The sequence below is a fragment of the Bradyrhizobium sp. RD5-C2 genome (assembly GCF_019972155.1).
GTDB lineage: Bacteria > Pseudomonadota > Alphaproteobacteria > Rhizobiales > Xanthobacteraceae > Bradyrhizobium.
In genome coordinates, this window is sequence record NZ_BOVL01000056.1 from 217,945 (window position 1) to 309,501 (window position 91,557).

The window sequence follows — 91,557 nt, forward strand, 5'->3', positions numbered from 1 at the left end:
CGGTTTCAGAACCGCGTCACGATATCCGACAGCGCCGGACGCGGGCGGTCCTCGCTCGGCTTGGTGGGCGTCCCGATGTGAATGAGCCCGGCGAGCTTCTCGTCCGGTTTCAGGCCGAGACCGTCGAGCACGTCGCGGTCGAAGGCGAACCAGCCCGTCAGCCAGCAGGCGCCATAGCCGAGCGCGGTCGCCGCGGTGACGATGTTCATGGCGCTCGCGCCGGCCGACAGTTCCTGCTCCCACGGCGGCACCTTCGGGTGCGGCTTGGTGAAGGAGACCACGCCGATCACCAGCGGCGCATCGGTCAGGCGCTTCTTCTCGACCTCGATATCGGAGGCCGGCGCGCCGGGATTCTTGCGGGCAAACACCTTTGCAATCACGTCGCCGGCGCGGGCGCGGGCCTCACCCTCGAATACGATGAAGCGCCAGGGCGCCAGCTTGCCGTGGTCGGGTACGCGCGCGCCGATGGTCAGGATGGTCTCGAGCTCGGCCGCGGACGGGCCGGGGCCGGTCATCTCGCGCGGTTTCATCGAGCGGCGTGTCTTCAGGAGTTCAATGGCATCGGGCACAGAAATGTCCTTCAAGTGGAGTCGTGCCCCCAAGATGGGGGCACGACCAAGCCTGCGAAAGCCAGTTTAGACCGATTGTGAAGATCAGGCGTCCGATCGCGCCCGCTTCACGTCCGGCGGCGTGGCTTCATCGACCAGCGCGGCGATCGCCTCATCGGTCGGCATCACGGTCTGGCGCTCGCTGCCGAGGCGGCGGACCGAGACCGAATGCGTCTCGGCTTCCTTCTTGCCGACGACGAGCAGCGCCGGGATCTTGGCCAGCGAGTGCTCGCGGACCTTGTAGTTGATCTTCTCGTTGCGCAGGTCGATCTCGACGCGGAGCCCGGCGCGGCGCGCCGCCGCCGCCACCACCTTGGCGTACTCGTCGCCTTCGGAGGTGATGGTCGTGACCACGAGCTGGGTCGGCGCCAGCCAGAGCGGGAAGTTGCCGGCGTAGTGCTCGATCAGGATGCCGATGAAGCGCTCCATCGAACCGCAGATCGCACGGTGCACCATGACTGGGGCCTTCTTCGAGCCGTCGTGGTCGATGTAGAACGCGCCGAAGCGTTCCGGCAGGTTGAAGTCGACCTGGGTCGTGCCGCACTGCCAGTCGCGGCCGATGGCATCGCGCAGCACGTACTCGAACTTCGGCCCGTAGAACGCGCCTTCACCCGGGTTGATCTCGGTCCGGATCCGGTTGCTGCCCTTGGCCTTGATCTCCGACAGCACGGTCGCCATCACGCGCTCGGCGTGATCCCACATCTCGTCGGTGCCGACCCGCTTCTCCGGCCGCGTCGAGAGTTTCACCGTGAGCTCGCCGTCGAAGCCGAAATCGGCGTAGGTCGACAGGATCAGCTCGTTGATCTTGAGACACTCATCGGCGAGCTGCTGTTCGGTGCAGAACACATGGGCGTCGTCCTGGGTGAAGCCACGCACCCGCATCAGGCCGTGCATCGCGCCCGACGGCTCGTAGCGATGCACGACGCCGAACTCGGCGAGCCGCAACGGCAGGTCGCGGTAGCTCTTCAGTCCGTGCTTGAAGATCTGCACATGGCCCGGGCAGTTCATCGGCTTCAGCGCGAACCAGCGCTTGTCCTCGGCCTCGTCGCCGGCGGACTGCGCTGCGAACATGTTCTCGCGGTACCAGTCCCAGTGGCCCGAGGTCTCCCACAGCACCTTGTCGAGGATCTGCGGCGCATTGACCTCACTGTAGTCGCCGAGCAGCCGGCGCCGCATATAGGCGATCAGCTGCTGGAAGATGGTCCAGCCCTTCGGGTGCCAGAACACCACGCCGGGGCCTTCTTCCTGGAAGTGGAACAGGTCGAGCTCGCGACCGAGCTTGCGGTGGTCGCGCTTCTCGGCTTCCTCGATCTGCTTGAGGTAAGCGTCGAGGTCTTCCTGCTTGGCGAATGCGGTGCCGTAGATGCGGGTCAGCATCGGATTGTTGGAATCGCCGCGCCAATAGGCGCCGGCCACCTTCATCAGCTTGAAGGCGTTGCCGATCTTGCCGGTCGAGGTCATGTGCGGGCCGCGGCAGAGATCGAACCAGTCGCCCTGGAAATAGATCTTGATCGGCTCGTTGCCGGGAATCGCGTCGACCAGCTCGACCTTGAAGGCCTCGCCCTTGTCGCGGAACACCTGCTTGGTCTTCTCGCGATCCCAGACTTCCTTGGTGAACGGCTTGTCGCGCGCAACGATCTCGCGCATCCGCTTCTCGATGGCGGCAAAATCTTCCGGGGTGAACGGCTCATTGCGGAAGAAGTCGTAATAGAAGCCGTTCTCGATCACCGGGCCGATCGTGACCTGGGTGCCCGGCCACAGCGACTGCACGGCTTCGGCGAGCACATGCGCGGCATCGTGCCGGATCAGTTCCAGCGCGCGGGGATCGTCGCGATTGATCAACTCGATCTTGGCGTCGGCTTCGATCGGATCGTTGAGGTCGGCGAGCGTGCCGTCGAGTGCCATGGCGACGGTGCGCTTGGCGAGCGAGGGCGAAATGCCTTTGGCGATGTCGAGGCCGGTGGTCCCTCTCGGGAAATCGCGCCTCGCTCCATCAGGGAAGGTGAGGGCGATCTTGTTCACGGGTTCTGCGGGTTTGAGGTTAGAGAGGCTGTACTGGAATCCGGATTCGGATTTAGGCGTTTCTGCCATCGATGTCTCCTGTAGCTCACTCCTGCGAACGAGCGCAGGTAAGCGGAAGCAGCGGTATAGCAGGGGATTTGACGCCTGCAATCCGGCAATATCAAGAAAATGGGCCTTCGGCTGCACTGATTCGAGAGAAGCTCGCCTGCACCCGGCGGCACCAAGCGTTGCGACGCTGCCGATCATCGTTTAACGTCGAATGTCCACTTTCCCGCCATCGCGCTCCGCAAGGTTCATGTTTTCCCGTCTCCTGCTTTTCGTGGCGTTGCTTGTTATCCCGGGCATCTTGCGGGCGGAAGAAGCACCGGTCGAGAAGGTCGGGTTTGCGAAGAGGCTGACCATCTACCTCGCCAAGGGACCGGCGAATGCCTGCGGCGCCGGTTGCGATCGCTGGATCGCGATCGAAGGCGAGATCGACCGGGATGCCGCGGCGCGGATTCGCAGCTTCCTGCTTGCCGTCAAGGACCCGCAGCTTCCGATCTACCTTCATTCGCCGGGCGGAAACGTCGAGCAGTCCTATGCGATCGCGCGGTTCCTGCGTGCACACAAGGCGATTGCCCGGGTCGGCCGCACCAGCGTGGGCGCCTGTTCCGCGGGCACGCAGATCGACGCCGCCTGCCTGAAGATCAAGGCTGCGAAGGGAGAGGTCGGGGCCGATCTCACCACGCGTAACGCGATGTGCGTTTCGGCCTGCGCTTATCTGTTCCTGGGCGCGACCAACCGCGAAGTGGCGCCCGACTCGGTGCTCGCGGTGCATAACTCCAAGCTGATGTTCGTGGTCCACGGCCATCCGCCGCCGCAGGTCATCGCCGACTTCAGGCGGCGCGAGATGGTCAGTGCCGATCGCGACCGCAACCTGTTCCTCGCGGCGATGGGAATCAGCCATGAGCTCAGCGAGCTGATCCGGACCGTGAAGTTCGAGAGCCTGCATGTGCTGACGCGGCCGGAGCTCTATCGATTTGGAATCGATACGCGGCCGTTGCCGGAGACGCTGTGGGCGGTGGAGAAGGAAACCCGGCCCTATGTCCGCAAGATCGCGCAGCAGAAGAAGGGTGACGGCAGCTCGTTCCGCATGATGGAGTGGCGCCTGTTCTGCGAGAACAAGGATCGCGGGCGGCTGATGTTCGTGCGCGAGTTCGACGAGGGCGCCGCCGGCAAGAGCACGGTGGTGATGATGGCCGGCGCCACCCGGGCGATCGCGTTCGGCAGGTTGCCAGCGCGGTTCGGCAAATACGAGATCTGGAGCGACCCGGTGACCTCGGACATCGTCAAGGCGATGCTGGCGGTCCCGCATCTGCAGATCGGCGAAAGCACGCCGTCATCGGACGGCAAGTCCGATCCCAAAGCCGATCTCAAGCCTGACGTCGCGACATTCGATATCGACACGACCGGGCTGGAGCAGGGCTGGACCCAGCTATCGGCATCGTGCCCGGCAACAAGCGCCGGCCCGAAGCCGGCGAGCCCACTGCCGGCCGCTGTGTCGCCGAGCGTCAACGCGGTGCCGACCGCATCGCCGTCGCCGTGAGCGCAAGCGGCGCCATCCGATCACGTGCCATGCATTTAGATGCAGTTGCATTGACTTCGGAGTCTGCTATCACCGCGGCGTGAAACGCTTCGCTCCCACCGCATTGATGCTCGGCAATATCGTCACCGGCTGCTCGGTACTGGCGCCGGCCGGCATGCTGGCAGAGTTGTCGAACGGGCTCGGCGTCACGATCCACGCCGCGGGTCTCCTGATCACCTTCGGCGCCATCGTGCTGTGCGTCGGCTCGCCGGTGACGGCGTGGCTGACCAGCCGGTTCGAACGGCGGGCGCTGCTGACGGCGACGCTGCTGGTGCTGGCGCTGACCAACGCAGCATCGGCCTTCGCGCCGGACTACGCCAGTCTGTTGATCGTCCGCCTGGTGATGCTCGCGGTCGGTGTCCTCTACACGCCACAGGCGGCCGGCACCGCGGCGCTGATCGTGCCGGTGGAGAAACGCGGCAGCACGATCGCCTATATCTTCCTCGGCTGGTCGCTCGCCGCTGCGATCGGGCTGCCGTTGATCACCTTCATCGCAAGCCGCTACGGCTTTCGCGTGACCTATGGCGCGATCGCGCTGACCGGGCTCGTGAGCTCTTTGCTGCTGTGGTGGCGGCTGCCCCGCGGATTGCATGGCGCGCCGGTCGACTTGAGGACGTGGGCCGATCTCGGCCGCAATCCGACCGTCATCCTGCTGCTGTCGATCACGACGTTGCAGATGTCCGGCCAGTTCGTGGTGTTCACCTTCATGGGGCCGCTGCTCGGCAAGTTGACCGGCGCCAACGCGGACGCCGTCGGCATCGTGTTCGCGCTCTATGGCATCTTCGGGTTCGTCGGCATTGCGATCGCGACTCGCATCGTGGATTCCTGGGGCGCCTGGAAGACGTCGGTGCTGTTCACCGTGCTGTTGCTCGCAGGCGTTGCCGGCTGGGCCCTGAGCGCCGGTGCCTACGCCTTGATGGCCGCCTCGGTGGCGGTGTGGGGCCTCGGCTTTGCGTCGACCAATTCGATGCAGCAGGTGCGCCTGGTCGGCGCGGCGCCGACGCTCGCATCGGCGTCGGTCTCGCTCAATACCTCGGTGCTGTATATCGGCCAGGCCATCGGCTCTGCGATCGGCGGGTTGCTGTTCGCGCGCGAATGGCTCCACAGCGCGGGCTACGTCGCCACGGCCTTCGTAGCGGCGGCGCTTGCGGTCGTGGTCATGACGCGGCCGCGGCCGGCCGCGCGCGCTGCCGCCGCCGAGTGAGTCAATCGGCGATCCGTGTCAGGAACGCCTTGAAGCTCACGCCCGGCAGTTGCAGTGCCTCGCCCTCGAAATCGACCATGTCGCCGTTCGCGGTGCCCTTCAGCATCAGCGTGATCATGTCGGCCCCGAACAGCGGCCGGAAGGCAGGATCGGGATTGTGCCGCTGAGTCGAGACCTTGACGTGAATGCCGTCACCGCGGTCGGTGTAGTTGCCGACGAAGGCAAAGGCCGAGTTGCCGCCGCGCAGCTTGCCGCTGGTCGCGTAGAGCACACCGGTGCCGGTGCCGTGAACGGTATGAAATTCGAGCTTGTACAAGCCTTCCTGCAATGCCCATCTCCAAAAAATCTTTGTCTCAATGGCTGCAGCCTAAGGTGCAAGCGGAAGGCAGACAATGGCGAGCGCCGCCGATCGCCCGGTCGTCAACACCGCAATGCCTGCGGAACCGGGCGGAAGGTTCGCGCGCGATCGCCGGCCGGGCGGAGTTGGCAGGCCGGGCCACGGGTGCTGCGATGATCACGATCGCAATTTGCTACCTTTGATTGACGGGCACTGACCCCTATGCGAAACTGCTGGCGAAGATGTTTGCTCGGTCAGGGGTTACGATCGTGCATGTTGTTCTTTGCATCATATTGATTGTCTTTTTCATTACTTTTGACGGTTCGGCGGGCACCGCAAAGGCGGCCGAGACCCTGAAGGAGTGTTGGGTCTGTCCCACCATGGTCGTGCTGCCCAGTGGCAGTTTCCTGATGGGAACGAAGGAACCAGACAGCAAAACGTCGGTAGGCAGTGACGCGGCCAATCGCCAGGACAAGAACGACGAGTTGCCCGACGAACACGGCGGGGATGAGCAGCCTCAGCACAAGGTGGAGTTCAAGAGGCCGTTCGCGATCGGACAATACGCGGTCACGCGCGGCGAGTTCGGTGCCTTTGTCAATGAAACCGGCTACCACCCTGCAGAATGCGCCAGTTTCAGCAGCGAGGACGTGCACAAGATCGACGTGTCCGGCATCAACTGGCGCACCCCGGGGTTCGCACAGACTGATCGCGATCCGGCGGTATGCGTGTCCTACGGTGACGCAAAGAAATATGCCGCATGGCTGAGCACGAAGACGGGCAAGCCGTACCGGCTGCCGACCGAGGCTGAATGGGAATATGCAGCCCGGGCCGGCACCAAGGCCCCACGCTATTGGGCCGGCAAACCGGCTGACGTCTGTGGTCACGCCAATGTCCTGGACCGGAGCGCGGCAAAACAATTCAAGGGGACAGGGGATTACGACGAGGTTTTCGTCGGATGCTCGGACGGTCACATCTTTACAGCGCCGTCCGGCTCATACCCACCGAATGCGTTCGGTCTCTACGACATGCTCGGGAATGTCTGGCAGTGGGTCGAGGATTGCTACATCGGGAGCTACGATAACGCGCCGGCCGACGGCAGGGCGGTGAAGACGGACAAGCGCGATGGTGGTTGCGAGCAGCGCGTCTTGCGCGGCGGTTCGTGGGCGTCCAACACGAGCAAGGCCCGCTCGGCCTACCGTCACGCCGACCGATTGCCGAACATCTATTACGGATTCCGGGTGGCCAGGCCGCTCTGAAATTTGTCGGAGCGGACCGGCGGGCGTTGTCTCCGTCGAGAAGTCGATTTGAACCGGCGCGGCTGATCCGCGAGAGCAGTGAACGCAATGCGATGAAGGAGACGATCGTTTCCAGGAACCGAAAAATGCGGCAGCGTGCCGGCCGGCGGAGGCTGGAATGCGCAAGCTGAGGATCTTCGTGAGCTACTCTCACGCCGATGCCAGGGCGCGTCCCGGATTCAACATCAGCCGGCTCGGCCGGATCATGGAAGAGCTCAAATACGACCTCGGCTGCCACTCCGAGCGCTCGCGGTTCGAGGTCTTGCGCGATGTCGAGATGACCCATGTGTCGGACAATTTCCGGGTGGAGATCGAGAGGGCCATCACCGCCTGTGACGTCGCGATCCTGTTTATCTCGGAGGAATTCAGCCGCTCCGAGGAGTGCGAGGCCGAATTCGCCCGACTGATCGATCTGGGAAAGCCGCTGTTTCTGGTGGAAATCGAGCCGATCCTGCTCAGCGACGAGGAAGACCGCATCAAGAAACATCGAAAGGCGGTCAAGGACATCATCTTCGTCAGGTTTTGGGGCCCGGACAACAATCAGAAATCGGTCCGATACGGCTATCCGTTCCCGGACAATATCGCCACCAGGGACAAATACGACGAAGCGCTGGGGCAGGTCGTGGCAGGCCTCAAGGCGCGGGTCCTGACCCTGCCGCAGGCCGGCAATGGCCAGGAGGTCCGACCCAACGACCAGCCCGCTCAGAGCCGCGTGGCGGTGTTCGTTGCGTCCCCGGCAGCCGACGTCAAACCGGAAGCACAGCGGCTGGCGACCACGATGGAGGGCAAGAAACTCGTCGTTCGCGCATTCGATCCGGAACTGGACGTTCGCGCCGACGATACGTTCTCCAGCGCGTTTTCGCGTGCGCTCGCCCAATGCGACGCTTACGTGCAACTGCTCGGGGCCAGTCCGGGAAAACCCGTAACCGGATCTGAGCTGCGGCTGGTGCGCGCCCAGTACGACCTGGCGAGGCAGGCCGGCAAGCCCATGTTCGTCTGGCGGGCAGCCGGCTTTGACGTCGACGATCTGGAGGCGCCTTACTGCGCCTTTCTCAAGGGCATCACGGATTGCCAGATCGGCAACTTCGTCGAGTTCGAGGACTATCTGATGAAGAAGCTCGACGACCTTGCCGCGCTGCGGCGCTCCGGCGAGCGACGGGCGGCAAAATCGCAGGGAAGGAACACGGCGCTGCCATTTGTCGTGATCGACGCGGCGCGGCCCGACAGCGAGCTCGCGCAGAAGATCGCGGACGCTCTGGCGGACCACGTCAATGTCGATCATCTCGACTACGATCTGACCGGACAGATGCTGACGAACGCGGTCGCCGACAACAATGCCCTGATCTTCGCCTACGGCAAGAGCGCCGAGGGACAGAAGCGGACGCAGGCGCATTTCAGGCTCATTCGGCGTCCGACCGGAGAGCTCAACGTCAGCCAGCTCGAACTTGCGGTGGGAAATGGCGCTCCGCCGACCGCGCTGCCGTTTCCGCGCGGTCCGAACGTCCATGTGATCACGGTGACCGACGAAGTCGACCCGGCCGAGATTTCGAACTTCCTGGCGAAGCTCGGCGTCGTCGTCGAAAAGCGCGAGGCGCGATAACGTGGAACCGGGCGACACCAGCAGTCTCGAGCCTTATCCGGGATTGCGGCCGTTCCGGAAGGACGAGAGCGATATCTTCTTCGGTCGCGACGATCACATCAGCGAAATGATCGTCAAGCTTTCGAAAAGCCATTTCCTTTGCATCACGGGGTCCTCCGGTTGTGGCAAGTCGTCGTTGGCGCGCACCGGGCTGATGAACCATCTGGAGGCCGGCTTCCTGCCCGGACAGGGATCGGACTGGATCTTCTGCGACCTGCATCCCGGCGACCACCCGGTCGACAATCTGTTTCGCGGCATCGCCGACGCGATCGTCAGCGAAGTGCAGAAGGATGCCGAGAGCAGGGCGGAGGAACGCTCGGCGCAGATCCGGGAGTTTCTCAAGGACTATGTCATCACCCAGCGTCGCACCAGCGACCTGAACACGGTGCTGGACCTCGTGGCCGGGATCGGGACCCGGCCGATCATGATCCTGGTCGATCAGTTCGAGGAGCTGTTCCGCTATGCGCAATCGGACTCCGAAGCGGCGGTCAACCTGGTGGAGATATTGCTGAAGACCGCCGCGGCAAACGGCAAGATCTACATCGTCGTCACCATCCGCACGGACGAGCTGGAGAAGTGTTCGCGCTATCCCGGACTGGCGCACCTGATCAACGACAGCCAGTTTCTTACGCCGGTGCTCGACCGCTACCAGATTCAGCAGGCGATCGAAGGCCCGATCACGCTGTGGGGCGGGCAGATCCTGCCGGACCTCTCCACCTGGCTGCTGAATTGCCTGGAGGATGAACTCGACAAGCTTCCGCTGATGCAGCACGCGTTGCGGTTGCTCTACGCAGCGAAGACGTCGGCTGACGGCCGCAAGGACGTCACCATCGGACTTGCGGACTTCACCCGCGTCTTCGGGCTTCCCGAGAAGCTCGACCTGACCTCGGGGGAGGGACGGCTCGCGTTGCGGCAGACATTATCGGATCGGCTGACGCAGCGTTACGCCAAGCTGCCGAGCCACCTGAAGCCGGCGGCAAGGCTGACGTTCTGTGCCCTGACGGCGGTCGACAGCCGGAATCGCGATATCCGCCAGCCGCAAAAGCTTGGCACGCTCGCAAAGATCATCGGTGCGTCGGAGGAGGATACCCGCGCCGTCGTTCGTGCGTTCGTCACCCGCGAGGAAGCCTATCTTCGCTATGATCCTCATCTGGCCAGGGACGACACGGTCGACGTCACGCATGAGTGCATCCTGCGTCTGTGGCAGCCATTGCAGGCGGAATGGATGGCTGACGAGAAGCGATCCGGCGAGAACATCGTTTCGCTCGCCCGTCTGGCGCGGGACTGGAAGGGCGGGTCGGAGAAACGATCGATCTTCGACCGGCTGTTCGCCGGTATAGCCCTGAAATGGGTCGCTCGCGACCAGTACCAGTCGTGGTTCGACAAGGCCCGCCCGAGTTCGGATTGGGCGGCGCGCTATCTCTCCAACGTTGATTGGCCGGCTCAACCCGATAGCGGCGCGCGGAGGGCGACGGCCGATGCGATCTTCAGGTCCATCGTCGCGCTGCTGGACGCCTCAAGACGGCAGCAGTGGTTGTTCGTGGTGGCCTCGATCGTCCTTGCCGTTGGCCTGATCGCAACCGTTTCGATGGTGTCGATCTATTTTGCGAATTCGAAGGCCCTCCAGGCGCGGCGGCTGGATGATTTGATAACCATCTCCGGTCTCCACGCCGAACAGACCCGCGTATCCCAGGTGGAATCGGCGCTGGAGGCGATGAATGAAGGGCTGGCCAATTTCGGGGCGGTATGGGCCAAATTGCAGCAAGTGAATGAACTCTATCGCTTCAATGCCAAGGAGGAGATTCACGCCGCCGATTTCGCATCCAACGGCAAATCGGTGCTGGCGATCGACAAGGCGGGGATACTGCACCAATGGGCCATCGCCACGGCGCGCAACGTGGTGCGGGAGGTCGATTTCGGTCTGCGGGACCCGAACGGCGACCGCGCGGAAGGTCGCTCGCTCATCGTTTCGCCTGTCGGGGATGTCGCGGCGATCGGCTTCAACCAGGGCTCGGTAATCCTGCTGGACATGACGCGCCCCGAGAGCCGGTTCAAGGCGCTCCAGATCGATGGCGCCAACCCGCATGGCAGCGACAGCGTCTTCAAGGTCGCTTTCTCCATCGACGGCGCGTTGCTGGTGACGTCCTCGCGTGCGGGAAACATCGCGATCTGGGAGCGATCCTTGCCGGAGCCGTCCGGCGGCGCGCGCCGCGATCCGCTGCAATGGACATTGAAGGCCAACGTCAATCTGAGGAAAAGCCGGCCGCGCGCGGATATCTGGGCGGTCGATATCGATCGTGCCAAACAGATGATCGCGGTCGGGCTCCGCGACGGAGCCATTTGCCTCTTGCGCCTCGACGACCTGAGCCGGCCGTTTTGTCCGGATGTGCGCAGTGAGGGCGCCGTGAAGGCGGTCAGGTTCCTGCCGGACAGGCCGATGCTGGTATCTGCGGGCAACGATGCCAAGGTCTCGATATGGGAGATCGACGGATCGGCGCGGATCGCCAAGCCCTTGCCCTTTACGCTTGAGCACAACAACGCGATCTGGGACATCGATCTGAGCCGTGACGGCAGTCTGCTCGCGACTGCAGACTTCGACGGCTCCGTCCGGGTCTATCAGACCGGCTCCTGGCGCCTGCTCAGCACGGTCGCGGCGGACACCGTGGTATCGAGTCGCCGGCATCAGCCGGGAGATACGGTCGACAACGCACTCGCACTTCGCACGGTTCGGTTCGATCCCACGTCCACCATGCTCGTGACGTCGTCGCTCGACCACACCGCGCGGGTGTGGACGCCACTCACCGATCGAGCCGGTTTTCGTGAGCTAAGCTACCGGCTGCCTCCCGCGGAGAACAAACGTTTTCGCAGCATCTATTCGGTGGCCGTCAGTTCGACCGGCGACGAGGTCGCGTTCAGCGACCAGGCCGCGGTCTACATACAGTCCGTCGGGCAGATGCCGAAGGCGCTTCCGCTGGCGACCGGAAAGCCAGCTCCGGGATCGCCCTCGGGAAGCAATCAGCCGCAACGAACCTTCGGCCAGGTCCTGATGCGGACGCCAAACGAAATCGTCGCGAGCAATGTGGAGCCGATGCTCACGATCTGGACAAGGCCGGACAACGGCGAATGGGCGGTGCGGACGGTCGCATTGCCGGGCGACACGGTTCCGTCGGGGCGGGGCGCGACGATCGGTGCGACCGGCGCTCTGCTGGCGGTCGAAGTCAGGGACGGGGACACCGCGAGCATCCTGCTATGTCCGTTGCGCGGAGGCGAACAATGGAGCTGTTCGCCGTCCGACAACTCGCAGGTCACGGTGCTTCCGCTCAGCGCAAAGCTGCCGTCCAGCGCGAGCGATCAGGATTGCGCTTCCCGCGATTCGGAGATTCACACGGCGCTCTCCAGGAGCGAGCGATTGCTCGCCGTCAGCGTCGGCAAATGCCCGATCCAGATCTTCAATCTTCGCAATCAGAATCAATCTCGCTCCTACAGCGGCCATCATGGCGACGTGAACACGCTTGATTTCTCCCCGGACGAGGCGTCACTGCTGGCCTCCTCGCAAGCCGCAGACGTCAGGATCTGGGACATTGCGAGCGGGGCCTCAAAGAACATTAACTACCACGTGTCGCCGTTTGTCACTGCGGCGCGATACTCGCCGTCGGGCGCGTGGATCGCCAGCACCTCAAACGACAATTCGGTCATCGTGAGCTCGGCTGAAACCGGAAAGCGGCTGGTAATCCTGCCTTACCGCAACAGCCTGTTCGACCTCTCGATCGTCAAGACCGGACGCGGGACCTTGATGGTCACCGGGTCCGAGGCCGGCGATGTCAATGTCGGAAGGTTCTTCGAGGATGGAACTGGCGTCGGCGCATATGCGCAGTCGGTGCTGCGCGATGTTTCGCCGCAATAGCTCGCTCGTCTTCTGCCGCTGAAGGCTCAATGCGCCTCGATCTGGCGCGCCAGCTCGTCATATTGGTCGGTGTCGCCGACACTCTGGTCATAGCAGGACGAGCTGATCACCGGTTCGCCCGCCTTGAGCAACTCCGTCACGGTGACGAAGTCGTAACCTTGCTTCCTCAGGCTTGAAATGATGTCCGGAAGCGCATCGTCGGTGTACCAGCCCCGTCCGTTCGCATGAAACAGCACGATCGAACCCGGGTGCACGTTATCCAGCACTCTCTTCGCCATGGCATCCGGGCGCTCTCTCCAGTCGGGATCGTCTGAGGACACATCCCACTGGATCGGCACCAGGCCCTGCTGGCTGACGGTTGCAAGGGCTCCGGAATCGCAGGCCCCGTAGGGGAAGCGGAACAGGCGCATCGATTTCGGAGCGGTCTGATCGGTCATCGCTTCGCGCCCGGGAACGGCGCATTTGCGCTCTTCAAGCTCTCGACGCAGTTCGTCGTAGGCCTGATCGGCCTTCCTGATCTCGTCCGCCGCAGCCGGGCCGGACAGCAGGCGCAGATTGCGGTGCTCCCAGGTATGATTGCCGATCTCGAAGCGGGCATCCGCGATCAGTTGCTGGGCACGAACCTTGTGCGTCATCATCCATTTGCCGCCCATGAAGAAGGTCGCCTTGACCGAATGTGCGCGCAGGATGTCGACGATCTTGCCCTGATAGCCTGCGACCTCATTGGGGCCCTCGCACAGGTCGAAGGTCAGTGCGATCAGCCTTTTGCCGGGTGGCAGGCGGACGCTGCGAACGGTGCCGGGCGTGCGCGGTCCGGCCGCCGTGGCGTCCACCGTGGCAGACTGGGGAAGCGGAGGCTCGAGCTTCTCCTTCACGATGTTGTCCTCGCCGTCCCGGGCGGCCAGCTCCGTGGCGGCCCAGCACGCCTGCGGAGAGCGTGTCGAGACCTCACCGTCTTCGGCGCGCAATGTTGGCGAGGCGACCAGAATGCAGGACGTCACCAGGCAAATCGCGATCAAGCTCTTCGTGCACATGGCGTCGCGCATTCGAAAACGATGTCCGGGCAATGAAGGTCTTGCGTGCAGCCGAGGCCGGCCGCGAGCAGAAACAGACGAATTCGTGATGGCTCGATCTGGATTTTAGAGCAACCTGCGGTATAAGCCAACACCAAATCACTCGTTGCCAGCGTGCGCTCCGGAGACCGGGCTGCAATGGAGACGAAATGAAAATATCGTTGTCCGTTGCGATGCTGGCACTGGCGCTTGTGCTAATTGCGCCGGCTGCGCGCGCCGCCGACGTCACGGCGGATGACACCGCGCGCTTTCTCGCCGGACTACGGCCGTCGGCCGGTTCGCCGCTGCTGCCGATGACGACGGATCCTGCCTGGCAGCGCCACGCCCAGTTCTTTGACGCTGCGTTCGCCGAGCTCGAGCAGCAGCAATTGTCGAAGGTTCGCGACTGGTCCGCTGCCAACCTCGCCGCGCCCAAGTCGACCATGTTCTACATGTTCGCAGGCCCGGACTTCCTCTATGCCAATGCATTCCATTTCAGGGCGACGACCTATGTGCTCAGTGGGCTGGAACCGACCGGCGGGGTGTCCGATCTGACCGCGCTGCAGCCCGAGGCGGTCGCGGTCGCGCTTGACAATATCGAGCGTTCACTGTGGTCCCTACTGAATTTCTCTTTCTTCAACACCAGGCAGATGAAGGCTGATCTCGATGTCAGCGAGGTCAACGGGACGTTGCCGATCCTCTATGTGTTTCTCGCGCGATCCGGCATGACGATCCGCGACGTCAAGCCGGTGACGCTCGATGGCAACGGAGCGCTCTACGTCGGTGTGGACGTGTTGGCGCGGAGCAATGCGCGCGGCACTCGCATCGTATTTGCCGGCGCCGACGGCGTCGAGAAGATGCTGTATTATTTCTCGACCGATCTCTCCAATTCCGGCCTGAAGACCAGCGGCTTCCTGAAGTTCTGCGCAACGCTCGCGCCCGGTGACAGCCTGATCAAGAGTGCATCCTATCTCATGCACCTCCGCGATTTCTCGGCGGTGCGCAACTTCATCCTCGCCAACAGTGCCACCATCGTCCAGGACGATTCCGGGATCCCGCTGGCGCAATACGACCCGCGGAAATGGCGCTTCTTTCCGTTCGGTCGCTATCTTGGTCCGATCGAAAGGCTATTTCCCGGTCTCTATCAGCCGTCTTATGCCGAGCTGTTTGCGCGCGCCCGGCCGATCGATTTCGGCATCGGCTACCGCTGGCGGCCGAATGAATCGAACGTGCTGTTGTCGGTGAGATTGCCCAGCGAACGTACCGCGGCGGCAGAGGCGGGGCCCTCGTCCGCGACGCAGCCGGAGAGGACGCGCCCGCGCAAGCCTCGCGCGCCGTCACCGCCCAGCGGCTCTTGGCGTTAGAGTGTGGTCCGTCACCACTTCACGCTCTGGCTGGGCACGATGAATGCCGTCGTGCTCGGCTTGTTCGGACTGTGGGTGAAGTAACCGCAGGCGGCAACGATCACGACGAGCAGCGCAAGCACGGCCAGTAGATCGATCTGCCGGGGATCGTGACCGTTGTGGCTGAGTTTCCAGCGCATTGTTGTTTCCTCCCCGAGGGGATCCCATGCGGGCAACGAAACAATACGCCAGGTATCGCCACAGTTCCGCCGGAACAGCTATGCGCGCCGCGCTTGGAAGCGCCGCAGCAATTGATCAGGCGTCGTTGACGCCGCGTCAACCCTCGTTGACGCCGCGCCAGCGACCGTAGCGCCAGGGCAGATACCAGTGTGCCCCAAGCGGCCTCGTCTGCGGGACATTGTCGATGCCGGAGGTTCCCCAAGGCTGGCAGCGCAGCAATCTTGCCAACGTCATCCACCCGCCGGCCCAGAGTCCGAAGCGCTCGATCGCCTCATCGCCGTAGACCGAGCAGGTCGGCAGATGCCGGCAGTTATAGCCGACCAGCGGCGACAGCGTGTGCCGGTAGATCCAGATCAAGGCGCGGCCGAAATTGCGCGGCATGCGGCGCATGGTGCTGGCACATTCCGTGCATCGCCGATGGTGTGTCGTTGAATGATCGGTCGGTGACATACGCAAGTATGTACGTAATCTTGCGGGGGTTCCAAGCGAAGGAACTGTTCAATTGCAGATATTTACGCCACAGTTGGCCACTATTGCACAGCACCGGTGGCGCTGCAGCACGGGCTCTATGGACGGTCCAGGTCAGCAAAGCTACCGTTCCCATTACGCGCCGATGACAGATTCGTGGCGCATTGCCATGGGGCCATTGCCACCGCTCGCATCACCACCGAGGGCTTGGGGGAAGGAACCAAATTGAGGCTCGTGAACTCGCTTTCGTTGCGCAGTTGGGTGCTCACCGGCGCCGTTGCCCTTTGCTTCGCGGTTTCCGGCACCGCCGCATGGGCGGGTAACTCCACGCAGACCAGCTCGACCCTCGAAGAACGCAAGCTGCCGATGAAGTTCAGCTGGATCGCCTGCCAGCCGAATTGCCGCGGCTGGGTGTCGGCGGTCGGCATCATCACGGCCGACAGCCCCAAGGAATTCGACGAGTTCGCGCGCAGCCGCCAGCTCAACGGCGCCACCATCGTGCTCGACTCCAGCGGCGGCTCGGTCAACGACGCGATCGCGCTCGGCCGCCGCTTCCGCGGCCTCGGCGCGCTGACCACGGTCGGCACCAGCGTCGTCAATCAGGCCGCGCAGGGCGATCGCGCCAGCGTGCTGCCGGATGCCTATTGCGAGTCGATGTGCGTGTTCCTGCTGTTGTCGGGCAAGACGCGCTATGTGCCACCGGCCGCGCATGTCCGGGTGCATCAGATCTGGATGGGCGACCGCGCCGATGATGCCAAGGCGGCGAGCTACACCGCGCAGGACCTGATGATCGTCGAGCGCGATATCGGCCGTCTTGCCAAATACACTTTCGATATGGGTGGCGCAGGTGAGCTGCTGTCGCTCGCACTCAGCGTGCCGCCGTGGGAAGATTTGCACGAATTGTCGGCGGCCGAATTGCGGCTGACCAATCTCGTCACCACGGATGCAGTCGCCGACGTGCTGCCGCGGCAGGACAACGCAATTCCAGTCGCCGAGGCGAAGCCGAAGAACGGCGATCGCTTCGCGAGCAGCGCGATGGAAGGTGAGGCGCTGCCGCAGGCGGCGAAGGCGACCAAGACTGCTGAGGCCGTGGTGCCGACCGGCGGCACCGCGGCGCCGGCGCCGGTCCAGCCTTCGCAGTAGTCTAGGTTGGCAGTAAGGTTCAGGCTGGCGGTGGGGCTTACGCCGGCTGCTTTGCCTTGGCCTCGATCTGGCCGATCGCATCGACCACGGCGTCGAAGGTCAGTAGCGTCGAGGCATGGCGGGCCTTGTAGTCGCGCACCGGCTCGAGCAGCGCGATGTCGGCCCATTTGCCGCCCTGCGGAGGCTGGCCATTTTCCTTCAGCATCTTGCGGACGGTCTCGCGCAATTCGCGCAGTTCGTCGGCGGTCGACCCCACCACATGGCTCGCCATGATCGAGGAGGAAGCCTGGCCGAGCGCGCAGGCCTTCACGTCATGGGCGAAGTCCGTCACGACCGGGCCGTCCATCTTGAGGTCGACTTTCACGGTCGAACCGCACAATTTCGAGTGGGCCGTGGCACTGGCGTCCGGCTCGGCCAGCCGTCCGAGGCGCGGAATATTGCCGGCCAACTCAATGATCCGCTTGTTATAAATGTCGTTCAGCATGGGGGCAGATGCCTGGTTCCGGCGGTGCCGGGCGCTCTTGGCGGCTGGGTCTCACCGTCCTATATATGAAGGGCATCGTCCGAAACATAGCCCGGCTATGCTTCCACCGCGGGCCACTTGCGCGGCGGCGGTGCTACAAAGATGGGACTCAGGCGCCCGGCGGTTCGACGACCGCCCCGTCTGCCCGGTGACACATCCGGCCCAACGGCAAATGCCTGGCCGGTCGAACGGAGAAGACATGGACGCCTTGATCAAACCGATTCGCCCCAACAAGCCGGCCGATGCGAAGGCCAGCGAGCTCGACCCCGCAGAATTCCTGGCGGCGGCCGTCCGTGCCGACCAGCCGCGCCCGTCGCGGGCGGAGGCCGAGGACGCCGTCAAGACGCTGCTCGCCTATATCGGCGAGAACACCGGCCGCGAGGGCCTGCTCGACACGCCGCGCCGCGTCGTCGAGGCCTATGACGAGCTCTATCAGGGCTATCATCAGTGCCCGGCCGAAGTCCTGAACCGCACCTTCGGCGAGACCGCCGGCTACGACGATTTCGTCCTGGTCCGCGATATCGAATTCACGTCGCAGTGCGAGCATCACATGATGCCGTTCTACGGCAAGGCGCATATCGCCTACACGCCGGTGGAGCGCGTCGTGGGCCTCTCCAAGCTGGCGCGGCTGACCGATATCTTCGCCCGCCGGCTACAGACCCAGGAGCATCTTACCGCGCAGGTCGCGGCCGCGATCGACGAGGTGCTGAAGCCCCGTGGCGTTGCCGTGCTGATCGAGGCGGAGCATACCTGCATGTCGGTGCGCGGCGTCGCCAAGCATGGCGCCTCGACCTTCACCAGCCGCTTCACCGGCATGTTCCGCGACAATCCGGCGGAGCAGCAGCGCTTCCTGTCCCTGGTGCGAGGACCGAGCCGGTAACCTCGCATTTTCTTTAAGCGAGGGTTTCCGTGTCCGCATCGACCCACGATCACGACCGCGAAGAAGGGCTGGCCTTCCAGCCCAAATTCGATGCGGCAGGTCTTGTGACCTGCGTCGCGACCGATGCCGCGACCGGCGACGTGCTGATGGTCGCGCATATGAACGACGAAGCCCTGCGCAAGACGATCGCGACCGGCGAAGGCTGGTACTTCAGCCGCTCGCGCAATGCGCTGTGGCGCAAGGGCGAGAGCTCGGGCCAGACCCAGCGCGTGATCGAGATCCGGATGGATTGCGATCAGGACGCGGTGTGGATCAAGGTCGAACAGATCGGCGCTGCCTGCCACACCGGGCGGCGTTCCTGCTTCTATCGCGCGGTGAAGGACGAGGGCGGCAATGTCAGCCTGTCCTTTGTCGACGCCGGGCGGCTGTTCGATCCGGCACAGGTCTATCGCAAATAGATCATTGATCTGAATCAAGTACAACGCGCCGCAGTCGTGTATTTCGTGGCCTCCTGTTACGCCATGCGCAAGCCGTTGCGCATCGTCGTCACTGGGGGTGAACTGTGGCGCATCGCCTGATACCGCTTCTTGGGTTTCTTGCCTGGGCTGTGTGGCCGATCGGCGCGGCGCAATCGCAAACGGCCGAGCGTGCGCCCGATACGATGGCCGCGCGCGTCCTCGCCTGCGCGCCTTGTCACGGCGCCGAAGGCGAGGGCACCAGCGACGTCTATTTTCCGCGCCTTGCCGGCAAGCCGGCCGGCTACCTCTACAACCAGCTGATCGCGTTCAGGGATGGCCGGCGGAAATATCCGCCGATGAACTACCTGCTGGAATTTCAGACCGACGACTACCTGAAGAAGATCGCCGAGTATTTCGCGTCGCTCCGGCCGGCATTTCCGCCGCCGGTCCCGCCGGTCGACAGCAAGGAGATCCTGGCGCGCGGCGAAGCGATCGTGAAGAACGGCGATCCGCAGCACGGCATTCCGCCCTGTTCGGCCTGTCATGGTCCGGCACTGGGCGGCATGGAGCCCGGCATTCCCGGCCTGCTTGGCCTGCGCGCGGCCTATATCAGCGGACAACTCGGCGGCTGGCGCTACGGCACGCGGACCGCGCTCGCCCCCGATTGCATGCAGGTCGTCGCGGGCCTGCTGACGGAGGACGACGTGAAGGCCGTGGCTGCCTATTTGTCGTCGCGTCCGGCGCCGGCTGATCCGTCCTTCGCGCCGCGAGGCAGCCTGCCGATGCCGCTGGAATGCGGCAGCGAACCGCACTGAAGGGATGGTGCAGATGTCGCGAATCTCGACAGGACTGCTGGTCGGATTGATGCTCGCATTCGCGCCCGTGGCGGCACGCGCGCAGCAGAAGGCGGCCGATCCGGCCGTCATCGCCAAGGGCGAGTATCTTGCGCGCGCCGGCGATTGCATCGCCTGCCACACGGCGCGCGAAGGCAAGACCTTCGCCGGCGGCCTTCCGATGAAGACGCCGTTCGGCACGCTCTACACGTCGAACATCACCCCCGACCCGCAGACCGGGATCGGCACGTGGACGTCGGATCAGTTCTACCGGATGATGCACAATGGCCGCTTCCCCGACGGCGGCCTTGTCTATCCGGCGATGCCGTTCGCCTCCTACACCCAGGTGACGCGCGAGGACAGCGATGCGATCTACGCCTATTTGCGCACCGTGTCGCCGGTCAGGCAGCTCAACAAGCCGCACGAGCTGACCTTCCCGTTCAACAACCGCTCGCTGATCCTCGGCTGGCGCACGCTGTTCTTCAGGGAAGGCGAGTTCAAGCCGGATCCGGGCAAGTCCGCCGAGTGGAACCGGGGCGCCTATCTGGTCGAAGGGCTCGGCCATTGCGGCATGTGCCATACCCCGATCAACGCGCTCGGCGGCAGCTCGCAATCGCAGGCCTTCGAGGGCGGCCTGATCCCGATGCAGAACTGGTACGCGCCCTCCTTGACCTCCAACAAGGAGACGGGCCTCGGCGATTGGACGATCGAGGAGATCGTCGACTATCTGCGCAAGGGCGTCTCCGCCAAGGGCGCCGTGTATGGGCCGATGGCCGAGGTCGTCTACAATAGCCTGCAATATCTCAACGACGACGATGTGCGCGCGATGGCGGTCTATCTGAAGGGCCTTGCGCAGCGCGGGTCGCCTGAGAAGCCGTCGACGCCGCTGCCGTCGGCCGAGAGCAGCCTGCTGCTCTCCTTCGGCAAGCCGATCTATGACCGCGAATGCGCGAGCTGCCATGGCGCGACCGGGCAGGGCATGCCGCCGGACTATCCGCCACTCGCCGGCAACCAGTCGATCCAGATGGTTTCCGCCGTCAACCCCATCCGCATGGTGCTCAATGGCGGCTATCCGCCGGGCACATCAGGCAATCCGATGCCCCACGGCATGCCGCCATTCGCGCAGAAGCTGTCGGACGACGAGGTCGCGGCTGTCGTGACCTACATTCGAACGGCGTGGGGCAACCGCGGCGAGCCGGTGTCGGCGCGGCAGGCCAACGAATTGCGTGCGGCAACGCTGAACTAAAGCATGATCCGGAAAAGTGCGAAGCGGTTTTCCGAAGAGATCATGCTCAAACAAGGAGCCAGGGCGTGATGACGATTCAACCTGATCCCATCGCGCTCTAGGGGAACGCGGTCATGATCAACTCATCTTCGCCGCAACCGCCCACCTCCGTCTCGGAAGACGAGGCCGTCGAGACCATCGTTCGCGCGGGGCCGAGCGGCGCGGTCGCGGTCGCAGGCGTTGCGACGGCCATCGTGGTCGGCTTGTGGTTTGCGTTCTATCTGCTCGTCTTCCTGCCGCGGAGCGCTCCCTGATGGCGACCGAGACGGACCATAGCCTCGGCGAAGCGGTTGCCGCACGGATCGAGCGGCGCTGGGCGACGCTGTCGATCGTGATTGTCGGCCTACTGGTCGGCATGGCGGCCTATATCGGCATTCATCAGGCGACGATGCCGCAGGGCCGGGTCGAAACCGCCGATCCCAAGACGTTGCATCTGTCCGGCGAATTCATCGAGAGCAATCTCGGCAGCGAAATGGAGGCCGACGGCTCGGTCACCGTGCGCGCCATCGGCCAGCAATATTCCTTCACGCCGCAATGCGTCGTGGTGCCGGCGGAGACCCCGATCACGTTCCGCGCCACCAGCGCCGATGTCGTCCACGGATTCCTGATCGAGGGCACCAACGTCAACACGATGCTGGTGCCGGGCTATGTCACGGCGCTGCCGGTGCGCTTCAAGGCACCGGGCGATCACGTGATGCCATGCCAGGAATTCTGCGGCATCGGCCACCAGGGCATGTGGGGCAAGGTCAAGGTGATCGACAAGGCCGCGTTCCGCGACCTGGCGGCGGCGAAGCGGAGGCTGACCTGTGTTGACTAACAGACGGCTGATAGCGGCGCATTTCTGGCTCGCCTTCATCGTGTTCGGCGTCGCGCTGGTGCTCGGCGCCTGGCAGATGTTCGTGCGCAGCCCGTTGAATGCCTGGCATTTCAACCCGGAGTTCTACTATCGCTCGGTCACCGCGCACGGCTCGGCGATGGGCTACGTATTCCCGACGCTGATCGCGATGGGCTTCGGCTACGCGATCACCGAAGCCTCGCTGGAGAAGGCGCTGATTGGACGGCGTTGGGCCTGGGCCGGCTTCTTCCTGGTCGCCGTCGGCGCCGTTGTCGCGATGATCCCGGTGTCGCTCGGGCTCGCCTCGGTGCTCTACACCTTCTATCCGCCGATGGTCGGCAATCCCTTCTATTACATCGGCGTCGTCATGGTCGTGGTCGGCTCATGGATCTGGGTCACGTTGATGGTGACCAATTTCACGATCTGGAAGCGCGAGAACCCGGGCAAGCCGGTGCCGCTCGCCATGTACGCCAATGTCGCGGGCTCGTTGCTCTGGGGCTGGACCGCGGTCGGTGCGGCGCTGGAAATTCTGTTCCAGATCCTGCCTGTGGCGCTCGGACTCAAGTCGAAGATCGATGCGGGGCTGGCGCGCGTCTTCTTCTCGTGGACCCTGCACGCCATTGTCTATTTCTGGCTGATCCCGACCTACATCGCCTACTACACGATCTTCCCGCGCGCGATCGGCGGCCGGCTCTTTAGCGACGCGATGGCGCGGATTTCGTTCATCCTGTTCGTCGTGGTGGCGATGCCGATCGGCGTGCACCATCTGTTTGCCGACCCGCAGGTCGGCGCGGGATTCAAGTTCATGCACTCGGTGTTCACCGGCCTCGTCGCGCTGCCGACATTGCTCACGGTGTTCACGATTTGCGCGTCGGCGGAGATCGCCAGCCGCCTGCGCGGTGGCCGCGGCGCATTCGGCTGGATCGGTGCGCTGCCATGGTCCAATCCGATCATGCTGGCGACGGCACTGTCGCTGGTCATGCTCGGCTTCGGCGGCGCCGGCGGGCTGATCAACATGAGCTATCAGCTCGATGCCGCCGTGCACAACACGCAGTGGATCACCGGCCATTTTCACCTGATCTTCGGTGGCGCCATCGTGATCATGTATTTTGCCATCGCCTATGATCTGTGGCCGCATCTGACCGGCCGGGCGCTGGACAGTTTCGGCCTGATGCGCACGCAGCTCTGGCTGTGGTTCATCGGCATGATCGTGACCACCTTCCCATGGCACTATGTCGGTATTCTCGGCATGCCGCGCCGCATGGCATTTTATGACTACGCTAACCCGGCGATCTCGCCGCAGGCCTTCTCGGTTGCGATGTCGGCGATCGGTGGGTTCATCCTGCTGCTGTCGGGGCTGCTGTTCCTGCTGGTGCTGATCCGCGGCCAATTCGGCGTGCGGGGCGAGGCGGGTGCTTACCGTTTCGCGGTGCCGCTGCACATGCCGGCGCGGATTCCGGTCGCGCTCAACTCGTTCGGTCTCTGGCTCGCATTGATGGTCGGTCTCACCGTGGTGAACTATGGCTTCCCGATTGCGCAGCTGATGGCGCTGAAGGAGACCAGCGTGCCTGCGGTCTATGTCGGAGCAGGCCGATGAGTGATCAGCCGCTGTTCTCCCCGCGCAATCCTTGGTTCGGCATCAGCGTCGGCGTCACGGCCGCCATTGCCGTGCTGTCGGCCATCGCCGGCCTGATCTGGTTGCCGCTGGCGCAACCCAACCTCAAGCTTGCAGGCGTCTGGGACGCGATCTGCAGCGCAGCCGGCGTGCCGCGTGCCGCCGTGCAGGAGGCCGGCGTCAAGCCGGATTTCAAGACCTCCAATGTCGTCATGACGTCGGAGATGCTGACCAAGGTCGATCAGGTCTCGATCGGGCGGGGCGCGACGCTGGCGCAGCGTTGCGCGATTTGCCACGGCCCGCAGGGCGTCAGCGACGCCCATTCACCGAACCTCGCCGGGCAGTTTGCCGCGGTGACGTATAAGGAGCTCAACGACTTCAAGACCGGCGCGCGGGTCAGCGTGGTGATGGGCCCGTTCGCGGCAGCGATGAGCGATCAGGACATGAAGGATGTTGCGGCCTATTACGCCTATCTGCCGCGGGTGCCTTCGGACAATCTGGATACCGGGCGTGCCGCGCCGGCGGTCGTGGTGACGGGCGCCCCGATGCGCAACATCCCGCCTTGCGGCTCCTGCCACGGGGATATCGACAACAAGGCGGGAAGCCCCTGGCTCGGCGGCCAGTCGGCGGTCTACATCAAGGCGCAGCTCGAGGCCTTTGCATCCGGGGCCCGCCGCAACGACATCAGCCAGCAGATGCGCAACATCGCCCGACGGATGACGCCCGAGGAGATCGACCAGGTTGCGCACTACTACGAGGCCCAGCCCTGAGCCGGAAGTCTTAACGTGCCGTTAACCATAATTACGGCAAGTTGAATGGACATGGGTGCCGATTGCCGGCGCCCGGCAAGGCACCCGATAGATGGCGGTCGACCTCTTCAATGCGACGGCTTCGGCAGGTGTCGATGCTTCGCGCCTGAAGGTCGCCGGTTCGATCAAGCAGGCGGCCGCGACCACCGGCACCAGCTTCGAATATCTGCTCACGACCGCGAAGATGGAGTCCAATTTCAATCCGCGGGCCGGCGCCACGACCTCGTCGGCGCATGGGCTTTATCAATTCATCGACCAGACCTGGCTCGGCACCGTCAAGGAGGCCGGAAGCCAGCTCGGCTACGGCCAGTATGCCGACGCCATCACCAAGAATTCCGACGGCAGCTATTCGGTCAGCGATCCCTCCGCGCGGAGCGCGGTCATGAAGCTGCGCGACGATCCCGATGCGGCATCCTCGATGGCGGCGGTGCTGACGCAATCCAACAGCTTCAAGCTCACCGGCACGCTCGGCCGTCGTCCGACCGATGCCGAGCTCTATATGGCGCATTTCATGGGCGTCGGCGGCGCCGGCAAATTGATTTCGAGCGCCGAGGACAGTCCGAGCGCCAATGCGGCTGCGATGTTTCCGAAGGCTGCGGCCGCCAACCAGTCGATCTTCTACGACAAATCGGGCAGCGCGCGCAGCGTCAGCCAGGTCTATTCGGTGTTGACCACACGCTACGCCGCGGCTGCGAATTCAAGCGACACGCGCACGGCGTTTGCAGCGGCCGGCGGCGGCACCATGAGCCCCAATGCGATCGCAAGCGCTGCGCCGACACAGGCGCTGACCATGGACACCGCGTCCTATCTTTCGACCTTCCCGAATGTCCGCGCGACCTCATCGGCCGGTGCGACCTCGGCCGTCGCATCGGCACAGCCGTCGCCGGCCTTTCGCTCGCTCTACCAGGGCGGCGGCCGTGCGGAGCCGATCTCGCCCGCGGTGCAGGAGCTGTGGGGCAATTCCGGCTCGCTGACCACATCGGCGACGCCAAAGGTCCGCGCGCCCGGGCGGCTTGATCTGTTCAGCGACCCGAACGGTACCTACAGCAGCGGCTAGCGCCCGCCTTGCTGCATGCGCGAAACCCGCCGTGGTCGTATTAACGAAACGTCAATAATCCCAAACGTTTATGGTGAACCCTTTGTTAAGCGTCATGGTTTATTTTTCCTTGTAGTGGCGTCGTATGTCGATGCCGTCTCGTTGCGTAAGCCGGCAGGACCATGATCGTTCGGCAGTTCATTAGTTGGATTAGGACCGCTCCAGCAGGCGAGCGGGCAGAGGCGACACGGGCGTTGGCCCGGGCCTGGCTCATTTCGGATCTCAGCGAGGACGACCGCATCGCGGCCGAGGGCGCGCTGCTGATGCTACTCGACGACCCGTCGCCGCTGGTGCGACAGGCGATGGCCGAGGTGTTCGCATACAGCGCGGAGGCGCCGGCTACGATCGTGCAGGCGCTGTCGGCCGACCAGCCGGCGATCGCGCTGCCGGTGCTGGAGCATTCACCGCTGCTGATCGATGCCGACCTGGTCGACATCGTCGCGACCGGCTCGGACGAGATGCAGTGCGCGATCGCGCGCCGCGCCAACCTGCCGGCCTCGGTCGCTGCGGCGATCGCCGAGGTCGGTTCGGCGGCGGCCGCGCTCGAGCTGATCGAGAATCCCTATGCCGGGCTTGCGCCATTCTCCTGGGACCGCATCGTCGAGCGCCACGGCCATCTTGCCGCCATCCGGGAATCGATGCTGCAGCTGGAAGATTTGCCGTCCGCGACGCGGCTGGCGCTGGTCGCAAAGCTCTCCGACACGCTGGCGCAGTTCGTCGTGGCGCGAAACTGGCTCGGTGCCGACCGTGCCGACCGCATCGCCGGCGAAGCGAAGGAGCGCTCCACGGTGAACATCGCCGCGCGTGCCTTCGGCGACGACATGCAGAACCTGATCACGCATCTGCGCGCCACCGGCCAGCTCACTGCAGGGTTGATCCTGCGCGCGCTGCTGTCGGGCAATCTCGATTTGTTTGGCGCCGCGCTCGCCGAACTTTCCGGACTGCCGTATGGCCGGGTTTCCGCGCTGTTGAACGACCGCGGCGGCAACGGCCTGCAGGCGCTGCTGCGGCGCGCCGGCCTGCCGGAATCCACCTACGCGGCGTTCCGCGTCGCGCTCGAGGCCAGCCACGAGGTCGGCTATGTCGACAGCGGCGACGGTGCGGCGCGGCTGCATCGCCGCATGGTCGAGCGCGTGCTGACCCATTGCGAGACCGACCATTCGGCCGCCGAGCCGCTGCTGATCCTGCTGCGCCGCTTTGCGACCGAATCCGCGCGCGAGGATGCGCGCATGTTCTGCGAGGAGCTCGCCGCCGAAGACGCGGTCGCGGTGCTGCCTTACGACGACGATCTGATCGCGGCCTGACGGCCGCGTTTCCCGTGATTGACGAGGATGGAAGCCGTGGCCGCCGCCGCGGCGCGCTGCTATTCGCTCGGTGCGATGCTCGGCGCGAGGATGGCCTCGAGATGCTCGGGGCGGTCGCGGTTGGCGTGGGTCAGGAATTCATCGGCGATGCCGCGAAGCTGCTTGCTCAGCACGCCGGCCACGACCGCGGTGTCGAGCTTGGTGCGGTTCCGCACGATCGCCTGCACGGCATTGATGTGGTGCGCAATCAGCTGCTGCGGCACCGTGGCGAGATCAGGCGCGTGCTCGATGATGCGGCACAGGCTCTCGGCCGCCGCCGCCGCCGAGGGATAACCGAATGTTGCGGCATCGCCCTTGATGTCGTGCGCGGCGCGGAACAGCTCCTCGCGCGTCTTGTCGTTGAAGCCCTCGCGTTGCACCGTGGCGTGCGCGGCGGAGAGGCGGTCAGCCTCGATCGTCATCCATTCCTTGAACTCGCCCGACAGCCCGGCGAGCGCCTTTTCGGCGCGGCCGACCGGATCGTCGAGATCGCTCTCGGGGACGCGCAGCAGCACCTTGCGCAGCGGGTTCGGCTGCGTGATGACATGGTGGGTGCGGAAGCTCTTGACCTCGATCGTCCCGGGTTTGTCTTTCGCCATGGCGATATCCTAAATGCTCGAGCGCGCCTTCTCGAGCAGCGACGGCTGTTGCAGGATCTCGACCTCGCCGCTGCCGCGGCGTTCGGGGCCGATATAGGTGTTGGTGGTGTTGCGGCGGCGGTCGGGGCCGAAGTAGGTCTTGGTCTTGATGAACGGACGCGGATTGGCGACCACGTTCATGATGCGCTGGTAGAGGCCCTTGGCCGAGATCGGCTTGGCCAGGAATTCGGTGACGCCGGCATCGCGCGCCACGGTGACGCGGCGCTTCTCGGAATGGCCGGTCAGCATGATGATCGGCGCGTAGGGATTGCCCTTGGATTCCGGCTGCCGGATCATCTGCGCGAGTTCGAGCCCGTCGAAGATCGGCATCGACCAGTCGGTGATGACGATGTCGGGCACGTAATGGGTGTACATTTCGAGCGCGGTGGCGCCGTCCTCGGCCTCATACACCTCGCGCGCGCCGAACGAATGCAGCAGCGTCCGCAGGATGCGGCGCATGTGCGGATTGTCGTCGCAAATCAAAAATCGCAGCTTGTTGAAGTCGATGCGATACATGGTCCGGTCCCGATCGGGCATACCGGGCCAATGCGGTATTACCCGACGTTAACCATATCCCGCCCGGAGTTAATGATTGGTTGCCGGGCAAGCGGGGCGCGGGATGCGACGCGCCGTCAGTAGCCGAACTGCTCGCGCAGGATGCGCTCTTCCAGCGAGTGGCCGGGATCGAACAGCATCCGCATCGCGATCGTCTTGTCGGAGAGCACCTCGACCCGGCGGACGTCGCGGACCTCGTCATGGTCGGCGACCGCGGCCACCGGGCGCTTCTCGTCCTCGATCACCTCGATCACCACGAAGGCGGAGTTCGGCAGCAGCGCGCCGCGCCAGCGCCGCGGCCGGAACGCGCTGATCGGGGTCAGCGCCAGCAGCGCCGCGTTGATCGGCAGGATCGGCCCCTGGGCGGAGAGATTGTAGGCGGTCGATCCGGCCGGCGTCGCCACCAGGATGCCGTCGGCCATCAGCTCGGGCATCCGCTCATGCTCGTCGATCAGGATGCGCAGCTTGGCGACCTGGTAGGTCTGCCGGAACAGCGCGACCTCGTTGATGGCGTGATGCAGATGCACCGCGCCGTGGATGTCGGTCGCGCGCATCAAGAGCGGATTGATCAGCGACTCCCGCGAGGCCGCAAGCCGCGTGCGCAGATCGTGCGTGGAATATTCGTTCATCAGGAAGCCAACGGTGCCGCGATGCATGCCGTAGATCGGCTTGCCGCTGCGCATGTTGGCGTGCAGCGTCTGCAGCATCAATCCGTCGCCGCCGAGCGCGACCACGACGTCGGCATCGGCGGCCGGATAGTTGCCGTACATCGCCGTCAGCTGCTCGAGCGCCGTCTGCGCTTCCGAGCTCGCGCTGGCGACGAAGGCGATCTTGTCATACCGCTTGGAGCTAGCCATCGCTCACGAACTCGTTTGGCACGGAACACGCCGCGCTCGTCTATACATCCCGGGCGGCCTTGTCGAGATGGTCCGGGAACGGACCGCATGCCTTGCGGCTACCGCCAAGCTAGCGCAGTTTGCGGATGAAATGCGTAAATGTCGGCCCAGGGAGTGAACGGCATGGCTAACAGTTTTGCGACACGGCTCACCGCGGCGTTGCTGGTGGCCTGCCTCGCAACCGCGGCGCGGGCCGACGACGAGGCCCCGCAGCCATCGCCGTCGCCGAGCGCGCAGGCCCCAAGCGGTCAGAACCCAGGCGGCCAGAAGGGACGGGCAGGGCGCGGCGAGACCGGCTCCGGCGCGAACGCCGCGGCCAACACGCCTGCCGCCGAGCAGCACCGCCTGCCGCCGGATTCCACGACCAAGCAATCGGTCGCACTGCCTGGCCGTACGCTCGCCTTCAGCGCGACCGCGGGCTCGATCCGCGTGTTCGACGACAAGGGCGAGCCGCTCGCCGACATCGCCTACACTTCCTATCAGCTCGACGGCGCCGAGAAGGCGAGCCGCCCGGTGACGTTCCTGTTCAACGGCGGGCCGGGCTCCGCGTCGGCCTGGCTGCAATTCGGCAATGTCGGGCCGTGGCGACTCCCGTTCGACGGCGCGGTGGCGTCGGCCTCGCCGGAGCTGCAGCCGAATGCCGACACCTGGCTCGATTTCACCGATCTTGTCTTCATCGATCCGGTCGGCACCGGCTACAGCCGTTTCGTCACCACCTCGGAGGATGCGCGCAAGCGCTTCTTCACCGTCGACGGCGATGCCACCTCGGTTGCGCTGGTGATCCGCCGCTGGCTGGAGAAACACGACCGGCTGACCTCGCCGAAATATGTCGCCGGTGAAAGCTATGGCGGCATTCGCGGACCCAAGGTGGTGCGCAATCTGCAAATGCAGCAGGGGGTCGGCGTGCGCGGCCTGATCCTGATCTCGCCGGTGCTCGATTTCCGCGACTATACCGGCTCCAGCGTCCTGCAATATGTCGCGAGCCTGCCGACCATGACGGCGGTCGCGCGACAGGCGAAGGGGCCGGTGACGCGCGAGGACCTTGCCGACGTCGAGAGCTACGCGCGCGGCGACTTCCTGCTCGATCTCGTCAAGGGGCAGGCCGATACCGAGGCCACCGCGCGGCTCGCCGACAAGGTCGCGAGCCTGACCGGCATCGATCCGGCGGTGAGCCGCAGGCTCGCCGGCCGCTTCGAGATCGGCGAATTCCGCCGCGAGTTCGATCGCAAGAGCGGCAAGGTGACCGGCCGCTACGATGCCTCGGTCGAAGGCTTCGATCCCTATCCGGACTCCAGCTACTTCCACTTCAACGATCCGTCCGGCGATCCCCTGATGGCGCCCTTGACCAGCGCGGCCGTCGACCTCACCACGCGCAGACTGAACTGGCGGCCGGACGGTTCGTATCATCTGCTCAGCGAAAGCGTGAGCAAGGGCTGGGAGTTCGGCCACGGCATCAGCCCGCCGGAATCGGTGACGCAGCTGCGCCAGATGCTGGCGCTCGACCCCAAGCTGAAGCTCCTGATCGGTCACGGCCTGTTCGACCTTGCGACGCCGTACTTCGCCTCGAAGATCATCCTCGACCAGCTGCCGGCCTTCGCGGGTCCGAGCCGCACCAGGCTCGTGGTCTATCCCGGCGGTCACATGTTCTACTCCCGCGACGGCTCGCGCCAGGCCTTCCGCAAGGAGGTCGAGGCGCTGGTGAAGTGAGGGGCGGCGTGGTCTGCGTCGCCCGCCGCAAATGTTGTCGTCGTCCTGGCGAAAGCCAGGACCCATAACCACCAAATTTGATTGTGAGTGAGTTCGTGGCCCCAGCGTCGTGCAACAAAGAGCAGTTGGGGTAAGGGTCCTGGCTTTCGCCAGGACGACATCGAATAGGTGGCGCGATCTCGGGCAAGTTCGGTGTTATCACCGGCGCATTGAATCAGAACCGAAGCCTAGATTGTTGTCTTGACACGTTCTCTGCACGCGAACCGATATCCACTTCGCTCGAAAACGCTCTAGCTCTCGCGCCGGAACTGGCCGAGCTCGTGCAACAACGCAGCCCCGGTCCGCACGCCGCTGTAGAAGCAGTCCAGCGTCATGTTCTCGTTCGGCGCATGGTTGGCTTCGTCCGGATTGGCATAGGGCGTGACGAAGGCGGGGATGCCCAGGAGCTTGGTGAAGACGTAGTTGGGCAGGCTGCCGAAGCCGGCCGGTATCAGCAGCGGCTCCTGGCCATGGGCGGCAACGAAGGCGCGGCGCAGCGGCGCGGTGTAGGGTGAGGCGATCGGCGTCTTCGAGGGCTGCATGCCCATGTCCGCAGCGACGAACTCGACCTCGGGCGCGTGTTTGGCGACGTGAGCGCGAACCTTGCGCAGGATGTCCTCGGCGTCCTGCGCCTCGACGAGGCGGATGTCGCATTTGACGAAGGCCTCGTTCGGCAGCACCGTCTTGGTGCCGGGGCCGCCATAGCCGCCGTGGAAACCGTTGATGGTCAGCGTCGGCTGGAAGCAGAGACGGTCGTAGAATGGGCGGTCGGCGGGCGCGTCGAGGCGCTTCAGTGCAAGGCTCGCTTTGACGGCCTCGATATCGAGCGGCAGGCGCTCGATCGCCGCCAGTTCCTCAGTCGCTGGTGGCTCGACGGCATCATGCAGCCCCTCGATGGTGATCTCACCGGCCGCGTTCTTCATCGTGCTGAGCAAGTGGACCAGCGTCCAAATCGGATTCGGCACGACGCCGCCGAAGTTGCCCGAATGGACGTCGCGGCTGGCATGGCGGCAGCGCAGCTCGAAGGAGACGACGCCGCGCGAGCCGAACTTGATCGTCGGTGCGCCGCTGGCATGGCGCGGGCCGTCCGCGGTGACGGCGAGATCGGCCTTCAGGAGATGTGCGTTGGCGCGCACGAAACCGGCGATGTGCGGGCTGCCGATCTCCTCCTCGCCCTCCAGCAGCAGGATGACGTTGCAGGGCAGTTCGCCGTGCACCTTGAGATGGGATTCGATCGCCAGGATCTGGGCGAAGTGCTGGCCCTTGTTGTCGCCGACGCCGCGTGCATAGAGCCGGCCGTCCCGGATCGTCGGCTCGAAGGGCGGCGATAGCCATTTCTCGAGCGGGTCGGCGGGCTGCACGTCATAGTGTCCGTAGAGCAGGACGGTCGGCTTGCCCGGTGCCTTTTCCCAGCGCGCCACCACCATCGGATAACCCTCCGTGGCGACAAGGCCGGCTTCGAGACCGATCCCTGTGAGCATCTCGAGCAGCAGGGCGCCGACCTCGGCGATGCCGATGTTCTCGGCACTGATGCTCGGATGGCGCAGATAGGCGATCAGGCGTTGCAGGAAGCTGTCGCGGTTGACTTCGATATGGGTGAAGACGGCAGCCAATGCGTCGGAAGAAGCCATGATGAACACCTGACAATGCAGCGGACGTCGCATCGGGAGACTTCGGCGCGATCAGCGTCGGATTGCGCGAGTGCTTTACCTCCCGCTGACGTGACAATCAACGGCGGGACGTCAAGCGCCGCGTCGACAGCGATCAGCGCCGAATGTTGCCCGGCTTGCTCCGGCCCGGGCAAATCAATGGCAGGCGTTCAGGCCGGCCCTGACCCGCCACAGCATTCGCCGCGCGTCTGCACCGGAGGGCAGGGCACCGTCCCGTAAGAGCAGAACACGCAGCAATCGCCGGCAAGCGGCTTGAGGCGGGTGCCACAGCCGCGGCAGTCGTAGAAGAACTGGCAGGCATCGGTCGGCATCGTTTCGGTCGCGGCAAATCCGCATGCCGGACAGGTCAGGGTCGAGACGAGTTGCATGAGCCGTGGGTCCGTTGGTCAGTCCCTCATGTCATTTCGGCGATCGTACAGGTCAAGTGGCAAGATTGTGATCGGCGGTCGCTAAGACGGGCTTATCCAGCCGGGATGAAGCCGCAATCTGGCATCGATGATGCTTTGAACCCGTCGCGGCATCGAAAATATTCGTGATCTGGCCGATCGGCGTGTAACCAAAACGGTCGCTTGAGCGAACCAGACCACAGAAGCGCTGCATGACGACCGCGGAACACGAGCTCAAGCAACTGATGCTTGCCAGCCAGGATGGCGATTCGGCGGCCCACCGGGCCTTGCTGGAGCGCCTGAGCCGGCATTTGCGTGCCTACTACAAGAGCAAGCTTGCGAGGAGTGGCCGCGGCGCGGCCGAGGCGGAGGACCTGGTGCAGGAGGCCGTGTTGGCTATTCACCTGCAGCGGCACACCTACGATCCGGCTCAACCGCTGACGCCCTGGGTGCACGCGGTCGCGCGCTACAAGCTGATCGATTTCCTGCGTCGCACGCGGGCCTCGCGTGCCGACGTGCCGATCGATGCGGCCGACGACATCACAGCCCATGACGATCATATCGGCGCCGAGAGCAGCTTTGACCTCAGGCGATTGCTCAAGCAATTGCCTGATAACATGCAGTGCGCGATTGGGGCCGTGAGGCTCGATGGATTGAGCGTCGCGGAGGCGGCGCAACGCTGCGACATGTCGGAATCCAGCGTGAAGGTCAGCATTCATCGCGGGCTGAAGGCCCTGGCCGCGTTGATCGCCGGGAGGACGAAGCCATGAAGACCGATGAGCTGATCGCGGCGCTCAGCAACAATGTCGAGCCGGTCGATCGCCGGCTGGTCGGCCGGACCGTCGCGATCGCGCTCGGCCTAGGGCTGGTTGCCGCGCTTGGCCTCGTGTTTGCCGGGCTTGGCGTTCGCGCAGACCTCGCCACGCCGCGCGCCGTGATCTTCCTCTCTCTGAAGCTCGCATTCGCGCTCGGCACCGTCGGCGCGGCGTCGGTCTATCTGACCCGGCTTGCGCGGCCGGCCGGCGAGCGAAAGATCTCGCTTGGACTTGCCGCACTCCCGTTCGGGGTGATCATGCTGCTTGCCGCCATCAGCCTCGGACGGGCGCCGAGCTCGCATTGGGACAGGATGGTCATGGGAGACCAATGGCTCGAATGCCTGATCTCCGTTCCGATCATCGCGATCGTGCCGTTTGCCGTGGTGATCTGGGCAGTCAGAAAGGCGGCGCCGACCAATCTGGTGCAGGCGGGCGCATTCGCCGGCCTCGTCGCAGGTGGTGTGAGCGCAGTCGGCTATGCACTGCACTGCACCGACGACTCGTTGCCCTTTGTCGCGCTGTGGTACGGCGGCACGATCGTGCTGTGCACACTTGCCGGTGCGCTACTAGGACCGCGGTTGCTGCGCTGGTGAAGGGCCGTGATCGGACCTCTCACGTCGGCGTGAGCGTGTAACCGGGGCAACGTCGGCTTCGAACTCATGATCGGAAGCGCAAATCAATGCGCTTCGGAAAATCATGGAGCCGATGATGTCGATCAACAAATGCCTTCTTGCCTTCTCAATCCTCGCGCCGCTCGTCGTGGCATCGGCAACCGCGCAGGCGGGTCTGACGGCCTCCGACAGGAGATATTTGCCCAATGAGGCCGCAGAAGCCGCACCGGCGGGTACGGTTGCCGTGCAACGCGACCCGATGTCTGCATTCGGCTACGATCAGGGAGCGATCGGCGTGCAGCCGGCGAATGTCCCGGATGCTGCCCGGACGCCGTGGCGCTATCACGGCGGCCCGAAGTCTCCATATCATTAACCGCTCGATGCAGGGCACCAGGTCGGGATGAATGATTAACCACCCAATCTCCCGCTGGTGCAGTTGTGAACAGGGTGACCTTTTCAGCACCCGTCCTTTGTGAGACTGTCGCAACATGAATGTTCGCCAATTGTTCAGATTGCTGCTCGCCGTCCTCGTGACGGCAGGCCTGACAATTGCGCCGCTGGCTGTGCCCGCGGCGGCCGGATCTGCGCTGACCGGTATGAGCCAGATGGCGGACATGTCTGACATGGCAGCCGATATGCCGTGCTGCCCCGACAAGCAGAACAGCAACGACTGCCGGGATTGCCCGCTGGTTGCGATCTGCATGCTGAAGATCCTGCACGCGGGACCATCGACCGTCGGCCTCGCGGTGCGGCTGTCGACACAGCTGCAATTGCATCCGAACGACGATCTGGTCGCTGACGGGCTGGTCCGTCCGCCGCCCGACCATCCTCCTCGACATTTGGTCTGACTGGCGCCGCAAGCGCCGGTTGCTGCTGCGCGACCTCCGGGGCGCGTGGACGTCGCATGCCGCGCAAGCGGTAGATCAGTTCCAATCGAGGAATGAAACGAATGACGTTGTTCAATACGTCGCGTGCCGTAGCGGCCGCGCTCATCGGCATGGCGCTGGCAGGTACTGCCACTGTCGCGCTCGCCGACATCAAGGATTACGAATTCCAGCTCGTCGACCAGACTGTCCAGGCCGGTCCGGACAAGGTCGTCACCGTCCGGCTGATGAACATGAAGACCGGCAAGGCCGTGCCTGACGCCGTGATCTTCACGACGCGGCTCGACATGGCGCCCGACGGCATGCAGGAGATGGCCACCAAGGTCACGCCGATGCCGGGGACCGAACCCGGCACCTATCGGTTCAAGGCGAACTTCGGCATGGCCGGGCGCTGGCAACTGTCGCTGGGTGCGAAGGTGCAGGGTGAGACCGGCACGGTCGAAAGCAAGCTCGTGGTCACGGCCGGAAAATGAACCGGCTCGCCCTGGCAGGCGCTGCCGCTGCGATCGTTGCAGCGGCAGGCGTCGCATATGTTGGTCGCGGCCTGCCGCCGTGGCCGGGCGCAAATCTTGCCGCCTCTGCCGCGCATGCGGCGGAAGCCGGCGCGCCGATCTATTTCCGCGATCCGGACGGCAAGCCGTCTTACTCGCTGACGCCGAAGCAGACGCCTGACGGCCGCGACTATCAGCCCGTCGCCGCTGGCGCCGATCTCAGCTTCGACGACCCGGAGGCGCCGATGCCGGCGGACATCAAAGCCACGGCCGCGAAGGGCGAGCGTAAGGTCAAATATTATCGCAATCCGATGGGGCTTCCCGACACCTCGCCGGTGCCGAAGAAGGATTCCATGGGGATGGACTACATCGCCGTCTACGACGGCGAAGACAGCGACGGCGGCTCGATCACGCTGTCGCCGGGAAAAATCCAGCGCACCGGCGTCAAGTCCGAAGCGGCACAGATGCGTCGCATCCGCACACTGGTGCGCGCACCCGGCACGATCCAGCTCGACGAACGGCGGGTCTCCGTCATCGCGATGCGGGCCGAGAGCTATGTGCAGAAGGTCGCCGACATCACGACCGGCAGCCGGGTGACCAAGGGCCAGCCGCTGATGGAGATCTACAGCCCGGCGGTGTCGTCCGCGGCGGCCGAATATGTCGCGACCATGACCTCGAAGGCGATCGCAAATATCGAGCCTTACGGACGAGGCTCCAAGCAGCGGCTGACCAATCTCGACGTTCCCGAGACCCTCATCGCCGAGATGGAAAAGAGCCACACGGTACCGCTCGCGTTCCAGTGGTTGTCACCGCGCGACGGCATCGTGTTGCAGCGCGCCGCGATCGAGGGCATGCGCGCCCAGCCCGGCGACGTGCTGTTCCGGATCGCCGACGTTTCTGTCGTGTGGGCACTGGTCGATGTCGCCGAGCGTGATCTCGGCAACATCGTGGTCGGGCAGAAGGTCGTGGTGCGGGCCCGCAGCTATCCCGGCCGCACATTCATGGGCCAGATCAGCGTGATCTATCCGCAGGTCAACAAGGACACGCGCACCGCGCGGGTGCGGATCGAATTGCAGAATGCCGATCTCGCGCTGCTGCCGGACATGTATGTCGACGCCGAGATCGACATCGGCAGCCCGGCGCCGGTGCTGACAGTGGCTGACAACGCGATCCTCGACACCGGGAGCCGCCAGACCGTGCTGATCGACCGCGGCAACGGCCGGTTCGAGCCGCGCGAGGTCAAGCTCGGGCGGCGCGGCGACGGCTATGTCGAGATCCGCGACGGCATCGCCGAGGGCGATGCCGTGGTGACCTCCGCGACCTTCCTGATCGACGCCGAAAGCAACCTGAAGGCCGCAATCAAGGGCTTTGCCGAGGCCGGTGCTGCGCAAGCGACCGCGGCTGACGGCCAGACGACGGACGGAGGCCGGCCATGATTGCCCGTGTCATCGCCTGGTCGGCGCGCAATTTGCTGCTGGTGCTGTTTGGCACCGGCTTTGCGGCCGCCGCGGGCCTCTACGCGTTGCTGCATCTCCCGCTCGATGCGATCCCCGATCTCTCCGACACCCAGGTCATCGTCTACACGGAGTATCCCGGTCAGGCGCCGCAGGTGATCGAGGACCAGGTCACCTATCCCTTGACCACGGCGATGCTGACGGTGCCGAAGTCGAAGGTCGTGCGCGGCTTCTCGTTCTTCGGCGTCTCCTTCGTCTACGTCATCTTCGAGGACGGCACCGACATCTACTGGGCGCGCTCGCGCGTGCTCGAATTCCTCAACGGCGCGGCGTCGCGGCTGCCGGCCGGCGTGTCGCCGACGATCGGTCCCGATGCGACCGGGGTGGGGTGGGTCTACCAGTATGCCGTGATGTCGAAAGAGCTGAATCTTGCTGACACCCGCACCATCCAGGACTGGAACCTAAAATTCGCGCTGGCGAGAGCGGAAGGCGTCGCCGAGGTTGCGAGCGTCGGCGGCTTCGTCAAGCAGTACAATGTGATCCTCGATCCGCAGCGGATGCGCGACCGCGGCATCACCATGCAGCGGATGCGCGATGCGATCCGCGCCAGCAATGCCGATGTCGGCGGCCGCACCGTCGAGCTCTCCGAGTTCGAATATGTCATTCGCGGCAAGGGCTATCTCAGGGATATCAACGACCTCGGCAACATCGTGCTGAAGACCGATAACGGCACGCCGGTGCTGCTGCGTGACGTCGCCCGCGTCGAGCTCGGCCCCGACGAGCGGCGCGGCATCACTGAGCTGAACGGCGAGGGCGAGGTGGCGAGCGGCATCGTGCTGCAACGCTTCGGCGTCAATGCCCTCGACGTGATCGAAAACGTCAAGAAGCGCTTCAAGGAGATCGCGACCAGCCTGCCGAAATCGGTCGAGATCGTGCCGGTCTATGACCGGTCCAACCTGATCTATGCGGCGATCGACACCCTCAAGCGCACGCTGTTCGAGGAAAGCGTCGTGGTCGCGCTGGTCTGCTTCGTGTTCCTGCTGCATGTCCGCAGCGCACTGGTCGCGATCCTGATGCTGCCGGTCGGCGTCCTGATGGCGTTCGGCGCGATGAAGCTGCTCGGGATCGGCTCCAACATCATGAGTCTCGGCGGCATCGCGATAGCGATCGGCGCCATGATCGATGCGGCGATCGTGATGATCGAGAATGCGCACAAGCATCTGGAGCGGGCCGAGCCCGGCCGATCGCGGGTTGCGATCCTGATCGAGGCCGCGGCGGAAGTCGGACCGGCGCTGTTCTTCAGCCTGCTCATCATCACCGTGTCGTTCATGCCGATCTTCACGCTGGAGTCGCAGGAGGGGCGGCTGTTCTCGCCGCTCGCCTTCACCAAGACGTTTGCGATGGCGGCGGCGGCGCTCTTGTCGGTGACGCTGGTTCCGGCGCTGATGGTGATCTTCGTCCGCGGCAGGATCGTCCCCGAGCACAAAAATCCGATCAACCGCTTCCTGATCTGGATCTACCGTCCCGTCATCAACGGCGTGCTGCGGGCCAAGACGCTGGTGATCCTGCTGGCGCTCGCAGCGATCGCCGTCACGGTCTGGCCGGCGCGGCAGCTCGGCACCGAGTTCATGCCCGACCTCAACGAGGGCACGCTGCTCTATATGCCGACCACGCTGCCGGGGATCTCGGTGACCAAGGCAGCCGAACTGCTGCAGATGCAGGACCGCATCATCCGCAGCTTTCCGGAGGTCGTCTCGGTCTACGGCAAGGCCGGCCGCGCCGCCACCGCGACCGACCCGGCGCCATCGGAGATGTTCGAGACCGTGGTCAACCTTAAGCCGAAGCAGCAATGGCGCAAGGGCCTCACGCTCGACGGCCTGATCGCCGAGATGGACAAGGCGCTGCAATTCCCCGGCGTCTCCAATGCCTGGACCATGCCGATCAAGGCGCGCATCGACATGCTGTCGACCGGGATCCGGACGCCCGTCGGCGTCAAGGTGATCGGTCCCGATCTCGCCGTGATCGACAAGCTCGCGCGCCAGGTCGAGCAGGTCGTGAAGGGCGTGCCCGGCACCTCGTCGGCCTATGCCGAACGCGGTCTCGGCGGCTACTATCTCGAGATCACGCCGAACCGCGAAGCGTTGTCGCGCTACGGCATCGCGGTGCAGGACGTGCAGGACACGATCGCAACTGCGCTCGGCGGTCAGACCGTGACCACGACTGTGGAGGGGCGGCAGCGCTTCACCGTCAACATGCGCTATCCGCGCGACCTGCGTGACAATCCGGGCGCGATCGCCAGCGACATCCTGGTGGCGATGCCGGCGGGCGGGGCGGTGCCGCTCGGCGAGGTCGCCGATATCACGCCGGCGCGCGGACCGACCACGATCCGGACCGAGAACGGGCAGCTCGCGACCTACGTCTATGTCGATATCCGCGATCGCGATCTGGGCAGCTATGTCGCGGATGCGCAGCGCGCGGTGCAGGCCGCCGTGCAGTTTCCGGCCGGCACCTACGTGGTCTGGAGCGGGCAGTACGAATATCTGGAGCGCGCCGCGGCACGGCTCAGGATCGTGGTGCCGGTGACGCTCCTGATAATCTTCCTGCTGCTGTATCTCAACTTCCGCTCGGTGGCCGAGACCATGATCGTGATGCTGTCGCTGCCGTTCGCACTGGTCGGCGGGCTCTGGCTGATGTGGGCGCTCGGCTTCAACCTGTCGGTTGCGGTCGCTGTCGGCTTCATCGCGCTCGCCGGCGTCGCCGCTGAGACCGGCGTCGTGATGTTAATGTATCTCAACCAGGCGCTGGCCGAGGTCACCGCGCGTCGCGCTGCTGAGGGCCGCGCGATCGGTCGCGACGATCTCAACCACGCGATCATCGAGGGCGCGGTCGAGCGGGTGCGGCCGAAGATGATGACGGTGGTCGCGATCATGGCCGGGCTATTGCCGATCATGTGGAGCACCGGCACCGGTTCCGAGATCATGCAGCGCATCGCGGTGCCGATGATCGGTGGTATGATCTCGTCGACCCTGCTGACGCTGATCGTGATTCCCGCGATCTTCGCCGTCGTGAAGGGCTTCGCGCTTCGCGCGAGGATGCCGGAGGCGGATGTCTTGCGCCCGTCATGCGACAGCGTGTAGCAGGGGCGGGAAATCCGTTGGCCGGTTCAAACCGGATTGAATGATACCCTGCGGGGGTATATACGATGGCGGTTCGTGGCCGGCTGATTTGCAGCCGGGGTGCGGGCGAGGTGAGTTCGGGGCGATCACGCAGGTGCTGGTGCGGTTGACGAGGTCGGGACGGGTGCGGGCGGGATGTTCCATCATCCTGGCCTATCTGTTCTGTGTCCTCGCGCCGTCCGTCGCACTCGCGTTCGGGGCGCCGTTTCCGTGCCTGACCGATGAGGTCCAGCCATCCGTCGCGGTGCACGTGCATGATGCCTCGATGGCGCATGCTGATAACGCCGCGCACGATTATGCCGGCCACGATCATGGCGGCATGCATATCCATCACGCAGCCGATGGTGCTGAACCGCCGGTCAAGCACAGCCACGACGGCAAGAATTCGTCGGGGTCGTGCTGCGCGATGATGTGCGTGTCGGCGCTGCCCGCTGACCTTCCGTCGGTTGCGGCTCCTTTGCATCCGATTGCAATCCGTCTCGCCGAGGCCTTCCAGAGCCTGCACAGCGAGGCGCCCGCACGGCTTTACCGTCCCCCCATCGCCTGATCCTCAGCTGACATCGTGGCTGCGCCGCGCGTTCGCGTGCGCATGCCTGTGATTCATCTGATGATCGGGACAGACCCATGTTTTCGCATTTCGGGGCGAGGCTCGCCGCCGTTGCCACACGACGTGGCAACCGGCTTGGCCGCCGCGCGCCATCCACATTCGTGTTGCGGATCGCCCCCGCTATCCTCGCAGTCGCGCCACTCACCGGCTGCATGGCCGACGGCCAGCCGCTCGCCGTCGCAGGCGATCCGGCCAACCCGTCGGCGCGCAGCGCCGGCGTCGGCTACCGCTCGACGATCGCGCCCTACAGCAGCCTGCGTCCGGCGCCGCCGCTGCCCTGGCGCGAGCGTAACGATGGCGTGACGCCGCAACCCAAATCTGATCGGTAGGAGGGCGCCATGCGACATCTGGCCATCGCGCCGATCCTGCTGCTGACATCCGCGCTCGCGGGATGCGCGTCGTTCTCGCCTGACGGCGGCATGGGCGTCGTCTCTGATGTGACCGAGCAGGCGATCGGCAAGGACGTTGCTTTCGTTCGCACCAAAGACGAAGCCGCGACCGTCGATGCCGCGGTGAAGCGGCTGCTGGCGCGCAGCCTGACGGCGGATGCCGCCGTCCAGCTCGCGCTGCTGAACAACAAGGGCCTGCAGGCCGCCTATAACGAACTGGCGCTGGCGGAGACCGATCTCGTCGCCGACAGCTTGCCGCCGAATCCGACCTTCTCGGTGTCCCGCATCACCGGCAACGGTGCCAGCGAGGTCGAACGCCAGGTGGTCGGCGATATCCTGGCGCTGGCGACCTTGCCGGCGCGCTCCGAGATCGCGCGCGAGCGCTTTCGTCAGGCACAGCTCAGGGCCGCGCTCGCCACCTTGCGGCTCGCCGCCGAGGTGCGTCGCAGCCATGTCGCGGCTGTTGCCGCGAACGAGATGGTCGCGCTGCTGACCGACGCGAAGGCGACCGCGGAATCGACGGCCCAACTCGCCAAGAAACTCGGCGAGACCGGCGGCATGAACAAGCTCGATCAGGCCCGCGAGCAGGTGTTCTACGCCGAGATCACCGCCGACCTCGCCAGCGCGCGGCAGAACGCGGCGAGCTCGCGCGAGCGGCTGGCGCGTCTGTTGGGATTGTGGGACGGCGATCTCGGCTTCCAGATTCCGAACAAGCTGCCGGCGCTGCCGAAGCGGCCGCTGGAACAGCCGTCGATCGAGGTCGCCGCGGTCGGTCATCGCGTCGATCTGCAGATTGCGCGGATGGAGATCATAGCGCTTGCCAAGGCGCTCGATCTCACCGAGGCGACGCGCTTCGTCACGCTGCTCGACGTCGCCGGCATCGACAGGCGGACGCGCGATCCGGAAGGCCCACCGTTCAAGGAGCGCGGCTTCGACGTCCAGTTCCAGATTCCGATCTTCGATGGCGGCGAGGTGCGGGTGCGTCAGGCGGTCGAGACCTACCGGCAGGCGATGAACCGTCTGACCGAGAAGGCGATCAACGTCCGCTCCGAGGCGCGCGACGCCTACCGCGTCTACCGCTCGACCTACGACATCGCGAGCCACTACCAGCGCGAGGTGTTGCCGCTGCGGCAGATCATCACCGAGGAGATGCAGCTGCGTTTCTCCAGCATGCAGGTCGACGTGTTCGCGCTGTTGACCGAAGCGCGGCAGCGGCTCGGCTCGCTGCGCGCGGCGATCGATGCCAAACGCGATTTCTGGCTGGCGCAATCCGACTTGCAGACCGCGATCAACGGCGGCGGCCCGGCGGCCGCGCCGTCGACACCATCCGCCGTCGCCTCGACCGCACCCGCGGCCGGCGATCATTGAACGGAGACAGAAGATGTTTTCACGTCGAGGATTTTTGGGGAGCGCGGCGCTGGTCACGGCAAGCGCTGTCAGTGGCCGCGTCCAGGCCGCCGCGATTCCGGAAGCGCCGACCATGGACAAGGCCGTAATGCAGCCGCCGCTGCATCCGACCAGCGGGCCCGACTACCGGCCGGTGGTCACGCTCAACGGCTGGTCGCTGCCGTGGCGGATGAACGGCGACTGGAAGGAATTCCATCTCGTCGCCGAGCCGGTGGTGCGCGAGTTCGCCGACGGCATGAAGGCCAATCTGTGGGGCTATAACGGCCAGGCACCGGGACCGACGATCGAGGCGGTCGAGGGCGACAAGGTCCGCATCTTCGTCACCAACAAACTGCCCGAACATACCACGGTGCACTGGCACGGCATGATCGTGCCGTCGGGCATGGACGGCGTCGGTGGCCTCAACCAGCCGCACATCAAGCCGGGCAAGACCTTCGTCTACGAGTTCGAGCTGAAGCACAGCGGGACCTTCATGTACCACCCGCATTCCGACGAGATGGTGCAGATGGCGATGGGCATGATGGGCATGTTCATCGTGCATCCGCGCGATCCGGCGTTCCGTCCGGTCGACCGCGACTTCGTCTTCATCATGAGCAGCTATCTCATCGATCCCGGCACCTATCTGCCGAAGGTCAACGAGATGACCGACTTCAACATGTGGACCTGGAACAGCCGCGTCTATCCCGGCATCGATCCGATGCCGATCCGGCTCGGCGACAGGATCCGCGTGCGGATCGGCAATCTCACGATGACCAACCATCCGATCCATGTGCATGGGCACAATTTCGCGGTGACCTGCACCGACGGCGGCTGGGTGCCGCAGAGCGCGCAATATCCGGAGACCACGACCGACGTGCCGGTCGGCGCCGTCAGGGCGTTCGACATGCTCGCCGACAATCCCGGCGACTGGGCGTTTCACTGCCACAAGTCGCACCACACCATGAATGCGATGGGCCACGACGTCAGAAATTTCATCGGTGTGTCGCGCCAGGATCTGGCGAAGGCGGTCGGCAAGCTCGCGCCCGACGCGATGGTGATGGGATCGACCGGGATGGCGATGGGCAACATGGAGATGCCTGCGCCAGACAACACGTTGCCGATGATGACCGGGACCGGACAATTCGGGCCGATCGAGATGGGCGGCATGTTCACGGTGATGAAGATCCGCGACGGGCTCGGCCGCGGCGATTACGCCGATCCCGGTCCCTACAACTATCCGCCGGGCACCGTCGCCTATGAGGTTGAGGCGCCCGCCGCCGAGCCCGCGCGTCAGCCGCCGGCGGCTCCGGAGCGAAAAGCCAAGCCATCGATGAAGGGAATGAAGATGTAGCGGATCGACGCGCCATCCCACGACACGCAACCATCAAAAGCAAAATGGAGAATCCAGTGAAGCACGTCACCACCATCGGCATCGCCCTTGTTGCGCTGTCGATCACCGCGGCGCCGTCGCGCGGTCACGAAAAGCACGATCACCAATCCTATTCGGCCGGCGAGCCCGGTGATCCCAGCAAGCCGTCGCGCACGGTCGAGGTCGAGATGAAGGAGATGGAGTTCACGCCGTTCCGCATCGAGGTCAAGCGCGGCGAACAGATCCGCTTCGTGATCAAGAATGCCGGCACTGAGGATCACGAATTCCTGCTCGCGACCACCGAGGAGAATTTGAAGCATGCCGAAGTCATGAAGAAGCATCCGCATATGGAGCATGACGATCCGAACGGCGTCCGCCTCGCGCCCAAGAAGACCGCCGAGATCGTGTGGAAGTTCACCAAGGCCGGGACGTTCGAATATTCCTGCCTGATCCCCGATCACCGCGACTACGGGATGACCGGCCGCGTCATCGTGAAATGAAATCGACAACGAGAGAAAGGACGACAACAATGAACAGGATGACCCGGATCGTAGCCGCAGCTGCGCTGGCGCTGACACTGGGCGGCGCTTTCGCGCAGGCCGCAGCGATCAACGGCGAGGTCAAGAAGATCGACGAGGGCGCAGGCAAGATCACGCTCAAGCATGGGCCGGCCAAGACCCTCGGCATGGATGAGCCGATGACGATGGTCTACCGGGTCAAGGATCCCGCGCTGCTCAAGCAGGTCAAGGTCGGCGACAAGGTCAAGTTCGAAGCCCAGGAGGGCGACGGTGGCTACACCGTCACCACGATCCAGAAGGCGAAGTGAGCCGACGCCCGTATCGTCGCTCCGCGCACGTGGGGCTGTCGGCTGACATGCAGCCGGCAGCCCCCGCTAGTGCGGGGCATCATCAAAGCAGAGCTGTTCCAGACCGATCGGCTTGAATGCGTGATGCGAGCGGCCTTATCCTGTGGTCTGGAAGGAGAAACAATGAGCGATTGCTGCGAGCAGAAGACGTCTGAATGCTGTGCGCCACCGCCGCTGATACTGCCGGCGAAGGCCGGCGCGCCGTCATCGGATCGTCATCACACGGTTGATGCGTGCGGCTGCTCGGGCGGCGTTCCGGTGTTTGACGGCCTCGATCCGCGCTACAAGCGCGTGCTCTGGACCGTCATTGCCATCAATGGCGCGATGTTCCTGACCGAGATGATCGCGGGTCAGCTTGCCGGATCGCAGGCGCTCAAGGCGGATGCGCTCGACTTCCTGGCCGACACCGTCACTTATGGACTGAGCCTTGCGGTGATCGGCGCAAGCCTGCGGATGCGTGCGTCGGCGGCGCTGCTGAAGGGTGCTTCGCTGAGCCTGATGGCGCTGTGGGTCGTCGGCTCGACGGTCTACCAGACCCTTATCCTCGGTGTTCCGAAGGCCGAGGTGATGGGCGCGATAGGGACGTTGGCGCTTGCGGCGAATCTGTCGTCCGTTGTGCTGCTGCTGCCCTACAAGAACGGCGACGCCAATGTCCGCTCGGTCTGGCTCTGTTCGCGCAACGATGCGATCGGAAACCTCATCGTGATGGTGGCCGCGCTCGGCGTGTGGGGAACCGCCACCGCCTGGCCCGATCTCGCGGTCGCCGCGGTGATGGCGATGATATTCCTCACCTCGTCGGTGCAAATCCTGCGGCAGGCCTGGGCCGAGTATAGCGAGACGGCGCTGCGCAGCCCGACGGCGGCGCATGGTTGATTGAGCCGCACCCGCCCGTGTGCTGCTGCCGGAGGCGTGCGCGGGCATTCGCCTTGCATTTACCTTAAATGATGGCCCCGGGGGAACGACCGTGGCAGCGGCGCGTTGCTGTGCATCATTCGTGCGCAGAAGGCCCCTCCATGACAATCAACGCGGCAATACTGATGGCGGCACTGGTGCTATCGGGAACCGTGTTGGCGCAGAGCTCCGGTCCGTCGGCCGGCTCAGCGGGAGCCGAGCAGGCCGCCAACGTCGCCACCACCGGCCAGGCGATCAACACTGGCAAGCAGACCGGCGACAGCGGCCCGCCGATCGCGAAGGCCGCGCATCCGGCGAAGCCGGCGGAAAGCGCTGATGGCAGCACGGTCGGCGCGAGCCGTCCGAAAAAGCCCGACCGGCGCCTCGAGCACTACCCGTAGGCTGCGCTCCACCCATCCAGCGGCTAGGGAACAGCAAAAAGCCGGCGCAGTCGTCGCGACTACGCCGGCTCGATGTTTGGACGGTTGCCTTAGCTCAATAGACCAGGCCGGTGCCCGGGGGCTTCTCCAGCGCGGCGGCGAGCGAGCGATATTCGTCGCTGCTGGTGCCGGCGAGCTGGGCGATGCGGTTCAGGTGGTATTGCGCCTGATCGCGGTTGCCCTGTTCGACCTGCCAGAGGCCGTAATACTGCCAGGTGCGCACATGGGCCGGGTCGGCCTTCAGCGCGCGCTCGTACCAGACCTGCGAGACCTTGTAGTCGCCGAGCTTGCGATAGGAATAGCCGATCAGGTTCGCGACGTCGGCACGGTCATCATGGCCGAGCGCCTTCAGCTGCTCGATCGCGGCGGTATAGTCGTGCTTGTCGTAGATCGTGGCATAGGCGGCGTGATAGCCGGCCAGGAACTTCTGATCGTCGATCGCGGAGCTCTTGTCCTTCTTCGCCTTCTTGCCCTTGCCGCCGCTGTCGGAAGCCGGCGGGGAGGGATTGTCGCCGCCTGCAGCGTAGGCCGAGATGACCGGCCCGGCGGCGAGGGTCATCGAGAGCACTGCGAGGCCCAAAAACTTCGTCGTCCTGCTCATTCCTGGTTGCTCCTGATCGTTCCTGATCGTGCTCGGTAATCCTACACCCAAGCCTGCTGACTTGAACACCCGAGGGTGCAGAACATTCCCGGCCGGTGCCACGATTGCGTGATCCCTGCGATCGGCCGGCAGGGGCAGGCCAACATGACCAAGATGTCATTCACATGAATGAATTCCGTCCATGCCCTTCAGAACGGGTTCAGTGCGCGGCCCATAAGGTCACGTGCATTGATCGGTGAGGCCGACCATCCGGCCGGAGACCTCTCGATCCCGCAGAGGAGACCACCATGCTGAAGACGATTTCCGCCGCGCTGCTCGCCATGTCCGTGATCGCAGCGCCCGCGCTCGCCGCCGAGGCCGGCAAGACCGCAACTCCGGCGCCGGTGACCACGACCGCTCCGGCGACCAAGGCCGCTCCCGTCATCAAGAGCGAGCAGCTGCCGTCGAAGGTGCGCAACGCCAACGCCAAGATGCACCACAAGCACTATCGCCATCACCGCCACCACAAGCACATGGGCATGCTGAAGGTGAAGGCGCCGAAGCATGCGACCAAGCACGTCCACGCCAAGGTCGCCACCAAGCACGTCGTGCCGGCCAAGCGCGGCTGATCAAGCGCGACTGAACCTGATCCGAAGGGCGTCGTTCGATCCACATTGCCCCGCTGCGCCCTTGGGATGCAGACCGGCCCGTCCGTCCATTGCTTCCCCAATGGCGGCGGGCCGGAGTGCGTCCGGGCTTTGAGACCCGGAGGGCGCGGTTACGGGCAGGAACAACCGAGTTGCGAATTCCCCGCCTGGCGGTTTATGAGACGCAAACGGGGCAACATGAAACAGCTGACTTTGCGGACTTCATCAAGACTGGCGGCGATCCTGCTGCTTTCGATCCCGCTCGCCGGCTGCCTCACCAGCGATGACGGCGGCAGCTCGACCACCTTTACCGACGATCGCGGCGTCGCCAACCAACCGTTTCCGGACCGGTACCGCGACCAGATCCTGGCCTTCATGCGGACCTATCTGAACAACCCGGTCGGGGTCCGCGAAGGCGGGATCGCCGAGCCGGTGCAGCGCACGGTCGGCGGCCGGCTGCGCTACGTGGTCTGCCTGCGCTACAGCGCAAAGGAGACCGACGGCAACTACCGCCCGGCCCGGGAGCGCGGCGTCCTGTTCGTCGACGGCCGGCTCGACCGCATCCTCGACAATGCCGCCGAGGCCTGCGCCGGCGCGTCCTACGCGGCATTTCCCGATCTGGAAAAGATGTCGCGCTGACAGCGGCGGGCTGTCGCAAGCCTCACCGGATCGTTAGCGAGCTCCGATCACTTTTCGGGGAGGGCTGAACTTCACCTTAGCCGTTTGCGACTTACATACAGCCGAAATACGGCTGCTTAACCGGTGAAAAAACCCTTCTGTGCCAAGGAACAAACGGGCGTTGTTGCGACCCTGTCACAGCTCGGAAACATCACAGGTCAGGCATTGCCCCAAAGCAACCTAATTGGCGTCACGTTGTTTGGCTTAACAGCGCAGCGTTCGTAACGGGGATCAAAGATGAGGAAGTTTTTGCTCGGCACAGTCGCGCTGGCCGCCCTTGCGGGCCCGGCATTTGCGGCTGACATGCCGGCCCGCACCTACACCAAGGCACCGCCGCCCTATACCGCCCCGGCGCTCGTCTACAACTGGACCGGATTCTATATCGGCGGCCATGTCGGCGGCGCGTTCACCGACGGCACCAATCTGATGGGCAGCGACGCGCGCTTCATGGGTGGCGTGCAGGGCGGCTTCGACTATCAGTTCGCGCCCAACTGGGTGATGGGTATCGAGGCGCAGTACTCCTGGCTGCCGAGCTCCTCGAACAATGGCCTGACGTTCCCCGCCGGAACGGTTGTGACCGGCAATACCGACCAGCTCGGTTCGGTGACCGGCCGTCTCGGCTACACCTGGGGTCCGGCGCTGCTCTACGCCAAGGGCGGTTATGCCTGGCGCGACAACAACAACATCACGGCGGCGGTCGGCGGCGTGCCGGCGGCCTTCACCACCGATGGCGGTCACAAGGACGGCTACACGGTCGGCGCGGGCCTCGAATACATGTTCGCCCCGAACTGGTCGGCGAAGGCCGAGTACCAGTACTACAATTTCGGCAAGACCACCTTCACCAGCGGTCCGGCCGACGTTGTCGGCGCGAGCTTCCGGAACGACGAACACACCGTCAAGCTCGGGGTCAACTACCGCTTCGGCTGGGGCGGTCCAGTGGGCTCCCGCTACTGATTACATCGTCGTCGCATCGAGATCGAAAGGCCGGCCCTCGGGTCGGCCTTTTTTGTTGGCCGGCCGCTTGCTCGCGCCCCCATATTCACCCGATGTTCAGGCCTGATCGTGCAATGCAAAAAATAATTCCTGCATTGCACGGAACTTTCATCGTGATGCGCTATTGTGGGAACGCCGGGCTGGTGGACAAACAAACATGCGTAGCTTTGCGTTAGGGCTGATCATCTCTGCGGTCTCTGTGCCGTGCTTTGCCCAGACCATCCTCAAATCCGAACCCTTGGCGCTTGCGCCCTATGAGGTCGTGTTCGTGCAGGACGCCTCCTGTACGGCCGGCAAGGTGCTCAAGGTGACCGGGTCGATCCGCGGTCTGCATCGGCGGAAAATCTGCGTGTCGCTCGCCGCCGAACAGGCGTCGCTGGCGACGGCGACGCCGTAACGGCAGCACGACGGCCGCATCGGCATCCGGTCCGCCCCCGCGCACCGGACGATCCGCTGTTCCTCAGTTCAACCGCGGCTCCAGGCGTGCCTCGCGATCGGCATCGGCCTTGTTCTTGACCGGGTCCTCGTTCGGCTCGGGCTGGCACGGCCGGATCTCGTAGTCATTGTCCAGCACCGGGCGAGGCGAGGACTGCTCCTCCTCGGAGACGGCATCCACCACCAGGCCCGATTTCCGGGCAAGCTTCCAGACATCGGCCTCGGTCGGATAGGCCTTGCTCAGCTTGGCGTCTTGATAAAACAGCGCGTACGGCATTCGTCGTTTCCCCAAACAACCGATAACAACGCCAAGGCCCCTCCCGGGTTTCAGGCCAGATCGCCGTTCCGATCACGGAACCGTGAGCGAGGATCCAGGCAAGCATCTGAAAACATGAGTCATTTCGGACCTTTCGCCGGAGGGGCCTGAGTCCTTAATGAGCGGTAAACCCCGGAAAAAAGAATCCCCGGGACTCCTCGGGTAGAATCGCCGGATGTTCCGAGCCATGAGAGCGATCCACCAGCCCCCCTACGAACGCGTACAGCTCGCGCTTGCGGTTGTGCTGCTCGCAGCCTGCGCCGCCAACGTGGCGCTGGTCTGGTCGTGGCTTTAGGGAAAATCTGGCTTTAGCCCAAACCTGTATGTAGCGGCCCACGCGAAAACGCCGTGGCCGCGCGACGCCTCTACCGATTGACGGCCCCGCCATTCCTTCCATCATTGCCGGCAGGACAAGTGCCCGCTGCGGCCTGCGCGGACGGGCCGCGATCGGGGTGGAGCCGACATGATCGAGATGCTGAAGGAACGGGTCAATGGCGACGCCGGCCTGGTGCGGCGCGGCCGCTACCTCACCACGACCTTCCTGCTCGAGATCGGCAAGGCTGCCTGGCTGATCGCGATCCATGAGGGCCGGATCGTGGCGGTGACCAAGGGCCCGTTCGTGATGCCGTCGTCGTCGTTTGCCCTGCGCACCTCGGACGAGGAATGGGACAGGTTCTGCGAAAAGCGGCCGCCGCCGGGCTCGAACGACCTGATGGCGCTGATCAAGCGCCGCGTGCTGAAGGCCGAGGGCGAGCTGCAGATCTTCATGGCGAACCTGCGTTACTTCAAGGAGGCGCTCGGCAAGCTGCGCCGCGAGGGAGCGGCGGCATGAGCGCCAAATTCGAGCCGATCATCGGCCGCTACATGCAGCTCGAGCTGTCCGGCCGGCCGCACCGCGTCTATGTCGAGGAGGCCGGCGAGGGCACGCCGCTGCTCTGCCTGCACACCGCGGGCGCCGACGGACGGCAATATCGCGGCCTGATGAACGATGTCAGCGTCACGCGCAATCATCGCGTCATCGCCTTCGACATGCCCTGGCACGGCAAGTCGTCGCCGCCCCAGGGCTGGCACGACGAGGAGTACCAGCTCACCTCGGCGCAATACACGGCGATGATCCTGGCCGTGATCGATGCGCTCGGCCTCGACAGGCCGATCGTGATCGGCTGCTCGATCGGCGGCCGGATCGCGCTGCATCTCGCGCTCGAGCATCCCGAACGCTTCCGTGCGATCATCGGCCTGCAGGCCGGCGCGCATGTCGATCCCTATTACGACCTGAATTTCCTGCACCGGCCGGACGTGCATGGCGGCGAGGTCGCGGCCGCGATCGTCTCGGGTCTCGTCGGCCCCGATGCGCCGGACAAAGAGAGGTGGGAGACGCTGTGGCACTACATGCAGGGCGGGCCCGGCGTGTTCAAAGGCGACCTCTATTTCTACAAGATCGACGGCGATATCCGCGCCCGCATAGCCGAGATCGACACCAGACGCTGCCCGCTGTTCCTGCTGTCGGGCGAATACGACTATTCCTGCACGCCGGAGGAGACGCTGGCGGTGGCGAACAGCATTGCCGGCAGTGAGGCCACCATCATGAAGGGCCTCGGGCATTTCCCGATGAGCGAGAACCCAAGCGAGTTCTTGAAGCATCTGCTGCCGGTGCTGGAGAAGATCGGCGGCCGCTAGAGCGCTTTCAAGCGAAGTGGATACCGGTTCGCGCTCAGAGAACGCGTCAGAACGAGGGGCGCCGCTCTCGACCGCGTATGGCGCGGTGTGACAGACTGCGTCATTACACGAAAAGGTTACGCGGGAGGTTTACATGCTTCCGAAGGCTGAAGCGGCATATTTCGCGATTGCCGACATTTCCGGCTATACCAACTTCCTCGCGGCGGTCGAACTCGACCATGCGCAGGACATCATCGCCGATTTCATGGACGTGGTGGTGAAAGGGCTGCGTCCGCCATTTCGCCTCGCCAAGTTCGAAGGCGACGCCGCCTTCGTCTACTCGACCGGGACAATCGACGGCTCGCTGCTGCAGGACGCGATCGAGGGCGCCTATCTCAAATTCCGCAGGCGGTTGCGTGACGTTCGCCAGGCCTCGACCTGCGAGTGCAAGGCCTGCGTCGCGATGGGCGATCTCGATTTCAAGTTCGTCGTCCATCACGGCGAGATGGTGAAGCAGAAGATGGGCGGCAGGGAAGAGCTCGCCGGGCGCGACGTAATCCTGGTCCACCGGCTGCTCAAGAACACGGTCGGCGAGAAGCTCGGCGGGCGTGCCTACGCGCTCTACAGCGACGCGGCGATCCGCGCCATGGGCGTCGATCCGGTGGCGCAAGGTCTCATCCCGCATCAGGAAACCATCGACATCATCGGCGACGTGACGCTGTGGGCGCGCGATCTCGAAGCGGCGTGGCAGGAGGACGACGCGCAAACGCGGATGGAGGTGACGCGCGAAGACGCCTACGCGATCCTGGAGTTCGACATCGCCGCGCCGCGGCAAACGGTGTGGGAGTTCATCACCGTGCCCGGGCAATGGATGAAATGGTGGGATGCCGACGACATCATCGAGGAGTCAGGCAAGGGGCGACGCGGTGTCGGCACCAAAAACCATTGCGCGCACGGCAACCATACCAACGTCGAGGAAACGCTCGACTGGCGTCCGGACGATTACTTCACGGTCGGGATCACGCTGCCGGTGCCCGGAGCGCCGCGCATCATCATGACCCGCGCCGTTCTCGACGGCCCGGACGGAACGTCCCGTTTCGAGTTGCGGATCGCCAAGCCGAAGCCGAAGGACAGGGCGTTCCTCGATGGCGCCGCGGCCAAATTCGCCGAGCGCATGACCCAGGCGGTGGCCGACCTGCGATCGATGCTGGAAGACAAGCAGCCTGCCGATGACGCCATGGAAGAGCCGGTACCGGCGCGATCGAGCGGACGCTTCCTGACCGAGCCGGTGAAATCGGGCGCGCGGGGCTGAAGGTCAGCGAACGTCCGGAGATGAGGGCGCCGGTTACTTGCCGGAGCGCGGCAGGTCGCTGTTGTCGCGGATCGCGGCGCGGACCTTGGCCATGGTCGTCGTGCAATATTCCTCGCGCTCCCTGAGGAAACGCTGCTGCTGCGCGCGGAAATTGGCCACCCGCTCGCGCACCTCGGATCCGAAGTCGCCGCTGATGTCGAGCTTGGCAAATTGCGGCGGCTGCGCCGGCGGCGGGGGGACCTCGACGACGGTCACCGTCAAAGGCAGCGGCGCGGGGGGCAGGCCTTCGAGCACGGTCGGCACCGGCAGCGGCGGCGGCATGACCACCCTTTCGACCTCGGCCGTAGGCTCGATCTCCAGGGCGGGCTTTGCCTCCACGGCGGGCTTTGCGTCAAAGGCTAGCTCTGCGTCAAACGCTGCCTCGATCACGGCCGCCGCGGTGGCGGGCAGCGGGGCGGGTGCCGCAGCGGTCCGCGGGGCATGCGCCGGCTCCTCGGCGTCGGGCAGCTTGCCCTTCACCGACTGTACGAAAGCCATTGTCTGCGCGATCAGGAGATCGCGTTCCTTCATCCACTTCATGGCGCACCTTGGGCGCGCGGATTGCAGCAGAGCAACCCCGCGGAATCAAGCACTCGCCATCATGATGGTTGATGAAGACGCCTGTTTTGCAGGCACGGTGACAAAATTGTGACGTGAGCTGTACGCGAGGAGGGTCAGCGCTGGTGCGGATTGGTGTTCGGGACGAACGGGGTACCGACGATCCGGACCGGCGTCTGGGCCAGTGCCCGGCTTGGGGCCGGCGCCTGATTCGCGGCCGGCCGGGGCGCGGCGCTCGCCGGCGCGGGGGACGGATCGAGCAGGGCGACGATGCCGGCAGCGGCCACGCTCAGCAGCGTGAAGCCGCCCAGAAGCATCAAATTGCGGTTGGTTTCGCGGACCCTCATGCGGGGAAAATCGCGTGAGAGGGCATAATGTTCCGAACAAATCCTCAGACGCTTTCGCGCGGTTTGGCGGCAGGCTTCAGAAAGTGCGTCAGGAGCAGACCTGGAAGCTTGGGCCGTCGGCCTCGCGAGGTGCTTCCTGGCCGCGATCGGCCCGGTGTGCGGGCGGGTTGAGCCTAGTGAGCCATCGCCTGGGCGGGTGCTGGTTCGATGCTGCGGGCCTCGATCTGGTCGGCATAGCGGCCATACTCCTCGGCCATTTCGAGCAGCTTTTCGCGCACTGCGGCGTCGGTGACCTGGCGGGCCAGCCGTCGCGCCTGATCGGACTGGAAGCGATAATGGGCTGTGTCGGACATCGTAGGCTCCTCACACATGTGTAAGGGCCGTCCGGCAAAGGTTCATCAAGCCGTCATGGAAGGGAAGGCGGCATTGAAGGGAAGCGTTATTGAAGGGTGTTGGGCCGATCGGTCACCGTAGCCGTGACCGGGTGGCCGGGCTTGTCCTCGCGGACCTCGACCTCGAACCAACCCATCTCCTTCAGCTCGCGCGCCTTCTTCTCGGCCGCGTCTTCGCTGTCGCGCTTCAGCACGATTTGACTGGTGCCGTCCCGGGCAAGGATCAAATAGGTCATTGGCTGAGTCCCATCCCACATTCTGCATACCGCGTTTCGGGCTGCAAGGACAGAAACAAGGCAAGGGATGGGGATGCTACGGGGATGACCCCACGATTCCTGCCAATGACAGGGCGTCCGGCTGTTCCCGGCTGCTGTCGATATCGACCGGCTAGGTCGGATGATCGCCGACATCCGCGGCGCGCTTGGGTTGCGTTTCGCGAAGCATGCTGAGATGACGGTCATCATCCAAAATTGCTGGCGAGCGAGCGAGGTTCCTTCGACGAGTCACCTGTGCCTTGCGTACTCGCGTGCGTGCCGTCGACGGTGTGAGCCATCTCGTGGAGACCGGAAGACTACGGCCTCCGGTAAACGTTGTGGGTAATCCAAGCGAGTCTCTTTGATTGAACCGCGAATACATGCTCGGCTTGGTCCAAGGACAATGCGCGGCGCAAGCCGTGTCGATATGGATGGAGGACTCGATGCCCAGGCACTTCGGTTTGAAGGCAACACCGGCGGCGGCACGGTCGGCATTCACGGGATCATCAAGAGATTTGCAGCAGCGGACTGCGTCGGCATCTGCGTCGAAGAACCGTGCTGCGGCCAGTTCGCCGGTGTCAAAGCCCGCTTCGCCATGTTCGGAGCTGCCGTATTCTCCGACGAGCTGGCGGGGCTGCTGCGGACGACGGTCGATCTCGGCCGAATGATCTGCGCGCGACGTGGCTGACCGGCCGGTCTTCATAGCTCTGACGGCTCGTGCGTCTTGTCGCGATCCAGGTCCAGGCGATCGATGCGTTCGTCGATCAGCCGATTCAATCGCTCGTCCCGCAGCTTATCCTTCCTGTACAGCCCGCCATGCAGGCGATAGGCGACGAGCAGCAGGACAACAGCAACGCCGACGAGATAGTAGGACCAGTTCATCATTGGAACCGCGCTTGGCTGTGTCCATTGTGAAACAAGTGAGCTTCGGCAACTCTGCCAGGCAGCGCGACCGGCGGCTCGTCAGCACAATCGCAGGGTCAGCTCAATTGGCGCCCGCGAGGATGAACAGATTATTGTAGACGGGCAGTGCAATGAGGGCGACCACATAAGCCATCTGGCGCTCGCTGTTGCCGTGCCAAAGCAACCATATCACGAGGTAGGTCAAACCCAGTTTGGCAATAAGCCACCATTCGCCCAGCCACTCCTGGGTGAGCCACATGAACGGGTTCAGTTCGCCCATTCCCCGCTGCAGGATCTCGTTGGTGGTGATGAGATCCGAGTAGCCCATCAGCAGGGCACAGACCAACAGCATTGCCTTCAGCAAAGACGTCCTTGCCCGCAACTGCTTTTCCGTCATCCGGTGCCTGCCCGAAATCCGCTTGTGGCTCCCCGTCGGGCAATTTTGCGGAATGTTTTCAGCGAGTGCAAGCCTCCACGACCTGGTTGTCCAACACTCCGCTCGCCAGGGCGACCATGTTGGGTACCCCGTACAGAGGCACGGCCCACCGATCCGTCTGATTGATTTCGTGAAAAGGTGGTGCCGGCTGAGGGGATTGAACCCCTGACCTTCAGTTTACAAAACCGTTTTTTTTTATCAATCAATACAGCGCCCTAAGCGATCCGTGTTGCGCCCGTGTTGCGCTTAGCTTCCAAGCAGCCGTGCCTGGATGTCCTCGGCCGCGCGCCGATCGGCATCGCTGTCCTTGAAAAGGCGGCCGTATCGGTCGAACGTCAGTTGGATGGTTGAATGTCCCATCAGCTTCTGAATGCGCTTGGGATTCATTCCCCGTTCGATCCAGAGCGAGGCGCAGGCGTGACGAAGCGCGTGAATCCCGTACTTGGCCATAGCGATGATCTGCGGCTTGCCTGCATCATCCAGCACGGGCTTATCCCCGTCCAGCACGGGTTTTGCTCGGTGACGCTGGCGGCCATTTGCAGGGGCTCGAAACCGCGGGGCATCATGTTGCTGTGGGACTCGACGCCGCCGACGCCGGTCGGGAAGACCAGCCCCAGTTCGCCCTTGGGGCAAGTAAGCTTCCACTCCCGCGGACTATTTAGGACGATCGGTGCCATCGGGATCGACCTATGGGCGCTCTTGGATTTCAGGCGCCCGATCTTGTGAAACTCGTCGGCGCGCTGGCTGATGCTGATCTCTCTCGTCTCGAAGTCGACGTCCGTCCATCGTATGGGTTGAGCTTTTTCGTGATCTTGCCGAGATCGATGATGATGTGACCTTCGGCATCAGACGTTTTCAGCAGGCCCGCCAGTCCTGCCGGTTCGGAGAATTGGGTTGAGTAGCCGCCAATGTCATGTGGCGACTGATCGATCAGGCGCTGACTTCTTATTCGAACGCCACGCCCCCCGCATTCGCGCAGCCGGACTATTTCTGCGGCGTCTCGGGCAGGGCCGCACCGAAACCCCCGCCAGGTGGCTGGCTGCCTACCTGTTGCAACGACACATCAGCTGTCGAGCGATGTATTGATGCCGAGGAAATCCCTTTGACTGATCGCCGACGGCTCGCTTTTCTGTGCGGATTATGTTTGACGCACTGATTGCATTACTTCTCATTTTGAGCGTTGGCGTGATTGTCGCTCACGCGATCGATGCATTGAGATCGCGGCATCGGGGGTGACCGTGTATTGCACTCGCAACGGGGCATAAACGCCTGCTGCGAACATATCCCGGCTTCGCCGTCTGGCGGCATAACCGCAGACGGAAAGGGAAACGGCCCCGCTCGGGGCGATCGACCGGGGCCGTTACCGGGATGCGTGGCTTTTTGGCCTAGACTCACCCCACCAGAATTACAGTGGGAATAATTGTTCCAATGATGATGTGCCTGTGTCCCAATCCGCTCTTGCGAATGTCGTAACTTGGACAGCGGCGCCAGATTGAGGCCAAGGCCGAAATTGGGCTGCGTCTTTCGGATTGAAGGCATCAGTCGCTTGCGCGGGTAGGCGATCGAGTACTTATCGAAGCCGTGGCGATGTGTCGTCGAAATTTCTCACGATCAATAAAGCTGCTGACGAGCCCCATACCCTTAATACCACCAATGGGTGATTCAACGCACGGTAGTTCCATGCTATAGAGCATCCGCTGAATTAGAGCTTCAGCATAGGAAACTATCCCGCCCGGTGGCTTCGGTCACCGGGCTTTTTTCTAGCCGCTAATCACGTTTCAGATAGCCTTTTTTCTTCAGATGGTCTGTCAGCAGCTTCTGGATGAATGAGGAGAGAGAACGAGAGTCTGCAGCGGCCGCCTTAGTGGTGGCCCTCTTGACCTCTGGCAGGAGCCTGATTGAGACAGGGCGTGTTTTCGGGTTTTTGACGGGAGGCCTTCCCATATTGCACACTGATCGAAGTTGGACGAGGCGAACGCTCTACCATTGCTGTGCAATCTCTTCAGCGGGAAATTTTCCCGGCATGTTCCGGGACGGATTGGCGAGTTCCGCATAGACCAAAGATGCATTGTCTAGCGCGGGCTGGTTTTCGGAAACTAGCTGTACGCAGCGGTGCACGCTACACGCATGCGGAACTACAGCACCAGCGTCGGGTAGGGGCGCTGGTGTTTTTTATGGACTCTGGTCGCTGACGCTATTCAGCCCGAAACACCCTTGGCGAAATTGATGATCTCGCCCCAGTCCATTCGAGTATCGACCCAGCCGACCTTGCCGCAGGCGGTGCATTTCAGATGCGCTGAGATATCGTACCAATCCCAGTCCGGAAGGTCGGCGAGCTTCAGCCGGCCGTTGTGATGCTCACAGCCGACGCAGCAGACCAGCACCGTTTTGAAGCCGGCGTTGCGATCGACCGGAGCAGTCCAGGCTTGCGGCGCCAGGGCATGCCCCAATGAATCGCGCAAATCCAGCATCAGGTGAAGCCGCTACGCCTCGCGGGACAGGAGGCGAAGATCACAACGGATTGGTCAAGGCGCGCCAGGACACGAAACAAAGAACGCCCGGCAACCTTGCGGCAGCCGGGCGGTAACGAGTTTCCATGTTGCAGTCCGTGTATCTAAACATTTCTGGCTGACGCCAACCTTACGAACCGAACATGCTTGGTGCGGGAACACCGTGCTCTCCCGGAGTCCTCAATCCCTGTGCATAAGCGTAGCTTGCCGTTGCCGGGGCAGTCCTGTTTTCACCGCACGAGGCTTTTCGAGAATTCCCCTCGGCTGGGGGCCGCACGACGCGAGGCGGCCCCTTTCTGTTCGGCGGACGGGTGAGGCGGCCTCAGCGTTCGTTCCAACGCGCTGGGGCCGTTTCTTTAAGCGTCCAGCGTTTGCGCGTTCGGCCGACTTGGCTGAGCGCCAACTGAGGCAGCCAGAAGGGCTTAGTCACCATGCAGCCGAAGATCAAAGAGCGCATCTGCCCAGCCTGCAAAGGAACGGGCGTCCAGCCGATTGCGCAGGCGGTCCAGCCGGGTCACAGAATTTATCCGGTCAAATGCGCGGCCTGCGAAGGCAAAGGCAAGATCAGGGACGGGGCCAACTGAGGGGGCCTTAATGTTTCGCGCCGTTTTTGCGAGAGATCAGGGACACGCAAAACAGCCGTTCGGTTGCGGAGCGAACCTCGATCGCCATATCGGGCCGTTCGTTTGAAAAAATTGAGTCTTTGGCCATTCCGATGAGCGCTTGCATCGCGTCGATCTCTGCGGATTTTTGATCGGTAAAATTGAGCCCTTCTTCATCTGCAAAGAACTCGCCTCCGCATTGAATGTCGAAGAAATAGCGGTCCATGTAGGGCACTCCACCGTCCATGAAAGGCGGGAGCGCATAGAAACTCTCAGCCACCGACGCCTGAAGATCGCGTGCCGGTGATTCGGGATAACGCGGGTGTGAAGGAGATGGTTGCTAAACCGGCGGCTTTAATCCCGGTGACATCAGCCACTCTGTCAAATGGGCGGCCACCTCGTCATGCCGGGCCTTCCTCAGCATGGCTTCTTTTTTCGCGGATGGTGGAAGCGTCTTGGCTTCCTCGCGCAGGCTCTGCGCCTCCTCAGTGAGGCGCTCCTCTAGTGACTGGGTTTGCTTGAAACGTCGCCGCTTTTGCATGGCGATGCTCCCTGAGGTTAGGCGGGAGCGCGATGACGGCGTTCTCATCACCGATAGTAGCCAAGGGCGGGGCGGTGATGGGACGTTAAAGCACCACTGATGCCTTTGGTTCTGTCCACCTGTGAACACAACGGCAAATAAAGGTCCGCTGTCGCGCCGGAACGCAGGTCACCCACGGAAACCTCGGAAAATTCAAACTGAGAACCCTTTTAATCAGCGCCCATCGAGCGCATGGCGTTATCGGTCATTTGCTTCCGATAGGCCGCGCGCACTTTGAGGCGCGCTTTCGCGAACATGGTCACGCCGAGAAGTACGAGAAAAGCTACGGTGCCGATAGCTGCCATCGTCGTCGAGCTCCCGGTGATCTCTTCCGAGATTCTGAATCAACCAGAGGCTGTTATCAAGGGAAAAATTACCTGAAGTCGCGGCTCCCTCATTCCCGGAGGCGGCGCTCCGACAAGAGAAGAAAGAGACAGACGATCGGCTAGAGTTGGTGCAGTGGAAGATTGAGCCATCAGACGAGCTTCGCCAACACGGCGCTGAAATCGTCGCGGCATTCGACGAATGGTACGCCCGGAAGCCCCGCGGATACGGGAAGTTGGAGCGGGAAGAGAAGAGGGCCTCGAGAGAGAGCTTCGAGTTTGAACAGAGGGTCCTCAGTACGCCGGCGAAGACGTTAGAGGGTCTCAGGGCGAAGATCCGTTGTGCTGATGCCTGGGTGCGGGGGAAAAGGTCACCAGTATGGACGGCGCCGCCGAGGCGATCGCACTCTCCATCTTTGAGGACATCGAGAACATGATCGTGGCCGGTGCCACCTAAGCTGCGCACAAAGTACGCCGCCGGGCTCGAAATACATTGTCCCGGCGGCGTCATTGTTTTCCAGCGCTGGGCCATGAATTCCCAGTGCCGTTAGCTTAGCAAATGCGAGGGCAAATGACTGTTGCCCGACCCACACAGGATTAAGAAAGAGGAGCCGGCAAGTTATGGGGCAGGGCGCCGGCTCCTCCGAAACGGAACCGCCAAGACGTTCAAAAACCGGTCCCGTCCCTCCGAGAAGCCTGCGCCGGCCTGCTTGCTGATTTGCTAACGGCCTCACGCGGCCGGCGGATAATGGATATCGTTTTCCGGCGAGCCGGATGGTCTTCATGAACGCTTCACAAGCAGCCCGGCTTTAGCCGCATCGATCGGAGAAGACCATCCATGCCGCCTCCGGTGCAGTCGACGGTGCGAGTTGGTTTTTCTTCCTGGTCGGCTTGATCTTGTTTGGCACTAGCGGAGTGCTTTCTCTTTTTTGGATTAGGATCGGTCGCTTCATGCCGGTGTCGAGCGAAAATAGGAGGGGGCTCGGGGGCAGATATCGTTTCGGAAGCTGGCGGCGGCGCTGACAACGCGATCGGTGGCGTCGGTGCCTCGGGAGGGGCAGCATTGACGACGGTATCGCGCTCGGGAATGAGTGACAGCCTGTCGGCCTTCCCGACGCTCTCGGTCACCGGATACTCAACGAGCGGCGTCGGCGCGGATCTCCCAAGTGCCGCAACCGCACCCACCCCGACCAAACCAACTATTCCAACCACTAAAATGCGGATCCACATTAAATGGCTCCTGACCAACGCAAACGAAGCGCAATCACTTCCGAAAAACCGCAGCCTTCTGTCGAAGTTTGCCGAGAATAAGGCTCCTTGCTGGATGGCCTGTCGTGGAAACCAGAAGGCCATCGTCATTCCAGAACAAAGCCTCGACAGCCATGTTGCGCCCGTGTTGCGTGGAGTGGTTGGTGATAACTGTCTATCAGATTGATTTCATTAATGAAAAACTGGTGCCGGCTGAGGGGATTGAACCCCCGACCTTCAGTTTACAAAACTGCTGCTCTACCGCTGAGCTAAGCCGGCGAAATGGGCGTGATTTGCGCGCTCGCATAGCAGACTTGGCGGGGCAGGACCAGAACTTGAAGGCCAGAACCCGGAAAGCCCGGATCGGCCGCTTCGCCGCTGCCAGCCCGGCCGCAAAAAGGCGGCCCGAAGGCCGCCTTTTGCGCATGTGCATTTCGCCCGAGCTACTGGCAGGGATGCTGGAGACCGTCGCTGCCGCGGAACCAGGTGCCGGGGGTGCAGACAAAGCCGTTCTGCCGGGCATATTCCTCGCCGCCGATCGGGGTGCGGGCATAGTCGGGGCCGCCGAACGGGGCGGTCGCGATCGCAGCCGCGGTGCCGACCGCGCCGCCGACCACACCGGCCGCGGCGTCGACGGGCCCGAACGGGCCGGGGTCAACCCGGTTGTAGCTGTCTTGCCAGCCTGGGTTCTGCCAGTCGCGGTCCCGCCGATAGATATGATGGCGATAGGTCGTGTCTGATCCCATCGCCCGGCATCGGGCGTCTGGTGTGGCATCGGAGCAGCGCGCGACGGTGCCGATCGTCTGTTGCGCCATCGTGGGGCTGGCCAGCGCTGATGCGAGCAGGGCTGCTGCGCCAAGGAAAGCACCATGGATTTTGAGTTGCGTCATGCGAGATTCTCCTCTTGTCGTCGTCGAGAGCTAATCTCGCCGTGCCGCGACTGTTCCGGCGCGGCCTTGCCCTGCGTTCAAACCAGTGTGAAGTTCCGCAACACTCGCGCATGATCCGTTCCGGATGATGCTGTCTTGACGAGAATTGCATGCACACTGGTGACATCGACTACGCCGCCGGCGACGCCAATTTGCGCGGCTATCTTGCGTTCAAGGACCGCGGCGTAAAGCGTCCCGGCGTGCTGGTGTTCCACGAAGGACTCGGGCTCGGCGATTTCGCGATGGAGCGGGCACGCAGGCTTGCCGAGCGTGGCTATGTGGCGCTTGCCGCCGACATGTTCGGCGAGCGGCGGCAGGCCGCCGATCTGCAGCAGGCGATGGCGCTGATCGGTCATTTGCGCACCAATCCTGCCACGCTCCGCGCACGGGCGCGCGCCGCGCTCGCGACGCTCACGGCCTTGCCCGAGGTCGATGCTACCCGTTGCGCAGCGATCGGCTTCTGCTTCGGCGGCACGGTCGTGCTCGAGCTCGCGCGCGACGGCGCCGACCTCAAGGCCGTCGTCAGCTTCCATGGCGTGCTCTCGACCACGCAGCCTGCGGCAGCGGGTGCTGTGAGGGCGAGCGTGCTGGTCTTGACCGGGGCCGACGATCCGCTGGCGCCTTCCGACCAGGTCGCGGCGTTCGAGAACGAGATGCGCGCCGGCAAGGTTGCCGACTGGCAGGTGATCAGCTACGGCAACACGCTGCACGGCTTTACCAACCCGACCGCCGACGGCTCGATCATGAAGTCGGCGCTCTACGACGCGCGGGCCGACCGCCGCTCCTGGGTGGCGATGCAAGGCCTGTTCGACGAGGTGCTGGTTTGACGAGTTGCCGGCCTGACAAGATCGGCGATGTGGTGTTTGATCTGCCGTCACGCGCCGGCGCGGGGGATTGATGTTCGGAATCTTGAGTCTTGGTTTTCTGCTCGGCATGCAGCATGCGCTGGAGCCGGATCACATCGCGGCGGTATCGAGCATCGCGGCGCGCCGTACCCATGTCGGTGACATCGTCAAGCACGGCCTGACCTGGGGCCTCGGTCACACGCTCACGCTGTTCGTGTTCGCCGGCGCCGCGATCCTGCTCGGGCACGCGATCCCCAAGACGGTGGCGCAGCCGATCGAGACCGCGGTCGGCGTCATGCTGGTCGGCCTCGGTGCGCATGTGTGGTGGCGGCTGTGGCGCGATCGCGTGCACTTCCACACCCATTCGCATGGCGACGGCAAGACGCATTTCCACGCCCACAGCCACGCGGGCGACATCCTGCCGCACGTCCGTGCCGCACACAGCCATGCCCACGGCTTCCGCTGGCGCACGCTGCTGGTCGGCCTCATGCACGGCATGGCGGGCTCGGCGGCGCTGTTGGTGCTGACGGTGTCGCAGGCGCCAAACCCGGTGATCGGGCTCGGCTATGTCGCGCTGTTCGGCGTCGGCTCGATGATCGGGATGGGCGTGCTGTCCAGCGTGATCGCGGTGCCGCTCGCGGCCTCCGCGCGCTGGCTGACCTGGGCCAATCGCGGCCTGCAAATGGCGGTCGGCGCGGTCACGATCGCGATCGGCATCCACGCGATCATCGAGAATGCCTTCACCTGAAGCACAGGCGCGCCGTTAACGATTCCTGATCCCGCACGGCCGCATTGACCGGATGCGGATGCTTACGCGTTAGGCTTACCGCCAGTTTGGCCCGCGCCCTTAACCCTTCCGCCAAACCGTTGGATTAGGCTGCGGATGGAACAATTTGGGACGCTGGGTGAACATGCGCGGAAGTCTTGCGCTGGCGATATTGGCTGCGATGACCTCGACGGCGCTGGCTGGCGGCGGCTTCGACATCGTCGTGCCCAACCGCCCCGGCGTGCCCATCATCATCAATGGCGTCGACGCGTCCTACGCCGTGGTCGAAAGCGCGATGGGCTTGGCCCGTAACGACTCGATGGTGCCGACCGTCTATGGCGGCCGCCCGATCGCTCCCGAGCCGAATGTCGGCCATTATTATCCGAGCCTCGGCCGCATGCCGGGTTACGGCCGCCTCGAGATCGAGCCGCCGGCCAACCGCCGCCTGCCGCAGCCGGCCGAGAGCTATCATGAATCGTGGGGGGCGCAATCCGCGCCGCTGCCGGCACAGTCCAACGTGCCGGTCGATCCGCCGCCGGTGATCTACGCGCCGCAGTTCAACGGTCCGCGGCCGCTGCCCGGTCCGGTCCCGCGGCCACCGCGTCCCCGAGGCCCCTAACCCAACTGCCCAAGATCAACAGCCCCTCGCGGGGCGCCTTCATAGCCACCAAGAGCTACGCGACCAACAGAGAGACCATCAGGAGAGAGTAATGCGTCAAATGATCAAAGGACTGATTGCGGCCGTGGCCGTCATGGTGACCGCGCCCGCAATGGCGTGCGGCTTCAACCCTTGCGGCTATTCCGCGCCCGTCGTGAATTACGGCTGCGGCGGCTGCGGTGGCTACGGCTATGGCTATGGCGGTTACGGCGCGGTCGAACGTCTGCCCGACCCGGATGCGGCCTATCCCGGCGCAGCGCAGCAGTACTATTACGTCAACCAGGGACCGGCCTACACCGGCCCGGGCAATTGGGCGCCGCGTCCGTACTACCGCGAAGGCTATGGCCGCCCGTATTACGGCTATCGCCACTACGGCTACCGCCATCACTATCGGCCGTACCGTCCGCACTACGGCTATCGCTACGGCTACGCGCCGCACCGCTACGGTTACGCGCCGCATCGCTACGGCCATCCGGTGCTGCGCCGCTACTACTGATCCGACGATCGGTGAACAGAGATCAGCGCCCGTTCGCGTCAAGCGAGCGGGCGTTCTCGCTTACATCAGCCCGAGCCGGCTGGCGCCGATATAGAGCGCGAGCACGCAGGCGTTCGACACGTTGAGGCTCTTGATCTCGCCCGGCATGTCGAGGCGGGCGACGACGCGGCAGGTCTCGCGCGTCAATTGCCGCAAGCCCTTGCCTTCGGCGCCGAGCACCAGCGCGAGCGGTTGCTGCAGCGGAACCTTGCCGAGATCTTCCGAGCCCTCGCTGTCGAGGCCGACGGTCTGGAAGCCGTGATCGTTCAGTTCGTTGAGCGCGCGCGCCAGATTCTGCACGGTCACCATCGGCACCAGCTCGAGCGCGCCTGAGGCGGACTTCGCCAGCACGCCGGTAGCCTCCGGGCTGTGGCGGGCGGTGGTGACGATCGCCTTCACCGCAAATGCCGCGGCTGAGCGCAGGATGGCGCCGACATTGTGCGGATCGGTGATCTGGTCGAGCACCAGCACGATGCCCTCCTGCGCCAGCGTGTCGATGTCAGGCGAGGGCAGGGGTTCGGCCTCCGCCAACAGGCCCTGATGCACGGCATCGGGGGTGAGGCGCCGGTCGATATCGCCGGGCCGGACGATCTCCGGGCTGACGCGGGTTGCGATGTTTTCGTCGGCGAGGCGTTTGGCGGCGTTCTCGGTGAGGTAAAGCTTGCGGATATGGCGGTCCGGGTTGGCAAGCGCCGCCGCCACCGTGTGCCAGCCATACAGAATCACCGGTCCGTCGGAACCGGATTCGCGCTCCCGCCGGGTCGGCGGACGGCCGAATTTCGGCCCTTTTTGGAAGGGTTTACCGCCCTTGCCTCGGAAATTGGGTTTGCGGTCACGGTCGCTCATGTGAGGCTTGTGTCACGGGTGTCGCAGAATGGCAATTTAACCGGCAAATTGCGCGCCGGCTTGGTTGACTTTGGGGACCGCCTTCGCCCATAAACGCGCCCGACCGCGCACCCGTTTCGGGTCGGCCGGTTATCAGCGTCATTTCGATGACCCGGTCCGCCGCCACTCGCGCGGCCGGTTCGACGCTGTTGGACGGGGGAGTGTCCCGAGTGGCAAAGGGAGCTGACTGTAAATCAGCCGCCTCATGGCTTCGCAGGTTCGAGTCCTGCCTCCCCCACCACGCTTCGCCCTGACGGGCTACGCGTGGCGCAGCCACGCCTGACCCGTCAGGGCAAAGCGTGTCCGGCGTAGCTTGAGCGCCAGCGAAAGCGAAGACGGACTGGCCAAGGGCCTCGTTTCCACGAACTTCAACTCGACACGTTACTCCCATTTCGCTGGGCATGCCGACAAGGCGTCTCGCACCGCCACCACGACTCACCCCCGCAACCCACGCCGCAGTAGCTTGGCGAAATCCTGTGCCATCCGCGACGGCGCCTCGTGCGTCGGGGAGAGGATCGCGATCTGGTACTGGATCTTCGGCTTGAACGGCCGGATGGCGAGGCCCTCGGTGAAGGGCTTGCTCACCACGGGATCGACGATGCCGACGCCGCGGCCCTCGGCGACGAACTGGCATGCGGTCGAGAAGAACTCGGTCTCCGCCACCACGTTCCAGCGCGCGCCATATTCGGAGAAGGCGGATGCCAGCTGCTGGTAGATCGGATCGCCGCGAAACAGCGTGACGAACGGGACGCCGTCGAGGTCATTAGGGGTGATCTGCTTCAGCTTCGCCAGTGGATGCGCATGCGGCAGCATGCACACGCACTCATACGAGAACACCTCCATGTGCGAGGTCGGATAATCCAGCGGGAGCTCGGCGACCGCGAGATCGAATTGCTGCGTCGAGATCAGCTCGCGGACGGTCGCGGAATTGCGCGTGATGATCTTGATCTGCAGCTCGGGCTTGTTCCTCGCGAACTGCGACAGCAGCCGCGGCAGCAAATTGATCGAAATGCTCGGATAGGCCGCGATCGCGAGGTGACCGCGCCGGCCGGACTTGATCTCGGCCGCAACGCGCGATGCGTTCTCGGCGGCTTCGAGGGCGCGCGCCGCCTCGACATAGAACAGCCTGGCTTCCGGGGTCGGTTGCAAGCGGCCGCCGCGGCGCAGGAAGAGATTGAGGCCGGTCTCGTGCTCGAGGCCCGCGATCATCGTGCTGATGCCGGGCTGCGACATGCCGAGCAGTTCGGCCGCCCGGGTCATGGTGCCGTGGAGCATCAGGGCGCGGAAGCATTCGAGCTGTCTAAGGCGCATGGGGCGACTATACGAATCTGCTATAATGGGCACAATTAATATTATTAGAATTACATGATGGGCGGTGCTCCAATGGCGCAACGAGCCATTGAGGAGACACCACGTGACCGCAGCACCCATCGATCTGACCCGCGCCCGTTTGATTCCGGCACGCAATGGCGTGGCGGCTCGCCTGGATGCAGGAGAGACGGTCATGGTCGTCAACACCCATGGCAAGCAGGTGGTCGACACCTGGGCCTTCAATGCCCGCGACACCGGCGAGTTCATGTCGATGGAGCACAGCCGTGCATCGATGCTGCGGCTCATCCCGCGCGTCGGCGACACGCTGACCACCAACCGGCGCCGCGCGATCCTCACCTTCGTCGCCGACACCACGCCGGGGATCCATGACACCTTGATCGCGGCCTGCGACATTCACCGCTATCGCCAGCTCGGCGCCGTCGGCCATCACGACAATTGCACGCAGAATCTGGCGCGCGCGCTCGAGACTGTTGGCCTGTCGGCTGCGGTGACGCCGGCTCCGCTCAATCTGTTCATGAATGTGCCCGTCGCCGACAGCGGACAACTGGACTTCAAGTCGCCCGTCAGCGAGGCCGGGCAGTATGTGGCGCTGCGTGCCGAGATGGACCTGGTCATCGTGTTCTCCGCCTGTCCGCAGGACATGGTGCCGGTGAACGACATGCGGCCGACCGACGCCCATTTTCTCATCGCCTGATACAGGCCGCGAAGAGAACCGATCATGCGCAAGCTGCCGCCGCTCAATGCCGTCCGCGCGTTCGAAGCCGCCGCACGCCATGAGAGCTTCACCGCCGCCGCCAATGAGCTCTGCGTCACGGTGACGGCGATCAGCCATCAGGTCCGGCAGCTCGAGGCAATCCTGGGCCACAAGCTGTTCGAACGCTCCGGCCGCGCGGTGGTGCTGACCGCGGAGGGCCACGCGGTGTTTCCCATGCTGCGCGACGGCTTCGACCGCATGGCGAGCGCCTTCGCCGCGATCCGGCCGCCGGCCGATGGCGATGCGATCACGGTATCGACCACGCGCGCCTTCGCCGAGCGCTGGCTGATGCCGCGGCTCGCGCGCTTCAACGCGGCGTTTCCTCACCTCGTCGTCCATATCGATGCGACCGAGGAGGTGCGGGCGCCGGGCACCGACGGCGTCGATCTGGCCATCCGCTACGGCCGCGCCGACCGCGCCGGCGAGAGATCGGTGCTGTTCAGCGATCGCTACATTGCGGTTGCGGCGAGCGCGATCTGTCCGCCCGGTTCTCGTCTCGGCATTGACGACGTCCGCTCGCGCTCGCTGCTGGCGTTCCGCTGGAAGAACGCCGCGCTGGATTCGCCGGCGTGGTCGGCCTGGCTCGGGGCGGCTAATCATGATCCCGGCCGGGACTTCCGCATCTCCTGGTACAGCGAGGAGCCGCTGGCGTTGCACGCCGCCGAGCGCGGGCTCGGACCGCTGTTGTGCAGCGATGCGCTGGTGGACGAGCAATTGCGTCAGGGCACGCTGCGCCGGCTCGACGGTCCCACGCTCGCGGGCTTCGCCTATCGTCTCGTCGATGCGCCGAGTGCTACCCGGCGCAAAGCGGTGACGGCGTTCATCGACTGGCTGCGGGCCGAGGCGGCCACCTTTCGTGCAGCTCCCGAACAGGTCATGACACGGGCTGCGTGAAATAGGGCAGGGTCTCGACGCGGACCTGGTAGGTGCCCGCCTTGACCAGGCCGTCGAGATGCGCGGCGATGTCCTCGAGCGATGCGAACCAGACCTTGCGTTCGGCAACGATCCGCTCGAGCCAGCGGTCCACGACGCGCCAGCGGGCGAGCCGGCCGGTCAGGAACGGGTGCCAGATCCCCATCCAGAATCCGCCGGCCTCATAGGCCGCCTCGAACTCCTCGAACGAGGCGGCAAGGCCGTCGCTCGGCGATTTGACCGGCATCATGTAGCCGATCTCCGCATAATGGGCGAAGGGCGGCCAATCGTCCGATCCCCAGTGCGGCGGCATCTCGTAGAGCGATCCGCGCGCGGTGCGCATCTGGTACGGGATGTCGTCGGCCATCAGCGACGAATCGTAGACAAAGCCGTGCTCGATCAGCAGGTCGATCGTGGTCTGGTTGGCGTTGTAGACCGGCGCGCGGTAGCCGCGCGGCTTGCGCCCGGTCATCGCGACATGGATGCCGAGCGCGCGTTCGAAGGCCTCGCGCTGCTGCGCCGAAGAAATCTCCGTCGGATCTTCGTGGATGTAGCCGTGATGGCCGATCTCGTGGCCACTCTTGAGAATGGCTTCCACCGCATCCGGATAGCGCTGCATGGTCCAGGCCGGCATGAAGAACGATTGCTTCAGGCCGAGGCGGCGATAGGTCTCCAGGATCCGCGGCACGCCGACGGTCGGCCCGTACCGTCCCATCGTGATCGGGTAGAGCCGGTCGAAGGAGTCCTGCGGCCGGGCGATGTGGATCAGACTGTCGGCGTCGACGTCGAATGTGATCGCACAGGCGCAACGCGCGCCGTTCGGCCAGGGGATGGGATTACGGATCATCGGATCATCCTCACGCGTCCGGCGGACAGCGGCGCATCATTCCGCCGCGACATCAACAGGCCCGTCGATTCCAAGACACTGCCGGACCAGCACCGGGATCGCGGCAAAGGCGTCGGCGACCGACCGCCGGTAGCGCTCGTCGTTGAACTCCTGATAGTCGACCGCGATCAGATGGCTCTCCTGCACCCCGAGATAGTGCGCGCAGGTGAAGATGTGCGTCTCCAGATGGTTCATGCTTTCCCGCACCCCGCCGGGGCCGAAGCCGAATTCGCCGCGCGAGCTCAGCACCACCAGCGTCTTGCCGCGCAGGATCGGCTCGAGCGGAAAGTCGCCGCGTGCGAGATCGAAGCTGAAGGTCTTGTCGATGCGGATCACTTTGTCGAACCATGACTTCAAGGCCGCCGACATGCCGTAATTGTGCATCGGTGCTCCGATCACGATGACATTGGCGCGTTCAAGCTCGTCGATCAGCTCGTCGGAGAGACGAAGTTCGTCATTCTGCTCGGCCGTGCGGTCGCCGGGCGCGGTGAATGCGGCGGCAACCCACGCCTCCGTGATCAGCGGCGGCGGGGCGCGGCCGACGTCGCGCGAGATGATCGTGGCGCCTGGCTCGTGGGTGAGCCAGTGCTCAACGAACGACTTCGAGAGTTTCCGGCTGACCGAGCGGTCACCGCGCGGGCTGGCATCGATATGCAGAAGGGTCGTCATCCCTGGCCTCGGCTGATTGGGGAGCAGTGCGTCGGCTCCACAATGACCGAGTACCTGGGGCAGCGTGATTGACGAATCCGGCAGCCAAGTTGAGAAAATCTCAACAGTGAAGCAGCGCGCCACGGTGACGTGGTGTGCGAGCCTGATTGCGGCGCGATCTGTCGCTGTTCAGCAGACAAACTTCACTCTCGACACCGTCTCAACCCGGCTTGAGGATTTCTCATTATCGCCTCAACGCTGCCTGCTGCTCAGATACCCCATCCCGGCCCAAACCAATGCGCCGGACAACGGGGGAAACATGTTGCTCAAGCAGACACAGCTTCCGGCACAGGATGAGGCCGGCTTCGATGCCCACGGAATTGAACCGGTGCCGGCGGCGCACCGCACGTCGTCATCGTTCGATCAGTTCTGGATCTGGACCGGCGCGAACATCGCGCCGATCAACTGGGTGCTGGGCGCGCTCGGCATCCAGCTCGGCCTGAGCCTGCTGCAAACGCTTGCCGTCATCGTTGTCGGCAATCTGTTCGGCGCGGCGTTGTTCGCCGCCTTCTGCCTGATGGGACATCGCACCGGCGTGCCGCAGATGGTGCTGGGCCGGCTGGCGTTCGGCCGCCGCGGCGCCTATCTGCCGGCACTGGCGCAAGTGCTGATGCCGATGGGGTGGGTCGCGATCAACACCTGGATCGTGCTCGACCTCTGCATGGCGGCGCTCGAGCGGATGGGGATTGGCGGCGGCGTCGAGCTCAAATACGCGATCGCGGTGCTGGTGATGCTGCTCCAGATCGCCATCGCGGCCTGGGGCTTCAATGCCATCAAGGTGTTCGAGCGCTACACCATGCCGTTCATTCTGCTGATCATGGCGGTCATGACCGCGCTCGCTTTTCTGCGCGTCGATATCAAATGGCAGTCCGCTGCTGTTACGGGCATGCCGGCATTCGCCGCGGCGACGCAACTGATGACCGCGATCGGCATCGGCTGGGGCATTTCGTGGCTCACCTATGCCTCCGACTATACGCGCTTCACCAGGCCCTCGCTCGGTGCCGCCAAGGTGTTCCGGGCGACCTTCCTCGGCATGTTCCTGCCGACGGTCTGGCTCGCTTTTCTCGGTGCGGCCATTGCATCGGCCGGCGCCGGCTCCGATCCGTCGAAGCTGATCATCGCAGCTTTTGGTGCGATGGCACTGCCGGTGCTGCTGGTGCTGGTGCATGGCCCGATCGCGACCAACATCGTCGTGATCTATTCGGCGGCGCTGTCGTCGCTGGCGCTCGATCTGCGGCGGCCGCGCTGGGTGATCTCGGTGCTGTCCGGCCTGATCGCCTCCGCGATCCTGTACGCCTTCCTGCAGTCGGGCGATTTTGCCCATGCCTTCGACAATTTCATGGTCGCGCTGATCGTCTGGATCAGCCCATGGGCCGGGGTCACGCTCGCGGACTTCTACCTGGTGCGACGCGGCCGGATCGATGTCGCCTCGCTCTACGAGGAGCCGGGCCGGGATCGTGATTTCAACTGGGCGGGGCTGATCGCCTTTGCTGCCGGCTTCGCGGCGGCGTGGGCCTTCCAGATGGGCACGATCAAGGCCATGCAAGGCCCGCTTGCGTTGGCGACCGGCGGGGTGGACCTGTCATGGCTCACCGGCATCGGTGTTGCGATGGCGAGCTACCTTGCGCTGCATCGGCTGTTTGGACGTCCGCTGGCGCGGAGCGTCCCGTCGCCGGCCGTGGACGCGGCATCGATCGAACCCGCGCCGACATCGACCTGACGGGGGCACGTCGTGCGCCGGTTCACTCCATGCGCGCGAACAGCTCCACCAGCGTCTCGCGCAGCCAGCGCTGCGCGGGGACGGTGTCGTTGCGCTGATGCCAGAACAGGCTGACGATGCGCGGCGGCGCCGGCAGTGGCACCGGCACCGCATGCAGATGGGGCGCGTGGCGGGACTGTGCGCTGAGGTCGCGCGGCAGCACCGCGATCAGGTCGGACTGGCGGACGATCTCGTAGGCGGCGTTGTAGTGATTGACTGTCGTGACCAGATTGCGTGACAGCCCGCGAGAGGCGAGGAACTGGTCGTAGGTCGGCAGCGTCTTGCCGGCGAGGCTGACATCGACATGCTTGGCGTTGAGGAAGCTGCGGGCGCTGAGCCGCTTCCTGTTCGCCAGCGGATGATCCCGACGCATCGTGCAGGCATATTCGACGGTCCATAGCGAGCGTGAGCGGATCGCGGCCGGCGGCTGCTGCGCCTCGTTGACATAGACGCTCAGCACGCAATCGACCCGGTTGTCCTCGAGCCGGTCGCCGATCTCCAGGATGGTGTTGGGCAAGGTGTGGATACGCGCGGACGGCGCGATTTCGCCGAAGCGGTTGATGAGCCGCGGCATCACCAGCGAGGACACGTAGTCCGACATCGACAGGCTGAACTCGGCCTCGGTGCGCCGCGGATCGAAGGCGTCCTCGTCGAGTGCGTGGCGGACGTGCTCCAGCGCGTCGCCGATCGGCTGCCACAGCGCCACCGCGCGCTGCGTCGGGCGGATCCCGCTGGCTGATCGTACGAACAGGGGATCGCCGAGCGCGTCGCGTAACCTCGCCAGCGCGTTGCTGACGGCGGGCTGGGTCATCGTCAGCGCGCTCGCGGCGCGGGTGACGCTGCCCTCGGTCATCAGCGCCTCGAAGACTTTCAGGAGGTTAAGGTCGAGCGTTCGGAAGGACACGAGCAATATTCACAATGGTGATGTGCCAGATAACAATTATAAATTATTCCCATAATATTGATTTGTCTATCATTCCCCCGGACTGACCTCGCGGCGCGTGCCGACCGCGGGGCGGAGGGGGCTATTTCATGTCGATTATTTCGGCGCGCATCGAGCGCCTGCCGTTCGCGCGTTTCCATGTGCACCTGCTGCTGATGGGCGGCCTGGGCTATCTGTTCGACGCGATGGATGCCGCCGTATTGGCGTTCATCCTGCCGGTGCTGCGCACCGCCTGGGGGCTCAGCAATGTCGAAACCGGCGTGCTCGGCAGCAGCACTTTCGTCGGCTATCTGTTCGGCGCGCTGCTCGCGGGGACGCTGGGTGACCTGATCGGCCGCCGTGCGGTGATGATGTCGGCGCTGGCGCTCTACAGCGTGGCCTCGCTGGTGAGTGCGACAGTGGATAGCTGGCCCGCGTTCTTCGCCGCGCGCGTCGTCGCCGGCATGGGCACCGGTGCGGAAAGCGCGATCATCGCGCCATATCTCGCGGAATTCGTGGCGCGGCGTTACCGCGGCGCCTTCACCGGCGCGCTCGCCGGCTTCTTCTCGTTCGGCTTCGTCGCCGCCGCCTTGCTCGGCTATTTCATCGTGCCTGCCTACGAGAACGGCTGGCGCATCGTGCTCGTCATCACCGCCATCCCTGTCGTGATGCTGCTGTGGTGGCGGAGGTGGCTGCCGGAATCGCCACGCTGGCTGGAAAGCCGCGGCAGGGTGCAGGAAGCCGAAGCGGTGCTCGACAAGGTCGAGGCGAGCTTCGCGCGCGAGGGCCGCGTGCTGCCGGCTCCGGTCGCCGAGCCCGCTGCGCCTGCCGTATCGTCGGGAACGCTGCTGAGCAATTTTGCGGCGCTGCTGGCCGGCCGCCAGGCGCGGATCACCACCATGACCTGGATCATGTGGCTGTCGATCACGTTCAGCTATTATTCGTTCTTCGTCTGGATTCCCGGGCTGCTGGTCCAGAACGGCATGAGCATCACCAAGAGTTTCGGCTATTCGCTGGCGATGTATTGCGCGCAGGTGCCCGGCTATTTCACCGCCGCTTTCTTCAACGAGCGGATCGGCCGGCAGTCCACGATCGCGACCTACATGATCCTCGGCGGCGCCAGCGCGCTAGGGCTCGCCTTTGCCGCGAGCGACGGGCAGATCATGACGGCTGGCCTGCTGCTGTCGTTCTTCATGAACGGCACCTATGCCGGCGTCTATGCCTACACGGCCGAAGTGTTTCCGACGGCGATCAGGACCACGGGGGCAGGGCTCGCGTCCGCGATCGGCCGCATCGGCGCGATCATTGCGCCGATCCTGGTCGGCTACCTCTATCCGAACTTTGGTTTCGCCGGCGTGTTCGGCGTCACCACGTCCGTGCTGTTGATTGGCGCCGTCACCGTCCTCTTGATGGGCGTGCCGACACGCGGCCGTTCGCTGGAAGACATCGCAAGCGAAGCCGCGTGATCGCGCAGGCTGCATCCTGACCGGAGACCACTATGCCTACCATCCTCTTCAAGAATGCCGCGCTGCTCGATCCGCTGCGGTCCGATCTGCTCGAAGGGCACCACGTGCTGGTCGAGGATCGCCTGATCAAGGAGGTGTCCGACCGGCCGATCGAGGCCTCGGCCGATCGCGTCGTCGACCTCAAGGGCAAGACCCTGATGCCCGGCCTGATCGACCTGCATGTCCACGCGGTCGCGGTCGAGCTCGACCTGTCGCAGCAGGCGCGGATGGCCAACGTGCTGGTGACGCTGCGCTCGACCATGCTGCTGCGGGGCATGCTGAAGCGCGGCTTCACCACCGTCCGCGATGCCGGCGGCGCCGGCTATGCGCTCAAGCAGGCGATCGACACCGGCCTGACCGACGGTCCGAGGCTGTTTGTGTCCGGCCGCGCGCTGAGCCAGACCGGCGGGCATGGCGACGGGCGCGCCCGCTCGGACTATCTGGCCGACCCGACCTGCTCATGCTGCGTGCGGGTCGGCGCGATCGCGCGCGTCGTCGACGGCGTCGATGCGGTGCGCAAGGCGGTGCGCGAGGAGCTGCAGATGGGCGCCGACCAGATCAAGATCATGGCGTCGGGCGGCGTTGCATCACCCACCGACCCGATCGGCGCGTTCGGCTATTCCGAGGACGAGATCCGCGCCATCGTCGCGGAAGCGAAGGCGCGCCACACCTATGTGCTGGCGCACGCCTACACCGCGGAAGCGATCGAGCGCGCGGTGCGTTGCGGCGTGCGCACCATCGAGCACGGCAATCTGGTCGACCTTCCGACCGCGCGGCTGATGGCGGAGCAGGGCGCTTACGCGGTGCCGACGCTCGTCACCTATGAGGCGCTGGCCACCGAAGGCGCTAAGTACGGCCTGCCGGCGGCGAGTGTCGCCAAGGTCGCCGACGCGCGCGACGCCGGCTTGCGCTCGCTCGCGATCTACCGCGAGGCCGGCGTCAAGATGGGGTACGGCAGCGATCTGCTCGGACCGTCGCAGCGCTTGCAGAGCGACGAGTTCCGGATCCGCGCCGAATTGCTGGGCCCGCAGGCGGTGATTGCGAGCGCGACCATTATCGGCGCCGAGGTGCTCGGCATGGAAGGCAAGCTCGGCCGCATCGCGCCGGAGGCTTTCGCCGACCTGCTGGTAGTAGAGGGCAATCCGCTGCGCGATGTCACCTGCCTGCTTGGGCAGGGCGAGCACATCCCGCTGGTCATGAAGGCCGGCAAGGCTGAGGTCGACCGGCTGGGCGGATAGGCTCCACTTGACCTCGCCCCGCGTGCGGGGAGGGCGAGCGTGCGTCTGAATGATTTCGGAATTTTGGAAATCTATCCGTGAGTTGCCCGACGTGTCAAGTAGCCTGGTCGAGCGCTGGCCACCGCCGGCTACTTTGCATGGGGTTGTTTTCGATATTTTGGCAACCCGTTCCTTTACGCTCTCGCCGTCACCACACCACGCGGAGGCCCGCGGTGCCCTTCGAGCGGCTCGGGCAGCCCGACTAGCTCGATCACGATACCGCTGGCGGCGTTGACGTGGCCGGGCGGAAGCACGACATACCGGTTGCCGACCCCACCCGCCGCTCCGGAGCCAGCCATGAACGCGCCCAACATCGATTCCGTCCCGTCGCAGTCCGACGGCGACGTTGTGAGCTGGTTGACCAACCAGACGCGCGACCAGCGCTTCATCGACAACATCTTCGCCGAGCTCTGCATCCGGCTGCAGGGCGCGGGCATTCCGCTGAAGCGGGCGACGATGAATCTCCTGATCCAGCATCCGCAATGGCTCGGCGCCCGGATCATCTGGGCCGATGGCAAGCGTGAAGCCGAGATCACGCGGGTCGACTACGATGTCCAGCAGCGCTCGGAATATATCGGCAGTCCGGTCCACGAAATCCATCAGGGTGCCGACGAGGTGCGCGAGAAGCTCGAACGTGACCCGTCACAGGGCCGCAAGCACGCGCTCTATGACGACATGCGCGCGCAGGGCTTGACCGACTATGTGGCCTGGGCGCTGCTGCACACGCTCGGCAAGCGGCATGTCGTGACCTTCGCGACCGATCGTGCCGGCGGTTTCGATGACGTCCACATCGCCGAGCTGCGGAAGGTGCTGCCGGTGCTGGCGCTGGTCAGCGAGATCCGGATGAAGAACCGCTTGGCGCGGACTCTGCTCGAGACCTATGTCGGGTCGCATGCCGGCGAGATGATCCTGGCCGGCGCGACGCGGCGGGGCAGCGGCACCACGGTGCGCGCCGCGATCATGATCTGCGACTTGCGGGATTTCACCCGGATCTCGGATAGCTGGCCGCGCGATGACGTCATCGATCTCCTGAACGACTATTTCGACGCGATGTCGGAGCCGATTACGCGGCATGGCGGGGAAATCCTGAAATTCATCGGCGACGGCCTGCTCGCGATTTTCCCGCTCAGCGATCCCAAGGCCTGCGCCAACCTGCTGCATGCCGTGTCCGAGGCGCGCGAGGCGATGGCGGCGCTCGGCGAACGGAACGGCATGATGGGCCGGGCGCCGATGAATTACGGCATCGGCGTCCATGTCGGCGACGTCATGTACGGCAATATCGGATCGCGCACCCGGCTCGACTTCACCGTGATCGGTCCCGCCGTGAACATGGCCTCGCGGCTCGAAACCCTGACCAAGCAGCTGAAGAAGACCGTGCTGCTGTCCCGCGCCTTCGCCGATCTGGTCGAGCACGATTTCGCGCTCGAGCATGTCGGCGAGCATGCGGTGCGCGGCTTCAGCGAGCCGATCGAGTTGTTTGCCTATAGCGGCTGAAGAATCTCAGGTCGGTGTCGTCGTCTGCGCCGGCGCAGCCCGATCGATGAATCCCTTGGCGAGGGCGTGGTAGACGCCCTCCTTGCAGATCAGGCGCGAACTCGCATGCGCAATCAGGGCTGCGGCCATCAGCGGCACCACCATGGCGTGATTGTCAGTCATCTCGGTGACGATCACGAAGGCCGTAATCGGGGCCTGAACCACGCCGGCGAAATATGAGACCATGCCGAGCAGCATGATGGCCGGCAGCGGCGCGCCGTGGAACAGCGGTGCGATGTTGGAGCCGAGCCCGGCGCCGACCGCGAGCGAGGGCGCGAAGATGCCGCCCGGCATGCCGCTGATCGAGGCAAAAGTGGTGGCGAGGAATTTCCAGACGCTGAAGCTCGCGGGCAATTGTGATCCGGCTTCAAGCGCGGCTTTGACCTGCTGATATCCTGTGCCGTAGATCGCGCCGTCGGAAGCGATCCCGCAAATCGCCGCCGCGAATCCGCAGATCGCGGCAAAGCCGACCGGATAGCGCTTGATCTTGCGTCCGACCGGATTGGCAAATCCGCGCGCCATTGCGATCAGGATGCGGCTGAACAGGCCGCCTGCCAGGCCTCCGGCCACGCCGCAGAGCGGCACCGCGAGCCAGTCGGTGCCGTTGCGCAGCGCCGTCGCGCTGGTGCCAAAATAAGTGTAGTTGCCCATCAGGGCGAGCGACGTCAGGCCGGCGGCGATGACCGCGCCGATGATCAGGCTGGAGGTTCGCGTCTCGAAGGCGCGGCTCATCTCCTCGATGCCGAACACGATCCCGGCCAGCGGGGTGTTGAAGGCGGCCGCGACGCCCGCCGCCGCACCGGCGAGGATCAAGCCCGGTTGACGCCGGGGCGAGAAGCGGCCGAGCGCAAACATGATCGACGCGCCGATCTGCACCGTCGGTCCCTCGCGCCCCACCGATGCGCCGCACAGCAGGCCGAACAACGTCAGCAGGACCTTGCCGGCGGCAATGCGCAGCGAAACCAGGCTTTCGCGCGCGGTCTGGTCGGTCAGATGGCGTGCGGCGATGGCCTGCGGGATGCCGCTTCCCTGTGCGTTCTGAAAGAAGCGGTTGGTCAGGAAGACGGACAGCGCGAAGCCTGCGGGCGTCACCACCAGCGAGGCGTAGCGGAGATGCGACACCAGTGCGGAGAAGGCGATCTGCGCCAGATCCGCGAGCTGTGCGAGCGCGACGGCCGCCGCACCGACCGCAATGCCGCCCAGCAGGAAGATGGCCCGGCGCTGCCAACGCGCGGAAACGATTCTGAACAGCCGCCTCTGGCGGTTGGAGGGGAAGCCCATTCTGACGCAATTCCGGCTGATGTCGTGTCCGGTCCGGACGGATCACATCATTCCTAGCACGCGTCGATGGCGGGCGAAGCTCAACAAATCAGCAAGGCATGCCCGCGCAGCCGCCAAATGCCCCAAGATGAAATCTGTGATTTTCCGCGCAGCAGATATCCCGCCGCCTATCGCCGGCGCCGCTGCTTCCTTGGAAACAGCCGATCGCGGATGTAGCGCGAGGTCGCCGTCAGGCGAAGTCCCCGCGGCTTCTGCCAGGCGGCACGGTCGATCTCCTTCTTGTCGCCGATCGCCAGCCGTCCCTTGGCGTTCTTGGCGATGAAGATCGCATCGCTCATCTTGCGGCCGGAACGCTTGTTCTTGGCCGTCACTTCCTTCCACAGGCTGAGCCTGCCGAGCTTGAGCTTCGGCAGCTCTTCCTTGATCTCACGCTTCAGGCAATCCTTGCCGGTCTCGCGCGCACGCCTGCGCCCGCCGGGGAACATCCACAGCCCGTCAGATCGACGTCGGACCAGAAGGACCTTGCCGCGCTTGGCGGCAACCAGTTTGGAAGACTTCGTCATGTACTGCGCAATGATCGAAACAGAATCGACCCCATTCTAATTTGTCTATTTGAGTAGACAAGTTCCAAGGGCGAATTGTTCCACAGTCATGTGTCGGCGGTTTGTCTGCCGCGGAAGGCCTGAGCACTGAGGAAATCCTGACGATGCGCATCTTCGTGAGGAGGCCGCAGAAGAAGGGGCCGCCGGCTGTGACGGTCTGCCGCGGCTTCCCTGCGGACGCCTGCACACGTTCGCCGTGACCCCGTACGTTCGTCCGTGGTTCTCTGGTCTCGCTTCATCGAACATCCTCACGTTGAGCTCATGAAAAAAGTGATCCTCCCGGTTCCCGCAGCAGGAACCGGGGCATCGCTTCGATGACAAAAATCCACGACAGGTAGGCTCCGCCGCTTGACTGTATGTTCTTGTTTTGTTCTAATTGCCTTCCACCGCGAATAGGAGGCCGCCATGGACAACCGCATCAACGAAATTCGTAGGCAGATCAGGGCGCTGCGCGTCAGCATGCTCGAGGCTGAGGCGATCATGCGACAGCAGATCAATCGGGATGAGGACTGTGCCTTCGTTGCCGGCGACCTGCTGAAGATGCGTCTGGTGATGAGCCGTCTGCTCGAAGAGCGGGGCACGCTGGGCGACCGCGAGCCGATCATCGTGCATGCGAGCGTCGCTCCGCGCCGCCGCGCCGCGACGCCGATCTTTCTGCGCGTGGCGAAGCGGGAGCTTGCCGCCGGCGAAACGCGTGCCTGATGACGGCCCGAGGATGCAGCGGCTGCGCGCCGAGTTGCGCGAGCTCGACGCATCCGTGAACCGGCTCAGGCAGGCCGGACGCGATAGTGCATCGGCGCAGCTTCTGCTGTCGCGCAAGCGCGCCGAGCTGGAGGACGTGATCTGCCGGAGGAAAGATGAGAGAGCCGCTTCGGTATTTCCACGACAGCGATGATCATGCGGCCTGGATCAAGGCGCTGGCCGAGGTCCGGCACATGGCGACGCGGGAAGGCTGGTGCTTTCACCACGTGCAGGCGATCATCGTGGCGATCGACCAGTATGCGGAGGCCGCGCTCGGCAACCGCGAATTCTTCCTCAACCGCCCGCAGACCGTTGGCCCGCTGCGGCGAGGCGAGGTGCCGTAGCGGGCGACATCGCGTGCGGCATTTCGCGAGCCGGCGCTGCCGTCATCACGGCCGTGCGGCTGACGTGCTCAAGGCAGCGCATCGGCGGGATGCTTGTCGCGATGCTCGACATATTCGACGCGGGTCTGGTCCGGATGCAGCACCAGCATGTTGCGGCCGGTCGGGACCTGTTTGGGGGCCTCGAGTATCGTAGCGCCGACGCCGGGGAGATGGGCGGCGAATGCGTCGATGTCATCGACCAGAAACGTCAGATGCGTCGCCGTGAACGGCTTCAGGCTCTGTTCCGTCCCTGCAATGAACAGGATCGAGGCGACCTGCGCCAGCCTGAGATCATATTCGCGATAGTCGAAGCGAAGGCGCGCCGTCTGGCCGATCAGGGCTTCGTGGAAGGCCACGGCCTCGTCGAGGCCCTCGAGCGGCAGATAACGTCTCGCCAGGATATTGAGTATCTTCATCGCCAGGTCCTGATGTTCTGATGTTGCTGCGACCGCCATCCGGTCCGGCCAGACGACGCGACAAGGCGCGCCGCCGCTTGCGCAGCGCTGCGATCGCCCGATCGATCTGATCGAGCTTCTCCTGCATCACTGCGGAGCAGTTCACGCGCGCGCCGCGCCGGCCGTCTGCAAGCGCGGTCAGGAGATTGCGAAGCTCGCGGGTCGAGAAGCCCGCGGCGATGAGGTCTCTCACCCACGCGGCCCGCTCGATCTCCGACGCGGCGTAGCTTCGATAGCCGTTCGAATTCCGGCGCGGCACGATCAGGCCAGCCTCCTCGTAGTGCCGAAGCGTCCGTGCACTCACTCCAAGATGGTGTGCCGCCTCCTGAATCCGCATCGCGATCTCCTGTCGAGGATCGGCCTAGCACCTTCTCATTAGCGTCAATGTCAAGCGCCGTGTTGCGGCGCTCGCGGGCGCCGCCGCTGAACTCCGTCGATCCGCCGGGACGGACGCAGGGGCCAAATGTCCCGGCCTGCCTGATGTGGCCGGGATGGCCAATCCGCCGCCGGCGACATATCGTGACGGTCCGCGGCCGAATCTGCGGCGGATCGTTCATCGCCGGGTCATCTACATCAGGCCATCGTCAGCGCCGCGCCCGCGAGGGGCGGCGGCACATTTTTCGGAGGAGGATTCGGATGATCAGGGGCTGGCAGATTGCGACGTCGGCGCTCGCCATCGTCGTGATGGTTGCAACGCTGGGCGCAGAAGCGAACGCGGCGCAGTGCGGCAACGGACCCGGCGGATTCGAAGCCTGGAAGGAGCAGTTTGCCGGCGAGGCGAGGGCCAAGGGCGTCGGCGCCACTGCGATCCATGCGTTGATGCAGGCACATTACGCCAGCGCGACGATCGCCGCGGATCGCGGCCAGCGCAGCTTTGGCCTGTCGCTCGAGCAGTTCATGGCCAAGCGGGGATCTGCGACCATCGTGGCGCGCGGCCGTTCGCTGAAGCAGTCGCAGGCGGCGCTGTTCGCCTCGATCCAGCAGCGCTATGGCGTGCCGCCGGGACCGCTGATCGCGATCTGGGGCATGGAGAGCGGCTTCGGCAGCCAGCGCGGCAACCAGAACATGCTGTCGTCGATCGCGACGCTTGCCTATGACTGCCGCCGTCCGGAGTTCTTCACCGATCAGCTCTATGCCGCATTGAAGCTGATCGACCGCGGCAGTTTGTCCGGCAGCACGCGCGGCTCGATGCATGGCGAAATCGGCCAGACCCAGTTCATGCCGAAGAACGTCCTCGCCTATGGCACCGGCAATCTCGACGTCGCCGCCAACGCGCTGAACTCGACGGCGAACTTCCTGCGCGCCAATGGCTGGCGCGCCGGCGCCGGCTATCAGCCCGGGGAACCCAATTTCGCGGCGATCGAGGCGTGGAACGCGGCGGGGGTCTATCAGAAGGCGATCGCTATCATGGGACGGCAGATCGACGGCGGCCAATGAGCGCAGGGCCAAGTTCCTTCACTCCAGGTTCCTTCACCGCCTGTTAACGCAACGGTGCCCAGATCGTTGCGGTGAAACGGAGCGAGTGGAGACAGGCTCCATGCTCAAGAACGGCACCTATGCGGCGTGGTTTCGAACGTCGCTCGCTGACGGCACCGGCATCGTGCACGTGGCCGATGGCAGGCTGTGGGGCAGCGACGCCATCATGCTCTACAGCGGCACCTATGAGGTGGACGGCGAGCGCTTCTCCGCCGTCCTCACCACCAGGCGGCATTCCGATGGTCATGCGACCGTGTTCGGCACCGACGATCTCGTGGTGCGGCTCGAGGGTATCTTCAGCGGCGCGATCGCGACCTGCACGGGCAGGGCCGATGCCGTGCCCGATCTCGCCTTCGAGGTGACGCTGATGCCGAGCCACGAGGCGACACCCGAGCCGCCGGCGGATCTGCCGCTGCCGAAATTCGATCCGAGCAAGCTGCCGAAATTGCCGAAACGCTCGAGCCGTTGAGCAGCTCTCCAGGCGCGCGCTCTAGGCGTCGCTTGGGCCCGCGGTTTCCGGAAACGGTGCGCCGGGGGTATAGCGCTTCAGCGCGCGGATCTCGTAGACCGCCGACGGGTTGACACTGCGCAGGTCGCGCGCCGCGGCGATCGCTTCCGCTTCATCGGCGCAATCGATCACGTAGAAGCCGAGCAGCTGCTCCTTGGTCTCCGAGAACGGGCCGTCGACCACCATGCCGTGGCCGGGCCCGCGCAGGGTGCTGGCGTTGCGGGTCTCGCCGAGCCGTGCAGCCGGGCCGAGCCGCCCTTTCAGCCGTTGATGGACCTCGCGCAGACCCGCCATGACGGCGGCGTCCTCATCGGCGCTCCACGACTTGACCTCGGCTTCGACGTGATAGGCCAGGATGGCATAAAGCATCTGGTAAGTTCCTCATTTCTGATGCGACAGGCCCAAGGACGGCCCAAAGCCCGCCGCGCCGACATTTCATGTGTAGCGGACCGGCCGGTTTTTGTGCTGCGACAAGGTATCCCGCCGGCGGCATGGCGGAGGCGAGTGGCGCGGCCCGGACAACCAAAAAGGCGCGGCGGAACCGCTTCCGCCGCGCCCCCGGATTTGTTGTCTCGCTGGTCCAGGGCTGAGAGCGCCCCGATTGCCAGGCTGATTACTCAGCGCCTAGCGGGCGATCCCAGCGAGGTGACAGCGCTTGAGACAAGACACTAGATCACCTCCTTTCTTTGTTGATGGGACCAGCAATATAGGTGGCGAATCTGCCGCTGTTAAGGCCGTCGTCCGTCTCATTCCGGCCCATTCCAGCCAGGAACCGGCCCGATCGCGCGGACATAGTCTCGTTTACCGGCGCAATAAGGACGCCCGCCGAGGCAGTTGAGACGGCCGTCCGGCCGTGTTAGGTGATCGCTCGATGCGGGTGTAGCTCAATGGTAGAGCAGCAGCCTTCCAAGCTGAATACGAGGGTTCGATTCCCTTCACCCGCTCCAATACGCAGCCGTACCCCGGCCCCGCGACGCGCAGTTCGTCCCGCAGCAGCAGCGAAGCAGCGGGCTCTCGGCTACGAACTTGCGCTGTTCCCAAATCGGCTTTACAGTTCATGAAGGTGTCGAAGGGGCGCCTTCCCGCGCAAGAGGCTCTCACCCTTCAGTAGTTCGTTTCCCGTTGCTTCGAATGGCATCGGGGCTACGACAATGACTCGACCCTTTGTTCGGCCACAGCGGGAAGGCCGAATCTCTACGGAGGGTTGTTGTGCCTTTATCTCCATCAAAAGAAAATGCGCTTGCGTCGTCTCAAGTCGCCGCGAGCGAACTCCTGCGCGAAGTCAAGATCCGCGCGCGACTCCGCCTGAATGATCTGGCCAATCAAGTACCAGATGCGATGTTCTATGCGCGCTGGATTTCGAGGAAGCGACGTTGGGCTTTGCCAGTGTCCTGGAAGCTTGCGCACGCCCTGAATATCGTTTCCACGGAACTTGGATTTCAGGATTGGGCGCACGCTCGCCGTGTGCTTGAGGGGCGAGCCCAACTATCCGACGACCTCGGCGGCCTCTGGTACGATCTTCGTTGTCAATTCCTGCTCAACAGCTGGTTTTCAACCTATGCTGACGCCCGCTCTTTCTGCCGCCAAGGTGGCGAGCGGTTTCTATTCCCATTCGCAAAGCAGGTCGTCGTTGGCGACGATAATTTCGTGCGAATGCTAGGGCTGGATCCCTCGTCATCGCTCTGGAAGGAGACGGGGAACGATCTGGTCGCAAGTTATGGCACCCACGCCTGGCGCGCTCTTTGCGCGGCCCGCCTCGCAGCGACCCGAGGTCGTTTGCCGATTGGTCGTACGCCGACAGCGCGCAATCTTTGACCTGAGCGAGACGGCTGCCGCCGACACGGCTTGAGACGCCTACGCGCTCAGCCCGAGATCAACCATATCTGAAAGAAACGAAGAAACATGCCTGCACATTTCGCGATGTCAGACGACGGAACTCGCATTGCCTATGAAAAGACTGGCTCAGGTCCAGTTGTGGTGCTTTTGCACGGTGGGGCTCAGTCTCGCCAAACGTGGCAAGATGCTGGCTACGTGGATAGGTTGAGTTCGGACTTCACCGTCGTGGCCATGGACCTTCGAGGTCACGGTGAAAGCGACAAGCCGACTAGAGTTGAGGCATACGGCATCGACCGCCACTGCCAAGACATTCTGTCTGTTGCCGATCACGCGGGTATCGAACGATTCGCGCTTTGGGGGTACTCTTTCGGAGCAAATACTGGCCGCTATCTTGCGGCCAAATCGGAGCGCGTAACATGGTTCGTCATGGTCGGTGTGCCGTTTGGTCCCGGCGCTTCCGGCGACTTCCGCCGCACGGTGACGGGTGTTCGGGATCGCTGGATACCGATTCTGCGCGCGCAAGACGAGGGGACACTCGATCTGGAGTCGCTTACTCACCCCGAGCGCGCCTATCTTCAGAGCGCCCGTGCGCAGCACGAAGTTCCGTGGCTTACCGCCATACTCGACTGGGACGAAATCGTTCCGGCGCAACTGCTCTGTCCAATGCTTTGGATCGTCGGCGGGAAAAATCCGGTTGCACTGGAAAGTGCCCGGAGCATCGAGCCCGCCTTGGCGAACTCCAAGGTGTTGTTATGCACGATCGACGGACTGACACATGACATGGAAATGAGCGACATCGATAATGTCTTGCCGCGCATCCAGGGTTTCATCAGAAATACCCGCGGGTGAGGGGCGCATGTCGCACAAAAATGCCGGGGCGCGCTGATGCCAAATTCGGATGACCTCGTCAGCAACCAGAGGCTTTGGGTGCGCGTCCTGTCGCTATTTTTCATCGGCGCCAGCGTGTTGGGTGGAAGTGTCCTGTTTGGCCTCGTCGTCGTGATAGAGGCAGTGCGCCATCGACCTGGTCGATGACCATTGGCCCTCCTTCATCAGCCGCGTTTCGGTGAGGTCGGACGTGCTCGCCTCGGTGGTCCCGCCATGCCGGCCAAACGACGTGAAGGTCAGCTCGGGACGCAAACCGGCGGCCAGAATGACTTTGTTCGAAATGCGCTCGACTTGAGTCCGCATCTCGCGCTTGCTGCTCCAGGGCGCTGGCTGGATCGCGCGAACGAAATCACACGCGCCTCTCCTTTCTAGGGAACCCTAAATCAGTTCCCCGGAGCCAGCTTCTCTCGTGTGAATGATCAGAAGCTTGTCTGCATCCAAATCGGGGCGAAATTTGCGTATTGGCCTTTGCCAACTGGCCGCGATCGTGATCGCCAGGTTCGTTGTCACGGACAGGGCAGACTTCGCCCGAGGCAAGCTGGAGCGGCGCTGGAATTGCAGCTCATGGTTGAATGTGGTCCTGCTTCTGCGATTCCGGAGCAGCCCCGAGGAGGTACTCGCCAAGGTTTCGTGACGAGGTTATCAATCTCGCATACCTTTTCTGTGTATTTCAGTGCAGGGGTCTTTTCGTGAATGCGATTACCGTTGCGCCGGCGATCGCGCTGAAACGCCCGGCGGACCATTTGCCGGAACAACCCAACGTCATCGTTGATCGTTCGATCGACGCCGCGCCGGTCAAACCGGAGGTTGTTTCGTCGAATGCCGAGGCCCCGAAATCCGCCTATCCTGCGGCCGCCAAATTGCCCACCCAGGTCGGTCCAAGAGGATTGCAATTCGACTTCAATGACGGCGCGCGAATTGTTTGCCCTCATGGCGAGCAGCCCTGGAAGGTGAGGATTCGGGATCTCGACACAGGCAACGTGTTGTTCGAAACGGAATTCGCCGGCGGCTATGTCAACAGCAGCAAGCGCTACTACATCCGTTTCGGAATGGAAGTTTCCCAGCAGGGCGAATCCGTCCTTCATCATGAATACTCGGCGAAAGATCGCGCTGTCCTGATCCAGTTTCCGGTCGGGACGCTCGGCGATACAATTGGATGGTTTCCCTATGCCGTGAAATTCAAGGACAAGCACGGTTGCAAGCTGAGCTGCGCCATGGGGGCGCCGCTGATCGAACTGTTCCGCGACGCCTATCCCGACATCGAGTTCATCACGCACGAAGAAGTAAAGCCGGAGCGATATTACGCGACCTACAGCGTCGGACTGTTTTTCGACGACAAGGATTGCGTCTATCAGCCGACCGATTTTCGCCATGTCGGGCTACATCGGACCGCGGGTTACATTCTGGGCGTCGATCCGACAGAGCAACCACCGCGCATCGCCGTCAAGGATGACAACAGGCCGATTGCCGAGCCCTATGTGTGCATCGCGGTTCAGAGCACCACGCAAAGCAAATATTGGAATAATCCCCATGGTTGGCGCGAGATCGTCAATTTCCTGAAGGCGGCCGGCTACCGGGTGGTCTGTATCGACCAGAAGGCCACTCACGGCACTCAGTTGATCTGGAACCACATTCCGAACGGTGCCGAGGATGAGACCGGCGACAAGCCGCTCGCCGAGCGATTTCGTTACCTCAAGCATGCTGACTTTTTCATTGGTCTGTCGAGCGGCCTGTCGTGGCTTGCATGGGCAACGGGAACGCCGGTCATCATGATCAGCGGGTTCACCCATCCGACCAACGAATTTGAAACGCCTTACCGCATTGTCAATTTTCACGCGTGCAACAGTTGCTGGAACGATCCGCGGGTGCGTTTCGACCACAAGGATTTTCTGTGGTGTCCGCGGCATGCAAATTCACCGCGACAATTTGAATGCACGCGGCTGATTACGGCCGATCACGTAAAGCAGGTTATTCAGCGCATACCGGGATTTCCGGTCGGCGCCAGAGCGTAGTCCGTAAAGCATATCGACGCGGACGGGCATCGATGCCCGAAACCGGCAAATGAATTTTATTCTGGCCTAGAGGCAAAGCCATGCAGACGATTTCCAGCGGCGTTACCGTTACAGTGTCTTCTGGCACAGAATCCGACGATACCGTCCTGGCTGGCGGCACGCTCATCATTGAGTCCGCGGGCAGCGCCACTGGAACGACCGTGTCCGGCGGCTCCGAGGTGATTTCGAGCGGTGGTGTCGACAGCGGCGCCACTATTCTGTCCGGCGGCAGCCAGACTATCTCCAGCGGCGGTCTCGGCGTCTCGGCCACCGTGTATGGAGGCGGCACGATCAACGTTTCCTCAGGCGGTGCAGCGTCGTTCCTTACTGTGTCGTCGGGCGGCACGCTGAACGTTGCCGGAACGGTGACAAGCCACGTTGAGGTCTTTTCGAACGGCCTTGTTGTGATTGCTTCCGGCGGCATCGAGACGGGGACTCCGGGCAGCGACGAGACGATTGTGTCGGGTGGCACGGTCAGCGTGACCTCGGGCGGCCAGCTCTCCTTCTTCACGGTCAGGAGTGGCGGCCTCGTCACGGCCGACTTTGGCGCGACGATCCACGACTTCGGCGTCAGCAGTGGCGGCATCCTCAATCTCGCAGGTTCTCAGACCAGCAACTCGGAGGTCTTCGCCGGCGGCACCGAGAATGTCTTTTCGGGAGGCAACGCGCAGAACTTCGATGTGTCGGGGGGCACGCTGAACGTGCTCTCCGGCGGCAATGCGCAGTCCTTTACGGTGTCGGGAGGCTCGCTCAATGTCCTCTCCGGAGGCCAGTCCGAGTTCTTCACCCTGTCGTCCGGAGCCTCGGCCAGCGTCGCAACCGGCGGCACCGTTCACGATCTGACCATATCGAACGGAGCAACGCTCAGCCTTCTGGGTACGGCGACGAACTTCGTGTTCGTTGGGGGCGGCGCCACGTTGAACGTCTCTGCCGGCGGTGCCCTCAGCGGATCATTGGATCCATCCGCCCAACCAACGGTCACCGTCGTCGGCACGGTGAATGCATCCGCGGGCGCCTCCGTCAGCTATGTTGCCGTGAACAGCGGCGGCGACCTGAACTTGCAGGCCGGCGCGTCCGCGCATGACATCAATGTGAATAGCGGTGGTCAATTCAATCTCGCGGGGAGCACGACCAGTAACATCAACATCCACGACGGTGGCCTGGAAACCGTTTCCTCCGGAGGAGCCGAGAACGGCGCCAATGTCTTCGGCGGCGGTGAGCTCGATGTCCTTTCCGGCGGATCGGCAAACGGCACGATGGTCAATGGTGGTCTGCTGAAGCTGTTCTCAGGCGGGACCCTCAGTGGCGTTTCGGTCAATTTCGGCGCCGTAGAACTGGTTAGCGGAGCGTCCGTTTCGCAGCTTTCCAACACCACTTTTGGTAGCGGTACCGAGCTTGAGGTGGGGCCTGGCGCTGTCGTGAGCGGCTATTCGGTGGGTAGTGGCCCGATCCTCGAGGTTCTGTCGGGCGGCTCAACCTCCGCCATCACTGTCAGCGCGAATGGAACGGAGATCGTGCTTGCGGGCGGCACGGCCCTGGGCACCATCGTTGGCAGTGGCGGCTTCATGCAAGTCGGCATTCCGTCGTTCCAGGGATCGGGTGGTTCGGCGGGTGGAACCGCGAGCAATGCGACCGTGGCGGGCGGTCAGCTCGATGTGAACTCCGGTGGCCTTGCGGTGTCCACCACGATTTCCGACAACGGCGGCGCACAAGTCACCTCGGGCGGTGCAGTATCCGGAACGACGATCTCCAACTCCGGCGGCATGACCGTCCTGAGCGGCGGCACGGCGGCCGACACGACGGTGCTGAGCGGCGGCTACTTCCAGCTCGGATCGTTCAACGGTAGTGCCTCGGCCGGTGGCAGCGCGACGCGCACGATCCTGTCTGGCGGCTTCGAGGCCGTCTTCAGTGGTGGCGTCGATTCCGGCGCCACGATTCTGTCGGGTGGCAATCAGGTGGTTTCCTCTGGTGGCGTCACCATTGGCGCCACGATCTCAAGCGGCGGCGTGTTGAATGTGTCGGCCGGCGGTTCGGCCGCAGCGCAAGTTTCAAGCGGAGGTGTTGAGGATGTTTCGTCTGGCGGCCTGACGTTCAACACTGCGGTCTTCGGCGGCGGCGCCTTGAATGTTTCCGCCGGCGCGACGGCGCACGACGTCACCCTGTCGGGTGGAACGCTCAATCTTGGCGGCACCGTCACCAGCAACGTTTTCATCTCGAGCGGCGGCATAGAAAACGTGCTGGTGGGAGGATTGGTCTCGGCATCCTCCAACGGTGTAGGGACGACGGTTTCGGCCGGCGGCATCCTTAACGTGATGGGGACCACGTCCAACATGGTGGTGGTGTCCAGCGGCGGCGTCGAGAACGTCTCGTCCGGTGGCGTCATCCAGGGCACCATCAGCGGCGCGGCCAGTGCGGGAACATTCATTGCGGCCGGCGGAACGCTCAACCTCCTGGCCGGAGGCTCGGCCAGCATGATCAACGTGGCCGGCACGCTCAACGTGCAGGGCAAGATCACCAGCAATGTCACCATTCAGAGCGGCGGCCACGAAATCGTCTCTGCTGGTGGCTCCGTCACCGGCGTCACCGGTTCGGGGACCGTCATTTCCGGGCTGGTCGACGTTCTCTCCGGCGCGTCTTTCGAATATGCGACAATCTTCAATGGTGGTGACCTGAATGTCTCGTCCGGCGCGACCGCGGACCATATCTCGGTCTCGAGTGGCGGCATCTTCAACGTCGGCGGCACGGTTCTGAGCAATGTCTCGGTCTTTGCCGGCGGCATCGAGAACGTACTCTCCGGAGGCGTGGTTACCGGTGTGACCGGCTCCGGAACCGGGATTTCGGGCGGCACCGTCAACGTGTCGTCGGGAGGTGCAATCGACCACACGACCGTCATCAGCGGTGGCGTGCTGAACATTAAATCTGGAGCCGCGGCGCACGACATCGCGGTGTCGAGCGGCGGTGCGCTCAACGTTGCCGGCGCGGTGACGAGCAACGTCGCGGTCTTTGCGGGCGGCACGGAAGTTGTTTCCTCGGGCGGCTCCACAGGGCCGGTCACGATCTCCGGCGGCGTGGTCGAACTGCGGGCGGGCAGCATCGCGAACGGCGGCATCACCTTCAGCGGGTCCGGCGGTCAGCTCAAGATCGATGGCACCTCCCTGGCCGGCACGACGATCAGCAGTCTGGTGCTGGGCGACAGCATCGATCTCGCAGGCCTCAATTTCGTATCGGGTGGGTCGGCGACCTTGCAGGCCGGTAACATCCTGCACGTCACCGAGGGGGCATCCACCTTCAATCTGCAGCTTGATGCGATACCCGGCGTGCGGTTCAGCGTCAGCGCGGATTCCGGCACCGGAACGCTGGTCACGACACGTGCCGATATCGCGCCGGTCACGTCAGCGTCCAACATCCATGCAGGCTCTGGCCAGACCTCCGTGCTGGCTTCCAGCCTCTTTACGGTGTCGGACGCCGATGGCGATCCGATCACCCAATACGCGTTCTGGGACACCGGCGGCAACGGCCACTGGGTGGTGAATGGTGTCGCCCAGGCGGCCAACACCGAGATCGATGTTGCCGCGGCGAACCTGTCGCAGGTGAGCTACGTCTTCGGTCCAAACGGATCGACTGATACCCTTCGCGTTCGAGGCAATGACGGCACGGTTTGGGGCGACTGGACTCAATTTACGGCCAAGGCATTTGGCGACAACGCGCCAACCGTGAACGCAGTCAACGTGACTGCGGCGCACGGCCAGACGTCGATTGCTGCATCGAGCCTGTTCACGGTGACCGATCTGGACGGCGACACGATGACCCAGTACGCGTTCTGGGACACCCAAGGTAACGGACATTGGGCCATCAACGGCGTCGTCCAGGCCACCAACGCCGAGATCGATGTTTCGGCGGCGAACCTGTCGCAGGTGAGCTACGTGTTCGGCCCCGGCGGTTCGACATCAGATACGCTCTGGGTGAAGGCCAATGACGGTATCTTGTGGAGCGCCTGGCAGAGCTTCACGGCGTCGCCGGGTCCCGACACGGCTCCGGTGGTGACGGCACCGAACGTAACCGCCAATCACGGGCAGTTCTCGGTTCTCGCCTCGAGCCTGTTCTCGGTCAGCGATGCCGAGCACGACACGATCACCCAGTACGCGCTCTGGGACACGCAAGGTAACGGACATTGGGCCATCAACGGCGTCGTCCAGGCCACCAACGCCGAGATCGATGTTTCAGCGGCGAACCTGTCGCAGGTGAGCTACGTGTTCGGCCCCGGCGGTTCGACGCCCGATACGCTCTGGGTGAGGGCCAATGACGGCAGCATGTGGGGCGCCTGGCAGAGCTTTACGGCAACACCGGGCCCCGACACGGCCCCGGTGGTGACGGCACCGAACGTGACCGCAGTTCATGGGCAGACGTCGGCGCTCGCCTCGAGCCTGTTCTCGGTCAGCGATGCCGAGCACGACACGATCACCCAATACGCGCTCTGGGACACGCAAGGTAACGGA

Annotated in this window: 98 protein-coding genes, 3 tRNA genes and 1 pseudogene; 63 read left to right on the forward strand and 39 right to left on the reverse strand. The window is 64.1% G+C overall.

From position 1 onward, the window contains the following. Positions 1-5: 5 nt before the first annotated feature. Together BraRD5C2_RS35690 and thrS are read right to left on the reverse strand one after the other, a co-directional pair. Entirely contained in the window at positions 6-569 is a 564-nt protein-coding gene (locus BraRD5C2_RS35690) for a nitroreductase family protein (RefSeq protein WP_223976480.1), read from the reverse strand. 84 nt (positions 570-653) lie between these two features. Continuing rightward, positions 654-2,699 carry a threonine--tRNA ligase gene (gene thrS, locus BraRD5C2_RS35695; protein ID WP_223976482.1) on the reverse strand — a complete coding sequence of 682 codons (2,046 nt, stop codon included), beginning with the start codon at positions 2,697-2,699 and terminating at the stop codon, positions 654-656. A 226-nt stretch (positions 2,700-2,925) separates the two neighbouring features. Here thrS and BraRD5C2_RS35700 point away from each other — a divergent pair, with 226 nt between their 5' ends. Both BraRD5C2_RS35700 and BraRD5C2_RS35705 read left to right on the forward strand, forming a co-directional pair. After that, positions 2,926-4,215 (forward strand): COG3904 family protein, encoded by a 1,290-nt coding sequence (locus tag BraRD5C2_RS35700; protein ID WP_223976484.1) that lies wholly within the window; start codon positions 2,926-2,928, stop codon positions 4,213-4,215. A 106-nt stretch (positions 4,216-4,321) separates the two neighbouring features. Next, positions 4,322-5,458, forward strand: a complete 1,137-nt coding sequence (locus BraRD5C2_RS35705) for an MFS transporter (protein ID WP_223976679.1) — start codon at positions 4,322-4,324, stop codon at positions 5,456-5,458. A gap of 1 nt (position 5,459) precedes the next feature. Here BraRD5C2_RS35705 and BraRD5C2_RS35710 read toward each other — a convergent pair whose 3' ends face one another. Beyond that, a complete protein-coding gene (locus tag BraRD5C2_RS35710) occupies positions 5,460-5,786 on the reverse strand; it encodes a GrlR family regulatory protein (protein ID WP_223976486.1) in 327 nt (108 codons plus the stop codon). A 212-nt stretch (positions 5,787-5,998) separates the two neighbouring features. On the opposite strand from BraRD5C2_RS35710, the gene BraRD5C2_RS35715 reads away from it, so the two are divergent. From BraRD5C2_RS35715 to BraRD5C2_RS35725, 3 genes are all read left to right on the forward strand, one after another. Further along, positions 5,999-7,051: a formylglycine-generating enzyme family protein gene (locus tag BraRD5C2_RS35715; protein WP_223976488.1), complete on the forward strand. Its 1,053-nt coding sequence runs from the start codon at positions 5,999-6,001 to the stop codon at positions 7,049-7,051. Between the two features lie 157 nt (positions 7,052-7,208). Then, positions 7,209-8,690, forward strand: coding sequence for a toll/interleukin-1 receptor domain-containing protein (locus BraRD5C2_RS35720; RefSeq protein ID WP_223976490.1), 1,482 nt, complete (start codon positions 7,209-7,211; stop codon positions 8,688-8,690). Between the two features lies 1 nt (position 8,691). Next, positions 8,692-12,633 (forward strand): AAA family ATPase, encoded by a 3,942-nt coding sequence (locus tag BraRD5C2_RS35725; protein WP_223976492.1) that lies wholly within the window; start codon positions 8,692-8,694, stop codon positions 12,631-12,633. Between the two features lie 26 nt (positions 12,634-12,659). Here the strand turns inward: BraRD5C2_RS35725 and BraRD5C2_RS35730 are convergent, their stop codons facing one another. Then, positions 12,660-13,679 (reverse strand): polysaccharide deacetylase family protein, encoded by a 1,020-nt coding sequence (locus BraRD5C2_RS35730; RefSeq protein ID WP_223976494.1) that lies wholly within the window; start codon positions 13,677-13,679, stop codon positions 12,660-12,662. Between the two features lie 176 nt (positions 13,680-13,855). On the opposite strand from BraRD5C2_RS35730, the gene BraRD5C2_RS35735 reads away from it, so the two are divergent. Then, positions 13,856-15,049 (forward strand): hypothetical protein, encoded by a 1,194-nt coding sequence (locus BraRD5C2_RS35735; protein WP_223976495.1) that lies wholly within the window; start codon positions 13,856-13,858, stop codon positions 15,047-15,049. Between the two features lie 11 nt (positions 15,050-15,060). Here the strand turns inward: BraRD5C2_RS35735 and BraRD5C2_RS35740 are convergent, their stop codons facing one another. After that, positions 15,061-15,228: a hypothetical protein gene (locus tag BraRD5C2_RS35740; RefSeq protein ID WP_223976497.1), complete on the reverse strand. Its 168-nt coding sequence runs from the start codon at positions 15,226-15,228 to the stop codon at positions 15,061-15,063. Positions 15,229-15,364: 136 nt separating this feature from the next. Then, positions 15,365-15,658 (reverse strand): membrane protein insertion efficiency factor YidD, encoded by a 294-nt coding sequence (yidD, locus tag BraRD5C2_RS35745; RefSeq protein WP_223976499.1) that lies wholly within the window; start codon positions 15,656-15,658, stop codon positions 15,365-15,367. A 303-nt stretch (positions 15,659-15,961) separates the two neighbouring features. Between yidD and BraRD5C2_RS35750 the strand changes: the two genes are divergently transcribed. Next, positions 15,962-16,879: a COG3904 family protein gene (locus tag BraRD5C2_RS35750; protein WP_223976501.1), complete on the forward strand. Its 918-nt coding sequence runs from the start codon at positions 15,962-15,964 to the stop codon at positions 16,877-16,879. A gap of 37 nt (positions 16,880-16,916) precedes the next feature. Here the strand turns inward: BraRD5C2_RS35750 and BraRD5C2_RS35755 are convergent, their stop codons facing one another. Then, positions 16,917-17,363, reverse strand: coding sequence for an iron-sulfur cluster assembly scaffold protein (locus BraRD5C2_RS35755; protein ID WP_029080129.1), 447 nt, complete (start codon positions 17,361-17,363; stop codon positions 16,917-16,919). Between the two features lie 238 nt (positions 17,364-17,601). Between BraRD5C2_RS35755 and folE the strand changes: the two genes are divergently transcribed. From folE to BraRD5C2_RS35805, 10 genes are all read left to right on the forward strand, one after another. Continuing rightward, positions 17,602-18,282: a GTP cyclohydrolase I FolE gene (gene folE / locus BraRD5C2_RS35760; RefSeq protein ID WP_223976503.1), complete on the forward strand. Its 681-nt coding sequence runs from the start codon at positions 17,602-17,604 to the stop codon at positions 18,280-18,282. Positions 18,283-18,311: 29 nt separating this feature from the next. Then, positions 18,312-18,740: a phosphoribosyl-AMP cyclohydrolase gene (gene hisI / locus BraRD5C2_RS35765; RefSeq protein WP_223976505.1), complete on the forward strand. Its 429-nt coding sequence runs from the start codon at positions 18,312-18,314 to the stop codon at positions 18,738-18,740. Between the two features lie 203 nt (positions 18,741-18,943). Next, positions 18,944-19,555, forward strand: a complete 612-nt coding sequence (locus BraRD5C2_RS35770) for a c-type cytochrome (protein ID WP_308444479.1) — start codon at positions 18,944-18,946, stop codon at positions 19,553-19,555. 13 nt (positions 19,556-19,568) lie between these two features. Then, positions 19,569-20,819 (forward strand): c-type cytochrome, encoded by a 1,251-nt coding sequence (locus BraRD5C2_RS35775; RefSeq protein WP_374708088.1) that lies wholly within the window; start codon positions 19,569-19,571, stop codon positions 20,817-20,819. 113 nt (positions 20,820-20,932) lie between these two features. Next, on the forward strand, positions 20,933-21,112 hold the full coding sequence (locus tag BraRD5C2_RS35780; RefSeq protein WP_223976508.1) for a hypothetical protein: 180 nt from the start codon (positions 20,933-20,935) through the stop codon (positions 21,110-21,112). After that, on the forward strand, positions 21,112-21,675 hold the full coding sequence (locus BraRD5C2_RS35785) for a cupredoxin domain-containing protein (RefSeq protein ID WP_223976510.1): 564 nt from the start codon (positions 21,112-21,114) through the stop codon (positions 21,673-21,675). Before BraRD5C2_RS35780 ends, BraRD5C2_RS35785 begins: the two co-directional genes overlap by 1 nt. Further along, complete coding sequence (locus BraRD5C2_RS35790; RefSeq protein WP_223976512.1) at positions 21,665-23,290, forward strand: b(o/a)3-type cytochrome-c oxidase subunit 1; 1,626 nt, start codon at positions 21,665-21,667, stop codon at positions 23,288-23,290. The genes BraRD5C2_RS35785 and BraRD5C2_RS35790 overlap by 11 nt, the downstream gene beginning before the upstream one ends. Then, positions 23,287-24,078, forward strand: a complete 792-nt coding sequence (locus tag BraRD5C2_RS35795; RefSeq protein WP_223976514.1) for a c-type cytochrome — start codon at positions 23,287-23,289, stop codon at positions 24,076-24,078. Before BraRD5C2_RS35790 ends, BraRD5C2_RS35795 begins: the two co-directional genes overlap by 4 nt. A gap of 91 nt (positions 24,079-24,169) precedes the next feature. Next, positions 24,170-25,174: a transglycosylase SLT domain-containing protein gene (locus BraRD5C2_RS35800; protein WP_223976516.1), complete on the forward strand. Its 1,005-nt coding sequence runs from the start codon at positions 24,170-24,172 to the stop codon at positions 25,172-25,174. Positions 25,175-25,335: 161 nt separating this feature from the next. Continuing rightward, positions 25,336-26,517, forward strand: coding sequence for a DUF2336 domain-containing protein (locus BraRD5C2_RS35805; protein ID WP_223976518.1), 1,182 nt, complete (start codon positions 25,336-25,338; stop codon positions 26,515-26,517). 59 nt (positions 26,518-26,576) lie between these two features. Here the strand turns inward: BraRD5C2_RS35805 and BraRD5C2_RS35810 are convergent, their stop codons facing one another. The 3 genes from BraRD5C2_RS35810 to BraRD5C2_RS35820 all read right to left on the reverse strand — a co-directional run bounded on the left by BraRD5C2_RS35810 (position 26,577) and on the right by BraRD5C2_RS35820 (position 28,606). Next, entirely contained in the window at positions 26,577-27,155 is a 579-nt protein-coding gene (locus tag BraRD5C2_RS35810; protein WP_223976520.1) for an Hpt domain-containing protein, read from the reverse strand. A 9-nt stretch (positions 27,156-27,164) separates the two neighbouring features. Then, positions 27,165-27,710, reverse strand: coding sequence for a response regulator (locus tag BraRD5C2_RS35815; protein WP_194460645.1), 546 nt, complete (start codon positions 27,708-27,710; stop codon positions 27,165-27,167). A 116-nt stretch (positions 27,711-27,826) separates the two neighbouring features. Beyond that, on the reverse strand, positions 27,827-28,606 hold the full coding sequence (locus BraRD5C2_RS35820; protein WP_223976522.1) for an NAD kinase: 780 nt from the start codon (positions 28,604-28,606) through the stop codon (positions 27,827-27,829). 162 nt (positions 28,607-28,768) lie between these two features. On the opposite strand from BraRD5C2_RS35820, the gene BraRD5C2_RS35825 reads away from it, so the two are divergent. Beyond that, positions 28,769-30,352 (forward strand): S10 family peptidase, encoded by a 1,584-nt coding sequence (locus BraRD5C2_RS35825; RefSeq protein ID WP_223976524.1) that lies wholly within the window; start codon positions 28,769-28,771, stop codon positions 30,350-30,352. A gap of 290 nt (positions 30,353-30,642) precedes the next feature. On the opposite strand, the gene BraRD5C2_RS35830 is transcribed toward BraRD5C2_RS35825, so the two are convergent. Continuing rightward, the gene (locus tag BraRD5C2_RS35830; RefSeq protein WP_223976526.1) at positions 30,643-32,022 is read right to left on the reverse strand and encodes a M20/M25/M40 family metallo-hydrolase; all 1,380 of its coding nucleotides are present in this window, start codon (positions 32,020-32,022) and stop codon (positions 30,643-30,645) included. 188 nt (positions 32,023-32,210) lie between these two features. Then, complete coding sequence (locus BraRD5C2_RS35835) at positions 32,211-32,429, reverse strand: GDCCVxC domain-containing (seleno)protein (RefSeq protein WP_097674195.1); 219 nt, start codon at positions 32,427-32,429, stop codon at positions 32,211-32,213. Positions 32,430-32,659: 230 nt separating this feature from the next. Here BraRD5C2_RS35835 and BraRD5C2_RS35840 point away from each other — a divergent pair, with 230 nt between their 5' ends. The 15 genes from BraRD5C2_RS35840 to BraRD5C2_RS35910 all read left to right on the forward strand — a co-directional run bounded on the left by BraRD5C2_RS35840 (position 32,660) and on the right by BraRD5C2_RS35910 (position 45,786). Continuing rightward, a complete protein-coding gene (locus BraRD5C2_RS35840) occupies positions 32,660-33,217 on the forward strand; it encodes a sigma-70 family RNA polymerase sigma factor (protein WP_223976528.1) in 558 nt (185 codons plus the stop codon). Then, positions 33,214-33,855, forward strand: coding sequence for an NrsF family protein (locus tag BraRD5C2_RS35845; protein WP_223976530.1), 642 nt, complete (start codon positions 33,214-33,216; stop codon positions 33,853-33,855). Before BraRD5C2_RS35840 ends, BraRD5C2_RS35845 begins: the two co-directional genes overlap by 4 nt. 115 nt (positions 33,856-33,970) lie before the next feature. Further along, the gene (locus BraRD5C2_RS35850; protein ID WP_223976532.1) at positions 33,971-34,246 is read left to right on the forward strand and encodes a hypothetical protein; all 276 of its coding nucleotides are present in this window, start codon (positions 33,971-33,973) and stop codon (positions 34,244-34,246) included. Positions 34,247-34,361: 115 nt separating this feature from the next. Continuing rightward, positions 34,362-34,721 (forward strand): hypothetical protein, encoded by a 360-nt coding sequence (locus BraRD5C2_RS35855; protein WP_223976534.1) that lies wholly within the window; start codon positions 34,362-34,364, stop codon positions 34,719-34,721. Positions 34,722-34,822: 101 nt separating this feature from the next. After that, entirely contained in the window at positions 34,823-35,230 is a 408-nt protein-coding gene (locus tag BraRD5C2_RS35860) for a FixH family protein (RefSeq protein ID WP_223976536.1), read from the forward strand. Further along, on the forward strand, positions 35,227-36,684 hold the full coding sequence (locus BraRD5C2_RS35865; protein ID WP_223976538.1) for an efflux RND transporter periplasmic adaptor subunit: 1,458 nt from the start codon (positions 35,227-35,229) through the stop codon (positions 36,682-36,684). Before BraRD5C2_RS35860 ends, BraRD5C2_RS35865 begins: the two co-directional genes overlap by 4 nt. Then, complete coding sequence (locus BraRD5C2_RS35870) at positions 36,681-39,839, forward strand: efflux RND transporter permease subunit (protein WP_223976540.1); 3,159 nt, start codon at positions 36,681-36,683, stop codon at positions 39,837-39,839. The genes BraRD5C2_RS35865 and BraRD5C2_RS35870 overlap by 4 nt, the downstream gene beginning before the upstream one ends. Positions 39,840-39,972: 133 nt before the next feature. Then, on the forward strand, positions 39,973-40,425 hold the full coding sequence (locus BraRD5C2_RS35875; RefSeq protein ID WP_223976542.1) for a hypothetical protein: 453 nt from the start codon (positions 39,973-39,975) through the stop codon (positions 40,423-40,425). A gap of 77 nt (positions 40,426-40,502) precedes the next feature. Then, positions 40,503-40,814: a hypothetical protein gene (locus BraRD5C2_RS35880; protein ID WP_223976544.1), complete on the forward strand. Its 312-nt coding sequence runs from the start codon at positions 40,503-40,505 to the stop codon at positions 40,812-40,814. Between the two features lie 9 nt (positions 40,815-40,823). Next, complete coding sequence (locus tag BraRD5C2_RS35885; protein WP_223976547.1) at positions 40,824-42,242, forward strand: TolC family protein; 1,419 nt, start codon at positions 40,824-40,826, stop codon at positions 42,240-42,242. 13 nt (positions 42,243-42,255) lie between these two features. Further along, complete coding sequence (locus BraRD5C2_RS35890) at positions 42,256-43,611, forward strand: multicopper oxidase family protein (protein WP_223976549.1); 1,356 nt, start codon at positions 42,256-42,258, stop codon at positions 43,609-43,611. Between the two features lie 44 nt (positions 43,612-43,655). Continuing rightward, the gene (locus BraRD5C2_RS35895) at positions 43,656-44,129 is read left to right on the forward strand and encodes a cupredoxin domain-containing protein (RefSeq protein WP_223976551.1); all 474 of its coding nucleotides are present in this window, start codon (positions 43,656-43,658) and stop codon (positions 44,127-44,129) included. Positions 44,130-44,158: 29 nt separating this feature from the next. Continuing rightward, positions 44,159-44,455 carry a copper-binding protein gene (locus tag BraRD5C2_RS35900; protein WP_223976553.1) on the forward strand — a complete coding sequence of 99 codons (297 nt, stop codon included), beginning with the start codon at positions 44,159-44,161 and terminating at the stop codon, positions 44,453-44,455. A 162-nt stretch (positions 44,456-44,617) separates the two neighbouring features. Next, on the forward strand, positions 44,618-45,367 hold the full coding sequence (locus tag BraRD5C2_RS35905; protein WP_223976555.1) for a cation efflux transmembrane domain-containing protein: 750 nt from the start codon (positions 44,618-44,620) through the stop codon (positions 45,365-45,367). A gap of 140 nt (positions 45,368-45,507) precedes the next feature. Then, positions 45,508-45,786 (forward strand): hypothetical protein, encoded by a 279-nt coding sequence (locus BraRD5C2_RS35910; protein WP_223976557.1) that lies wholly within the window; start codon positions 45,508-45,510, stop codon positions 45,784-45,786. 94 nt (positions 45,787-45,880) lie between these two features. Here the strand turns inward: BraRD5C2_RS35910 and BraRD5C2_RS35915 are convergent, their stop codons facing one another. Then, positions 45,881-46,426, reverse strand: a complete 546-nt coding sequence (locus BraRD5C2_RS35915) for a tetratricopeptide repeat protein (RefSeq protein WP_223976559.1) — start codon at positions 46,424-46,426, stop codon at positions 45,881-45,883. Between the two features lie 287 nt (positions 46,427-46,713). On the opposite strand from BraRD5C2_RS35915, the gene BraRD5C2_RS35920 reads away from it, so the two are divergent. The 4 genes from BraRD5C2_RS35920 (at position 46,714) to BraRD5C2_RS35935 (ending at position 49,120) form a co-directional block, all read left to right on the forward strand. Continuing rightward, positions 46,714-47,034 carry a His-rich protein BRANT gene (locus BraRD5C2_RS35920; protein ID WP_223976561.1) on the forward strand — a complete coding sequence of 107 codons (321 nt, stop codon included), beginning with the start codon at positions 46,714-46,716 and terminating at the stop codon, positions 47,032-47,034. A 216-nt stretch (positions 47,035-47,250) separates the two neighbouring features. Continuing rightward, positions 47,251-47,691 carry a hypothetical protein gene (locus tag BraRD5C2_RS35925; RefSeq protein WP_223976563.1) on the forward strand — a complete coding sequence of 147 codons (441 nt, stop codon included), beginning with the start codon at positions 47,251-47,253 and terminating at the stop codon, positions 47,689-47,691. A gap of 276 nt (positions 47,692-47,967) precedes the next feature. Continuing rightward, on the forward strand, positions 47,968-48,684 hold the full coding sequence (locus BraRD5C2_RS35930; RefSeq protein ID WP_223976564.1) for an outer membrane protein: 717 nt from the start codon (positions 47,968-47,970) through the stop codon (positions 48,682-48,684). 196 nt (positions 48,685-48,880) lie between these two features. Next, positions 48,881-49,120, forward strand: coding sequence for a DUF6719 family protein (locus BraRD5C2_RS35935; protein ID WP_050402822.1), 240 nt, complete (start codon positions 48,881-48,883; stop codon positions 49,118-49,120). Positions 49,121-49,183: 63 nt separating this feature from the next. On the opposite strand, the gene BraRD5C2_RS35940 is transcribed toward BraRD5C2_RS35935, so the two are convergent. Further along, positions 49,184-49,435 (reverse strand): hypothetical protein, encoded by a 252-nt coding sequence (locus BraRD5C2_RS35940; protein ID WP_223976566.1) that lies wholly within the window; start codon positions 49,433-49,435, stop codon positions 49,184-49,186. 502 nt (positions 49,436-49,937) lie between these two features. Between BraRD5C2_RS35940 and BraRD5C2_RS35945 the strand changes: the two genes are divergently transcribed. From BraRD5C2_RS35945 to BraRD5C2_RS35955, 3 genes are all read left to right on the forward strand, one after another. Beyond that, positions 49,938-50,306, forward strand: coding sequence for a hypothetical protein (locus BraRD5C2_RS35945; protein ID WP_223976569.1), 369 nt, complete (start codon positions 49,938-49,940; stop codon positions 50,304-50,306). Next, positions 50,303-51,151 carry an alpha/beta fold hydrolase gene (locus BraRD5C2_RS35950; RefSeq protein WP_223976571.1) on the forward strand — a complete coding sequence of 283 codons (849 nt, stop codon included), beginning with the start codon at positions 50,303-50,305 and terminating at the stop codon, positions 51,149-51,151. Before BraRD5C2_RS35945 ends, BraRD5C2_RS35950 begins: the two co-directional genes overlap by 4 nt. A gap of 133 nt (positions 51,152-51,284) precedes the next feature. Further along, positions 51,285-52,442, forward strand: coding sequence for a DUF2652 domain-containing protein (locus tag BraRD5C2_RS35955; RefSeq protein WP_223976573.1), 1,158 nt, complete (start codon positions 51,285-51,287; stop codon positions 52,440-52,442). Positions 52,443-52,475: 33 nt separating this feature from the next. Here the strand turns inward: BraRD5C2_RS35955 and BraRD5C2_RS35960 are convergent, their stop codons facing one another. The 4 genes from BraRD5C2_RS35960 to BraRD5C2_RS35975 all read right to left on the reverse strand — a co-directional run bounded on the left by BraRD5C2_RS35960 (position 52,476) and on the right by BraRD5C2_RS35975 (position 54,014). After that, on the reverse strand, positions 52,476-53,021 hold the full coding sequence (locus BraRD5C2_RS35960; protein WP_223976575.1) for a hypothetical protein: 546 nt from the start codon (positions 53,019-53,021) through the stop codon (positions 52,476-52,478). 134 nt (positions 53,022-53,155) lie between these two features. Further along, positions 53,156-53,386, reverse strand: a complete 231-nt coding sequence (locus BraRD5C2_RS35965; RefSeq protein ID WP_223976577.1) for a hypothetical protein — start codon at positions 53,384-53,386, stop codon at positions 53,156-53,158. A 173-nt stretch (positions 53,387-53,559) separates the two neighbouring features. Beyond that, complete coding sequence (locus BraRD5C2_RS35970; RefSeq protein WP_212309788.1) at positions 53,560-53,739, reverse strand: hypothetical protein; 180 nt, start codon at positions 53,737-53,739, stop codon at positions 53,560-53,562. Between the two features lie 86 nt (positions 53,740-53,825). Beyond that, entirely contained in the window at positions 53,826-54,014 is a 189-nt protein-coding gene (locus BraRD5C2_RS35975) for a hypothetical protein (protein WP_223976579.1), read from the reverse strand. A 421-nt stretch (positions 54,015-54,435) separates the two neighbouring features. On the opposite strand from BraRD5C2_RS35975, the gene BraRD5C2_RS35980 reads away from it, so the two are divergent. Next, positions 54,436-54,720 (forward strand): hypothetical protein, encoded by a 285-nt coding sequence (locus BraRD5C2_RS35980; RefSeq protein WP_223976581.1) that lies wholly within the window; start codon positions 54,436-54,438, stop codon positions 54,718-54,720. Between the two features lie 11 nt (positions 54,721-54,731). On the opposite strand, the gene BraRD5C2_RS35985 is transcribed toward BraRD5C2_RS35980, so the two are convergent. The 4 genes from BraRD5C2_RS35985 to BraRD5C2_RS36000 all read right to left on the reverse strand — a co-directional run bounded on the left by BraRD5C2_RS35985 (position 54,732) and on the right by BraRD5C2_RS36000 (position 57,842). After that, positions 54,732-54,914 carry a hypothetical protein gene (locus BraRD5C2_RS35985; RefSeq protein WP_223976583.1) on the reverse strand — a complete coding sequence of 61 codons (183 nt, stop codon included), beginning with the start codon at positions 54,912-54,914 and terminating at the stop codon, positions 54,732-54,734. Between the two features lie 103 nt (positions 54,915-55,017). Beyond that, positions 55,018-55,332 (reverse strand): DUF5658 family protein, encoded by a 315-nt coding sequence (locus tag BraRD5C2_RS35990; RefSeq protein ID WP_223976585.1) that lies wholly within the window; start codon positions 55,330-55,332, stop codon positions 55,018-55,020. A gap of 285 nt (positions 55,333-55,617) precedes the next feature. Continuing rightward, complete coding sequence (locus BraRD5C2_RS35995; protein WP_223976587.1) at positions 55,618-55,857, reverse strand: tyrosine-type recombinase/integrase; 240 nt, start codon at positions 55,855-55,857, stop codon at positions 55,618-55,620. Positions 55,858-57,569: 1,712 nt separating this feature from the next. Continuing rightward, entirely contained in the window at positions 57,570-57,842 is a 273-nt protein-coding gene (locus BraRD5C2_RS36000) for a hypothetical protein (protein WP_223976589.1), read from the reverse strand. A gap of 470 nt (positions 57,843-58,312) precedes the next feature. On the opposite strand from BraRD5C2_RS36000, the gene BraRD5C2_RS36005 reads away from it, so the two are divergent. Then, positions 58,313-58,465, forward strand: coding sequence for a DnaJ-like cysteine-rich domain-containing protein (locus tag BraRD5C2_RS36005; RefSeq protein ID WP_223976591.1), 153 nt, complete (start codon positions 58,313-58,315; stop codon positions 58,463-58,465). A gap of 7 nt (positions 58,466-58,472) precedes the next feature. Here the strand turns inward: BraRD5C2_RS36005 and BraRD5C2_RS36010 are convergent, their stop codons facing one another. From BraRD5C2_RS36010 to BraRD5C2_RS39485, 3 genes are all read right to left on the reverse strand, one after another. Beyond that, positions 58,473-58,709: a DUF6894 family protein gene (locus tag BraRD5C2_RS36010; RefSeq protein ID WP_223976593.1), complete on the reverse strand. Its 237-nt coding sequence runs from the start codon at positions 58,707-58,709 to the stop codon at positions 58,473-58,475. Positions 58,710-58,823: 114 nt separating this feature from the next. Then, complete coding sequence (locus BraRD5C2_RS36015) at positions 58,824-59,024, reverse strand: hypothetical protein (protein ID WP_223976595.1); 201 nt, start codon at positions 59,022-59,024, stop codon at positions 58,824-58,826. A gap of 209 nt (positions 59,025-59,233) precedes the next feature. Further along, the gene (locus BraRD5C2_RS39485) at positions 59,234-59,368 is read right to left on the reverse strand and encodes a hypothetical protein (RefSeq protein ID WP_263010083.1); all 135 of its coding nucleotides are present in this window, start codon (positions 59,366-59,368) and stop codon (positions 59,234-59,236) included. 1,081 nt (positions 59,369-60,449) lie between these two features. On the opposite strand from BraRD5C2_RS39485, the gene BraRD5C2_RS36020 reads away from it, so the two are divergent. Further along, positions 60,450-60,821, forward strand: coding sequence for a hypothetical protein (locus BraRD5C2_RS36020; RefSeq protein WP_223976597.1), 372 nt, complete (start codon positions 60,450-60,452; stop codon positions 60,819-60,821). Between the two features lie 17 nt (positions 60,822-60,838). Here the strand turns inward: BraRD5C2_RS36020 and BraRD5C2_RS36025 are convergent. Both BraRD5C2_RS36025 and BraRD5C2_RS36030 read right to left on the reverse strand, forming a co-directional pair. Continuing rightward, positions 60,839-60,913 (reverse strand) — tRNA-Thr (locus BraRD5C2_RS36025). A gap of 164 nt (positions 60,914-61,077) precedes the next feature. Further along, the gene (locus BraRD5C2_RS36030; protein ID WP_223976599.1) at positions 61,078-61,524 is read right to left on the reverse strand and encodes a hypothetical protein; all 447 of its coding nucleotides are present in this window, start codon (positions 61,522-61,524) and stop codon (positions 61,078-61,080) included. A gap of 149 nt (positions 61,525-61,673) precedes the next feature. Here BraRD5C2_RS36030 and BraRD5C2_RS36035 point away from each other — a divergent pair, with 149 nt between their 5' ends. The 4 genes from BraRD5C2_RS36035 (at position 61,674) to BraRD5C2_RS36050 (ending at position 64,328) form a co-directional block, all read left to right on the forward strand. Then, positions 61,674-62,390, forward strand: a complete 717-nt coding sequence (locus BraRD5C2_RS36035) for a dienelactone hydrolase family protein (protein WP_223976601.1) — start codon at positions 61,674-61,676, stop codon at positions 62,388-62,390. A gap of 70 nt (positions 62,391-62,460) precedes the next feature. Beyond that, positions 62,461-63,156, forward strand: coding sequence for a HoxN/HupN/NixA family nickel/cobalt transporter (locus tag BraRD5C2_RS36040; protein WP_223976603.1), 696 nt, complete (start codon positions 62,461-62,463; stop codon positions 63,154-63,156). Between the two features lie 163 nt (positions 63,157-63,319). Next, positions 63,320-63,793, forward strand: a complete 474-nt coding sequence (locus tag BraRD5C2_RS36045) for a hypothetical protein (RefSeq protein WP_223976605.1) — start codon at positions 63,320-63,322, stop codon at positions 63,791-63,793. Positions 63,794-63,884: 91 nt separating this feature from the next. Continuing rightward, positions 63,885-64,328 (forward strand): hypothetical protein, encoded by a 444-nt coding sequence (locus BraRD5C2_RS36050; RefSeq protein WP_223976607.1) that lies wholly within the window; start codon positions 63,885-63,887, stop codon positions 64,326-64,328. A gap of 60 nt (positions 64,329-64,388) precedes the next feature. Here the strand turns inward: BraRD5C2_RS36050 and rlmB are convergent, their stop codons facing one another. Next, complete coding sequence (rlmB, locus tag BraRD5C2_RS36055) at positions 64,389-65,213, reverse strand: 23S rRNA (guanosine(2251)-2'-O)-methyltransferase RlmB (RefSeq protein ID WP_223976609.1); 825 nt, start codon at positions 65,211-65,213, stop codon at positions 64,389-64,391. Between the two features lie 194 nt (positions 65,214-65,407). Here rlmB and BraRD5C2_RS36060 point away from each other — a divergent pair. Beyond that, positions 65,408-65,493 (forward strand) — tRNA-Tyr (locus BraRD5C2_RS36060). A 194-nt stretch (positions 65,494-65,687) separates the two neighbouring features. On the opposite strand, the gene BraRD5C2_RS36065 is transcribed toward BraRD5C2_RS36060, so the two are convergent. Continuing rightward, entirely contained in the window at positions 65,688-66,563 is an 876-nt protein-coding gene (locus BraRD5C2_RS36065; protein WP_223976611.1) for a LysR family transcriptional regulator, read from the reverse strand. A gap of 103 nt (positions 66,564-66,666) precedes the next feature. On the opposite strand from BraRD5C2_RS36065, the gene BraRD5C2_RS36070 reads away from it, so the two are divergent. Together BraRD5C2_RS36070 and BraRD5C2_RS36075 are read left to right on the forward strand one after the other, a co-directional pair. Then, positions 66,667-67,278: a DUF1989 domain-containing protein gene (locus tag BraRD5C2_RS36070; RefSeq protein WP_223976613.1), complete on the forward strand. Its 612-nt coding sequence runs from the start codon at positions 66,667-66,669 to the stop codon at positions 67,276-67,278. Positions 67,279-67,302: 24 nt separating this feature from the next. Next, entirely contained in the window at positions 67,303-68,232 is a 930-nt protein-coding gene (locus BraRD5C2_RS36075) for a LysR substrate-binding domain-containing protein (RefSeq protein ID WP_223976615.1), read from the forward strand. Here the strand turns inward: BraRD5C2_RS36075 and BraRD5C2_RS36080 are convergent. Beyond that, positions 68,213-69,097, reverse strand: a complete 885-nt coding sequence (locus BraRD5C2_RS36080; protein ID WP_223976617.1) for a polysaccharide deacetylase family protein — start codon at positions 69,095-69,097, stop codon at positions 68,213-68,215. The genes BraRD5C2_RS36075 and BraRD5C2_RS36080 overlap by 20 nt on opposite strands. Before the next feature lie 36 nt (positions 69,098-69,133). Then, positions 69,134-69,805 carry an FMN-dependent NADH-azoreductase gene (locus tag BraRD5C2_RS36085; RefSeq protein WP_223976619.1) on the reverse strand — a complete coding sequence of 224 codons (672 nt, stop codon included), beginning with the start codon at positions 69,803-69,805 and terminating at the stop codon, positions 69,134-69,136. Between the two features lie 298 nt (positions 69,806-70,103). Between BraRD5C2_RS36085 and BraRD5C2_RS36090 the strand changes: the two genes are divergently transcribed. Then, entirely contained in the window at positions 70,104-71,564 is a 1,461-nt protein-coding gene (locus tag BraRD5C2_RS36090; protein WP_223976620.1) for a purine-cytosine permease family protein, read from the forward strand. Between the two features lie 22 nt (positions 71,565-71,586). Here the strand turns inward: BraRD5C2_RS36090 and BraRD5C2_RS36095 are convergent, their stop codons facing one another. Then, positions 71,587-72,513 (reverse strand): LysR family transcriptional regulator, encoded by a 927-nt coding sequence (locus tag BraRD5C2_RS36095; RefSeq protein ID WP_308444480.1) that lies wholly within the window; start codon positions 72,511-72,513, stop codon positions 71,587-71,589. Between the two features lie 122 nt (positions 72,514-72,635). On the opposite strand from BraRD5C2_RS36095, the gene BraRD5C2_RS36100 reads away from it, so the two are divergent. Both BraRD5C2_RS36100 and BraRD5C2_RS36105 read left to right on the forward strand, forming a co-directional pair. Further along, positions 72,636-73,991 carry an MFS transporter gene (locus tag BraRD5C2_RS36100; protein WP_223976622.1) on the forward strand — a complete coding sequence of 452 codons (1,356 nt, stop codon included), beginning with the start codon at positions 72,636-72,638 and terminating at the stop codon, positions 73,989-73,991. A gap of 32 nt (positions 73,992-74,023) precedes the next feature. Next, entirely contained in the window at positions 74,024-75,268 is a 1,245-nt protein-coding gene (locus tag BraRD5C2_RS36105; RefSeq protein WP_223976624.1) for a metal-dependent hydrolase family protein, read from the forward strand. A gap of 173 nt (positions 75,269-75,441) precedes the next feature. Here the strand turns inward: BraRD5C2_RS36105 and BraRD5C2_RS36110 are convergent, their stop codons facing one another. Beyond that, the gene (locus BraRD5C2_RS36110; RefSeq protein WP_223976625.1) at positions 75,442-75,606 is read right to left on the reverse strand and encodes a hypothetical protein; all 165 of its coding nucleotides are present in this window, start codon (positions 75,604-75,606) and stop codon (positions 75,442-75,444) included. On the opposite strand from BraRD5C2_RS36110, the gene BraRD5C2_RS36115 reads away from it, so the two are divergent. Continuing rightward, positions 75,605-76,801 carry an adenylate/guanylate cyclase domain-containing protein gene (locus BraRD5C2_RS36115; protein ID WP_223976628.1) on the forward strand — a complete coding sequence of 399 codons (1,197 nt, stop codon included), beginning with the start codon at positions 75,605-75,607 and terminating at the stop codon, positions 76,799-76,801. The two genes, BraRD5C2_RS36110 and BraRD5C2_RS36115, sit on opposite strands and share 2 nt — an antisense overlap. Before the next feature lie 6 nt (positions 76,802-76,807). Here BraRD5C2_RS36115 and BraRD5C2_RS36120 read toward each other — a convergent pair whose 3' ends face one another. Together BraRD5C2_RS36120 and BraRD5C2_RS36125 are read right to left on the reverse strand one after the other, a co-directional pair. Beyond that, on the reverse strand, positions 76,808-78,121 hold the full coding sequence (locus BraRD5C2_RS36120; protein WP_223976630.1) for a chloride channel protein: 1,314 nt from the start codon (positions 78,119-78,121) through the stop codon (positions 76,808-76,810). A 167-nt stretch (positions 78,122-78,288) separates the two neighbouring features. Further along, entirely contained in the window at positions 78,289-78,684 is a 396-nt protein-coding gene (locus BraRD5C2_RS36125) for an NUDIX hydrolase (RefSeq protein WP_163159328.1), read from the reverse strand. Positions 78,685-79,128: 444 nt separating this feature from the next. On the opposite strand from BraRD5C2_RS36125, the gene BraRD5C2_RS36130 reads away from it, so the two are divergent. Both BraRD5C2_RS36130 and BraRD5C2_RS36135 read left to right on the forward strand, forming a co-directional pair. Continuing rightward, on the forward strand, positions 79,129-79,425 hold the full coding sequence (locus tag BraRD5C2_RS36130) for a hypothetical protein (RefSeq protein ID WP_223976632.1): 297 nt from the start codon (positions 79,129-79,131) through the stop codon (positions 79,423-79,425). A gap of 155 nt (positions 79,426-79,580) precedes the next feature. Then, positions 79,581-79,808, forward strand: coding sequence for a hypothetical protein (locus BraRD5C2_RS36135; protein WP_223976633.1), 228 nt, complete (start codon positions 79,581-79,583; stop codon positions 79,806-79,808). 68 nt (positions 79,809-79,876) lie between these two features. On the opposite strand, the gene BraRD5C2_RS36140 is transcribed toward BraRD5C2_RS36135, so the two are convergent. Both BraRD5C2_RS36140 and BraRD5C2_RS39790 read right to left on the reverse strand, forming a co-directional pair. Continuing rightward, positions 79,877-80,203, reverse strand: a complete 327-nt coding sequence (locus BraRD5C2_RS36140; protein ID WP_223976635.1) for a VOC family protein — start codon at positions 80,201-80,203, stop codon at positions 79,877-79,879. Then, positions 80,139-80,639: a MerR family transcriptional regulator gene (locus tag BraRD5C2_RS39790; protein WP_223976637.1), complete on the reverse strand. Its 501-nt coding sequence runs from the start codon at positions 80,637-80,639 to the stop codon at positions 80,139-80,141. The genes BraRD5C2_RS36140 and BraRD5C2_RS39790 overlap by 65 nt, the downstream gene beginning before the upstream one ends. 299 nt (positions 80,640-80,938) lie before the next feature. Between BraRD5C2_RS39790 and BraRD5C2_RS36150 the strand changes: the two genes are divergently transcribed. Next, positions 80,939-81,739 carry a lytic murein transglycosylase gene (locus BraRD5C2_RS36150; RefSeq protein WP_223976639.1) on the forward strand — a complete coding sequence of 267 codons (801 nt, stop codon included), beginning with the start codon at positions 80,939-80,941 and terminating at the stop codon, positions 81,737-81,739. Positions 81,740-81,839: 100 nt separating this feature from the next. Beyond that, positions 81,840-82,247, forward strand: a complete 408-nt coding sequence (locus BraRD5C2_RS36155) for a hypothetical protein (RefSeq protein WP_223976641.1) — start codon at positions 81,840-81,842, stop codon at positions 82,245-82,247. Between the two features lie 21 nt (positions 82,248-82,268). Here the strand turns inward: BraRD5C2_RS36155 and BraRD5C2_RS36160 are convergent, their stop codons facing one another. Then, the gene (locus tag BraRD5C2_RS36160) at positions 82,269-82,655 is read right to left on the reverse strand and encodes a YciI family protein (RefSeq protein ID WP_223976643.1); all 387 of its coding nucleotides are present in this window, start codon (positions 82,653-82,655) and stop codon (positions 82,269-82,271) included. 504 nt (positions 82,656-83,159) lie between these two features. On the opposite strand from BraRD5C2_RS36160, the gene BraRD5C2_RS36165 reads away from it, so the two are divergent. The 3 genes from BraRD5C2_RS36165 to BraRD5C2_RS36175 all read left to right on the forward strand — a co-directional run bounded on the left by BraRD5C2_RS36165 (position 83,160) and on the right by BraRD5C2_RS36175 (position 84,971). Then, positions 83,160-83,233: transfer RNA gene (locus BraRD5C2_RS36165), tRNA-Gly, on the forward strand. 262 nt (positions 83,234-83,495) lie between these two features. Then, positions 83,496-84,101 carry a hypothetical protein gene (locus tag BraRD5C2_RS36170; RefSeq protein WP_223976645.1) on the forward strand — a complete coding sequence of 202 codons (606 nt, stop codon included), beginning with the start codon at positions 83,496-83,498 and terminating at the stop codon, positions 84,099-84,101. Between the two features lie 87 nt (positions 84,102-84,188). Beyond that, a complete protein-coding gene (locus BraRD5C2_RS36175; protein ID WP_223976647.1) occupies positions 84,189-84,971 on the forward strand; it encodes an alpha/beta fold hydrolase in 783 nt (260 codons plus the stop codon). A gap of 93 nt (positions 84,972-85,064) precedes the next feature. On the opposite strand, the gene BraRD5C2_RS36180 is transcribed toward BraRD5C2_RS36175, so the two are convergent. Continuing rightward, a complete protein-coding gene (locus BraRD5C2_RS36180) occupies positions 85,065-85,313 on the reverse strand; it encodes a hypothetical protein (RefSeq protein WP_223976649.1) in 249 nt (82 codons plus the stop codon). Between the two features lie 386 nt (positions 85,314-85,699). Between BraRD5C2_RS36180 and BraRD5C2_RS36185 the strand changes: the two genes are divergently transcribed. Both BraRD5C2_RS36185 and BraRD5C2_RS36190 read left to right on the forward strand, forming a co-directional pair. Beyond that, positions 85,700-87,022 carry an autotransporter strand-loop-strand O-heptosyltransferase gene (locus tag BraRD5C2_RS36185; protein WP_223976652.1) on the forward strand — a complete coding sequence of 441 codons (1,323 nt, stop codon included), beginning with the start codon at positions 85,700-85,702 and terminating at the stop codon, positions 87,020-87,022. Between the two features lie 80 nt (positions 87,023-87,102). Next, positions 87,103-91,557, forward strand: a pseudogene (locus BraRD5C2_RS36190) (hypothetical protein); the annotation flags it as partial.

Excerpts from the sequence above, each read along its gene's own strand:
- BraRD5C2_RS35755 (WP_029080129.1), bottom strand. The coding sequence starts at position 17,363 with ATGCTGAACGACATTTATAACAAGCGGATCATTGAGTTGGCCGGCAAT.
- BraRD5C2_RS36090 (WP_223976620.1), top strand. The coding sequence starts at position 70,104 with ATGTTGCTCAAGCAGACACAGCTTCCGGCACAGGATGAGGCCGGCTTC.
- BraRD5C2_RS35835 (WP_097674195.1), bottom strand. The coding sequence starts at position 32,429 with ATGCAACTCGTCTCGACCCTGACCTGTCCGGCATGCGGATTTGCCGCG.
- BraRD5C2_RS35905 (WP_223976555.1), top strand. The coding sequence starts at position 44,618 with ATGAGCGATTGCTGCGAGCAGAAGACGTCTGAATGCTGTGCGCCACCG.
- BraRD5C2_RS35730 (WP_223976494.1), bottom strand. The coding sequence starts at position 13,679 with ATGCGCGACGCCATGTGCACGAAGAGCTTGATCGCGATTTGCCTGGTG.
- BraRD5C2_RS36010 (WP_223976593.1), bottom strand. The coding sequence starts at position 58,709 with ATGGACCGCTATTTCTTCGACATTCAATGCGGAGGCGAGTTCTTTGCA.
- BraRD5C2_RS35770 (WP_308444479.1), top strand. The coding sequence starts at position 18,944 with ATGGCCGCGCGCGTCCTCGCCTGCGCGCCTTGTCACGGCGCCGAAGGC.
- BraRD5C2_RS35915 (WP_223976559.1), bottom strand. The coding sequence starts at position 46,426 with ATGAGCAGGACGACGAAGTTTTTGGGCCTCGCAGTGCTCTCGATGACC.
- BraRD5C2_RS35825 (WP_223976524.1), top strand. The coding sequence starts at position 28,769 with ATGGCTAACAGTTTTGCGACACGGCTCACCGCGGCGTTGCTGGTGGCC.
- BraRD5C2_RS36080 (WP_223976617.1), bottom strand. The coding sequence starts at position 69,097 with ATGATCCGTAATCCCATCCCCTGGCCGAACGGCGCGCGTTGCGCCTGT.
- folE (WP_223976503.1), top strand. The coding sequence starts at position 17,602 with ATGGACGCCTTGATCAAACCGATTCGCCCCAACAAGCCGGCCGATGCG.
- BraRD5C2_RS36015 (WP_223976595.1), bottom strand. The coding sequence starts at position 59,024 with ATGCAAAAGCGGCGACGTTTCAAGCAAACCCAGTCACTAGAGGAGCGC.
- BraRD5C2_RS36125 (WP_163159328.1), bottom strand. The coding sequence starts at position 78,684 with ATGACGAAGTCTTCCAAACTGGTTGCCGCCAAGCGCGGCAAGGTCCTT.
- BraRD5C2_RS35930 (WP_223976564.1), top strand. The coding sequence starts at position 47,968 with ATGAGGAAGTTTTTGCTCGGCACAGTCGCGCTGGCCGCCCTTGCGGGC.
- BraRD5C2_RS35845 (WP_223976530.1), top strand. The coding sequence starts at position 33,214 with ATGAAGACCGATGAGCTGATCGCGGCGCTCAGCAACAATGTCGAGCCG.
- BraRD5C2_RS35850 (WP_223976532.1), top strand. The coding sequence starts at position 33,971 with ATGTCGATCAACAAATGCCTTCTTGCCTTCTCAATCCTCGCGCCGCTC.
- BraRD5C2_RS35910 (WP_223976557.1), top strand. The coding sequence starts at position 45,508 with ATGACAATCAACGCGGCAATACTGATGGCGGCACTGGTGCTATCGGGA.
- BraRD5C2_RS35945 (WP_223976569.1), top strand. The coding sequence starts at position 49,938 with ATGATCGAGATGCTGAAGGAACGGGTCAATGGCGACGCCGGCCTGGTG.
- BraRD5C2_RS36180 (WP_223976649.1), bottom strand. The coding sequence starts at position 85,313 with ATGCGGACTCAAGTCGAGCGCATTTCGAACAAAGTCATTCTGGCCGCC.
- BraRD5C2_RS35785 (WP_223976510.1), top strand. The coding sequence starts at position 21,112 with ATGGCGACCGAGACGGACCATAGCCTCGGCGAAGCGGTTGCCGCACGG.
- BraRD5C2_RS36040 (WP_223976603.1), top strand. The coding sequence starts at position 62,461 with ATGTTCGGAATCTTGAGTCTTGGTTTTCTGCTCGGCATGCAGCATGCG.
- BraRD5C2_RS35740 (WP_223976497.1), bottom strand. The coding sequence starts at position 15,228 with ATGCGCTGGAAACTCAGCCACAACGGTCACGATCCCCGGCAGATCGAT.
- BraRD5C2_RS35795 (WP_223976514.1), top strand. The coding sequence starts at position 23,287 with ATGAGTGATCAGCCGCTGTTCTCCCCGCGCAATCCTTGGTTCGGCATC.
- BraRD5C2_RS36160 (WP_223976643.1), bottom strand. The coding sequence starts at position 82,655 with ATGCTTTATGCCATCCTGGCCTATCACGTCGAAGCCGAGGTCAAGTCG.
- BraRD5C2_RS35815 (WP_194460645.1), bottom strand. The coding sequence starts at position 27,710 with ATGTATCGCATCGACTTCAACAAGCTGCGATTTTTGATTTGCGACGAC.
- BraRD5C2_RS35925 (WP_223976563.1), top strand. The coding sequence starts at position 47,251 with ATGAAACAGCTGACTTTGCGGACTTCATCAAGACTGGCGGCGATCCTG.
- BraRD5C2_RS36135 (WP_223976633.1), top strand. The coding sequence starts at position 79,581 with ATGAGAGAGCCGCTTCGGTATTTCCACGACAGCGATGATCATGCGGCC.
- BraRD5C2_RS35985 (WP_223976583.1), bottom strand. The coding sequence starts at position 54,914 with ATGAACTGGTCCTACTATCTCGTCGGCGTTGCTGTTGTCCTGCTGCTC.
- BraRD5C2_RS36050 (WP_223976607.1), top strand. The coding sequence starts at position 63,885 with ATGCGTCAAATGATCAAAGGACTGATTGCGGCCGTGGCCGTCATGGTG.
- BraRD5C2_RS35780 (WP_223976508.1), top strand. The coding sequence starts at position 20,933 with ATGATCAACTCATCTTCGCCGCAACCGCCCACCTCCGTCTCGGAAGAC.
- BraRD5C2_RS35960 (WP_223976575.1), bottom strand. The coding sequence starts at position 53,021 with ATGAAGTGGATGAAGGAACGCGATCTCCTGATCGCGCAGACAATGGCT.
- BraRD5C2_RS36085 (WP_223976619.1), bottom strand. The coding sequence starts at position 69,805 with ATGACGACCCTTCTGCATATCGATGCCAGCCCGCGCGGTGACCGCTCG.
- BraRD5C2_RS36120 (WP_223976630.1), bottom strand. The coding sequence starts at position 78,121 with ATGGGCTTCCCCTCCAACCGCCAGAGGCGGCTGTTCAGAATCGTTTCC.
- BraRD5C2_RS35970 (WP_212309788.1), bottom strand. The coding sequence starts at position 53,739 with ATGTCCGACACAGCCCATTATCGCTTCCAGTCCGATCAGGCGCGACGG.
- BraRD5C2_RS36000 (WP_223976589.1), bottom strand. The coding sequence starts at position 57,842 with ATGCTGGATTTGCGCGATTCATTGGGGCATGCCCTGGCGCCGCAAGCC.
- thrS (WP_223976482.1), bottom strand. The coding sequence starts at position 2,699 with ATGGCAGAAACGCCTAAATCCGAATCCGGATTCCAGTACAGCCTCTCT.
- BraRD5C2_RS35865 (WP_223976538.1), top strand. The coding sequence starts at position 35,227 with ATGAACCGGCTCGCCCTGGCAGGCGCTGCCGCTGCGATCGTTGCAGCG.
- BraRD5C2_RS36130 (WP_223976632.1), top strand. The coding sequence starts at position 79,129 with ATGGACAACCGCATCAACGAAATTCGTAGGCAGATCAGGGCGCTGCGC.
- BraRD5C2_RS35700 (WP_223976484.1), top strand. The coding sequence starts at position 2,926 with ATGTTTTCCCGTCTCCTGCTTTTCGTGGCGTTGCTTGTTATCCCGGGC.
- BraRD5C2_RS35920 (WP_223976561.1), top strand. The coding sequence starts at position 46,714 with ATGCTGAAGACGATTTCCGCCGCGCTGCTCGCCATGTCCGTGATCGCA.
- BraRD5C2_RS35800 (WP_223976516.1), top strand. The coding sequence starts at position 24,170 with ATGGCGGTCGACCTCTTCAATGCGACGGCTTCGGCAGGTGTCGATGCT.
- BraRD5C2_RS35720 (WP_223976490.1), top strand. The coding sequence starts at position 7,209 with ATGCGCAAGCTGAGGATCTTCGTGAGCTACTCTCACGCCGATGCCAGG.
- BraRD5C2_RS35965 (WP_223976577.1), bottom strand. The coding sequence starts at position 53,386 with ATGAGGGTCCGCGAAACCAACCGCAATTTGATGCTTCTGGGCGGCTTC.
- BraRD5C2_RS36115 (WP_223976628.1), top strand. The coding sequence starts at position 75,605 with ATGAACGCGCCCAACATCGATTCCGTCCCGTCGCAGTCCGACGGCGAC.
- BraRD5C2_RS35705 (WP_223976679.1), top strand. The coding sequence starts at position 4,322 with ATGCTCGGCAATATCGTCACCGGCTGCTCGGTACTGGCGCCGGCCGGC.
- BraRD5C2_RS36175 (WP_223976647.1), top strand. The coding sequence starts at position 84,189 with ATGCCTGCACATTTCGCGATGTCAGACGACGGAACTCGCATTGCCTAT.
- BraRD5C2_RS35870 (WP_223976540.1), top strand. The coding sequence starts at position 36,681 with ATGATTGCCCGTGTCATCGCCTGGTCGGCGCGCAATTTGCTGCTGGTG.
- BraRD5C2_RS35840 (WP_223976528.1), top strand. The coding sequence starts at position 32,660 with ATGACGACCGCGGAACACGAGCTCAAGCAACTGATGCTTGCCAGCCAG.
- BraRD5C2_RS36155 (WP_223976641.1), top strand. The coding sequence starts at position 81,840 with ATGCTCAAGAACGGCACCTATGCGGCGTGGTTTCGAACGTCGCTCGCT.
- BraRD5C2_RS35975 (WP_223976579.1), bottom strand. The coding sequence starts at position 54,014 with ATGACCTATTTGATCCTTGCCCGGGACGGCACCAGTCAAATCGTGCTG.
- BraRD5C2_RS36045 (WP_223976605.1), top strand. The coding sequence starts at position 63,320 with ATGCGCGGAAGTCTTGCGCTGGCGATATTGGCTGCGATGACCTCGACG.
- BraRD5C2_RS35775 (WP_374708088.1), top strand. The coding sequence starts at position 19,569 with ATGTCGCGAATCTCGACAGGACTGCTGGTCGGATTGATGCTCGCATTC.
- BraRD5C2_RS36105 (WP_223976624.1), top strand. The coding sequence starts at position 74,024 with ATGCCTACCATCCTCTTCAAGAATGCCGCGCTGCTCGATCCGCTGCGG.
- BraRD5C2_RS36005 (WP_223976591.1), top strand. The coding sequence starts at position 58,313 with ATGCAGCCGAAGATCAAAGAGCGCATCTGCCCAGCCTGCAAAGGAACG.
- rlmB (WP_223976609.1), bottom strand. The coding sequence starts at position 65,213 with ATGAGCGACCGTGACCGCAAACCCAATTTCCGAGGCAAGGGCGGTAAA.
- BraRD5C2_RS36035 (WP_223976601.1), top strand. The coding sequence starts at position 61,674 with ATGCACACTGGTGACATCGACTACGCCGCCGGCGACGCCAATTTGCGC.
- BraRD5C2_RS35890 (WP_223976549.1), top strand. The coding sequence starts at position 42,256 with ATGTTTTCACGTCGAGGATTTTTGGGGAGCGCGGCGCTGGTCACGGCA.
- BraRD5C2_RS35940 (WP_223976566.1), bottom strand. The coding sequence starts at position 49,435 with ATGCCGTACGCGCTGTTTTATCAAGACGCCAAGCTGAGCAAGGCCTAT.
- BraRD5C2_RS36150 (WP_223976639.1), top strand. The coding sequence starts at position 80,939 with ATGATCAGGGGCTGGCAGATTGCGACGTCGGCGCTCGCCATCGTCGTG.
- BraRD5C2_RS39485 (WP_263010083.1), bottom strand. The coding sequence starts at position 59,368 with ATGGCAGCTATCGGCACCGTAGCTTTTCTCGTACTTCTCGGCGTGACC.
- BraRD5C2_RS35855 (WP_223976534.1), top strand. The coding sequence starts at position 34,362 with ATGAATGTTCGCCAATTGTTCAGATTGCTGCTCGCCGTCCTCGTGACG.
- BraRD5C2_RS36110 (WP_223976625.1), bottom strand. The coding sequence starts at position 75,606 with ATGGCTGGCTCCGGAGCGGCGGGTGGGGTCGGCAACCGGTATGTCGTG.
- BraRD5C2_RS35810 (WP_223976520.1), bottom strand. The coding sequence starts at position 27,155 with ATGGCGAAAGACAAACCCGGGACGATCGAGGTCAAGAGCTTCCGCACC.
- BraRD5C2_RS35980 (WP_223976581.1), top strand. The coding sequence starts at position 54,436 with ATGCGCGGCGCAAGCCGTGTCGATATGGATGGAGGACTCGATGCCCAG.
- BraRD5C2_RS39790 (WP_223976637.1), bottom strand. The coding sequence starts at position 80,639 with ATGCGGATTCAGGAGGCGGCACACCATCTTGGAGTGAGTGCACGGACG.
- yidD (WP_223976499.1), bottom strand. The coding sequence starts at position 15,658 with ATGCGCCGCATGCCGCGCAATTTCGGCCGCGCCTTGATCTGGATCTAC.
- BraRD5C2_RS35955 (WP_223976573.1), top strand. The coding sequence starts at position 51,285 with ATGCTTCCGAAGGCTGAAGCGGCATATTTCGCGATTGCCGACATTTCC.
- BraRD5C2_RS36030 (WP_223976599.1), bottom strand. The coding sequence starts at position 61,524 with ATGACGCAACTCAAAATCCATGGTGCTTTCCTTGGCGCAGCAGCCCTG.
- BraRD5C2_RS35735 (WP_223976495.1), top strand. The coding sequence starts at position 13,856 with ATGAAAATATCGTTGTCCGTTGCGATGCTGGCACTGGCGCTTGTGCTA.
- BraRD5C2_RS36075 (WP_223976615.1), top strand. The coding sequence starts at position 67,303 with ATGCGCAAGCTGCCGCCGCTCAATGCCGTCCGCGCGTTCGAAGCCGCC.
- BraRD5C2_RS35820 (WP_223976522.1), bottom strand. The coding sequence starts at position 28,606 with ATGGCTAGCTCCAAGCGGTATGACAAGATCGCCTTCGTCGCCAGCGCG.
- BraRD5C2_RS35880 (WP_223976544.1), top strand. The coding sequence starts at position 40,503 with ATGTTTTCGCATTTCGGGGCGAGGCTCGCCGCCGTTGCCACACGACGT.
- BraRD5C2_RS35885 (WP_223976547.1), top strand. The coding sequence starts at position 40,824 with ATGCGACATCTGGCCATCGCGCCGATCCTGCTGCTGACATCCGCGCTC.
- BraRD5C2_RS35830 (WP_223976526.1), bottom strand. The coding sequence starts at position 32,022 with ATGGCTTCTTCCGACGCATTGGCTGCCGTCTTCACCCATATCGAAGTC.
- BraRD5C2_RS36065 (WP_223976611.1), bottom strand. The coding sequence starts at position 66,563 with ATGCGCCTTAGACAGCTCGAATGCTTCCGCGCCCTGATGCTCCACGGC.
- BraRD5C2_RS35860 (WP_223976536.1), top strand. The coding sequence starts at position 34,823 with ATGACGTTGTTCAATACGTCGCGTGCCGTAGCGGCCGCGCTCATCGGC.
- BraRD5C2_RS35990 (WP_223976585.1), bottom strand. The coding sequence starts at position 55,332 with ATGACGGAAAAGCAGTTGCGGGCAAGGACGTCTTTGCTGAAGGCAATG.
- BraRD5C2_RS35950 (WP_223976571.1), top strand. The coding sequence starts at position 50,303 with ATGAGCGCCAAATTCGAGCCGATCATCGGCCGCTACATGCAGCTCGAG.
- BraRD5C2_RS35895 (WP_223976551.1), top strand. The coding sequence starts at position 43,656 with ATGGAGAATCCAGTGAAGCACGTCACCACCATCGGCATCGCCCTTGTT.
- BraRD5C2_RS35935 (WP_050402822.1), top strand. The coding sequence starts at position 48,881 with ATGCGTAGCTTTGCGTTAGGGCTGATCATCTCTGCGGTCTCTGTGCCG.
- BraRD5C2_RS36100 (WP_223976622.1), top strand. The coding sequence starts at position 72,636 with ATGTCGATTATTTCGGCGCGCATCGAGCGCCTGCCGTTCGCGCGTTTC.
- BraRD5C2_RS35900 (WP_223976553.1), top strand. The coding sequence starts at position 44,159 with ATGAACAGGATGACCCGGATCGTAGCCGCAGCTGCGCTGGCGCTGACA.
- BraRD5C2_RS35805 (WP_223976518.1), top strand. The coding sequence starts at position 25,336 with ATGATCGTTCGGCAGTTCATTAGTTGGATTAGGACCGCTCCAGCAGGC.